Genomic DNA, 115,343 nt, shown 5'->3' with positions numbered 1-115,343 from the left:
TTTCTCATACAATGAAGGAGAAGTAATCTTAGATAATTTTAATTTAAAGATTAATGCAGGAATGAAAGTTGCATTTGTTGGTCATACTGGAAGTGGTAAAACCACACTTATTAATTTACTAGCAAGATTTTATGAACCAACAAGTGGCGAAATTTTAATTGATGGAATAGATTACAGGGATAGAAGTATTAACTGGCTTCATTCACAAATTGGCTATGTGCTGCAAAGTCCACATTTATTTTCAACAACAATTAGAGAAAACATTAAATACGGTAAGTTAGAAGCTAAAGATGAAGAAATGATTGAAGTAGCAAAAGAAGTTGGTATACATGATTTTATTATGAGTCTTGATAATAAATATGATACCCATGTTGGTGAAGGGGGTAATTTATTATCACTTGGCCAAAAACAATTAATATCTTTTGCAAGAGCGTTATTAAATGATCCTAAAATTTTAATCCTTGATGAAGCAACATCTTCAATTGATAGTGAGAGTGAAAAAAAGATTATTGAAGCAACAAAAAAACTGTTAAGTAATAGAACTAGTTTAACGGTTGCTCACAGATTATCAACAATTGTTGATAGTGATTTAATTGTGATGTTAGAATTTGGAAAAATAATTGAAATAGGAACACATAAAGAACTTTTAAAAAATAAAGGCTTATATTATAATCTCTATAGAGATCAGTTCTTAGCAGAGAGAGAAAAAGAACTTAATTAAGTGGGGAAAAAATGCAATAGTATTTTCTATTGGCCTCCTTGGACTTGGATTTATCGGTTTATGTATAAATGTCATTTTTGTTTTAAGTGGGAAACCTAATCCTAATGCGATGTATCTAAAAAGACCACCACTTGAAGAAATACCGTTTTTAAACGGACCAGTAATTGGGGTCCTTTTAATTGGAATAGTATTTTTAATTGGCTATATTAATGAGCTTAAGTTAAGTAAAAAAAATAGTGAAGTATTTGTTTGATAATCAGTATTTATAAAAGGAGAAAATGATTGAATGGCAAAAAGAAAAAAGAAAGATCCAGTTGTAATAATATTATTTACTGCTATAGTAACTTTAATATTAAACTTAATATTTAAGTTAGTTTTATTTTTATATAATTATATTTTATTTTATAAAACTAAGTATAAAAATAAGAGCGGTGTTGGTTTTTTTAAAATGTATTTTGATAAGGGATATTTTGGAGAATTTAAATTTTATACAAAATTAATAAAGATTTTTCCCCAAGATAATATTTTCCTAAATATGTACTTAGATAATGAAAAAACATCATATACCGAAATAGATATTGTTGGTGTACATAAAACAGGCATCTACGTTTTTGAAATTAAAAATTATGGTGGCTGGATTTACGGAAATGATAAAGACGAAAAATGGACACAAGTTTTTAATAAATATTCAAAACACAAGTTTTATAACCCAGTTAGACAAAACTTTGCACATACCAAGGCAATAGAAAAATACTTAGAAATTCCAAGTGATAATATTCATTCTTTTATAGCTTTTAGCAATAGAAGTAAATTGAAAAAAATAACAAGTAATTTTGAGAGTAACATTCATAATTTTAGAGACTCTATTTCTATAGTTAAAAAACGTCTTAAAACTTCAACTGATATACTTGAAGATGAACAAGTAGCAACTTTCTTAGAAAAATTAAAAGTCAAAACTTTATTATCTGATGAAATAAAAGAAGAACATATTGATTCAGTAAATAAGAAGTACAATAATTAGAAAATTAAAAATAGAAATTAAGATAATAAAACTATAGTTGGGATGATATATCTGACTATAGTTTTATTTTAAAGATTATTTCCCTTAATTAAAAAAGTTGTTAGATGTAATGTGTAATATAGTCCACTTTTTTAGATATAAATGGTAAAATATAATATATGTGAGGTTGATTATATGATAGTTAAAGATAATTTTATAAATGTGAATGAATTTATTCCAAATGAAAATAATAGTAAAAATACAACACTTATTATTACTCATGGTATGGGTGAATATTCTAAAAGTTACAAAGAAGCAGCAGAAGCTTTAAAAGAAAAAGGTTTTAATGTAATTACTTATGACTTATATGGTCATGGTAAGAGTTTTGGTAAAAGAGGCTACATTAAAAAATATCAGTATTATTTAAATGATTTAGACCGCTTAGTAAAATATGCTTATGAAAACACAAAAAATGTTTTTTTAATTGGTCATAGCATGGGCGGTGTTATTACAAACTTATATGCAAGTATAAATAACAATATCAATGGTGTAATTGTAACATCATCACCAACAGATTACTTACCTAGATTAAGTAAAGTTAGATATATTCCTAAAGTATTTTTAAACAATAAAAGATCTAGAACTAACTTTAAAGATTCAAAATTAGTTCATGATAATAATTATGTAGTAGATGGTTATGATTTGGAGTATATTCACTTTAAATTAATTAACGAAGTATTATTTAAAGGGATTAGAAGACTTAAAAAGAATTACAAAAAGTATGTAACAAATGCCCTTTTTATTTACAGTAGTTCAGATGAAATAGTATCACCTTCAAATGGTAAATATATTATGGAAAAGATAAAATCAAAAGATAAAACACTACTTGTATATGAGAATAGTTATCATAATATTTTTAATGATGTTGAAAAAGATATGCTAATTGAAGATATTTCAAAATGGGTGATTGAAAGAATATGAAAAAATATATTATAGTAATTGATCAAGGAACAACTTCTTCAAGGATTCTTCTAATAAATAAAAAAGCAGAAATTATCTATAGTGACTATATTGAACTTGTTTTAAATAAATATAGTGACTCTAGAATCATGCAAAGTGCTGATGAAATATTGCTTTCAGTAAAAAGCTTAATTAAAAGACTTTTTATGCGATTTAATTTAAAACCCGATGAAGTTGATTCATTTACTATAACGAACCAAAGAGAAACAACAGTTCTTTGGGATAAAAAGACTGGTAAAGTCTTTGATGATGCGATTAGTTGGCAATCTGCTCATACAAAAAATATAACCGATGAATGGAAAAATAAAGGTTATGGCGATTTAATATTTAAAAAAACAGGACTCTTGATAAATCCTTATTTTAGTGCCTCAAAAATTAAATATTTACTTAATAATTATAAAGGTAATCCAAGTGATTTAATGTTTGGAACAATTGATAGTTTCTTAATCTATAATCTTTCAAAGGAAAAAAATCATTATACTGATATAACTAATGCTTCAAGAACAATGCTTTATAATATTAAAGAAAATAAGTATGATCAAGAAATTCTAGATTTATTAGAAATACCAAATAGTATATTACCAAAAGTATTAGATAACGATAGTTTATTTGGTCACATCGAAATTTCAGGTACTCTAATTCCTATTAACGCTGTTATTGGTGATCAATCAAGTGCCTTATTTGGTCACTTATGTCATAGTATAGGTCAGGCAAAAATCACTTATGGAACTGGCTGTTTTATTCTTTTAAATTTAGAAGATAATTTGCTATATTCTAAAACTGGATTACTAACAACGGTTGCTTGGAAACTAAATGGTAATAAAACTAATTATGCTTTAGAAGGTTCAGTCTTTATGGGCGGTGAAGCATTAAAGTGGATGAGAGATAAGCTTAACTTAATTAACGATACAAGAGAATCAGAAGAAATGGCATATAACTCAATAGACGATAAAGTATACGTAATACCAGCATTTGTTGGACTTGGTGCACCTTACTGGAATGAGACAATCCGTGGTGCTATTTTAGGGCTTGATGCAAACACTAAAAAAGAAGATATTATGAAAGCAACACTAAATAGTATTGCTTATCAAGTAACAGATATTTTAAAAGTGATGGAGTTAGAAAATAACATTAAGATAGAAGACATTAAGGTTGATGGTGGTGTTTCTAACAATAATTATTTAATGCAATTTCAAGCCGATTTAATCAAGTGTAATTTAATTCAAAATAAAGAAACAGAAATAACCGGACTTGGTTCAAGTTATATTGCTGGATTAAAAACTGGATTTTTTAAAAATATTGAAGAAATTACAAATTTACAAAAAATTAAAAGAATTTATGTTCCAAGTAAGGATCTATCAAAAAACTATTTAAGATGGAAAGAAGCAGTTAATACAATAAGCAAATTTTAAGAGATAAATAAAAGACCTTTCATTTGAGAGGTCTTATTATTTAACTATTTATTTTTTATGAACTAATGACTTACCAGTCATTTCTTCAGGTTTTGTTACACCAAGTAAGTCTAACATTGTTGGTGCGATATCACAAAGTGCTCCACCACCATCTACAGTATAATTTGTATCTGTTATGATAAATGGTACTGGATTTGTTGTATGAGCTGTTTGAGGAGTACCATCTTCATTTCTCATTTCTTCAGCATTACCATGATCTGCTAGAACAACTGCAACACCACCAACACTTAAGATTGCTTCAACAACATCTTTCATACATTCATCAACAACTTCAACAGCTTTTGTTGTAGCTTCGATTGAACCAGTATGACCAACCATATCTGGATTTGCAAAGTTTAAAATCATTGTGTCAAATTTATTTTCTTTAATGGCTTTAACTGCTTTATCTCTAATTTCATATGCACCCATTTCAGGTTTTAAATCATAGGTTGCAACTCTTGGTGATTCAATTAAAATACGTTCTGCATTTTTTAATTGCATTTCTTTACCGCCATCAAAGAAGAAAGTAACGTGAGCATATTTTTCAGTTTCAGCAATTCTTAATTGATGTAATCCATTATTAGCAATAACTTCACCATATAAGTTATCTAATTTTTGCAGTGGATAAGCAAGTTCACCCTTAACTTTTTCATGATAATGCATCATTGAAACAAAGTTAATGTTATGTAATTCTTTAGTTACATTAAAACTAGCCTTACCATCGGTATGGAAGAAGTTAGCTTCATTTGGATTTGAAATTGCAGTAGCAATTCTAATTGCACGGTCTGGTCTGAAGTTTGCAAAAATAACTGCATCATTATCACCAATTAACCCTTTTTCATCAACAACAAATGGAACAATAAATTCATCAGATAATCCTTTATCATAAGCATCTTTAATGCCATCTAAAGGATTACTAAATTTAGGACCATTGCCTAAAACCATTGCATCATATGCAATTTGGATTCTATCCCAGTTATTATCTCTATCCATTGCATAATATCTACCACTTACTGTAGATACGTGTGCACCTGCTTTAATTAAAGTATTTAGATATTCATATCCACCTGTTTGTGAAGTATCTCTACCATCCATGAATGCATGAAGATAAGTGTTATTTCCTAAATCATGGCTTTTTGCTAGGCGAATTAATGCTTTTAAGTGATTAAGATGTGAGTGAACACCACCATCACTAACAAGACCCATAATATGTAGTTTTGAATTATGTTTTTTAACATGATCAACTGCATTTAAAAATGCTTTATTCTTGAAAAAATCTCCATCTTTAATAGCAACATTAATTCTTGATAGTGATTGATAAACTACTCTACCTGCCCCTAAATTTAAATGACCAACTTCACTGTTACCCATTTGACCTTCAGGTAAACCTACTGCTTCACCACATGTTGTTAAAGTACTATTTGGATATGTGCTTAGTAAATGCTCCATATATGGAGTTTTAGCAAGACTTACAGAGTTTGAAGGACTTGCTTTTGCTAATCCGTATCCGTCTAAAATAATTAAACCGACAAAACGTTTATTCATAATTAATTCATCTCCTCGTTATTTACATCTATATTATACTAAAAAATATATAAAGAGTAGATATAAAACGTTTTCAAAAAAAGATAAAAAGCAAGTATCTAAATATATATGATAAAATGAATGTATAAATATTATAAATGAATCTTCAGGGCGGAGTGTAAGTCTCCACCGGCGGTATAGTCCGCGAGCCTTTTTAGGTTGATCTAGTTAAATTCTAGAACCGACAGTTATAGTCTGGATGGAAGAAGAGAGAATTATATCAATTCTTTTTTTATCGCCCCGAAGTAGGCGATTTTTTTACCTAAGGAGGGATAACAGATGCAATATTTTTTAATAATTGCAATAATCGCATTACTCGGACAACTATTAGTATTTAATAATACTACTAGTGATTTAAAAAAAGAAACAATGACTACAAAGCAAATGATGTATGTAGTAAACATGAGTGTTATAGCTATTGTGGTAGGTTTCTTTGAAGTACCAATCGGTATTATTGGTGTTAAATTAGATTTTAGTGAGGTCGTAATATTAATATCAATATTAATGTTAGGCTATAAAAATGCTAGTTTAGTAATTATCCTTAGAAGTCTAGTAAGGTTTTTCTTACCTTCTAAGACAGCAATGGAAGCAGATTATATCTGGAAGTTTTTAGGTGAAGTGATTGCGATACTTGCCTCATACCTAATTATTTTATCTTACTATATTACAACAGTAATTTTTAAGAAAAAACAAAAACCATTAATTTATGCACTACCAACAAACGTTAAAAAAACTAGTATAAGTGAATTTATTACATGTAGTTTACTTTCATCTATAATTTTGACAATTGGTATGACTGTATTTCATACAATAATTACCATGCCAATGTTTATGTCAGGATATTCTCATCTAACAATTTTTAGTTTACTTAGTGATCCTAAATATAGTAGTGAGAGTGTTTTATCGATCGTAAAAACGATTATAATAATGTTTGGTTTAGTTAATGTGATTAAGGGAATTATCTCCCCAGCATTATTTTTAATAATAAAACCCAAAATAGAAAGTGTTGTTAAGTAATTAGTAAACGTTTTCTAAAAAGCAACATCTTTCAAAAAGTAAGATTTTATTGTATAATTAAGTATGTAAGAAACGGCAAAATTTAAATAAGGAGTTGAGAGACATGCCATTTATCGAATTAGTTTACGCACGTGAAGTATTAGACTCACGCGGTAACCCAACAGTAGAAGTTGAAGTTTACACAGAATCAGGATCTTTTGGTCGTGCATTAGTACCATCAGGAGCATCAACAGGAGCATTTGAAGCAGTAGAATTAAGAGACGGTGATAAATCACGTTACTTAGGAAAAGGTGTTTTAAAAGCAGTATCAAACGTTAATGATATTATTGCTGAAGAATTAATTGGTTATGATGTAACAGACCAATTAGGAATTGACAAATTACTTTTAGAATTAGATGGAACTAAAAATAAAGGTAAATTAGGAGCAAACGCAATCTTAGGTGTATCTATGGCAGTTGCAAGAGCAGCAGCTGACTACTTAGGTGTAGAATTATATACATACTTAGGTGGAGCAAATGCAAAACAATTACCATTACCAATGTTAAATATTATTAATGGTGGATCACATGCTGACAACAACGTTGACTTCCAAGAATTCATGGTTATGCCAGTAAGTGCACCAACATTCAAAGAAGCAATCCGTATGGGAGCTGAAATTTTCCATAGTTTAAGAAACGTATTAAAAGGACGTGGCTTAAATACAGGTGTTGGTGATGAAGGTGGTTTCGCACCAAACTTAGCATCAAACGAAGACGCACTTAAAGTAATCGTTGAAGCTATTGAAAAAGCAGGATACAAACCAGGAGTAGATATCATGTTAGCAATGGACGTTGCTTCAAGTGAATTCTACAACAAAGATACTAAAAAATATGTATTAGCTGGTGAAGGCGGAAAAGAATTTACTAATAAAGAATTAGCAAACTTCTATGCTGAATTAGTTAAAAAATACCCAATTGTATCAATCGAAGATGGATTAGATGAAGAAGATTGGGAAGGATGGGCATACTTAACAGAAATTCTAGGAGACAAAATCCAATTAGTTGGTGACGATTTATTCGTTACAAACACAGAAAGATTAGGTCGTGGAATTGAAAATGGTATTGCTAACTCAATTTTAGTTAAATTAAACCAAATCGGTACAATTACTGAAACTCTAGATGCAATTGAAATGGCAAAACGTGCTGGTTATACAGCAGTTATTTCACACAGAAGTGGTGAAACAGAAGATACTTTCATTGCTGACTTAGCTGTTGCAACAAATGCAGGACAAATTAAAACAGGTTCAGCATCAAGAACAGACCGTATTGCAAAATACAATCAATTAATGAGAATCGAAGATCAATTAGGAGCAAGTGCTAAATTCTTAGGTTTAAAATCATTATATAACTTAAAAAAATAATTTAAAATATTTTAAGAAGTCTAGTTAATCTAGGCTTCTTTTTTTAATTAAAAAAATTAATAAAAAAATGTTAGCTTTTGCTAACATTAATTATTACTTATTTATGAAATGTTTTTTATAATTTTCAAACGCACCAAGCATACCAGCATCATTTTTATGTTCTGCGATCACAATCTCTGTTTTGCTGTAAATATAAGGAGATAACTTAGGTTTAACATATGTTTTTAATTCTTCAATAAATTTAGTACCTCTTGCAGTAATTCCACCACCAATAACAAATTTTTCTGGATTAAGTGAATATATTATATTAGCAATCCCACTACTCAATGCTTCAAAGAAGTTATTTACAACAACTTTGATTAATGGATCATTATCATCATATAACGTAAAGACATCCACACCATTTTTAATATTATTATTTATTTTTTTAGCTTCAAGTACTAGCGCACGAGTAGATGCTTGTTTTTCATAAACTAAACCATTTATATACATATTGCCCCATTCACCTGCACTATATCCATTTCCATGAATTAAATTTCCATCTATTACAATAGCACCACCAATTCCAGTACCAATTGTCATTGCTGCCATGCTCTTTGAATTAATGCCACTACCTTTAAATGCTTCACAAAGTGCCATACAATTAACATCATTTTCAACTGAGATATTAATGTTTCCTAGTTTTTCATTTAAATATTCTCTAATGTTTAATCCAATAAAATTAGTAATAGTATTTGTAGCATCTAGAATGATTGTAGTATTAGGATCAACAACACCGGCAGAACTTATCGCAATCCCTTTAATATTATAATCATTTTTATGATTGTTATAAATTTCGACAATTTGGTCTAAAATTGCTCTACCGCCCTCTTTTGCATGTGTAGAAACCGAACCTTTTGTTATTAAATTACTCTTAATATCAATAATTCCATACTTTAAATCAGTGCCACCAATATCACATGTTAAATATAAATCCATATCTATACCTCCGTTCAAATAACAATTATATTATATAATTACATTAAACTCAAGGGTATGGAAAAAAAATCAATTTTGTTATATAATAGAGTAAGAAATGGTGGGGATAATGGTGCAAAAACCAATTTATCAAGTAATTGAAAATGATATAAAAATTAAGATTCAACAAAAAAAATTAAAAGCAGGAGATTTAATTCCTAGTGAAAATCAATTAAAAGACCAATACAATGTATCAAGAATGACAGTTAGACAAGCACTTAATAATTTAGTAACTGATGGATACTTATACAAACACAAAGGTAAGGGGACTTTTGTGTCACAAATTAAAATTGAAAAAAACATTCAAGGTTTAAGAGGTTTTACTGATGAAATGGAAAGTCTTGGTAGAGTAGTTAGAAATGAAGTTGTTGGATTTGAAATTATTGATCCAACCGACGATATTAAAGATAAACTCTTCTTAACAAATGAAGAAGATAAAGTAATTTATATTGAGCGAATTAGATATGGTGATGAAATTCCAGTTCTTCATGAAGAACTATATATACCTCATTACTTATTTAAAGAATTAACAATTGAAGATTTGAGTCAATCCTTTTATTTGTATTTAGAAAATGAAAGAGGACTTAAAATAAGTCATTGTATTCAAGCAATTGAGGCACAAATGCCAAGTAAACATATTTCAGAATCACTTCAGACAACAAGAACTATGCCTATTCTTAGAATAACAAGAAATACTTTTTTAAGTAATGGAAGACCATTTGAATATGTAATTTCAAGTTACAGATCAGACCAATATCGTTTTGTTCAATATGCTGTAAAAAACTAATTTTAATTATAAGTAAAAGTACTCGTTTTGAGTACTTTTTCTACTTATAGTAGTATGCAGTTTACAACAAGATATTATTGTGTTATAATTTATAATAACTTGACTATACAAGAGATAAAAAGAATAATAGCAAATTTGTGTTATTTAAATGACTCAAGTTAAAAATAGAAATAAATATAAAAGAATAAAGGTGATTATTAAATGAAAAAAATTGTTATAATTCCATTAGACGAAAGACCATGTAACTATCATTTTAATCAGTATATGACTGAAGGAATGCCATATGAATTAGTAGCTCCACCAATGGAATACATGGGAAATAAAAAAATACCAGGAGATACAGCAAAAATTATTGATTGGCTAGTTAAAGAATCGGTAGATGCCGATGGTATTGTAGTTGCACTAGATACTATTTTATATGGTGGAATAGTACCCTCAAGATTACATCATGATACAAAGGAAACATTATTAGAAAGATTAAATGTTTTAAGAGATATTAAAAAAAATAATCAAAATATTGTTATATATGGTTATCAATTATTAATGAGAAATCCTTCATACTCAAATGCTGAAGAAGAGCCAGATTATTATGGATTAGTTGGTAGAGAAATTCATTTATACGGTATATATGAGCATAAAGAACAATTAGGTATTATTACAGAATTAGAGAAAAAACATTTTGAAGAAATTAAAAAAATTCTACCAAAAGAATATTTAGATGATTATGTTGGACGTAGAAATATTAATAGTGAAATTAATGATGACTTCTTACAATTAGTAATTGATGAAGTAATTGATTTTGCGATAATTCCACAAGATGATTCATCACCTTATGGTTTTACAGCACTAGATCAAATTAAAACTAGAAAATTAATTGAAGATAAAAACTTAGAATTCAAAGTCTATATGTACCCAGGTGCAGATGAAGTAACAAACGTTTTATTATCAAGATTAGTTTTAAATTTTGAAGACAAAAAACCATTAGTTTATTTAAAATATTCAACAGTTGGTAACGGGAAAATAATTCCGTTATATGAAGATAGATATTTAGGTGAGACAATAAAATATCAAGTCCTTGCAGCTGGTGGTTTAATTGTAAGTGATTTAAAAGATGCAGATTTAGTATTGTTGGTTAACACTCCACCAAGTGGAATGAGAGAAGCTTCAAATATTGATAAACGTACAATTGAGTATGATGCTCAAAGAACTTTAATCGAATTTGTATTATTTGCTGAATATGCAATTAATGTTTTAAAGAAACCAGTTATCATTGGTGATGTTGCTTACGCAAATGGTGGGGACCTCCACTTATTCAAACTAATGAAACAAAAAGATTTACTATATAAAGTTGCAGCATATGCAGGTTGGAATACATCATCAAATACACTTGGAACTGCAATTCCACAAGGAATATTTGCATGGTTATATCCAAATAGAAAAGAAAATATTGATTTTCTAGCACTAAGATATACTGAAGACTTAGGATATTGTTCAATAGTTAGAAAACAAATTGCTGCAAACTTAAAAGAACCAAACCATTATTACTTATTAGATGGTAAAAAAGGTAGTGTGGTTGGTGAAATTGGTAACTTACTAACTAAATTCATTAATGAAAATCTAGTAACAGCTCAAGTTAAACCATATATTAAAAATATCTACTCACCATGGAACCGTATGTTTGAAATTGGTTTAGAGGTAAGAAATGATAATAAAAAATAAAATTATAAATGAAGTTCCAGTTATTACTTATGAACTTGATAATAATACAAAAAAACCATTAATATTTTTCTTTCATGGTTTTACAGGAAATAAAGATACATTAATGGGTCGTGGTGAAAAACTAGCAGAACTTGGTTACTATGTTGTAGCAATCGATGCTCACTTACACGGAGAACGTATGACTCCATGGTTTAGAGAATTACCAAATGAAATAAAGTATCAATATATTATTGATATTGCAATTCAAACTGCAAAAGATGCTAAAATGTTATTTGAGGATGTATTTAGTAAAAATGAAAATATAATAAGTGACAATTTTTATGCCTATGGTGTTTCAATGGGAGCAGCAATAACATTTTATCTAGCAACAATTACAGATAAGTTAGAAAAAGCAGTTACATTAGTAGGTTCACCATCTTTTGTAGATTACTACAAAGAAAGATCAAGTAAATATAACTGGGATAGTGAAATATATAATGATAGACTAATTAAATATCAAAATTTAGATCCATTAATTAATAATGAAAGATTAAAAAATACTAAAATATTTTTAGCACTTGGTAGTAAAGATGAAATTGTTTATCCAAAGTTTTCAATTGAACTTCATAAACAAAGACCAGATTCAACAATCCTTAAAATGTATGATACTGGTCATGAATCTACACCGGAGATGCTAAATGATGCATATGATTTTTTAACTATAAAAGATAAATAAAAGGGTAATGATAAAAATGAAAAAAATATATGATGCAATCGTTGTTGGTGGTAGTTTAGGCGGTGTTATGAGTGCATATAGCCTTGCTAAAAACAACCATAATGTTTTACTAATTGAAGAAACAGACTGGATTGGTGGACAGTTAACCTCACAAGGTGTACCAAGTGACGAGCATGATTTTATTGAAGAAACAGGTAGAACAAAAACATATGAGATCTACCGTAATAAGGTTAGAGATTACTATAGAAATCATCCAAATATAAAAGATGAATATAAAACAAAAGAAGTATTTAACCCGGGTAACGGATGGGTAAGTAAAAATTCTCATGAACCTGTCTTAGCACACAAACTATTAAATGAAATGTTAGAACCATTTAAAAATAAAAATTTAAATATTTTATTAAATGCGAAAGTTATTAAATCTGATTCAACTAATGAATTAGTAAATAATGTTACAGTTAAAGTAGGTAATGAAGTATTAGATTTTAGTGCTAAATATTTTGTTGATGCAACAGATAATGGTGATTTATTACCAGTTACAAATACTGAGTATGTAACTGGAGCAGAAGGTTTTGATGAATATAATGAACCTCATGCACCTAAAGTTGCTCATCCAAATGATATGCAACCAATCACATGGGTAGCAGCAATTGCATATGATGAGGGTGGTAATCACCGTATTGAAAAACCAGCAATGTATGATTTATTTAAGAGTTATCAAATGCCATTTGGTGAATCAGTCTTAAGTTGGTATGCAGCAGGACTAGATTTAAACACTAAACGTCACTTTAGTATGTATGCACTACCTAATACAGAAGTTGAAGATACACCAGCAATGTTTACGTACCGTCAAGTTTTTGAACCAGAAATATTTAAAGATAAGACTGGACTTAAACCAATCACATTAATTAACTGGCCACAAAATGATTATTTCTTAGGAAATATCATAGAAAATAAGGACACTGAATATCATAAATATGCAGCTAAACAACTAACGTTATCACTTATTTACTGGCTACAAACTGAAGCTAAGAGAGATGATAATAAGGGATATGGCTATCCTGAAATTATGATGGTTCCTGGTGCACTGGGTACAGATAGCGGCTTAGCTAAGGCACCATACATTAGAGAATCACGTCGTATCAAAGCACTTTATACAATTGTAGAACAAGATATCAATAAACGATATGCAAAACAAAAACCAAAATACTGGGATAGCATCGGTGTTGGCTTATATCATATTGACTTACACATGACAACCGAAACAAAGACATATTTCTTTGATGAAACATGGCCATTTGAAATTCCTCTTGGCTCATTAATTCCAGTTAATAAAAAGAATTTAGTAGCTGGATGTAAAAATATCGGGACAACTCATATTACAAATGGTTGTTATAGATTACACCCAATTGAATGGAATATTGGTGAAGTTTCAGGACTTTTAATTTCATATTGTCTAAAAAATGATATAACACCACACGAACTTTATAATAATAAAGAAGAGGTTAAAAAATTCCAAGATGAATTAGTAAATAATGGTATTCAATTAGAATGGCCAGAATATGTATTTGAGGAGGCAAAATAATGAAAAAAGATTTATCAAAAATAGTAATTCCAACAAGAGATTCAAATTTTGCTGATAACAGAAGATTTATTAATGCTCCAATTTATAATGGGACATTGGAATCAGATGGAAAATTAGAACAAGCACCAAAATGTTTTTTAGGAGCATGGTACAGAAAAGTATACTCAACAAAAGATAAATGGTTAGGAATTGAAGGAACAATCACTCTTGGTGATTATATTCCTGATGAAAAACGCTTTGGGACTGATAACCGTGTAATTTATGATAGAAACTTAGATAGTCCTTCAATTTATATGGGAGGATTTGCTTTAAGTGAAAGTGATGCAGGTCTTGGTTGGAATATTGGTTATCAATACAAAGGTCAAGAATTAGAACTTAATTATGGAACACCTAAAGTAGCATATCGTCCATTTTGGCGTTATATTTACAGTGAAGTAATTGACATTGATACAAATGTTAAAAGAAATAATGTTAATTCCTGGAATGTTTCAAATGTTGAAGACTTTGATTTTTATTATTTTCCTGGTGATAAAATAAAAATGAGTGTTTATGCACCAATCCCAAATTACTTACAACTTAGAATTGAATTGTTAGAACCAACAAAGATAGAAAAATATGCAAAAATAAGAGAAGGATTTGGTTTAAAAGATAAACCAAGAACATTTTATAGCCCATTATTTTTCTCAGAAGGTCATGGTGTAGTTGAAGCCGAATATAAACGTGTTAACTCAATTGATCAATATGGTAATGAAGGTTTTGTTGTTAAGGAAACTAACGCAAAAGTAGTAGACTCAGTATGGGAGAACACATACTTATTTAAGGAAATTGATGGTGTAGTTTACCGTGTTTTATATGATAAAACTAGAAAAATAGAAATGGCTTGTCCAAATCAAGAATCATTTGATATCGAGTATATTGGTGATACTGGTGAAAAGATAACAATTAAACCTAATTGGAAAAAATAAGGGAGTTGTTTTTATGAGTAAAGAAAGTATAATGGAAAAACTAAAAGGTGGCTTGATTGTTTCTTGCCAAGCTTTAGAAAATGAGCCACTACATAGCGACTTCATTATGGGAAGAATGGCTCTAGCTGCTAAAATGGGCGGTGCTGTTGCTATTAGAGCAAATAGTGTTAAAGATATAGTTGAGATAAAAAAACTCGTAGATTTACCAGTTATTGGCCTAATAAAAAGAAATTATCCAAATAGTGAAAGATATATTACACCAACTATGAAAGAAATTAAAGAGTTAATTGAAGTAGGTGTAGATATTGTAGCAATGGATGCAACATTAAGAGCTCAAACAGATAATGTAACGCTTGCTGAAAAAGTTAAACACCTACACGATCATAATATTTTAGTAATGGCAGATGTTTCAAATTTTGAAGAAGGTGTTATTGCTGATAAAGTGGGTTTTGATTTAATTTCTACAACTTTATCCGGATATACAACTTATACTGAAAAACTTGCTGGTCCTGATTATAAATTAATAAAAAGATTAGTTAAAACAGTGAAAACTCCAGTTGTTGGTGAAGGAAGAATTAGAAATGAAAAAGAACTTAAAAAAGTATTAAGACAAAAACCATTTGCTATTGTAATTGGTAGTGCGATTACAAGGCCACAAGAAATTACAAAATACTATGCGGAGATAATAAAATGAAATTTTACGATGCTAAATTAGAAAAATATTTTGCTTTAAGCGGAACACTTGTTAAAGATGAACCGGGTTATAGAAGAATTAGCCAAGAAGATAGAGAACATATGAAGTCATATAACCCAAGTGCGAGTTATTTGGCGACAAATAGTAGTGGTATTAATATTAGATTTAAAACTGATTCAAAACAAATAAAAGTTAAAGTAAAATTAGATGGCCTTGCAAATATGAATCATATGTCAGCACTAGGACAGTGTGGACTTGATTTATATGTGTTTGATGAAAGATATAATGAATATGTCTTCCATAATGCAACTATCTATGATCAAAAGTTAACTGAATTTGAATATGATTTAGGAAACTTTGAAACTAATGAAATAAGAGATTTTTGGATTAATCTATCCTTATATCAAGGAACTAGCAATTTAGAAATTGGTGTTGAAGATGATGCTATTTTAGAACCTATTCATTTTGAAGACAAAAATCCAATTGTATTTTATGGAACAAGTATTACTCAAGGTGGTTGTGTTTCAAGACCTGGAATGTTACATACAAATTTAATTTCAAGATGGATGAATAAAGAGATATATAATTATGGTTTATCAGGTTCAGCTTTTTTAGAAAAAGAACTAGCAACCATTATTGCTAAAGTATCAAACCCATCACTACTTGTTGTAGATGCACAAGCAAATGCTGGGATTGATGATAGACTTGAAAAAAATCTTGCAAATTTTATTGATGAATATAGATTAAATCATCCACTTGTCCCAATTATAATAGTTTCAAGAATTCATTTTGCTCTAGATTTATATAATACTGATAAATTAAATAGAAGAAATTACTATATTGATTTTATTAAAAATTATGTAAATGAAAAAAGTATAACTGATAAAAATATTTTCTACTTTGATGGTGGAACTGTGTTTAAGAAATACTTTACTGAAATGACAGTTGATGGAATCCATCCAAATGATGCTGGATCAATGCAAATGGCAATAAGTTATTTTGATGAAATAAATAAAGTTTTAAACAATAAATAGTCTTAAACCAGATGATTATACTTTCTGTATATTCATCTTTTTTTTATGCTTTTTCAAGTCAATCATAAATAATAAGATATTATATATGATATAATAAAATAAGGTGATAATATGGATATAAAAGCAAGAATCAAAGAACTAACTAGTTTAATTAATGAAGCAAATTATAATTATCATAGTCTAGATAAACCAACAATAACAGACTTTGAATATGATAAATTATTAAATGAATTAATTAACTTAGAAGAAAAACATCCTGAATATAAAAGTGAGTTTAGTCCAACTTCAAAAATAGGTGGACCTATTTTAGCTAGCTTTAATAAAGTTACTCATAAATCACCAATGATGAGTTTAAGTAACTGTTTTAGTAAGGAAGAGTTAGAGAAATTTGCTGATAAAATAAATTTAGAATTTGGTGATTTATTATATACTTCTGAACTTAAAATAGATGGTCTTGCAGTTAGCATTAACTATGAAAATGGTAAATATGTTAGTGCGGCAACTAGAGGTAACGGTCTAGTTGGCGAAGATATTACACTAAATGTTAAAACTATTAAGAGCTTACCTCTTGAATTAAATGAAAAAATTGATATTACAGTTAGAGGTGAAATCTTTATGCCTCATGATAGTTTTCATTTAGTAAATGAAGAACGTTTAGCAAATAATGAAGAAGTATTTGCTAATCCAAGAAATGCAGCTGCTGGTACAATTAGACAATTAGATAGTAGTATTGTAGCTAAGAGAAAATTAGACTTATTTGTTTATACAATCGTTGATGATTATAAATATGTAGATAGTCAAAGTGGAGTACTTAAGTATTTAAAAGAGTTAGGCTTTAAAGTAAATCCTAATTATAAAGTAAGTAAAAATAATGAATTAAGTAAAATTATTGATGAGTATGACCTACTTAGAAAAAACTTACCATATGATACAGATGGTGTTGTTATTAAGGTAGATAATTTATTAATTCATGAGGAAATAGGTTATACAGCAAAGAGTCCTAAATGGGCAATTGCTTATAAATTTAAGCCAGAAGAAAGTATAACTGAAGTATTAGATATTGTCTATCAAGTAGGAAGAACTGGAGTTATTACACCGGTTGCTGTCTTAAAACCTGTTTTTGTTTCAGGTAGCACTGTTGCAAGAGCAACCCTTCATAATGAAGATTATATCGTAAATAAAGATATTAGAATAAACGATATAGTATATGTTAGAAAAGCAGGAGAAATAATTCCAGAAGTTGTAAGTGTTGATCTTACAAAAAGAACAAATCAAGTTCCATTTAAGATGATTGAAAATTGTCCAGTTTGCAAAACTAGACTTGAAAGAAAAGAAAATGAAGCTTTTTATTACTGTAATAACCTAGATTGCCCAAGTAGAAACTTAAATGGCTTAATTCATTTTGCAAGTAGGGAAGCAATGAATATTGATGGTTTAGGCGAAAAAGTAATTCATAAATTTAATGAGTTTGATTATTTAAACAAAATTAGTGATATTTACCGCCTAAAAAATTATTATGATGAATTAACAGTAATAGAAGGATTTGGTAAAAAATCGATTGATAAATTGCTAAAATCAATTGAAGATAGTAAAAATATGGAAGCAGACAAGCTGCTTTTTGGACTAGGAATTAAAAATGTTGGGGCTAAAGTTGCTAAAGAATTATTGAAGAAATATAAAAATATCAATAATTTAGCAAATGCATCTTTTGATGATTTGATTTTAATCGATGAGATTGGTGAAGTAATTGCAAATAGTGTTATTAACTATTTTTCAAATGAAATTAACCGAGAATTAATTTTGGACTTAGAAAATTTAGGTCTTAACTTTAATTTTAATACAAAAGAAATAACTAAACATGAGTTTAATGATAAGAAAATAGTAATTACTGGAACCTTAGAAAATTATGGGAGAAAAGAAATAGCAAGCATTCTTGAATCATTTGGGGCTAAAATTACATCAAGTGTTTCAAAATCAACTGATTATGTAATTGCTGGGAGTGAGGCCGGCTCTAAACTTGATAAAGCAATTGAACTTGGTGTTAAGGTTTTAAATGAGACTGAATTACTAGAAAGGATTAAATGATGAAAGATGACTTTATAAAAATTATTGGTGCTAGAGAAAACAATTTAAAAAATATTAGTATCAATATTCCTAAAAATAAATTAGTTGTAATGACCGGACTCTCAGGAAGTGGTAAAACATCACTTGCTTTTGATACGATTTATCAAGAGGGTCAAAGAAGATATATGGAAAGTTTAAATGCATATGCAAGACAGTTTTTAGGTAATTTTGAAAAACCTAATGTTGATTCAATTGAAGGACTTAGTCCATCAATTAGTATTGATCAAAAAACAACATCCAATAATCCAAGAAGTACTGTTGGAACAGTAACTGAAATTTATGATTATATTAGACTTATTTATTCAAGAATAGGTAAACCATATTGCCCGGGTAGTGATGTTCCAATTATTAAACATTCAATTGAACAAATGACTATGGAGGTTTTAAACTTACCTGAAAATAGTAGAGTCTATATTATGTCACCGATTATTGAAAATGAGGTTTCAGATTTTCCAACTTTAAAAAAAGAGTGGATGAAACAAGGTTTTGCGAGAGTTTATATTAATGGTGAAATATATTTATTAGAAGATGAAATAAATGTTAATTCAAAAATTAAAAATACAATTTATTTAGTAGTTGACCGCTTAATTAATAAAGAAGGCATTAGAAGTAGAACTTACGATGCAATTGAACTTGCAGTTAATATGGCTGAAGGTAAGGTTAAGGTTTGGGTAAATGAAACTTCATTTTTAACTTTTAATCAAAATTATGTTTGTGAAGGCACAAACTTTAAAATACCTAATTTAGAACCTTCACTATTTTCATTTAACACACCACTTGGAGCATGTCCTGTTTGTCGTGGACTCGGAAGTAATATGAAGATTAGTAAACAACTAATCTTAGATTATAGTAAAACTTTAAGAGATGGGGCGATTATTCCTTATAAGAATAATGATGAAGATTCAATTAATGTGAGAGAATTAGAAATACTATGTGCAACTTATAATATTGATATGGATGAAGTAATTAGTAATTTAGATGAGGAAAAATTAGATATTATTCTTTATGGTTCAAATGATTTAATTGATTTTGAATACTACACTTCAAGTGGTAGACTAGTTGGTAAAAAAGATCGATATGAAGGTGTGATAAACACTTTAGAACGTAGATATTTAGAAACTACTAGTGAATGGATTAGAACTTGGATTGAAGGGTTTATGAATGAGAGTGTTTGTTATAAATGTAAGGGTGCTAGATTAAATGATCAGGCACTATCAGTTAAAATAAGTGGTAAAAACATTCATGAATTTACAGATATGCCAGTTGTTAAATTAATTGATTTTGTTAATAACTTAAACTTAAACAATGAAGAAATGCAAATTGGAAAATTAGCAATCGAAGAAATTAAAAATAGATTAGAGTTTTTAAATGATGTAGGACTTAACTATTTAAATTTATCTAGGAGTGCAGCAACTCTTTCTGGGGGTGAAGCTCAAAGAATCAGACTTGCAACGCAAATAGGTTCTAAGTTAACAGGTGTTACATATGTCTTAGATGAGCCATCAATTGGGCTTCATCAAAAAGACAATGATCAGTTAATCGAGACATTAAAAAAGATGAGAGACATAGGTAATACGTTAATTGTTGTAGAACATGACCATGATACAATGCTTGCTAGTGACTATTTAATTGATATCGGACCTAAGGCTGGTGTTGAAGGTGGTTATGTAGTTGCTTATGGTACGCCTGAAGAAGTAATGAAAAATAAAAATAGTATTACAGGTAAATATTTAACGGGAGAATTAAAAATTGAAGTACCAGAAAATAGAAGAAAAGGTACTGGGTTTGATATTACTATTTTAGGTGCAAGAGAAAATAATCTTAAAAATATTAATGCAAACTTCCCACTTGGAAAATTAATTGTTGTAAGTGGTGTAAGTGGATCTGGTAAATCTAGTTTAGTTAATGAGATCTTATTAAAAGGATTAAAAGCAAAGTACTATAAAACTAAAGAAATACCAGGAGAACATGATTTACTAAATGATAATGATATGATTGACCGTGTTATTGAAATATCCCAATCACCAATTGGTAGAACTCCAAGAAGTAATCCAGCAACCTACACAGGTGTATTTGATGATATTAGAGATCTCTATGCCCTAACTAATGAGGCGATGGCAAGAGGCTATTTAAAGGGAAGATTTTCCTTTAATTTAAGGGGCGGTAGATGTGAGGCATGTAATGGTGATGGCGTAAAGAAAATATCAATGCATTTCTTACCAGACGTTTATGTTCCTTGTGAAGTTTGTCATGGCTCAAGATATAATTTTGAAACATTACAAATTAAATACCGAAATAAAAGTATTGCTGATGTGTTAGATATGACGGTTTTAGAAGCAATGCATTTCTTTGAGAACCATCCAAAGATTTATGATAAACTAAAGGTAATGGTTGATGTTGGGCTAGATTATATTAAACTAGGCCAAAGTGCACCAAGTTTATCGGGTGGCGAGGCTCAGAGAGTTAAGCTTGCTAGTGAGTTATATAAAAAAATAACTGACAAAACAATCTTCATCTTAGATGAACCAACAACGGGATTACATACAGATGATGTGAAAAGACTACTAAAAGTCTTTAACCACATTGTAGATAGTGGAGCAACCATGGTTATTATTGAGCATAATTTAGATGTGATAAAACAAGCGGATTATGTAATAGACTTAGGACCTGAAGGTGGTGAAGAAGGTGGGTATATTATAGCAACCGGAACTCCTGAAGATATTGCAAAAGAGCCACTTAGTTATACTGGTAAATATTTAAGAAAGGTATTATCAAATGAGAAAGAGAAATAATGATTTATATGTGGAAAAAATGGGTTTATTTTTAAACAAGAGAATAGAAATCCATATTTTAATTGCAATTATATTAAATATCTTAGTAGTTGTTACTTTAAGTGGATTATTTAGTTTATTCAAAACGCCACTAATTATTTATAATAAAGTCTCAGGATTAATTATATATAGTATTATAGTTACAATTTTTATTGAAGCTATAAAATTATTTATTGTTAGGTATTTCTTTGAAATATTATCTAAAACTAAAGGACTAATATTTATTTTAATTAATGGGGTATGTATTTATCTTTCAACTCTTTTTAAAGTGGGAGTGACATTTAAAAAACCATATTTACTAAGTTTATTATTATTTGTTATAGTTTTTACATTTGTTAAATTATTATTTGTGGTAGTTTATCAAAAAATTCAGTTCGTAAAAGATAAGGAGAATTAAGATGTTAGACAAAATAAAAAAATATAAAATTGATTTGATTTTATATATAGGTTTTATTGCTTTTCTAGTTTTATTAATTACATTAGCAGTTGCTTTCCAGTATGGGAATGCAAAGTTAAATGTAATTCCTTATGAAAATACAGCCCTTAAAATTTTTGGTGCCGAGGTTCAGTGGTATGCATTATTCATTATGTTTGGTCTGATTGCTGCAACATTTGTTGCAAGTGTAGAAGTTAAAAGATTTGGTTGGAAAAGCGATGATTTGTTAGATGGTGTTTTAATTATTGCTCCACTTGCAATTATTGGTGCAAGACTATACTATGTGTTATTTGACCCAGCCGGAAGTCCTGATTCATTTATGGATGTAATTGCTATTTGGGAAGGCGGTCTTGCAATACATGGTGCGATTATTGTTGCAACCATAGGAATTGTTATTTATTCAAGAATTAAAAATATTAATGTTTTACTTGTCGCAGATCTCTTAGCTATTGGTCTTTTAATTGGTCAAATAAGCGGTAGATGGGGTAACTTTATGAATGCCGAAGCACATGGTGCTGCAGTTGATATTGGGGGATTAAATAGTATACTACCAAACTTTATTAAGTTTCAAATGAGATTTAGTAGTTATGGTCCAACACTTGATGTTGGTCAAATTTACCAACCTACCTTTTTATATGAAAGTTTATGGAATTTCTTAGGACTAACAATTTTATTAGTTGTTAGAAGAATTAAACTCTTAAAAGCTGGAGATATGATTGGTATTTATTTAATTTGGTATGGACTTGGTCGTGGTATCTTAATTGAACCATTTAGAACAGATCAATTAAAAGAAATATTTGGGGTTCCAGTTAATATCTTATTATCACTTGTATTATTTGTTGGTGGGGGAATTGTCTTTTTAATTTTAAAGAGAGTTTTCATAAAAGATACTAAATATTACACAGAATATTTATTAAATGATATTAGACTACCGTGGGAGAAAGACTATGATAAAAGCGATATTATTTGATTTAGATGGGACATTAATTAATACACCAGAACTTATTATTGAAAGTTTTAAAGAAGCGGTTAACAAAAATACAGAAGGTTATACTTTAACAGAGTATGAAATAACTAATGTTTTAGGTCAAACTTTAACTAAAGCATTTGCGAGATTTTCAGAAAGTGATGATCATTTAAATCAAATGATTAAAACATTTAGAGAATTTTCACTAAATCACAAAAGTTTTAAACTTGAAACATATGAAGGCTTAATTGAATTATTAGACGAAATTAAAAGTAAAGGTTTACTTATAGGAATTGTAACTAGCAAAAATAAAGAAGTTGCCTATAATAATTTAAGGGAACTTGGATTAATCGAGTATTTTGATTGCGTAATTACTCATGATGATAGTAGTATTCATAAACCAAATCCTGAACCTATTTTAATTGCTTTAGATAGATTGAAAATAGAGGCAGAAAATGCAATTTATATAGGTGATCATGAAAATGATATTATTGCAGGTAAAAATGCAAATGTAAAAACGGGACTAATGGGTTATAGTTATCGTTTAAATGAGGCAACTAAATATAACCCAAATTATATCTTTGATAATTTATTGGAGATAAAGAAAATAGTATGAAGGAGAAATAGAAATGTTATATGATACATTAATTATTGGAGCTGGTCCTGCAGGGATGACAGCTGCAATTTATGCAAAAAGAGCAAACTTGAAAGTTGCTATGTTTGAAAAATATATTCCAGGAGGTCAAATTGTTAATACTGCTGAGATTGAAAATTATACAGGACATCCAAAAATGAGCGGATATGAACTTGCAACACATATGTTAAAACATACTGAAAGTTTAGGTGTGGATTTAATATATGATGAGATTTTAAAAATTGAAGATTTAGGAAGAACAAAGAAATTAATCACACCAACAAACACTTATGAAACAAAAACTGTAATTATTGCAACCGGAACAGTACCTAGAAAACTTGGAGTACCTAATGAGGAAACACTTTTAAGTAAAGGGATTAGTTTTTGTGCAATTTGTGATGGTCCAATGTACAAGGATAAAGTTGTTGCTGTTATTGGTGGTGGAAATAGTGCTGTTGAAGAAGCAAGTTACTTATCAACACTTGCAACAAAAGTTATTGTTATTCAAAATTTAGACAAATTAACAGCAGATAAAAAAGCTCAAGATATTTTAATGGCAAAACCAAATGTTGAATTTAGATTTGGTGCAAGTGTATTAGAATTTTTAATAAATGATAATCATATGATGGCTGGAGTTTTAATCAAAGATAATAAAGGTAATGAGGAAACAATTACTGCAGATGGTGTTTTTGAATATATTGGCTTAATACCTGTAACTAATATGGTTAAAGATTTAGGTATTACAAATAATTATGGTTATGTTATGGCAAATGAATTTATGGAAACTAAAGTTTTAGGTATCTATAGTGCTGGTGATGTCAATGTCAAACAAATTAGACAAGTTGTTACTGCAACAGCTGATGGAGCAATTGCTGTTCAAAATGTTTTAAAATACTTAGAAACTTGGAAATAATATGAGCTTTGCAAGGACTGTTAAAAATGAACTTATAACTATACCAGTTAACCATAATGAAATGCTTGCAGAGTTTTCTGCATTTTTAAACTTTAGTTGTGATTTTCATATCGAAGAAGGAGTTAAAATGCTTGATTTTATGACAAAAAATCCAGCAATAACTAAAAGATTTTTACTTCTTACAAAAAGTCTTTATCAAGCAGATACAATACTTTTAACTAAAGACCAACAAAAGTTTACGAAAAAGCCATTAATTATATTGAGAGTTATTAAAAATGTTGAAGCAATTATTAAAGAACATGATTACTTAATAGATCCAATTAAGAAAATTGAAGAACTAACTATAGATCATGCTAACAAGGTTGCATTTTTAAGAGCTGCATTTTTAACAAGTGGATCTGTAAATGATCCGAAAACTGCTGAATATCACTTGGAGATTTTTGTTAATAAAAAAGAAGAAGTAGTTTTAATTCAAAGTATAATGAATTATTTTAACTTTAATGCAAGAGTAACTAAGAGGAGAAATGGATTTATATGTTATTTAAAAGATGCTGAGACAATTAGTGATTTCATTCAACTTGTTGGAGCATATAACTCGGTTTTCAAATTTGAAGATGTAAGAATAAAGCGTGATTTTAATAATTCAATTAATAGATTAATTAATTGTGAGATTGCGAACGAGAGAAAATCTGTTGAAGCTTCTGATAAACAAATGAAATATATTAATATTTTAAGAAAACATGAATTTTATTTAGAAATTGATAGTAAATTACTAAAAGTAATGGATTTAAGAGAAAAATATGTTGATATTTCCTTAACAGATTTGGTAAAATTGTATAAGGAAGAATACAATGAAGAAATAAGCCGTTCAGGATTAAATCATAGATTTAATAAAATAAAGGCTTTAGCAGAGAGTATTTCAGCAAAAGGAGAACAAAAATGATTATAGGTATAGGTATTGACTTAGTTCAATTAAAAGATATTTTTTCAGGTGGGTTAGACCACTATAAGGAACTAATTTTAAATGAGCAAGAATTAAAATTGTATGACAATATTCCAAGTGTTGAAGGTCAAGCAATGTTTGTTGCAGGAAGATTTGCAGCAAAAGAAGCTGTTTTTAAAGCACTTAGAAAATATAATAAAAACATTAGTTATTATGACATATCTGTCTTAAATGAAAAAGACGGATTTACTTATGCAACAACAAATTTAATTGAAGATTCAAGTGAGATTCATTTATCAATGACTCATACTAATGAATATGCTTTGGCTTATGTTGTGATAGAAAAGGTAAAATAAGTTAAAATCCCATTTAAACTTGAAATATTCGTAATAATTTTGTATAATCTAATAATGTAAGGATGTGATTTTAATGGCAGATATAAATGCTAAAGCACCAAAAAAAAGAAGTGGTGACGATATAAACCCAGTTTTAGCTAGCATAATCAAAATATCAGCATTGGTAGTAATTGCTGCGTTAGTAGTTTTAACAACTTTTATTATTGTTGAAGTTATTAATAGAAAAAAAGAAGTGAAAGAAATTTTTGAAGATAAACATTACATTACTGTAGGTGATTTTTCAACAATTGTTAGTGAAAATTCAGACTATGTTGATATTTCTGATGAAGAAATAAGAAGTATTGTAATGGATTTAAATGATAATGATGAAATATATTTCTATTTTTATTATAGTAGTTTAGAAAAGAAATTAGATAAAGAGTTAATAAAACTAATAAATGAAATAGAACTTGATAAACCATTATTTATTGTTGATTTAGATAGCGATAGTACTGAAGAAGGTGCAGTTACTTTTAACAACACATTAAGAAACAATAAGCATTTAAGAGAACGTGATATTGCAAATATTTTAGACTTAACTCAAAACAAAGAAAAAAAATATCAATCATTTTTAATTAAGTTTAATAAAGAAGAATTAGATGCTACAAGAAATCCATTTGTTATTCAGACAAATGATAAAATGGTTACGGACTTAGAAAATTTAAAAAAATTAGAAAATTAATAAAGGGCTTTTGCCCTTTTATGTTTAAAAAGGAGGATAAAAATAGATGAATGATCAAATTTTATTAGAAATAAAAGCAAAAGTTAATGTTCCAGATTCAAAAATCATTGCAACACTTGGATTACTTGATGAAGGTAACACCATTCCCTTTATTGCTAGATACCGTAAAGAAGTTACCGGTGGCCTAGATGAAGAACAAATTAATGAAATATATCAATCATGGAGCTATGCTAAAAACTTACTTGAAAGAAAAGAAGATGTTATTAGATTAATTGATGAACGTGGTATGTTAACCGAAGAATTAAGACAAGAAATCTTAAAATCTACAAAATTAGTTGAAGTTGAAGATTTATATCGTCCATATAAAGAAAAGAAAAAGACAAGAGCAACAGAAGCTATTAAAAAAGGCTTAGAACCTTTTGCTAAGTGGTTACTTAACTTTAATAATGGTGATGTAGAAAAAGAAGCTATAAAATATCTTAATGAAGAGGTTTTAACCGTTGAAGATGCAATTAGTGGTGCGAAAGATATTATTGCAGAAATAGTAAGTGATAATGCCGAGTACCGTAAAGTTTTAAGATTCTTATTAGTATCTGAAGGTAGTATTGTAACAAGTCTAAAGAAAAATGCTATAGATGAATTTAAAACATATGGGATCTATTATGATTATAACGAACCAATTAATAAAATTGTACCCCATAGAACACTTGCTGTTAATCGTGGTGAGAAAGAAAAAATCTTAAACGTAAAAATTACAGTTAATGATCAAAGATTAATTCATTATTTAGAAGGAAAAGTAATTAAAGCAAATACAAGTGAAGCAGTTTATGTAAAAGAAGCAATTGCTGATGGCTATAAACGTTTAATTTTCCCAAGTATTGAAAGAGAAGTTAGAGCAGAGTTAAGTGAGAAGGCTGAAGAACAAGCAATCAATATTTTTGCATTAAACTTACAAAAATTATTATTACAACCACCAATGAAGGGACTGACAGTACTTGGTGTTGACCCTGCATTTAGAACTGGATGTAAATTAACTGTTGTCGATGCAAATGGTATGCCACTAGATAGAGGCGTTATTTATCCTCATGAAAAACATCTTGGTGGGACTGTAAGCATGGAACAAATAAATAAATCAAAAGCTGATATCTTAAGATTTATTAATAAATATAAAGTAAATATTATTGCAATCGGTAATGGTACTGCAAGTAGAGAAACTGAAAAGTTTATTGCTGACTTAATTAAAGAAGAAAAATTAGATGTTAAATATGTAATTGTTAATGAAGCAGGAGCATCAGTTTATTCAGCAAGTGATCTAGCTAGAGAAGAATTCCCAGATCTTTCAGTTGAAGAACGTAGTGCAGCAAGTATTGCAAGAAGATTACAAGACCCATTATCAGAATTAGTTAAAATAGATCCTAAATCAATTGGTGTTGGTCAATATCAACATGACGTTCAACCAAAAAGACTTAATGAATCTTTAAACTTTGTAGTAACTCAAGCAGTTAACCAAGTAGGGGTTAACGTTAATACAGCAAGTAAAGCATTGCTAATGTATGTATCAGGACTTACAAAAGCTAATGCGGAAAAGATTGTTAAATACCGTGAAAAAAATGGTCCGTTTAAAAATCGTGATCAAATTTTAAAAGTACCATCATTTGGTGCTAAAACATTTGAACAGGCAGCAGGTTTTTTAAGAATTCCAGATAGTAATGAATACTTAGACCATACAGCTGTTCACCCTGAGAGTTATGATAAAGCAAGAGAAATTATGAAGAAGTATAAAATTGACGGTTCAATGTTTGGCAAAGAATTAGTAAAAGAAATTGTAGCAAGCATTGATAAAGAAGCACTTAGAAAAGAATTAGGTATTGATATTTATACACTAGAAGATATTCTTGATGCTTTTGTTGCTCCACAAAGAGATCCAAGAGATAAATTTGATCAACCAATCTTAAAATCAGATGTTTTAAATATTGAAGACTTAAAAGAGGGTATGGAGTTAGAAGGAACAGTTAGAAACGTAGTTGATTTTGGAGCATTTGTTGATGTTGGTTTAAAGGAAGATGGACTAGTTCATATTAGTAAACTTAAAAAAGGTTTTGTTAAACATCCAAGTGATATAGTAAGTGTTGGCGACATTGTTAAAGTATATGTCTTAAATATTGATAAAGAACGTGGAAAAGTTGGTTTATCCATGGTAAAATTTTAAAAAATGATTGACTTTAATAAAAAAATAAGTTAATATATATAAGCGTGTTAAACGCTTATTAATGGAGCAGTACTCAAGAGGCTGAAGAGGTGCCCCTGCTAAGGGTATAGGTCGAGAAATCGGCGCGAGGGTTCAAATCCCTCCTGCTCCGCCATTGGCCCGTTGGAGAAACGGTTAACTCACATGCCTTTCACGCATGCACTCACGGGTTCGAATCCCGTACGGGTCACCAATTTATGAGTAAATAGACTTATCAAATGATAAGTCTTTTTTTTACTTAAAATGAGGAATTAAAGTAATTATTTTATTCCTTTTACAATAATAAATTATTATATTGTAAATATAAATTGATTAGTGTTAAAATACAAGAAGTATAAGACAAATAAATATATTTGCGTACTAAAGAAAAGGGATGAATAATGTACAAACTAGATCAATCTAAAACACCATACTTCAAGAAAATTAAAGAATATGGTTTATCAAATCAAACTCAACTTGATGTACCAGGACATAAACTAGGTCATATCAATAATGAGTTTAGAGAGTTTGTTGGCGAAAATGTCTTTTTAATTGATGCTAATGCACCAAGAGGATTAGATAATCTTGCAAAACCTAATGGAGTTATTAAAGAAGCGCTAGAATTAGCTGCAGATGCTTTTAATGCAGATAATGCTTACTTCTTAGTTAATGGAACTTCACAAGGGATTATAGCGATGATTATGAGCGCAGTGCGTGCCAACGAAAAAATAATTATTCCAAGAAATGTTCATAAATCAGCAATAAATGGACTTATTTTATCAGGAGCTATGCCTGTGTTTATTAAGCCACATATGGATAGTGAATTAGGAATTGCTAATGGAATAATATTATCAGAGTTAAGAGAAACAATTTTGGAAAATCCAGATGCAAAAGCAGTCTTTGTGATTAACCCAACTTATTTTGGGGTAGTATCAAATTTGAAAGAAATTGTTAAACTTGCTCATGAATACGATATGATGGTTTTAGTTGATGAGGCACATGGAGCCCATTTTGGTTTCCATGAGGATTTACCGCTAAGTGCAATGGAAGCAGGGGCAGACATGTCTGCTGTTAGTGTACATAAGACATTAGGGTCTTTAACCCAAACATCTATTTTATTAACAAAAGGTGATTTAGTAAGCAATAATCGTGTAAGATCGACCTTAAATATCTTACAAACAACTTCACCATCTAGTATCTTTATGGCATCACTCGATACAGCAAGAAGTTATATGGCCCTAAATGGGAGAGAAAAACTAGATGATTTAATTAAACTTACAAGTTGGGCAAGAGATGAGATTAATAAGATTAGAGGATTTAAAGCTATTACTGAAGATTATATTTACAATCATAAAGGTTATGGTTATGATCCAACTAAAATAATGGTTAAAGTATCAGACTTAGGAATTACCGGATTTGATGCTTATAATATTTTATCGAAGGAATCAAATGTTCAAGTTGAACTTGCAGAAACTAATTTAGTTCTTGCAGTTTTATCAATTGCAACTACTAAAGAAGATTTAGAAAACTTTATTTTAGGTTTAAAAAATTTGAAAAAACATAAGAAAAAAACTGAAATTAGACAAAAAATTAGATTTACTTATCCTGAAGTGTTTGACCGTCCACGTGAAGCATATCATGCTTATAAAAAGTTTGTTAAAATTGAAGATAGCTTAAATGAAGTATCAGCTGAAAGTATAATGGTTTATCCTCCAGGAATTCCTTTATTAATTCCCGGAGAAATAATTAATGAAGATATTTTAGATGACTTAAATTTTTACTTAGATCAAGGTTCAACAATTTTATCAGATACAAAAAATGGTTATATTAGAGTAATAGACCAAGATAAGACATACAATAAGGAGGATTAAAATGAGTTTTAAGAAAGTCGATTTATCTTTTCAATCATGTAATTCTGAGTATGAAGAAAGTGATGTAGTAATCTTTTCTGTACCAATGGATGCAACAACATCATTTAGACCAGGAACTAGATTTGCAGGAAATCACATAAGAATAGATTCAATAGGTTTAGAATGGTATTCACCATACCGAAATATGGATTTAAAAGACTATAAAACATCAGATATTGGCGATCTTGACTTACCAATTGGTGCAGTAGAAGATGCTCTAGATATCGTTTATAACACAACAAAAAAAATATTAGAAGATAATAAAAAGCCAGTAATGATTGGTGGTGAACATTTAGTAACTTATCCAGTATTAAAAGCTTTTAGTGAAAAATATGAGGATTTACATGTTATTCATCTTGATGCTCATACTGATCTTAGAGAAGAGTTTTTTGGACGAGAACTTAGCCATGCAACTTTTATGTATCATGCTCATAAATTTTTAGGCGATGGAAAGATTTTCCAGTTTGGCATTAGAAGTGGCGATAAATTAGAATTTATTTGGGCTAAAGAACATATTCACCAAAGAAAGTTTGATTTTTATGGCCTAGATACAGTAGTTGAAAAACTAAAAGATAAGCCAGTCTATATTACAATTGACTTAGATGTCTTAGATCCAGGAGTATTTCCAGGAACAGGAACTCCTGAACCAGGTGGAATGCAATATAAGGATTTACTTAACGCATTTGATTTATTTGAAAAACTAAATAATATTGTAGGAATGGATATTGTTGAACTAGCACCTAATTTAGATCCATCAGGTGCATCAACTGCTGTTGCAGTTAAATCTCTTAGAGAAATAGTACTATTATTACATAAATAGGCCTTAAGCATTTTAATATCTTTAACTTACCATTTTTGATAAAATGAAAAAAAGGGGAGATAAAAATGAAAGTATTAATGGTTATTCTTTTAATTTTAGGTTTAATTGGAGTCGCATATGGTGGATTTTTGTTCTATGAATCCTTTCAAACTGATCAAGTAGTTGGCTTCGTTTTGATATATATTATTGGATTATCAATACTGATATTTGGTGGAGTCTTGTTAGTATTTGATTTAATTATATTGCTTATCTATTTAAATAGAAGAAAAAGCAGAGTTTAATAATGTTAAGATAGGGTTAATTATCCTATCTTTTTTTATTAAATCATTTATTAATTTGACATAATTAATCTAAAAACAATAATAATTTATTTAATATGTCAATTTAATCTAAAAGTATGATAACATTTTCATAGTAGTTAAAAATATGAAAGGAATACTTTGAGTAGATATCAATATGAAAATAAAAAAAATACTAAATGTAACAATCTATTCATTCTTTGTACTATTGATTGGATTTATGGTTTATCGTGTATCATTAATAAAAAATTATTCAAAATACTATAAAGAAAATATAGATAACATTTTAACAAATTATACTAAAGAAAAATATATGGAGCTTTATTTTACCTCTGAATTATATGATAAGTATCAAATTGAACCAATTTATAATCTAGTTTCAAAAGATAACACATATCCTTTTGAATTTTCAATATATCATGCCGAAAAAGATGAACAAGAACTTTTGATTTTTTACTTTGATGATAGAAATCCAAGTGATTTAACAAAAAAAATTGACTATGATAATATCGTTAGAAACAAAGAAGAATTTAACAATAATATTAAGAAAGTAATCATTAGAATTAATATTTTTATGGAGGGTGGAGAATTTGCGACAACAAATTATTACCATCTAGACAGAACGGAAAGAAGACCAGTAAGTTTAATTAGAATTGGTAAAGATAATAATAGTTTTGAATATCTAAAGAAAAAAACAGCAGATGATATGAAACCAAAGATTGATACATCAAATAAGATTGAAAAAGTTGAATTATTAATTGAGGACCATACAAAAAATTCTGATAGTGATGATAAAACAAAACTTACAAATATTCTAACAATAAACAGTAATGATAATGAATATAATTTCAGTGGTAAATTTTCAGATCTATATGCAAAAGTAGATTATTCTAATAACGAGAATATACATATAATTGATAAAAGTGTTTTTAAGACTTATCATAAAAATATTAACAAAACAATGATAATCTACTCGTTTATTGCTTTATTTGTAACATATATATTTTATTTTTTACCTACAACTATAAAATTTATTAGAAGAAGAGTGAAAAAAGCTAATTAAATGTTCATATATTTACAAAAAACTGAAAAAATGATATAGTGTATATGAAAAAACACGGAAAGAGGTGATTTTCGTTGAGCATAATGATTAACATGATTAAAGCAAGAGATAATTTAAGTGTATCAGAAAAAACTGTTTTAGACTACCTTGTAAAAAACCGAACTGCACTTAAAGATTTATCAGTTGAAAGTATTGCTAAAAATGCTTTTACATCTCCAGCGACAGTTGTTAGGATGTGTAAAAAATTAGGGTATGAAGGTTTTAAAGAATTTAAGATAGATTTTATTTTAGCAAACACGGAAATTGTAATTCCGTCTAATGCTGAATATAAGGATGTTATTTTAGTTAAAGATAAAAGTGAGAATATCGGTAGATCAGCAATTGAAAATGATATTAGAGCACTAGAAGATACTTTAAGACTTTACTCAGAAAAGAAAGTCCAAAAAGCAGCTGAAATGATTATGAATTCACGTAAAATCTTTTTATTTGCAAAAGGATCATCATATTTGGTGTGTAAAGATTTTGAGATGAAATTAAGAAGAATTGATAAAATGTGTACTGCACAGCAAGATTTACACGAACACTCAATTGATGCGGCATTTTTAGATGAAAGAGATATTGTTATTTTGATTTCAAATAGTGGTGATACCCCTGAAGTAATAGAGGCTGCACTACAAGCTAGAGAAAACAATGTAAAAATAATCAGTATTGTTAGTGCAGGTAAGACAACACTTGGTGATTTATCAACGGTTGTATTATACACATCAGCCTTAGAAGGAGATTTTAGAAGTGCAGCGATGACTTCAAGAACATCTCAGATGGCAGTTATAGATGCACTATACTCACATTGTGCGTATTATAATATCGAACGTTCTATTAGTAAATTAGAAAAAACTTATAAAATATTTAAAAAATTCAAGACTAAATAGAAGAAAACTATCATTGGAAAATTAATAATCCTTGATAGTTTTTTTATTTTTGTAAATAATAGAAAAAAAAAAACAATATATGAAAAAATTGACAAAAGTAAGGAAAGTGTTAAAATATAAAAGCGTTATCATTTATAATGATACAAAGGATGAATGATAACAATGAAATTAGCAATTGGTATTATGAGTGGTACATCACTAGATGGCATAGATATTGTAGTAGCAAAAATAAAAGGAACTAGTATAACCACTGAAATTGATTTAGTTGCATGTGAGACATTAGATTTCAAGCCAGAACTCTTGCTTAAAATTAAAGAAGTTATTGATATAAAGACATCAAATGTACAAAAAATTACTAGCCTAAATTTTGAATTAGGTGATTTTTTTGCAGAAAAGGTTTTAGAAGTTTTAGAAAAAAATAAAATAAATTTAAGTGAGATAGATTTTGTTGCAAGTCATGGTCAAACCATTTGGCACCAGGCAGATGCTACAAAAGACTTTGTCAAATCAACATTACAAATTGGTGAAGGCTCTGTTTTAGCAGAAAGATTAAAAACAACAGTAGTTTCAAATTTTAGAGCCGCAGACATTGCAGCTTATGGTAATGGTGCACCACTAGTTTCATACTTTGATAAACTATTTTTTAGTAAGTACAACAAAAATATATCATTACATAATTTAGGTGGGATTTCAAATTTAACATTACTTGTAAAAGGGAATTCAATCTCATTTGATACAGGACCAGCCAACATGATGATTAATTATGCAATGAAAGTACTTTTTAACAAAGATTATGATTGCTGTGGAAGTGTAGCTAAAAAGGGTAAGATCATTCAAGCAATGTATGATGAGGTGATGAGTCTCGATTACTTTAATAAACCTTATCCTAAAACAACAGGAAGAGAAATTTTTGGTGATAATTACACTCAAAAATTAATTGATAAATATGTTAAGAGCAGCAAGGAAGATATAATTACCACTCTTAGTTTAATTACTATAGACTCAATTATTAATGAATATAAAAAGTTAGAAAATGAATTTGGTTTAATTGATGAAATAGTCTTTTCAGGGGGTGGAGTCCACAATGAATTTATTATTTCTAAGATTAAAGAGGGATTAGTAAAGACAGAGATTTCAAAAATTGAAAAATATGGTTTAAGTAGCGACTTTAAAGAAGCGATTGCATTTATCGTTTTAGGCAATGAGACTCTAAACTTTTTGCCTGGCAATGATATTTCATCGACAGGTGCTAAAAAAAGAGCGATTTTAGGTCAAGTAAATTATTATTTTGAAGAATAGATTAATATGAAGGGAAAACATTATATTTAAAAGATAGAATGTTAAGGTGAGTGAAATGAAATTATTTTATTATAAAGAAAAGGAAAAGCCAATTTGTTATTATGAAACAAATGAGCAAATAGTAATTCCAGAAAAATATCAAGAAAAAGAAATGAGAGCATTTTGGGTATCTACCGTTGTTAATATTGATTTACCAATTATGGAAAATGAATTAACATATAAAAATAAATTAGATGAAATGTTTGATGTAGCTAAAGAATTTAATATTAATGCAATATTTTTTCAAGTAAGACCATTAAATGATGCTTTTTATCAATCTGAGTTAAATCCATATAGTAAATTTATAATGGGGGAAGAAGATAAAGAACCATTATTCGATGTATTAGAGTATGTAGTGAAAAAGGGTAAAGAATTAAAGATTGAGATTCATGCATGGTGTAATCCGTACCGAGTATCATTAAATAATGAACTTGATAAAAAATCATTTATTGAATCTCTAAGTGATAAGAACTTTGCTAAAAAAAGACCAGATTTAGTAATTAGAGATAGCAAAAACCAGTTTATTTTAAATCCGGTAAAAGAAGAAGTTAAAAAGTTTATTATTGATTCGATGTTGGAAATTGTAGAAAAATATGATGTTTCTGGTATTCACTGGGATGATTATTTCTATCCATATGCCCCACTTAGTGAAGATGACAATGATTTAGGTGACTTTGAATTAAGAGAGAATAAAAGTCAATCATTAGAAGAATATAGAAGATTCCATATCACTGATGTTATTAAAAGATTAAATGTTGAAATTAAAAACAAAAATAATAAAATAAAATTTGGTCTATCGCCTTTTGGAATATGGAGAAGTGTTAAAAATGATCTAAGAGGATCAAACTCAGCAGCTTCTACAAGTCAAAGTTATGATAATCAATATGCTGATTCATATGATTGGGTTAAAAATGAGTATATTGATTATATAGTCCCACAATTATACTGGGAATTTGGACATCCAGTTGCACCATTTGCAGACCTTGCAAAGTGGTGGAATAATTTAGTAGAAGGAACAAATGTTAAGCTATATATTGGACTTGGAATTTATCGCCAGGGTCGTGAAGGAGAATATGAAAATCCACTCGAAGTAGTAAATCAAATAAAATATGTAAATAATTTACCAAATGTTAGTGGAGAAGTATTTTTCACTTATCATAATTTTAAAAATAAAGAAGAAGTTTCTTATCCAGGAGTTTTAGAAGTTAAGAAACTATTAGGAGGTAAAAATGAATAAATATATTAAAATTTTTGTAGGTATTATATTAGTTTCTGCTCTTACAATACTAACGGTCCAAAATCTTAAAGCAAGCTCGAATCTTGAACCTTTGAAAAATGGATCAACAACTGTTACTTATAAAGATGGAAATAACACACCTGTAATGGTACCAAAGGTGTATGAACAAAAAAATAAAGAGTTCCGTGGTGCTTGGATTGCAACAGTTTGGAATATAGATATGCCACTTCATACGAGCGAAGCACAATATAAACAAGCATATCGTGAAAAACTTGATTTAGCTCAATCATATAACTTAAATGCTATTATGTTTCAAGTCAGAGGTATGAATGATACGTTTTATGAATCAGAATATGCGGCTTACTCAAAATATTTAACAGGTAGTGAAGGTGGCGATCCAGGTTGGGATGTTGTTAAGTTTTTAATTGAAGAAACTCATGCGCGAGGAATGGAATTTCATGCATGGTTAAATCCTTATCGTGTAAGTAGTGATGCAGGATTTACAATGGATCAATTAAATAATCTACATCCGGATAATTTTGCAAGACAAAGACAAGATTTAGTTATAAAAAGTGGCTCAGCACATATTTTAAATCCAGGTGAACCTGAAGTAAGAACTTATATTAGAAATGTAATTTCCGAATTAATGGAAAAATATCCAACAATTGATGGAATTCAGTTTGATGATTATTTTTATTTTGAAGGTACTGCTGATGATAATCACACATATAAAAAATATGGTTCAGGTTTTAGTACAATTGGTGATTTTAGAAGAGATAGTATTAGTAAATTAATTGAAGGACTTCATTATGATATTAAAGATTTTAATGAAACAAATAATAAAAGAGTAAAATTTGGAATTTCTCCATCAGGAATCTATAAAAATAAATCAAGCTATCCAGATGGATCTAACACAAGTGGTCAACAACATTATTTATCACATTTTATTGATACAAAAAAATGGGTGGAAGAAGGTTGGCTTGACTATATTGCGCCACAAGTTTACTGGCAATTTTCCCACGCAACAGCATCATATGCCGATGTTGTAAAATGGTGGGTAGATTTAGTTAAAGGAACAGGAGTAGATCTATTTATTGGTCATTCTGTTTCAGATGCTAATTGGCCTGTAAGAGAACGTGCAAATCAAATACTTTACAATTCACAATTTGAAGAAATTAAGGGTTCAATTTTTTATTCTTTAAAAAATATTTCAGGAGATAGCAGATTGAACTATATTAGAGATAATTATTGGACAAGTAAAGTTCCAACAAATTATTCTAATCTAACATTAGAGGCACCAAGTCATTCAATTGAAGGTAATAAGGTTGGATCATATTATACTGAAGATGTTATTATTACACTTTCAAGTACAAGTCCTATCAAGTATAAAATAGGAAGTGATTCATGGAAAGATTATACTGGACCGGTTACTTTAAGTCATCATGGCACAGAAGATTTTTACTATAAATCAGAAACAAGTGACCTTCATTCAAGTGAGGTTAAACAGTTATCAATTAGTATAAGTCGTGTTAATAATGATAAACCAACTTTCACTCTTGAAGGTAAGGAACTAGATGGGAAATATTTAGGTGAAGTTAAACTAACAATTAATGCAAATAAGACGGAAAATATTGAGTATTATATTATGAGTGGACTTGGTAGTGTTGCAGAATTTATTAAATATGAAGGACCAATTACATTAACTAAAAAATCAAGACACATAGTATATGCTAGAACTCTAGATGGAGTAACACCATCTAAAGTTGCAGAAATAGATTTTACAATTATAGATGAAGTCTTTGAAAAGCCAAATATTGTAGTAGTTAGTTCAAGTAATGTAAATGATCCATATTTTACAGATGCAAGAATAGAATTAATTTCAAAAGCTCCAAAAATGGAATACCGTATTAATTCAGGAGCTTGGATTACATATAAATCAGGATTTAAACTAGAAGAAGACGGTAAGTATTTAATTGAAGCTAGAAATATAGATGCTAAGAAGGAAATAGCTTCAAAAACAATTTATGTCGATAATTCAACACCACAAGAACCAAGTATTTCAATTACAGGAACTAAAGAAGGTGATAACTATAAAAATAAAGTTGTAGTTACATTCGCAGAAATGATAGATGGAGTTGAAATATATTATAGATTATATTATTTAAATAATTATGTTGGGACATATAAAAAATATACAAATGAAATAGTTTTTGATCAAAATGGTCTAAATGGTATAACATATTATGCTAAAGCTCCAAATGGTAAAGTCTCAGAAGAAATTATGAAGACATTTACAATTAAAGTTGATATAAATTTAAATGTTGACCGTGTAATAAGAGACGGTAAAGAGATCAAGAAAGCAGATGGAAGCATTATTAGCTTACCAACTACCTATACAGAAAAAGATAAGCAAGTTAGAGCAATTTGGTTTTCAACAGTAAGTAATATCGATTTACCTAAAATGGATACAGTTGAAAAATACAAAGAATTAATTAGTTTAAAATTTGATAAAATCAAGAAAAATAAGTTTAATGTCATATTCTTCCAAGTAAGACCAATGAATGATGCATTTTATTATTCAGAATTTGCACCATATTCAAGATATGTAACAGGAACTGAAGGATTAGATCCTGGCTTCGACGTTTTAGCATATGCTATTGAAGAAGCACATAAAAGAGGAATTGAATTACATGCATGGTTAAATCCGTATAGAGTTGCGACAGGAACAGGTTCAATTGCAGATCAAATAAGCACATTACATGATGATAATTTTGCAAAACAAAATCCAGAACTATTACTTGCAGATACTAACGGCGCTCTAATATTAAATCCTGGTGAACCAAGAGTCCAAGAATATTTAGGAAATGTTATTACAGAACTTGTTGAAAACTATAATATTGATGGAATTCACTTTGATGATTACTTCTATAGTTATGCAGGGACTCCAGCCGCTAATGATAAGAAAACTTATGATGCTAATAAATTAGCTGGTGAATCTCTAGATAACTGGAGAAGAAGAAATGTTAATATAGTTGTTGAAAATGTTTCTAAAATTGTTAGAAAAGCAAATATCGATCTAAATAAGAAAATCAAGTATGGTATTTCACCATTTGGTATATGGAGAAACAAGGGAACAGACGGAACAGGTTCAGCAACCAACGGTATGCAAAGTTATGATACTCAATTTGCTGATTCTAAAAAGTGGGTAGAAGAAGGTTGGCTTGATTATGTTACACCACAACTTTACTGGCAATTTGATAACTTTAGAGCAAACGGTTCACCAATTGCTCCATTTGCTGACTTAGTTGACTGGTGGTATGATTTAACTGAGAAAAATGGTGTAGGTCTAGTTATTGGTCAAGGATTTTATAGACTAAATGATAAGTCATGGAGCTATGAAAATGAAATGATTGAACAATTAAGATATTTAAGCAAATATGAAAATTTATTAGGTATGTCATTCTTTACATATAATACATTAGATAAAACAGATACAGGGACAAAAAAATCTCTTGAATTCCTAAATTCATATTACTGGACAAAATCTGTAGATTTCCCTTGGGAATCAGATGTTGATTATACTCTTGATGTTGAAAATCCAGGAACTGATCCAGAAAATCCAGGACCAGATCCAGTCGATCCTGTTGAACCAACAAATGACTTAAAATTACCGATAGTAATTACTGCTGTTTCATTAGTATTAGTAAGTGGAGTTGTATTAGTTATTATTATTAAGAAAAAAAGAAAATGATTGAAAAAATTAAGGAAATTTTAAACGAAGGTGTTTTAAATAATGATTTTCCTGGAGCAACTTTTTGCTTAGTAGAAGATGGAAATATTAATTGTTCAAATGTTGGTTCAATTAGTCTTTTGCCTGAGAAAAAACCAAATACAAATAACACAATTTATGATATTGCATCCCTCAGTAAAGTAGTTTCAACAACAACTTTAGTTTTACAAGCTATAAGCGAGGGTAAAATTGATTTCAACTCAAAAGTTTGTGATATTTTAGCAGAGTATAAACACAAAAATACAACAATCCAAGATCTCTTGTTCCATACATCAGGTCTTGGACCTGTTGTTAAAAATGCAAGCAAGATAGATACGAAAGAAAAGTTAATTAAACAGATATTTGCAGAAGAGTTAACTTATGAACCCAAAAGTAGTATTACTTATTCTGATACAGGTTTTATGATTTTAGGTTTTATAATTGAAAAAATATATGGTAGAAAAATTGATGAAATTGCATCTGAAAAGATCTTTAATAAAATTAAAATGATTAATACTTCATATAGACCAGATTCAAGTAATATTGCTCCAACAGAAATTGATAGTAGCAACAATCAATTTTTAATTGGCACAGTTCATGATGAAAGGGCAAGATTATTAGACGGTTTATCTGGGCATGCTGGAGTTTTTTCTACATCTTATGATTTAGCATTATTTATTAAAAGTATTTTAGAAGATGAAAAATTGCTTACAAATAGTATGAAAAACTTAATCTTTAACACAAAATATATTAACAAGGATTTAAAAGGTAATACGCTAGCAAGGTCATATGGGTATAATCTGTATCCAGAAAAAGTTCTAACTAACAATGAACTTATTATGCATACAGGATTTACTGGATGTAACTTATGGATTGATCGGAAAGAAAAAAGAGGTTTTGTTCTCTTGTCGAATGGTGTACATCCAACAAGAGATAAAAATAATATTTTTGAATCACGAAAAAGAATATTAAATCTATTTTATAATAGTTAAAAGAATAGTTAAATCAAATTATAGTAAAAAAAATGAAAGGATGTATACTCATATAAACATACTATAATTGCAAATAGAGTATACAGGTAGTGTATGAAAAAATTTTTATTAATCTTAGGAATTATATTAAGTGCGGGTTTACTAGTTTCATGTAAACCAAAAGAAAAAAATCCGGATAATCCAGATCCAAATATTCCGGCAGAAAAAGAACTAACGAAGTCTATTAAAGTTTCAAATTTAGATTTAATTGCACTTGGTGATTCTAAACAAATTATAGTTACTAAAGATGAAAATACAGAAGATGAGATATTTCATTTTGAAGTTGAAAATGAGGAAGTATTAAGCGTCACACAAGATGGTATTATTAAAGCTCTATCACTTGGTGAAACAAAGCTAACCGTCAAAATTAAAGATCGTCCTGCTATAACTGATAGTATTACTATAAAAGTAGTAAATCAGGCAATGCTTAAGGCTGATGCAAAAACTGGGGATAAGATATTATTAGATGATATTGAATATGTTTTTGGTGTTACATTATTTTCTACTCTAGAAGAAATTGAAGAAGTATTTAATAGTGAGGCAATTATTCATGTTTTATCAGGTTCATATTCTGTTAATAGTTCCTTTAACGGCGATTTTTCAATCTTTTCAAATGAGGATGTTACGTTTGAGGGAACACTTGAATTTAAAGGTGGAAGTGTTTCGTTAGAAGGTATTAAATTTATTAACGACTCAAAATTGATTTTTAATGATGTAGATTCAATCAATTTTAGTAATAATATAGCGGATAATATTAATCAGGATTTTATATTAGTAAATAATGCTCTAGATTTAAATATAGTTGAAAATAAGTTTACAAATATTAATTCAACAGTAATTACAATTAAAGAGTTTAAGAACGAAACTGTTACAAATATAAATAAAAATCAATTTAATGATGTAGGTGAAGCAATAAATATTTCAAACATAGTTAAATTATCTGCAAAATCAAGTATTTTACTTTATAGAAATAAAATTGACAAAGTAAATAACGCTTTAGTAATTGATTTAGGACCTTTAAATAATAAAGGATCACATACAGCGTATGCGAGATTCAATGAAGTAACTAACTACGAAAAAGCGGTTATTTTAAATACGGGAAGTAAGTTTGAATTAACATTTAATTATTGGGGTGTTAAAAATTTAGATTTAAATAAATTTGAAAATGTTAATGAAACATTACTTTTAAAAAATTATGAAAATGCAAAAGATATTTTAAGTGAAAAAAATTATAATCCTAAAGTTCCAATTTTTGTTGAGATATTAAATCCTATTGAACTAATAGAATTAGGACAAAACCACAGATATGAAGTAAGAACATTACCATATAGTGCCTCAGATTCTGTCAGATGGATAACATCTAAACCTAATTACATTTCAATAACAACAACAAGTTATTTAACACCACTTAAATCAGGAACTATTGTCTTAACAGCTCAAGCATCTGGTGATAGAACAAAAAATGATAAAACAACACTAGAAATTATGACAAATCCAGGAATTCAACTTGAAACTTCAAATATTAAACATGATTTAGAAATTAATGATGAATTTACTGTTAAGGCTACACCGTTTCCATATACATACGAAAACAAAGCAGTTAGATTTGAAAGTTCAAATGAATTAATCGCAACAGTTGATCAAAATGGTTTAGTTAAAGTTATAGGCGAGGGTGAGTTTACTATTAAAGCTTCATTAGTTGAAGAAGATGCGTACTTTGAAGAAATTAAATTTGAGTCGTACGGCTCGCTAGATGAAGCAAATATTTTAGACTTTATAACAAAACGTCAATTAAGCTTTTCAAAACTTAATGAGTTTATCGTTTATGGGGCAGGATTTAATTATGATGCTAAACATCATGATAGTGTATCAAGATTATTAATAGAAGATATCGAAATTAATACTTCAAAACTTTTACCAGTTAGTCCAGGTATTAGACCAGGATCTAAGAAGAACTCAAATATTAAAGAAGAATATAAATTCAATGATGAAAATATTGTTTGGATAGTTGTTCATGAAACAGCAAATACAGCAGCTGGTGCAGGAGCATTATCACATGCTAATTACTTATCAAGCAATGCAGACAAAGGTGTTGTTTTAAATACTTCATGGCATATGACAGTAGATAGTGAACTTGTTTATCAACATTTACCATATGATGAAGTAGGTTATCATGCTGGTGATGGGCAAATTCTACCAGGTGAGTCATCAACATACTTTGGTGGTGGAAATAGAAATGGAATAGGCATTGAAATGTCTGTTAACGAAGATGGAAACATTATGAAAACATGGCAAAAAACAGCAAAAATTTCAGCTGAATTAATGACAAAATATAATATGCCATTTAGTCAATTAGCATATCATAATGATTTTAGTGGTAAAGAGTGTCCGCAATCAATGCGTCGTGGTGGATTTATTCCATTATTTGAAGAGTTTGCGAAAAATGAATTTGATTTACTTCAAAACTTTAATAATGTTTTAGATATTAAATTAATTTCAAATGACCCTGAATATTTAGATAATGCAGGTATTATTATTAAAAATCCAACTCACTCAATGACAGTTTCATATACAATTGAAGTAACAACTACTTCAGGTACATTATCAAGAGATTTCACTACATTTTTACCAGGTTCATGGAAATAATTGAAAGTTTTTTCGTATTATTGAAAAAATATCGAAAAGTAGTGAATATATATTGTAAAAATAGAATTAACATTCAAATGTAAGCGTTACAATGATATAATAAATATTGAAGAAATAGGAGGAAATTAAATATATGAAAAAAATATTCGCAAGTATTTTTATTTTATTATTGGCGTTAGTTTTAGTTTCTTGTAAAAAGCCAGAGAAAAAACCAGACGACGGCGGTAATGGTGATGGAAACAAACCAACAACAATAAAGATTATGCATGGTGCTTTAAACGAAGTTGATCCTTTTGATCCATCTTTTAGTGGACAAAATCAAGAAGAAAGACAAGCCTTACAAAAAGATGTTGAAAAACGTCTTAACGTTAAAGTACAATATGTCGCTTACCCAACAGATGCGGGTTGGGGTCCAGCAAGAGTTGATAAAATTATTGAACAACATAAAAACAAGGCACCAATGGCTGATATTTACTGGACAACAACAAGTTGGACAAGTCAATTAGCAAATGAGTTTGCAATTGCACCAGTTGACCAATGGGTAAGTACACATGGTAAGAACTTGGATGAAGCAGTTAGACAAATTGGTACATATAAAGGCCAATTCTACTCATTCACAAGTGCAAAACCAACAGGTCAGCTAGGTTTATATTTTAATGAAAACTTACTAAAGGAAAAAGGGCTAGAAAACCCAGCAGAAATCTTTAAAAGAGGAGAATGGACTTGGTCAAAATTTGACGAGTGGTCAAAAAAAGCTCAAGCTGTTTTAAGTAAAGATGGTGAAAATAGCGAATATGTTCTTGGTGGTGCATATCCAATGTGGGCACAATCATTAGTACCGTTAAATGGTGGTAATTTAGTTAACTTAGAAACAGGTCGTGTTGGATTTGATTCAGCAGCAGCTATTGAAGCATATAATGAAATTATTAAATGGGTTGGAAAAGGATATTTTGAACCAACTGGAACATACGATGCAGGTAGCCCAGAGTGGCAAGCAGGTAGAGTATTAATGCATCCAGGTGCATTTTGGTTCTTAAATGCACCAAACAGATGGGGAACATTAAACTTCAACTTAGGTTATGTACCTTATCCAGTTTCAGATAGTTATAAAGGAAAATATGTAACACCAATTTCAGGTGAAGCAGTTTACAACATAGCAAACCAAGAAGATAAAGCAAAACAAGAATTAGCATTCCAAGTATGGAACGAACTACAATTATGGAGATCAAACGCAGAGGGGACAAGAGAATTTAAAGCTGTGTTAAAATCAAGATTACGTGAAGACATTTATGTAGATGCATTCTTAGAAATTTATGAAGGTATTTATTTAGAAATATTAGATGATCTTGGAATACCATCATATGGTGCAAATAGTTGGAGACCAACAATTGCATCAACAATTAGAGGGGAAAATGGTGTATCTGGAGATCCAAGATCTGCACTTGCAGCAATTAAACCAATATACCAAGATGCTTTAGACAAATATTTGGGAAAATAACTAAATAATAAAAACAATTGATAATTCCTTCTCGATTATTTCGTCGAGGGGGAATTATTAAAAAGAGAGGACCAAAATATGAAAAAATTTCTAATTGTATTGAATCTTGTCATCGTGATTTTTTTGTTTATTCAATAACAAAAACGATCTCTGACAATTCATCTAAGAATTTTTTGAAATACAATACTTCAAGTACCAGTGATGTTGATTACTCTGAACTTGAAAATAGTAGTGTGGCTGATTATTATGCTTATCTACAAAAATACGACATGGTTAATCCTAAAGATCAAAGTATTTTAGTTCGTGGCGATAATTTTACAAATTCATCTGATGATGTTGTAATACTTTCGAACTTTGAAGGAAAATCAAATGTTGTAAGAACTGAAGAAACTAGTAATATAGAATGGACGGTAGATGTTCCAGTTGCTGGTTTTTATAATATTAAATTAAACTACTTTCCTGTAGAGGGAAAAGGTACAAATATTGAAAGAACAATTTACATAAATGATGAAATACCATTCTCTAGTGCTAATAATATGGCTATCCATAGATTCTGGGGAAGTGAATCAACGATAAAACAAGATATTTATGGAAATGATATTAGACCAAGTCAAATTGAAAAACCAATTTGGTCAAGTACTTTTTTAAAGGACTCAATTGGATATATTCCAGGAAATTTTGCTTTTTATTTTAAGAGTGGACAAAACAAGATTGAATTAACTTCTGATGCCGAACCAATTGTAATTGAATCTTTAGAACTTTTATCAATCAATGAAGCTAAAGACTATAGTGAAGTGAAAAAAGAATATGAAGCAAACTCATATAAAAAAGCAGAAGGTAATATTGAAATTGTTGAAGGTGAAAACTTAAAATATACAACATCTCCTACAATTTATCCGCTAAATGATAGAGGAGCTTCTACTTCACCAAACAAATCCAATAAAATAAGATTAAATACAATTGGTGGTCAAAACTGGAGAATTTCTGGTGATAAAATAGTATGGAATTTTAAAGTAGAAGAAACAGGGCTTTATAATATAAGTTTACGAGTTAGACAAAATCTAGCATCTGGTATGACTTCTTCGAGAAATATTTATATAAATGGAGAAATTCCTTTTAAAGAATTAGAAAATTATTCATTTAAACATAACAATTCATTTAGAATTCAAAGTTTAGGTACAGATAAAGAAGCATTCGAGTTTTATTTTGAAGCAGGTAAAGTTTATGAAATAGCACTTGAATCATCGCTTGGAAGTTATGGATTTAAAATTGCTCAAATTGAAAGTTCAATTAATGAGTTAAGTAAAATATATCGTGAAATATTAAAAAGAACAACTTCACAACCAGATCCAAATAAAGATTATCAATTAGAAAAATATATTCCGACAATGTTACCAACATTTGAGAAAGAATATGAAAATTTAACTAATATTAGAGAAGATTTAATTAATATTTCAGGATCAAAGAGTGAAAAAACAGGTATTTTAGATACAATTTTAGTTCAACTTGCAGACTTCTTAAAAAGACCAAGTAGAATCCATCGTAAATTATCTGATTTTAATAACAACATTTCATCACTTGGAACTTTAGTTATTTTATTATCAGATCAACCACTTGAAATAGACTATTTTGTTGTTCATAGTGGTAAAGTTAAAATGCCTAAAAATAATGTTGGTGTTTTTAAAAATCTTGGATTCCAAATATCATCATTTTTCTCAACCTTCTTTACTGACTATTCATCAATTGGTAAAACAAATAATGACAGTAGTGAAACAATTGAAGTTTGGTTAACAGTGGGTAAGGATCAAGCAAATATTTTAAGAAAATTAATTGATGAGAAATTTACACCAGAATATGGAATACAAGTAGATTTAAAATTAGTTAGTGGAGCATCACTCTTACCAGCAACACTTGCAGGTAAAGGACCAGATATCGCAATGGGGGTTGATTCAAATACACCAGTTAACTATGCGATGCGTAAAGCTAGTTATGATTTGACAAAATTTGATGATTTTAATACAATTACAGATCGTTTTATGTCAAGTGCTTTTGTACCATTTGAATTTAATGAAGGTATTTATGCACTTCCAGAACAACAAACATTCTTAATGATGTTTTACCGTACTGATATCTTTGAAGAATTAGATTTACCAATTCCAAATACATGGGATGATGTTATTAGTATTATTCCTGATTTACAAACATATAACTTAGAGTATTACTTACCAGTTCCAAGAACACAAGGTGCAGTAGTTAACTTACCTGTTAATCCAATTTTTGGAACATTATTCTACCAAAATGATGGCGAATTTTACATTAACAACAATAGTGAAAGTGGATTTAATGAAGGAGTTGGTCCAGAAATATTTGAAAGATGGACAGAATTCTATACAGATTATTCATTCCCAGTAGAAGCAAACTTCACTAATAGATTTAGAAGTGGACAAATGCCAATGGGAATTACATATTACAACATCTATAATACATTATCAGTGTTTGCTCCAGAAATTAGAGGTAAATGGGGCTTCTTACCAGTACCAGGAACTGAGTATACTGATGAATTTGGTAATAAACAAATAAGAAGAGAAACAGTATCATCAAACACAGGTGTTATGATGCTTAATGATTCAGATAAAAAAGCTGCTGCATGGGAATATATGAAGTGGTGGACAAGTGAAGAAACACAAGTAAGATTTGGCCGTGAAATGGAAGGAATCTTAGGTGCAGCTGCACGTTATCCAACTGCTAATGTCAAAGCATTTGAAAGTTTACCATGGAGACAAGATGAATTAGCTAAGTTAAAAGAACAATGGGAATGGGTGAGAGGTATTCCAGAAGTACCAGGATCATACATGACAGGACGTCACTTAGATAACGCATTTAGAAAAGTAATCAACGAAAAGGCTAATGCAAGAGAAGTAATTTATGATTATGTTCAAATTATAAATGAAGAAATTAGACTAAAACGTGAAGAATTTAATTTAGGATAGGAGGAGCTTTATGGAATTAGAACAAGGTAGACCACCTTTATCAAAAAAGGATCAACTAGTTAAAGACATTAAACTAAATAAGCATAACTATATTCTGTTAGCTCCGTTTTTTATATTGTTCTTTATTTTTACAGTTTTACCAGTATTCATGTCAATTGGAATAAGTTTCACTTATTTTAACTTACTTGAATCACCAAAGTTTATAGGTTTTGATAACTATATAAAACTATTTTTAAATGATGAAGTATTTATGATTTCTCTTAAAAATACTTTCATTTTAGCGATTGTAACAGGTCCGGTTGGTTATTTAGCAGCGTTTGTATTTGCATGGCTAATTAATGAATTAAAACCACTTGTTAGATCAATTCTTACTGTTATCTTTTATGTTCCATCAATATCAGGTAATGCATTTTTAATTTGGTTAGTTATTTTCTCGGGAGATATTCACGGATATGCTAATGCATTTTTAATGAATATGGGATTTATTGATGGACCAATTAGATGGTTACAAGAACCAAAATATATGATGATGGTTTTAATCATTGTTCAATTATGGTTAAGTCTAGGTGTTAGTTTCCTTGCCTTTATTGCAGGGCTACAAAACGTTGATCGCTCATTATATGAAGCAGGATCAATTGATGGTGTTAAAAATAGATGGCAAGAATTATGGTTTATTACACTACCAACAATGAAGCCACAACTATTGTTTGGTGCTGTTATGCAAATTACAACGAGCTTGGCAATAGCTGAAGTATCAATTCAGTTACTAGGGTTCCCATCGACGGGTTATGAAGGTCATACTATCGTAACTCACTTAATGGACTACGGTAATATTAGATTTGACTTAGGTTATGCCTCCGCTATAGCAACCATTTTATTCTTAATTATGATGGGGGCTAATATGCTTGTAAGAAATGTTTTAAGGAGAGTAGGTGAGTAAAATGATTAAATACTTCAAAGAAAAATATCAAGAATTTAAGTTTCGTAGAAAGTATAAGAGAAGAAAAAACTTAAACCGCTCTAAATGGGGAAGTGCTGGATTATTCATTGTTTTATTAATATTTGGAACATTCTCAGCATATCCGTTAATTATGACTGTATCTAATGCATTTAAACCACTAGATGAGTTATTCTTATTCCCACCAACTTTATTTCCTAAAAACCCAACACTTGATAACTTTAAAGATTTATCAAGTTTAATATCAGGATCATGGATTCCATTTTCAAGATATTTCTTTAATACAATAATAATTACATTTTTAGGAACTGCAGGACACGTATTAGTAGCTTCAATGGCAGCATATCCACTTTCAAAATATAAATTCCCTGGAAGTAAATTGCTATTTGCACTTGTTGTTTACTCATTAATGTTCGCTCCACAAGTAACGCAAATTCCAAACTATATTATTATTTCATCATTAGGGATGATTAATACATATTCAGCTGTTGTTTTACCAGCTATTGCAGGTAGTTTAGGGCTTTACTTAATGAAGCAGTTTATGGAACAAATTCCAATGGATTTAATTGAATCTGCAAAAATTGATGGTGCAAGCGAATATAGAATTTTCTTCCAAATCGTTATGCCACTTGTTAAACCAGCATGGTTAACATTAATTATTTTATTATTCCAAAGATTATGGACAACAGATGGTGGATCATTTATTTTCAATGAAGAGTTAAAACCACTCTCATATGCTCTTAGACAAATTGCTCAAGGTTCAATTGAAAGAAGTGGTACAATTGCAGCAGTATCATTTATTATGATGATAGTACCAATCGTATTCTTCGTAATTTCACAATCTAAGATTGTTGAAACAATGAGTCATTCAGGTATGAAATAAGAAAGAGGGTAAAATATATGAAAAAAAGAATAGTATTAATTTTATCGTTATTTTTATTAATACCAATGTTAATGGGAGCTAAGAACTATAATTATTCTTTCTACGGAGAGGTAATTAGTTCTACTCCAGGTATGACATTTCAGACATACTTTGACAGTAGAACTTTAGGTGTATCACTTGGTAGACCAGAAGATTTATTAGTTTATGAAAATAATGTATACATCATAGATTCACTAGAAAATAAATTAATAATTGTTAATGATAAATATGAATTAGTTACTACAAAATCTGAATTTCCTTATGCAGATGATTTTCTAGAAAGAAAAGATAAATTAGAAGTAAGTATTACAGATTTAGAAAAGAAAACTAAGATTTTAAGTAATAAGTTAAATACACCAAAGGGAATTGCAGTATCTGATGGATATTTATATATCGCAGATAGTAAAAACAATCGTGTATTAAAATTAAATGAAAATTTTGAAATTGTAAATATAATTTTCGAAGAAGGCGAACCTTACATCGAAGACTTAAATTTTGAGCCAAGTAAAATTACAGTTGATAGATCAGGACGCATTTATGTTGTTATCGATGGAGCTCACGAAGGGATTTTAGAACTTGATGCATCAGGTAAATTAAATCGTTTTGTTGGGACTAATACAATTGTATTAACTCCATTTGAGATTTTAAGAAGAAGTTTAATGTCAGAAGAACAAAAAAAGAATTTGGCTTTAGAACTTACAACATCTTATACAAATGTTAATATTAATGAAAAAGGTTTTATTTATGCAACAGCAAAACCAACTAAAAACAACTATAAGAAAATGATTCAATTAATTAATCCAAAGGGTGATGACGTTTTAAAGAGAAATGGTTATCATGAACCAATGGGGGATTTTAATTTTATTCCAACAATGAATAATGACACAAAAATTGTTGGTCCATCTAATTTAGTTGATGTTGCGTATACAAAAAACGGTATTTATACTGTATTAGATCAAAAAAGATCAAGAGTATTTACATACGATCAAGAAGGAAAATTATTATATATCAACGGTGAAAGTAGTGTTGGTACTGCAACACAAAATGATAAGTTAGAAACACCGGTAGCATTAGACTATTTAGGTGATAACTTACTTATTCTAGATGGTGATCAAAGAAGTAATAAAGTTATTGTATTATCACCAACAGAATTTGGTACATTAGTAAATAGTGCAATTGAACAACATAGCAATGGTAATTTTGAAGAAGCTTCATTAATATGGGCGGAAGTATTAAAATTAAATACTAACTATGAAATTGCATATAGTGGAATTGGTAAGAGTTTACTTAGACAAAAAAAATATAAAGAAGCAATGAAAAACTTTAGATTAGGTCATGACTCATATTACTATTCAAAAGCATTTAAGAGTTATCGAAATGAAATACTATCAAAATATTTTGGTCTTATTGTCTTTGGAATTGTTGCTTTAGTAGCAACACCAATAGTTGTTAAAAATAGACATAAATTCAAAAGAAAGGGAAATGTGAAATAATGAAAGTACTTAAAAACATTTACAATGATTACATAGCATTTCCAAAATATGTAATGCTTCATCCTTTTGATGGATTTGAAGATTTCAAACGAAATAAAAAGGGTAAATTATCAGTTGCATTAGTATTCATTTTTCTATTTATTATTTTTAGAATAATTAAATTTAGTTATGAATCACCAATTATAAATGATGTTAACCCACTTGATTTAAACTCAATTAAAGAAATTTTAACAGTTGTGATGATTGTTGGTTTATTTTCAGTTGCTAACTGGTCAGTAACGACAATTATGTCAGGTAAGGGTAACTATAAAGAAATTTTAATGGTAACAGGATATGCTTTATTTCCAATTGTAATAATTGGCATTCCTGCAGTTTTAATTTCTAATTTACTGACAATCGAAGAAATGGCAATTTACCAATTAATTATTGGTATGTCATATGTTGCAACTGGTTGGATTTTATTTATGGGTGTTTTAAATATTCATGAATATGGATTATTAAAGACAATTGGATCATTATTTTTAACAATCGTTGCAATGGCAGTAATGATTTTCTTTGCCTTATTATTCTTTAGTTTAATACAAGAAATATTCTATTTTATTAAAGTATTATGGCAAGAAATTAATTTAAGGTTATAGGAGGAAAATAAGATGACAGCGAAAAAAATTACTATAATTAGCATTATTGTTTCACTACTTATAATCACTGCAGCATATATATTTTCATTTCCAATGAAAAAAGCTACTGTCAATAATGAAAATTTAATTGAATTTAACGAAGAAAATTTTGTTGATGTTCAAAAAGTGGAAATTAATAACAATGGTGAAAGAGTTTATACAGATGTATTAACCGATACAAATAAAAAAGTTGCTGAAAATCAAAATTTAATTTTATATTTAGATGAAACAACTTCACATTTTGTTTTAGAAAATAAATTAACTGGAAAAAAATGGTTATCAAATCCAAGTGATCCAACAAACGATAGCCAAAAGTCAACTATGACAATCAATTATCTTGAAAGACAAGGCTCACTAAATACAGTTAAGTCAATGAACAACTACAAACTAAGTATTAACCATGAGGCAACAATTGACTATGATCAAGATGGTAGAAAAACATTTTCAATTAACTATATTGATTCGGGTTTCCAAGTTTTATATAAAATGAAAAGCTTAGAACTTAATTATTTAAGTATTCCGAGATTTTTATCAGCTGAAGTTTATGATATTGTTTTAGCAGAACTTGTTAGAAGACTCGATGAAAATCCTGAGTCAATGTTAGATTTAATCTTTAAAAATATTTATACTAAAGATACTAATGATGAAAGTAAGAGACAAATTATTCAAAGTAAATATGAAAATATGTCTTCAAGTGAATTATCAGCATTGTATGAAATATTTTATCCAATCGATGAAGAAAATAAAATTGAAGTTTTAGGTGATTACTCAATTGAAAGAGTAGAAGAAGAAAATCAACAAAATGGATATTTTACAAGCTTTACTGAATTCTTTATTGAAGTTGCAATTCAAGTTAAGTTAACTGACAATGGTGTTGAAACATCAATTATTAAAGATTCAATTAAAGAATCAGCAAACCATAAAATTAATGAAATATCATTATATCCAATGTTTGGTGCTGAAAATAGAGATCTAGCAAATTTAAACCGCGGATATTTAGTAGTTCCTGATGGAAGTGGTGCAGTAATTAACTTTGATAATGGTAAGGGTGGAGAAACTAATGCTTATAAAAGACGTATTTATGGTCAAGATTTAGCATTATTACCAAGCCAAAAGGTGGAAAGAGAAAACTTAATTTTCCCATTATTTGGTTTAGTAACTGGTGATACTGGCTTTGCTGCAGTTATTACAGAAGGTGAAGCAATGGCATATATTAATGCTAATGTTAGTTCAACTCAAACACCATATAATACAATTGGAGCATCATTTGCATTAAGAGAAATTGAAACAATTACAATTGGTAGTTCAATTTCAGCATATACGGTTATTTTAGCGACAAATGAAATAGTAAATACTGATTTTACAGTAAAATACTACTTATTAGATAACACGTCAAATAGCTATTCAGGTATTGCTTCAATGTATCAAAAATATTTAATAGAAGATTATGGATTAGAGATTAAAGATAATACAACTAATCCAAAACTAACATTAGAGTTACTAGGTGCATTTGATCGTAAGAAATTTGCTTTAGGTATTCCATATACAAATCAAGAATCACTAACAACATTTAAACAAGCAAATATTATTGTTAATGATTTTATTGAAAAAAATATTAATGATATAAACATTTTATATAATGGTGCAATTAATGGTGGGTTATCACAAAATATTGCTAATAAAAGTAAAATTGAAAAAGTTTTAGGCGGGAAAAAAGAGTTTACAAAACTTGAAAAAACACTAGGCGAAAAAGGAATTGACATTTTTGTTACAACTAAAATAGCTGGTGTTCCAAATTATACTAGACCATTTGATCAATATAGATATACTTCAAGAAGATTGTCTGGTGATAATGCAACAATTATTGATTATAATCAAGCAACTAACGTTAGAAATGAAGGAAGATCAGACTACACATTGAACCCACGTTATTATGATACTTTATATAAGAAATTCAATAAGAAAAATGTATTACAAAATTTAAGTTTTGAGTATATTGGTAGTGAACTAGCAGGTAGTTATGCTAAAAAAGATGTAATTTATAAACAAGATGCACTATTATTACAAAAGCAAATGCTTGAAAATGTCGATAAAAAACTAATGGGAAGTGAACCATTAGGATTTGCAATTAAATACATGGATTACATCACAGATTTAACAACAAAAACAACAAATTATACTATTGTTGACTATGAAATACCGTTAATCCAATTAGTTTTAAGTGGCTTAATTGATTATACAACTCAAAGTATTAACTTAACTGCAAGTAGAAGTATAGACTATCAATTTATGAAGGCACTTGAAACAGGTTCAAACTTGAAGTATACATTAAGTTATGAAAGTTCAGAAATACTATTAAATACTCAGTACAATGATTATTTATCAACATATTATAAAGATTGGGAAGAAACAATTAATACTCACTATCAAAAAATGTTAGCAACAAATATTCATAGTGGTAAATTAATTAATCATCAAAGATTAGCAAATAACGTAAATAAATCAGTCTTTAGTAATGGTGTAGAAATAGTATTTAATTATAATCCATATCCAGTAACAATTAACGGTAAGACAATTGATGGATTAGATTATTTTGTAGGAGTGATATAAGATGGAAGTAGCAAAAAAGAAACCATTATTTGGTAAAAATATGACTTATCAAAATCAAAAGAAACTTTGGGCAGCAATTTTTCTACTACCATGGATATTTGGTCTTGTCCTTCTTTTCCTTTATCCATTAATTGAGTCATTAATTTATAGTTTCAGTAATATTCAAATTACTGAAAATGGTATGTTAGTTACTTCTAATGGATTTAATAACTATTTAGAAATATTTAATACCCATACTTTAAACAATACATTCTTTAAGGTAGAATTGATTACAACTTTATCCGATGTTTTAATTAATTTACCAGTTATTGCAATATTTAGTTTAATTATGGCAACAATATTAAATACAGAGTTTAAAGGAAGAGCGATTGCTCGTGCAATTTTCTTTATTCCAGTTATTTTAAACTCAGCAACAGTATTAGAAGCAATGAGCGGATTAAGCTTACCAGGAGCAGAAGCTGAAACTTCATTAATAAATCTTGAATTTTATTTATTGAATGCTGGTTTAAGTGAAGGATCAATTAATCTTTTAGTAGGATTAGTAAATAAAATGACTTCAATTGTTACTTTGTCAGGTATTCCAATCTTGTTATTCTTAGCAAGTATCCAATCAATTCCTTCACATTTATATGAAGCAGCTAAAGTTGAAGGTGCAACAGCTTATGAAATGTTCTGGTTAATTACCTTCCCAAACGTAACACCACATATTTTAACAGTATTAATATATGTACTTGTTGACTCATTCTTATCGTCATCAATAACAAATTATATTCAGTTAACAATTAATGGTAGGGGACAAAATTACATTGGATTATCAGCAGCTATGTCATGGATATATACATTATTAGTATTATTTATTATCTTTATTGTGGGAATGCTCGCTAAAGTACTTAAATGGGGGGAATCACATTATGCAAACTAATTTAATTTCAAAAATCAAAGATATAAAAAATAACTTTGTTGCAGATATGAAAGATTCTAATAAAAATATCCGAAGAAAAAATAAACTAAAGAAATTTTTAGTCTCATTTTTTAGAACTTTCCTAATTATTGGATTATCATTTATCATTTTATTTCCAATAATTCAACAAGCAATATGGGGCTTCCATGATCCAAGTCAAGTTAATAACCCTGCAGTTATATATATACCTGAAAAATGGTCACTCTTAAACTTCAAGGTAGCATCAATTGCTCTTGATTATGGTAAAGCTTTATTTAATACATTTAGAATTAGTTTAATTACAATGTTAATTCAAATCTTTATTACGGCGATTGCTGGATATGCATTTGCAAGATTAAAATTTAAATGGAATAAAATATTATTTGTGTTTGTAGTTATTACAATCGTTATACCACCAAATGCCCTAATGATGTCAAGAAGAAATTACTTTACAAACATTGGGCTTACAGGTAATGAGCTAGCATTATACGTTTTAGCATTTTTTGGAATGGGTATTAGATCTGGTATCTTTATCTACATCTTTAAAAGTTTCTTTGAAGGATTACCAAAAGAGTTAGAAGAATCAGCAATGATCGATGGTGCTGGAGTATTTAGAACATTTTGGAACATTATGTTACCAAATGCTAAAGGGGCAATAATTACAGTTGGATTATTCGCATTTGTATGGCAATGGAACGATTCATATTATACAAACATGTTACAAGTTGGATCTAATATGCCATTACTAAGTACCGGTTTAGCCAATTTTATAGAAAACGTTAGAGGTTTATTATTAAAACCTGAAATGGTTCAATTAATGGGTTCGGATTATTCTAAGATTGTTGAATATCATACAATTGTATTAAACGTTGCAGCATTACTTGCAATGTTACCATTACTTGTTATGTACTTATTTGTTCAAAAGAATTTTGTTGAATCAATTGAAAGAACAGGTATCGTAGGATAACTTATAAAGGAGAAGGAAATGAAAAAAGAGAAAAAATTATTAAAAATAATTAACGTAGCTTCAGACTGGATAATAAAAATAATAATGATTAACCTCTTAATCATTTCCACCTCTTTATTAATAGTTACATTTGTCCATTCACTTCAAGCTGGATATAAGCTTTTGAAGGACTATGTAAATAAAGATGAAGTAAAGTTAATTAGAACATACTTTAAGTATTTTAAGGAAAATTTCTTAAATAAAATATTCTTATCATTAATTGCACTATCAACAATTGTATTAATTGTCATAAGCAATATTTATTATCAAAATACAATAAAAGAAGCACCAACATTAATCGCATATCTTGGTTTTATTACAACTTTGATTGTTGGATTTGTAATAATCATAAGTACTTTATATGTACCAGTTGTTTTAACTTCTATCGAAAATATTACAGTAGAAGAAACAGTTAAAATATCATTTTTCTTAAGTATTAAATATATTTTTAGAAGTATTGCAATGGTTATTATCTTCTTAATACCAGGATTATTAATGATGTCATCACTGACAATGTTGTTACTTGTTTTTTGTGGAATTTCCTTACCACTATTATCAGTCGTTATTCTTGCTGAAAAACCAGCGAATTATTTACTACTATCAAAGGAGCATAAAGATGAAATTAGGGATTGAATTAGTTAAAAATTTTAAAGATATTTTTAAAGACAAGAAAGTGGGATTAATTACAAATCACACTGGACTTGATCAAAACTTTAAAAGTAGTATTGATATCTTAAACGAGGTTACAGACTTAAGGGCACTTTACGCTCCTGAACATGGTATTAGAGGCGACATTCAAGCTGGTCAAAAACTTGACACATATATTGATGAAAAGACCGGACTAACAGTATTTTCATTATATGGTGCAACAAAAAAGCCAACTTGCGAGATGTTAAAAGATATAGATGTTTTATGTTTTGATATTCAAGATGTAGGAGCAAGATATTACACATATATATATACAATGGCATATTCAATGATTGCTGCAAAGGAAAATAATAAAGAATTTGTAGTATTTGATAGACCTAATCCATTAGGTGGAAAGAAAATTGAAGGTAATATGCTAGATCTTGAATATCGTTCATTTATTGGTTATTATCCAATGTTACAAAGACATGGATTAACTATTGGTGAATTAGCTAAAATGTTCAATGAAGAATATGGAATTGGTGTTAAACTTCACGTTGTAAAGATGGAAGGATGGAGAAGAGATCAAGAGTTTGATGATTTAGACTTAAGCTATGTTTTACCATCACCAAATCTTCCAACTGTAGATAGTGTATATAATTACTTAGCTACATGTATATTTGAAGGAACTAATCTTTCAGAGGGAAGAGGAACAACTAAACCATTTTCGTTTATTGGAGCACCATGGTTAAAAAACACACTAATAATAGAAGAACTTAGAAAACTAGACATTAAGGGAGTAGCTTTTAGAGAAGTTTACTTTACACCAACATTTTCTAAACATAAAGATGTTTTATGTAAGGGAATTGAACTATTAATTAAAGATAAAGCGGCTTATGAACCGGTTATATTAAGTATGATTTTATTAAAACTTGTTAGAAAGCATCATGAAGAGTTTGATTTTATAAAACCATATACCCCAAACGGACATCCCTTTATAAATTTACTGGTGGGAGATAATTTCATAAAAGAAGATAGTTTAAATATTTTAGAAATTAAAGAAAAATTTAATAAAGATCAAAAAATATTTAAAGCAATAAAGGAGAAGTATGAATTATATGATTAATTATGATTTAACTAAAATGTCAATTAAAGATAAAATTGGACAGCTTACAATGTTTGGCTTTGATGGCCTTGAAGTAAATGATGATGTAATTAAGTTAATTAAAGAATATCGTTGTGGGAATATTATATTATTTGCTAGAAATATTAAAAGTCCAGAACAGTTATTTAACCTAAATAAAAACTTACAAAAACTAGCACTTAAAGAATTAGGTTTTCCACTATTTATAAGTATCGACCAAGAAGGTGGAATGGTAACAAGAATTTTTAATGGCTCAACATATTTTCCGGGAGCAATGACTACATCAGCAACTAATAACCCAAATAATGCCTATAAATTAGGAAAAATGATGGGGAAAGAATTACATACGCTTGGTGTTAATATGAACTTAGCACCTGTAATGGATGTTAATAATAACCCTCATAACCCAGTTATTGGTGTTAGAAGTTATTCTGATAAGCCAGAGGTTGTTGCAGATTATAGCTGGGAATTTTCAAGAGGAATGCAAGAAGAAAATGTATTTGCAACCGCAAAACACTTTCCAGGACATGGAGATACAAACGTTGACTCACATTTAGGACTTCCAGTAATTAATCATTCACTAGAAGAATTAGAAAAATTAGAATTCATTCCTTTTAAAAATGCAATTAATAAAGGGATTAAAGCAATAATGAGTAGCCATATTAATTTTCCTAAATTAACAAATGATGAAAGACCTGCAACATTATGTAGTGAAATTATGACAGATTTAGTTCGAAAAGATATGGGCTTTGAAGGATTAATTGTCTCTGATGGTATGGGAATGAAAGGTGTAGTTGATCGATACTCAACAGAAGAAGCATGCTTCCTAGCAATTAAAGCAGGAATTAACTTAGTTTGTGTTTGTCATCCTTATGAACCTAGATTTGAAACATACGAAACATTATATGAGGCAGTTAAAACTAATAGATTAACAGTAGAAGAATTAGATGAAAGAGTTAAGCGTGTTTTAGAAGCTAAAAAAGAACTTGTTTTAAATGACCTAAATCTAAATTTTGAAGATGTTAAACACTTAGTCGTAAATAAAGAACACAGCAATTTCGCATATCAAGTAGTAGAAGATGCAGTAACTTTAGTTAAAGGTAATCCAATTAAACTAAATAAAAAAGCATTATTTATTGGAATGTTACCAATGGCACTAACAATTGCAGATGATACAGATGGAGATAGCAGATTAATTAAAGGATTTAAAGAACTAGAAAACTTAGATGTTAATATTATTGATGTTAATCCAACTAATGAACAAATCTTAGAAATGGTTAATAAATCAAAAAATTATGAACAAGTAATTTTTACAACTTATAATGGTAATACTAATAAAAATCAAATTAGACTAATTGATGAATTAGCTAAAATTGATAATGATTTACACGTAATATCACTTAGAAATCCATATGATCTATTTTATACAAAAAATATTAAAAATTATGTTTGTTTATATGAATATACTCCTAACTCAGTTAAAGCTCTAGTTAGGTATTTAAAAGGGGATATAGTACCGAAAGGTATTATACCGGTAATCTATGAGTAGTTATATAATCGGAGTCGATGGTGGGGGAACAAAAACCGTTGCTGTTTTATGGGACTACAATGGTAATGAAATAAAACGATTTGTATCTGGATTTGCAAATTTTAGTATTAGTAAAGAAGAAACAATCAAAAATATTGAGGATGCAATTAGTAATGTAAAAGGAAACCATGAAATTAGTTATATTGTTTTAGGTATTGCTGGAAGAATTAACAATAATTTAAGGTTGGAGGTTGAAAAACATTTAAACAAAATGTTTAATACAACAACAAAACTAATAACAGACGGATATTTAGCACTTAATTCTGTTGGTTATGACTTAGATGCAACTATGATTATAATTGGTGGAACAGGCAGTGTTGTTTATGCAAAAAACAAAGAAGAGATAGTAAGTATTGGTGGATTTGGTCATATACTAGGGGACGAAGGCTCAGCATATCACTTAGTTTTAGAAGCTTTTAGATATATGATCAATGATATTCAATCAAATTTAAAAGTATCAAACTTTACTAAAGAAATGTTTGAAGCTTTAAATATTAAAGAAATTGATGAAGTGAAAGACTTTATTTATTCAAAGAGCAAAGATGTTGCTGCAAGCAAAGCAATATTTGTTTCTAATTTAGCAAAAGAAGGTAATGAAGTTGCGATAAAACTTTTAACTACTGAAGGAGAAAGTTTAGGACTACAAGCAGTTTTAGCACTAAAAAAATTAGGAATAAATGAAGTAACAATTGAACTAAAGGGAAGTTTCTTGCTTAATGCACCTTATGTTAAGGAAAATTTCTTAGAAGTACTAAAAAACAATAAAATTAAATTTAATATTAGCGAAAATAATAATGAACCAGTAATTGGCGCATTTAATTTAGCTAAAAAAATTATTCAAAAAGAAAGGAAGCTTAATTTTTAAGCGGTAAAATACCATGGTAGATATTAGTAAAATAACAACAGAAGGAAGAAATGATCTAACTAAGAATATTGATTTATTATCAACAAGTGAGATGATCAGATTAATTAATTCCGAAGATAAAAAAGTTGCATATGCTGTTGAAGAAGCACTAGGACAAATCGAGTTAGTTGTTGATGAGGTAACTAAAGTATTTGAAAAAGGTGGGAGACTAGTTTACATTGGTGCAGGAACAAGTGGTAGACTTGGTGTTTTAGATGCAAGTGAATGTCCACCAACATTTGGTGTACCAGATGATATGGTAGTTGGGATCATAGCGGGTGGAGATACAGCACTTAGAACAGCAGCTGAAAATGTAGAAGATAGTGAAGAAGAAGCTGTTAAAGATTTAAAGAATATTAACTTCAATGAAAATGACATTGTTATTGGTCTTGCAGCAAGTGGAAGAACTCCATATGTAATAGGTGCACTTAAATACGGAAATAGTATTGGTGCAGTTACCTCATGTATTACAACAAGTGCAAATTCACCAATTGCTAAACTTGCAAAATATCCAATTGAAGCAATTACAGGACCAGAAACATTAACAGGTTCAACTAGAATGAAATCAGGAACTGCACAAAAAATGATTGCGAATATGATAACAACAAGTTCGATGATTAAAATTGGTAAAGTTTACGAAAACCTTATGGTTGACGTTAGAATGTCAAACGAAAAATTAATTTCAAGAGGACAAAGAATTATTATGGATGTTACTGGTGTAGATAAAGAAGAAGCTAAGAAATATCTAGATAAGTTTAAAGCTGTTAAAATTGCAATTTTTGCAATTATCTCAGGAATAGATGAAGAAGCAAAAATAAAAGAATTATTATCAAAGAGCAACGGTAACATAAGAAAAGCACTTAAAAGCGTGAAATAGGAGAATAAAATGGCTGATTTAATTGTTAACTTATATGAAAAAGAAAGTTTTTTAAATGATAATGGTGTTAAATTAAAAGACGATAATATTAAGATTAAAAGAGTATTATCTCCAAATTCGGATAGATTAGTTGAATTTGTACAAACACATTTTAGTATTGGTTGGACAAGTGAAGTTAAAGCTGGAGTTTATAAGGAAAATCCAACATGTTTTGTAGCAACAGATAATGGAAATATTGTAGGTTTTGCATGTTATGATGCAACTGCAAAAGGATATTTTGGACCAACAGGAGTTGATCCAAATTACCGTGGTAAAAATATTGGTCAAGTTTTATTACTAACAACTCTTGATGCCCTAAAAAATGCGGGTTATGGTTATGCAGTAATTGGTGGAGTTAATGACAAAGTAGCAGGTTTTTATGCTAGATATGTCAATTTTATGAAATTTGAAACTAAACCAGATTTATACTCAAGGTTAATTAATCGATAATAGCGAGATTACCTTTTTTAAGGTTATCTTGCTATTTTCTTTAATGAAAAGGAGAATTTAATGGTAAACGCAATTAAAGAAATAAGTAAACACACTAATTTATATAATAATATTGTTAATGATTTTGTAAAAAGTGATGAAACTAAAATAATAAATAATGTTTTATATTATAGAACAATTCCTGAAGGATTAATGTACTTATCACATTTTAAAAATGGTCATGATTTAAAATTTTCAAGTAATTTTGAAAACTTTGGAACAATGATTGATTTATCAAGAGGTGCAGTATTTAATATTTCTTATATTAAATATTTAATTAGAACAAAAGCATTAATGGGAGCAAATGAAATGTGGCTCTATATGGAAGATGTTTATGAGTTAATTGATTATCCAGTATTTGGCTATCTGCGTGGCAAATACACTAAGGATGAATTGCTTGAAATTGTTGAATATTCAAAAATATTTGGAGTTAAATTAATTCCTGCAATTCAAACATTAGGTCATATGGAACAATTTTTAAGGTGGAATAAAGCAAGACCATATAAAGATCAGTCAGAAATTTTAATAGCAAATAATGAAAATACGTATAAATTAATTGATTCAATGTTTAAATTAATGAAAGAAGTATTTGAAACTGATAAAATCCATATTGGATTAGACGAGACGTTTGGTCTTGGATTTGGTAGTTATTTTAAACAATATGGCTTTAAAAATCCTAGAGATATCTTTTTAGATCATTTAGTTTTAGTAGAAAAGATTGCTAAAGAACATGGTTTTAGTGATATTTTAGTATGGTCAGATATGTTTTACCGCACACAAAGTAAAACTAATTCATATTATGATTTAGAAATGAATTTTAATGAAGAAGTTTTAAATAAGATTCCAAAAAGTATAACCTTAGTATACTGGGATTATTATAATGAAAAATATGAAATAGTTGACAAGATGATAAAAAATCATAAACAACTTAACAGAAAAATCACATTTGCATCTGGAACATGGATTTGGACTAGATTTACATATGATAAGGTTAAAACTGATAAAACAGCACTAGTCCATTTAGAAGCAGCAATTAATAATGGAATAAAAGACTTTATACTAACACAGTGGGGAGATGATGGTGCATATGGTGATCATTTAACTACCTTACTTGGAGTTTATGAATTATCTGTTAAAGCTAATACTAAAAATGATTTTTGCAAAAAAACTTTTAATGATATTACATCACTTGATTATGATATTTTATTAAATAAAACAAAATTAAATGAGACTACTATGAATCAAGTAGGACTACTTTGGGATGATCCACAATATGCAATGTATTTAAATAACTATACATATAATAATTTAGATAATTTTGATAAACATATTAAAGAATTAGAAACCTTAATTAAATTATATGAAAAAGATGTAGCTTATGAAAATGAACTAAACATTGTATTAAGTAATTACTATAAGATATTAGGTAGAAAAGCAATGATTGAATCATATATTAAAAATGAAGAGATTAATGCAAGTATATATTTCGAAAAACAAATACATTATTTAAATAAACTTAATAATACATTTAGAAATAGATGGTATAAATTAAACAAGATGTATGGTTTAGATGTGATCCAATCAAGATTTGGAACACAAATAATTAGAGCAGAAGAAATGATTAATTTAGAAAAAGAATATAACAATAAAAAAATAACAAAAATTGATGGTCTATTAGACAAAACAGCTGTATATGACGAAGGTTTATCACTTAAATTTATTAATTTAGCATATACAACAAGACCATTTTAGGAGATAATAATGGCTTTAATACAATTACAAGTTTATAGTGAATCACTAGACTTTCAAGTTCCACTATCAGTAATTTATCCATATGAAAATAATAAAATTGAAAGCATTAAAACAATGATTTTACTTCATGGATATAGTGGTGGACATCAAGATTTTATTAGATATACAAAAATTGAAAAAATGGCATTAGAAAAAAATATCGCTATTGTAATGCCTGGAATTAATAATAGTTTTTATACGGATATGAAAAATGGTCCAAATTATTTCAAATATTTAACAAAAGATATACCAAAGATTATTAGTAGTATATTTAATCTTAAAACTAATAAAGAAAACTTAATGATAGCAGGAGTTTCAATGGGTGGATATGGTGCTTTAAAAGCAGCATTTACATATCCTGATAACTACTTTGCTGTTTTATCACTTTCTAGTATTGTTTATATTGAAAATGCTTTTGACCAATTAAAGAGTTTAAACCAACAACAAGCATTAAGAGCAGCATTTAACACAAAAGAAGAAATAGAAGATAAAGACAAACTAAATAAACTTGCAAATAGCGCAAACAACATAAAAATATATATGACTTGTGGATTTGATGATTTCCTTTTCGAAGATAATAAAAAGTTTAGTAACTTTTTGAAGGAACAAAAGATAGATCATGAGTTTATTGCAAATGAGGGAAACCATAATTGGGATTACTGGGATTATAATTTAAGATATTTAATGGATAAAATTTTTTAATAAAATTAGAGGGAGACGAGAATGAAAAAAATATTATCTTCAATATTGATTGTTTTAGGAATCATATTTGCAAGTACATTTAATGTAAGTGCAAATGAATCATTTAGGTTTAATGCAAGTGAGTCAAAGACAGATTACAAGTATGGAATGGAGCACCAGTATTATCGTGGTGAAATTGTCCATAATGAAGTAACTAGCCCACAGGTCTATAACGTTCTTAATTTTGAATTAGAAGAAAATAATTATGACATTATAAGTATTGATGGTTATAAAACTAATGGCTATGGCATGGTGGGACTTAATGGTATGATGGAGAGATTTGAAAAAGAAAATCCAAACGTTGAAGTAATCGGAGGGATTAATGGTGATTTCTACCATATTAATACATCAGGAGATCCTATTAATCCACATATTAGAGATTATGAAGTAATTTGGAAGGGTGGTAATAATTCAGCTGCTGTTGCTATAAAATCAGACGGATCATTATCGTTTGAAAAAGTAGTTCATGACGGTTTAGAAGTTTTAGTAATTAACGAATTTGGTGAAATTAAAAAAAGACTACCGGTTAAAAATGTAAATAAAGATGTTTTAACTGATAGTGAAGTAAGTATTGTTTTTGATAATTACGACAAGGCAGTTTTAGACTCATTAAATACAACATATGTTAAAGGATTAGATCTAAAACCTGCAATCAATCAAAAACCTGCTAATGCTAATGCTAATTACTATACATATGCAAAAGGTCTTGTTGAAACTAAGTTAGATAAAACTGTTGGTGATAATGATTTTATTGTTATTTCAAAAGAAATAAAAGAGGCAATTAGTGCAGGTGATAAAATTGTTTTTCAAACAAGAATTAAAAATTTTGATGATGTAAGATATGCTGTTGGACTAAATCCTAATATGAAGTTAGTTGGTAATGGTGAAGTAGTATTAAATCCAGATAAAAATCAACATCCAAGAACTGCAATTGGGGTTAAAGCAAATGGTGAAGTATTTACAATTGTAGTTGATGGAAGAAATAAGATGGATGGTAAATACGGTGTTACTTTAACTCAACTTGGTCACTTAATGAAAAAACATGGTGCAGTTGAAGCATATAATCTAGATGGTGGTGGATCATCAACATTGATGGTTGGTAACAGTACTAATTTTGAAGTCCTAAATGAATTATCAGATAAAAGAATTAGATCAATTTCAAATGGATTTTTAATAGTTAAAGGACTTTCAAAAACTAGTCGTGTAACAGTTCCAGAAAATGATGTAAGAGATGTATTTAGTACACCTACAAATCTTCATTTAGATTCAGACAAAGTATTACATTTCAATCAAGTTCCAAATGCAAAGGCATATGAAATAAAGATTAATGATAAAATCATTCAAACTTCAAACACATCAGTTCCACTAAGATTTTATACTTTAGGAGAACATAAAATCAGTGTAAGAGTTAAAAGTAGTATAGATAAGAAAGCTTCAAATTACTCAGAAGAAATTACTATGTTAAATCATTATCAAGAAGTATCATCAATGCTTGAATACTTAAAAGAATTTGCTAAAAACAACATGGGAGGTAAGTAAACATGAGTAAAAAAATATTATTTACATTTGTAGTATTACTACTTACTTTAACACTAGTAGGTTGTAAAAAGGATTTCAATTTTGAAAAAGCATTTAATGATAAAAACAATTATGAAGTAAGTGTAGAAGTTATTATGAACTCAACTGTTGAAGCTAATGTAGAACTAAAGTTTGATGGAAATAAATCATCATTTAAAGATGAAAATGAATCATTTATTTTTGTTAAGAATGAAAATAAAGTAACAACATATGAAAAAGCAGGCGAAACATGGAAAAAAAGTGATGAAACACTTGCTAAAAATGATGCCTTTGCATTTTATTTAAGTTTTAAAAATGAGCTGTTTATCCAATCAGAAAATAAGGGTGAATATAATCTTAAAGAAGAAAGCTTAGAAGAATTCAATAAATATTTTAAACTTAATTTAGAAAATTATAAAGTTGAAAGTATTAAAGTAGTAGTTGAAAAAGGTTTAATTAAAACTATTAATGTTGAATTAACTAGTCTTTCACATGATTTAGAAATGATTCTAAATTTTAGTAACTATAACGAAGTTATGATAGAAGTACCAACAATATAAGAAATACACTGAAAGAAAATTTCAAAAGATGTAAATATGTGCCTTTGGTGTGTAATAAAAAAGGACTACATTGACAGCGTTTTCATATAAATATATACTATAGATGAATATTAAAAATAAAATAGGAGGAAACAAAATGAAAAAAATACTAATAACATTATTTGTTATGGTAGGTTCATTCTTCGTAGTTGCAAATAACGTAAAAGCGGCTGAAGGTGAATTTATTGAATTATATCCATATGACAACATTTTAAGTATGGATGAAAATAGTAATTTTACAGGTGGTTCTAAAGTAGGGACTTCAAATTGGTCATTTACTTATGCAGGTCATAGATACCATTCAGTAAGGGGAGCGGTTAGATACGCTAAAGATTTTGAAGATAAAGATAATAATGGTCTCATTAGTGCAGCAGAAATGAATGCTACACTTTCATGGAATGCTTTTGCATCAATCATTGTTAATGATACTGAAGAAAGCTTTGTCTTATCAACAGCAAATGGTAGAGCAGATCTTACAACTGTTGGTCATAGAATATGGACATATTACAATGAAGCAGGGGAACTTGAATTATTTGAAGATCAAATTAACCAATATTGGATCGTTAATGATGGAGATAATACTCCTGCTGGACAAAACTGGCGCTTAGCAACAGATGCTGAAGCAGAAGGTTATAAAGCTTTAGAAGAACTTCCAGCAAATGTTTTAAAAGCACACATTAGATTATTAATTGATGCAGAAAATCCAAAAGGATATGTTCTAGAACCAATCGAATATATTACATGGAGTCACTTATTCAAGAAAACAGATGATACACATCCAGCTTCAATCATTTTAGACGCAGAAGCAAATGTTGATTTCCCAGAAATCAAAGCAGGATATACAGTTGTATCATATGGTACACTTGATCGTGATGGAACAAACAAAAAAACATTAACATTTATTGAGTCACTACCAAAATTCATGACTCAAGAAACAAAACCAGTTATGAAATTATCATTTGTTGAACCAAAACCAACATTCGGTACAACTTTAACAAACTTGGATAAAGATTTAGTAACAAAAGGTATTAACTATATTATTGAATATGAATCAGCATTTACAACAGCTGATTTGATTAAAGATATCGCTGTAACATATCAAGATATGTTTGCTGAAGATGGAACAATTATTAATGAAACAGTTAAAACAGGTTATGAAATTAGAGTTAAACAAAATGATGAATTACTAGAAACAGTAAAAGTAAATTATAATGCAGAAACAAAATTATATGAAGCAGAAACTGAAATTACTAAAGTAAATACAAGTGAATTCGGTCAATCATTAGTATTAGAATTCTTTGCAGCATCACCAAATGATCCTGCAAATATTACAATTGTTGAAGTCGATTTAGCAGTTGGGGTTATTCCTCCAAAATTTGTTGACGTTCCAAAAACAACAGTTTATGCACCAGAAAATATGCCAGTTGATTTATTAGGGAATATTACAGCAAATAATAGCTATGGTGTAGATTTAACAAACACAATTAAGATTGATGCTGGTTCATCATTTAACCAGTACAATCCAAAACCAGGTGTTTATGATATTAAATTATTCTTTGAATATGTACACGTAATTAAAGAAGCTCAAAAACCAGAATTAACAGTTGATGTTAATGGAACACCTACAAAATTTGAATATCAATCATTTGACGTAGCACAAGCAAATGCTAACTCAGTTGATATTCACCTATATTCAAAACAAGGTTATGAAGATGTAGTTAAACAATGGGCATCAATGAACTGGACATCAGAATTGTTAGTGGTTGAGGATGGAAAAATTGTTATGGCATATAGCCGTGGTTCAAACAAATTAATGAACGAAGAAAATCCACTTGCAACAAAAGATGCAGGAAATACAAACGCAGTTGGTGATCAATGGTATAAAACATTAGAACTTACAGAAAACCAAACAGCAATCGTTATTAGAGGTACTTCAGGTATTGCAATTAACGGAATTGCAAAAGCAGCTGTATATGGTCAAACATTAACATATGTTAAAGAACAAAAATTAGAAACACACACATTTGAAATTGAAACATCATACAAATTACAAATTGATGATTTAACAAATCCAGTATTAATTGCAAAAAATAATACATTAACAGTTAAAGCAGGTCAATACACAAATGCTGATGATTTAATTAAAGGAAATGTTATTGCAACAGATAATTTCTCAAATGTTTCATTAATCATCACAAACAAAGGTGGATTAGACTTAGCAAAAGCTGGTACATATGAAGTTAGCGTTAAAGGTGTTGACGAATCAGATAATGAATCTGATGTAATTAAGTTTACAATCGTTGTTGAAGAAGATACAGAGTTAGCAACACAAGATAACTTACAACAAGCATTAGACTTGATTAAAGATCTAGAAAATAAACTAAACTCAAAATCAACAACAAACCTAATCTTAACAATCGTATTATCAACAGTATTATCAGGAGCAGCTTTAGGAGCAGCAATCTTAATCTTAAAAAAGAAATAAAATAAGCTAATTATTTTAAGAACTAATAAGGACATAGAGCTTTAGCTTTATAGTCCTTATTTTTATTAAGGAAGAAATTATGAAAATATTTGATGCACATACAGATATCCTTTATGATGTCTATAAAAGAGCTAAAAACAATGATTTAAATCGTTTTAGGGATTATCACTACAAACAGTTGAAGAGTAATGCTAATGGAGGGATTTGGACCCTTTATTCACCTGATGAATTTAATTTGATTGATGCTTTAAAAAATACAATTAAATTAATTGATTTTAGTGAATTTGATGTTATTTTAGGATTGGAGAGTCTAAGAAACTTAAAAAATGTTAGTGATTTAGACATTATCTATAACCTCGGAGTTAGACATGCAATGTTAACTTGGAATGAAGAAAATGATTATGCAACAGGCATATTAGGCAGTAATAACCGCGGCATTACTCTTAAAGGTTATGAATTATTAGATTATATGATTCAAAAAGATATGATTATTGATCTTTCACATTTAAATGAAAAATCTTTTTATGATGTATTAAATTATACTAATCAAAATATTTTAGTATCACATAGTAATATTTATGAACTGTGTAAGCATAGAAGAAACTTAAAAGATGAACAACTTTTAAAATTAAAAGAAGCTAATGGCCTCTTAGGTTTAACTTTAGTGGGTAATTTTATTAGTAATGATTTAGAAAATCAAACACTAGATAATTTTATGGAACACTTAAAGTATGCAATAAATATTATGGGAATTGATAATGTTTGTTTCGGCTTTGATTTTATGGATTATTTTGATTATTCAAAAACATTAAACATAGAAGAAGTAAAGTCGGTAAATGACATAAAAAAACTAATTGATAAAATGTTTGAGCATGGTTTTAAAAAAGAAGAAATAGAGAAAATAACTTATTACAACATTTATAATCGTTTTAAAAAACATATATATAAAGGAGAAGATAAAAATGTCTAATGTTTATATGGCAATAGGAGCACATATTGGTGATTGTGAATTAACGAGCGGCTTAGTGTTAGCAGATAGAGCACTAAAAGGTGATAAAATAATTACGGTTGCTTTAACAGCTGGAGAAAGAGGAAATCCCTCTCATTTAAGTGTTGCTGAATATAGAGTCCAAAAAGTTAAAGAAGCACATGATTTTGCAAATTTATTAAATGGTGAAGCAATAGTCTTCGATTATAAGGATGGTGAATTACCAGATAATGAGGAAGTAAGACTAAAGGTTGCTAATTTAATTAGAAAATACCGCCCAAAAATGATTTTTACACACTGGAAGAACTCAATGCATAAAGATCATGAACTAACTCATAAAATAGCATTAGATGCACAGTTTTTGGCTGGTATTGATATGGGAGATAAAGTAATAGGTGAAAGATTCTTCTCACCACTATATTTTGCTGAAAATTGGGAAGATAGTGAGAGCTTTATTCCTTATATGTATATTCCTGCAAGCAGTGAAGCTTATGAACTTTGGTGTGAAGGAATGAAAAAACAATGGTTTATTACAAATAGTAAATCCTTTAAATATTATGACTATTATACTCATTTATCATATGTAAGAGGTGCACTTGCAAGAACTACACATGCAAGTTCATTTGCAGTTTTAGAACATCAAAAAAGAATTGTAAGTAGTCTATAACAATGAAAAATATAGTAAAAGTAAACAAAGAAAATTATCAAGCAATTATTAACTTTTATAATAATGAAATAAAAGATACAATTTATAAAGAAATAGATAGCTTTATCTTTGAAAATGAAGCTAGTATTAATCTTGCACTATATTTAGAAGGAGAGTTAATTGGCTTTGCAAATGGTGTTAAAAACAATGAATTAGGCTATATTACTTGCGTAGTAATCAAGAAAAACTTTAGAAGAAAAGGATATGGCACATTATTATTAAATGAACTAGAAAATATTTTGAGAGAAAGTAATGTTAAAAAGATTAGAGAAATATTTTTTAATCCAATTAACTTACCTTGGTATATTCCAAATACTAACTTTCATATGCACCCTGGTGTTCCAGCAGTCCAGTTAAATAGTAGTTGGTATAATTTTTTACTTAAGAATGGTTATATAGATGAAAAAAATTATCAAAATGGTTATTATTTAAATTTAGATGATTTTATTGTTAATGAAGCTATTAAAGCAAACGAACAAAGAAATAAAGAAAATGGGTTAGAAGTTTTATTTTATGATAAAAATAAACATTTCGGGTTTACTGAATTATTTACTGATTTAAGAAATCCAACATGGCATAGAGTTGTTTTAAATAATTTAGAGAAAAAAGATCCCTTGAAAATGCTTGTAATAGTTAGAAATAATGAAATACTAGGTTGGACAGGTCCACTTGATATTACCGGTAATGGCCGTGGTTATTTTGCTGGTATTGGCATTAAAAAAGAAATAGAAGGTAATGGTCTTGGTACTGTATTATTTAATAGACTTGTCATGGAACTTAAAAACATTGGTGCAAAATATATGACATTATTTACCGGAGAGAATAACAAGGCAAAATATATTTATTTAAAGACTGGATTTAAGGAAGTAGAAAAATTTGCTATAATGTATAAAGAACTATAAGGAGTGTAAGTGTGAAGAAAGTATTATACAGTGATTTAGATGGAACATTATTTAGATATAATGAATTTGGGGCATACATAGATATAAACGATCAAAATGCTATTAATAAATGGACAGAGTCCAATTACTTTGGAATTGCAACAGGAAGAAACATAATAAGTATCAACAAACATTTTAATGATAATAACCTAAAGATAAATATGCCTTATGTTTTAATAAATGGGGCGTTAGTCTATGATCATAAAAATGATTTAGTTGTATATCAAGATAAGTTAAATAAAGAAGTAATAATTGAAGCAATCAATTACGCAAATAAACATAATCTTACCATGTTTTTAATTGGAGCAAGAACTAGATATTATGTTGGAACTAATAATGATATAGCATTAGAACATGAAAAAATTAAAGTAGAAGAAATAAACTATGATGATATTTCTAAAATTAATTTTGTTATTGATAAATCAAAGTATCATGATATTTTAAAAGATATTAAAAAATTTGATTCATTTGAAAAATTAGAATTAGTACCGTCTAGTATGACCTATATTGAAATTGTAAATAAAGGAGTATCTAAATATACTGGAATAATTAAAGCAATAAATTATATGAGTATAGAAAAATATCATTTAAGTGCTATTGGGGATTATTTAAATGACTATGAAATGCTTAAAAATTCGGATTTATCATTTGTCCCTGAAAATGGGTTAGATTCTTTGAAAGAATTAGCAAATTATAAGGTAAAAGCTAGTAATAATAATGCAGTAGCTAACACAATTGAAATATTAAGTAATTTAAAATAAGTATAAAAAGATATTATATTTAATTATTATTTATACAAATAAAGTGTCTTTTTACAGGGCACTTTGTTTGTTTTAAGGGATAAAATATTGTAAAATTAATGTAAGTTAGCTCTATTTAAATATAAAGTTAATAAATAATTTACTAAGTAACGGGTTAAAATATGGTTAAATGTGTCATTTAAACGAATATTTTAAAAGTATTTTAAATAATTGATTTAATTAAGCACTTTACTTTTAATAAAGGCTTTTAATTAGTATAATAGACAATGGAAAATATGATTGGAGGAATAGAAATATGAATCATGTATTAATAAAGAAATACGATCCATTAAAGAAAGAAATGTTAGAAATTTTAGATAAAGATGGGAAAATCATTAACCCTACACTAGATCCAAAATTAGACAAAGAAACACTACTTAAAATGTATAAAACAATGACATTGGGTAGAGTAGCTAACCTTAGAGCAGTTCAATACCAAAGACAAGGTAGAATGTTAACATTTGCGCCAAATATCGGTCAAGAAGCAACACAAGTTGGTGCTGCAGCAGCAATGCAACAAGGAGACTGGTTATCACCAGCATTTAGAGAGTTAAACTTAATGCTATATCGTGGTGTTCCACTAAGTAACATTTATTTATACTGGTATGGTAACGAAAATGGAAGTAAATTCCCAAGAGAAACAAACGTATTACCAGTGAACATTATTATTGGTTCACAAATTGCAATTGCAGCAGGTATTGCAATGGCAAGTAAAAAACAAGGAAAAAATGAAATTGCATTAGCAACAATCGGTGATGGTGGTACATCACACGGTGACTTTAACGAAGCATTAAACTTTGCTGGAGCAATGGAAGCACCTTTAGTTGTTTTAGTACAAAATAACCAATGGGCAATTTCTACTCCAAGAAGTGTAGCAACAAAAGCTGAAACTATTGCTCAAAAAGCAATCGCAGCAGGTATTAAAGGAATTCAAGTTGATGGTAATGACCCACTTGCAATGTATGTAGCAATGAAAGAAGCTAGAGAACATGCATTAAAAACAGGTCCAGTTTTAATTGAAGCTATAACATACCGTATTGGAGCTCATACAACAAGTGATGATCCTTCATTATACCGTGATGAAAAAGAAGTTGAAGAATGGAAATTAAAAGATCCAAACGAAAGATTAAAGAAATATTTAATTAGTCAAAAATTATGGAGCGAAGAAGAAGATGCTGCTCTAGATGAAGAAAATAACAAATATGTTCAAGAAGTATTTGCTGAAACAGAAAAATCTGGTCTTTTAGAATTAGAAGAAGTATTTAAATATACATATGATGAAATGACACCAAATCAAGTTGAACAATACGAATACTACAAAAAATTTCTTGAAGGGAGCAAATAAAAATGGCAACATTAAATTTAATTCAAGCAATTAACTTAGCAATTGATGAACAACTTGGAAGAAATGACAAAGTTGTTGTATACGGTGAAGACGTTGGGGTTGAAGGTGGAGTTTTTAGAGCAACTCAAGGTCTACAAAAGAAATATGGTAAAGATAGAGTGTTTGATGCTCCTATTGCTGAATCATCAATCGTAGGTACTGCAATTGGTATGGCAATGAATGGGATGAGACCAATTGTTGAAATTCAATTTGACGGATTTGTTTTCCCAGCATACAACCAAATCGTTACACAATTAGCAAGAACAAGAAATAAATCAAGAGGGAACTATACAAACCCTGTTGTTATTAGAATTCCAGTTGGTGGGGGAATTAAAGGTTTAGAACACCACTCAGAAAGTTTAGAAACATATTTAGGTCATATTCCAGGAATTAAAGTTGTTATGCCTTCAACACCATATGATGCAAAAGGTTTATTAGCAGCAGCTTTAGAAAGTAAAGACCCAGTTATTTTCTTAGAACCAAAGAGAATTTACCGTTCAGGTAAACAAGAAGTTCCTGAAGAACACTACACAATTGAAATTGGTAAAGCAAAAGTATTAAAAGAAGGTACAGATATTACAGTTGTAGGTTGGGGAGCACAATTACGTGAAATCCAAGCTGCAGTTAAAGAAGTTGAAGCAGAAGGAATTAGTGTTGAAGTAATCGACTTAAGAACTATTAATCCAATCGATACAGAAACAATCGTTGAAAGCGTTAAGAAAACAGGTAGATTCTTAGTTGTTCATGAAGCAATGAGAACATACGGACCAGGTGCAGAATTAATTGCACAAGTTAACGAAAAAGCATTCTTACATTTAGAAGCACCAGCAACAAGACTTACAGGTTTTGATATTGTTATTCCATTAGCACGTGGTGAACACCACCATATGATTAACAAAGATCAAATTGTAGCTGAAATTAAAAAGATTGTTGCTTACTAAGGAGGATATTGAAAATGTATGATTTTAAATTTGCCGATATCGGAGACGGTATTGAAGAAGGCAAGATTTTAGAGTGGAAATTTAAATTAGGGGACAAAGTTAAAGAAGGCGATACATTAGTAATCGTTGAAACAGATAAAGTAAATGCAGAATTACCATCACCAGTAGATGGAATAATTACAAAAATTGGTAAACAAGAAGGAGAAATGATCCTTGTTGGTGAAACTGTTGTAATTATTGATGATGGTAAAGGTGGAGCACCAGAAGTTAAAGCGGAAGCTAAAAAAGCAGAAGCACCAGCAGCTAAAAAAGCACCAACAAGCGGTGTTAAAGCAACATATGATTTTAAATTTGCTGATATCGGAGACGGTATTGAAGAAGGTAAAATCTTAGAATGGAAATTTAAACAAGGTGATAAAGTTAATGAAGGCGATACTTTAGTTATTGTTGAAACAGATAAAGTAAATGCTGAATTACCATCACCAGTTACAGGTACAATCGTTAAATTAGGAAAACAAGAAGGAGAAATGATTCTTGTTGGTGAAACTGTTGTTTTATTAGATGATGGCAGTGGAAACTATATTGGTGGTGCTGAAGAAGTAGTTGAAGAAGAAAAAGGTGCATCAGTTATTGGTGAAATTGAAGTTTCATCAGATTTAATTGATTCAAGTTTTGAAGCAGTTGCTCCAAAAGCTCAACCATCAAATAAAAAAGCTCTTGCTACACCAGTTGCAAGAAACCTAGCAAAACAATTAAACATAAATATCAACGAAGTAGTTGGAACAGGTCCAAACGGACGTGTAATGAAAGAAGATATTCAAAAACATCAAGCAGGTGCTAAAGAAGTTGAAAAACCAAAAGCTCAAACTCAAGTTCAAGTACCAAGTGCAAATGTTTCACGTCAAGGCGATGTAAGAGTAGAAAAAATTTCTTCAGTAAGAAAATCTATCTCACAAGCTATGACACAATCAAAAACAATTATTCCAGAAACAGTATTAATGGATGAAGTTGTAATTGATAACTTAATTGAATTAAGAAAAAGAGCTAAACCAATGGCAGAAGCTAAAGGTATTAACTTAACATTTATGGCATTTATTTCAAAAGCAGTTGTTATTGCTTTAAAAGAATTCCCAATTTTTAATTCAAGTTTCGATCATGATAATTTAGAAGTTATTTATAAAAACTTCATTAACTTAGGATTTGCTGTAGATACACCAGCAGGTTTAATGGTTCCAAACGTAAAAGATGCTGACACATTAAGTGTATTTGCCCTTGCAAAAGAAATTAGAGAATTAGCAGATAAAGCAATCGACCGTAAATTACAATTAGCAGAAATGAAAAATGGTACATTTACAATTACAAACTTTGGTTCAGTAGGTATTTCATACGGAACACCAGTTATTAACTATCCAGAAGTTGGTATTTTAGGTGTAGGTAAGATTTCAAAGAAACCAATTGTTGTTGGTAATGAAATCAAAATTGGTAGTGTATTACCATTATCAATCGCAGTAGACCATAGAATCATTGATGGTGCAGACGCTGGTAGATTCTTATTTAGAGTTAAAGAATTGTTAGAAAATCCAGAATTAATGTTATTAAGTTAAGAGGTAAATATAATGAAAGAATATGATATTATTGTTTTAGGTGGAGGTCCAGGTGGCTATGTAGCCGCAATTAAAGCCGCACAATTAAAACAAAAAGTAGCAGTTATAGAAAAGGAAGTACTTGGAGGAATCTGTTTAAATCACGGATGTATTCCAACAAAAGCAATTTTAAAAAGTGCTAAAACATATGATTTATTCAAAAATGCTAAAAACTACGGTATTGAAGTAGATCCAAGTTTAGTAAACTTTGATTTAGAAAAAATCATTGACCGTAAAAATGGTATCGTTAAAAAATTAACATCAGGAGTAGCAATGTTACTTAAGAAAAATGGTGTTGATGTATACAATGGCTATGGTGAAGTTTTAAGCAAAAATGAAATTAAAGTTAATGATCAAACATTAAAAACTAAAAATATTATCTTAGCAACAGGAGGAACAGCAATCGTTCCACCAATCCCTGGTGCTAAAGAAGCTTATGAAAAAGGATTTGCTGTTACAAGTAGAGAATTACTTACAGTAACTAAACCACCAAAACACTTAGTAGTAGTTGGTGGGGGAGTTATTGGGGTTGAATTTGCTACAATCTTCAATAATTTAGGAAGTAAAGTTACAATTATTGAAATGGCAGATTCAATTATTACTCCAATGGACAACGATGTTATTGATGCATATACAAAAGTATTAAAATCAGACGGAGTTGAAATCTTAACAAAAGCAGCTGTTAAGAATATTGGAACAAAAGATGTTACATATGAAAAAGACGGTAAACAAACAAAACTTGATGCTGATTTAGTCTTAATCGCTGTTGGTATTGGACCAAATACTTCTTCATTTACTAAACTTGGTTTAGAAATGAAAGGTAGAGGTGTTAAAGTTAACGGTAAGATGGAAACAAGTGTTAAAGGTGTTTATGCAATCGGTGACGTAACAGGTGAACACATGTTAGCACACGTTGCATCAGCTGAAGGTATTGTTGCAGTTGAAAATATCTTAGGCGATAGTAAAGAAATCAATTATAACCAAATCCCAGCTGCAATTTACGGACATCCAGAAATTGCAATGATTGGTTTAACTGAAAGAGATGCTAAAGCACAAGGTGTTAAATATACAGTAACTAAATTCCCACTAGCTGGTAATGGTAAAGCATTAGCAGATGGTGAATCAGTTGGATTCATTAAACTAATCAAGGGTAGTGAATTAGACGAAATATTAGGAGCACATATATTTGCATATAATGCTGTTGATATGATTGGTGAATTTGGTGTTGCAATGCGCTTAGAAGCAACAAATTATGAAATTTCTGAAACAGTTCATGCTCACCCATCATTATCAGAGATAATTATGGAAGCTTCAATGGATAAACCAATTCATATATAATACTAACAAAGAGACATTTTCTAAATGTCTTTTTTTTATGTAAATATTAATAATAATATTTATAAAAATGGTATAATATTATAAAGAGGTGATTAAATGTTTTTAGCATTAAAAGAAATTTTATTTAATAAAAAGAGATTTAGTTTAATAATTTTTCTAGTTGTTTTAATATCATATTTAGTCTATTTTTTAACATCACTTGCATATGGTCTTGCTAGTTCATATACAAATGGAATGAATAAAACAGAAGCAAAATATATACTACTAGATAACGATTCAAATGATAATGTAATGATGTCAATTTTAACTTTCGATAATTTTAGTGAAGTTACAAGTACAAAAAAAGCAAAACTTGGAATATTTCCAGGTGTTGCCTCAAAAGCTAATAAAGAAAGTAAACTTGATGTCTATTTATTTGGAATTGATGATTTTGATTTTTTCTTACCAAAAGAAAATATTCAAATCATGAGTGGCAATGAAGTAATTGTTGATACTAAGTTTGAAGAAGAAGGATATAAGATTGGTGATGAAATAGTCTTATCAGGTAGTGATATTAAACTAACAATTAAAGGCTTTGCAAAAAAAGCAACATATCAAACAGCACCAATTATTTATCTAAATCTTGATACTTGGAATAACTATCGCTATGGGGTAAATAAAGAGATATATAATATGATTGTTATTAAAGATACGCCAGTCATAAATGAAGGAAGTAACTTAAAAGTATATAAAAATAGTGAGTACTATCAAACACTACCTGGGTATAGTGCACAAGTTTTAACTTTCTCTATGATGATAATATTTTTAATATTAATTGCATCATTTGTTTTAGGAGTATTTATATATGTATTAACAATTCAAAAAACAAGTATATTTGGTGTAATGAAAGCACAAGGAATTGCAAATAGCTATATAAGTAGATCAGTTGTTGCTCAAACCCTAATTATAACCATTTTCGGAACAGTCATTGGTTTCATACTAACCTTTATATCAGGAGTCTTTTTAGGTGGTAAAATTCCCTTTGCCGCAAACCCTCTATTCTACGGAGTAATATCGTTAGTATTTTATTTATTTGCTTTAATGTCATCACTCTTTAGTGTAAATGCAGTTGTTAAGATTGATGCCTTAAAAGCGATTGGAGAAGTATAAGATGAAAGCAATTGAAATGATTAATGTAAAAAAAGACTATATTACAAGTAGTGAAACAATTAATGCTTTAAAACAAACTAATTTTAGCGTTAATAAAGGAGAACTTGTTGCAGTAATCGGGCCAAGTGGTTCTGGTAAATCAACATTTTTAACAATACTTGGCGGTCTACAAAAACCTACAAATGGAGAAGTTTTAATTGAAGGATTAGAGTTCAGTAATTTAGATTTAAAAGATAATTCAAAAATTAGATTTGATAAACTAGGTTTTATCCTGCAACAATCAAACCTTATTCCTTTCCTCACGGTTAAAGAACAGTTAATATTACATAATAAAATAAAAAAGAAAAAAGTTGATAACAACTTAATTGATGATTTATTAAATAATTTAAGTATTACTAAGTTAAAAAATAAATACCCCAAAGAATTATCGGGTGGTGAAAGACAAAGAGTAGCGATTGCAAAAGCGCTATATCATAACCCGGTAGTAATTTTTGCAGATGAACCAACTGCAAGTCTAGATTCAAAAAAAGCAATTGAAGTAATAACTCTTTTAAGAGATATTACAAAGAGTCAAAATAAAGCAACTATTATTGTTACTCATGATGAGAGATTACTTGAATATTGTGATAAAGTATATTCAATAGTTGATGGAAAATTGGATACTATAAAATAAAAAGCAAGATTTAATCTTGCTTTATTTTATGTAATTGTCAAGTATTGCAATCATCTCTTTAACTGCATGTTCATTATGATGACTAACTTGATATTTAGCTACCTCTTTAACTGCATTAATCGCATTAGCAGGAGCAAAACCAATTGTTGCATCTTTAATCATATGCAAGTCATTGTTATAATCACCTATAGTGTATAAATTGTAATTATTAATTCCGGAAATTTTTAAAGCTTTATCGATTGCTGTTTTTTTACTAGATCCTACATTTACTAATTCAACATACTTAGGACCTGATGGAATAATTTCAAAATTTTTTCTTGTTTTAAAGTTTTTGCACATATTTTCAACTAAGTCATTGTTTACTGGATCTACGATAAATAGAACTTTTGTTATTTCTTCAAATTTAATATCTTCTTCAAGAACTAAAGTAGATTTAAATTCAACTTTTCTCATTTCTTGATTTAAATCTTCGACAAAAAGATATTCAACATAAGGAGTAAATAAACCTAGCATAACAATATCTTTGTTTTTCTTGGCAAAGTCTATGGCTTCTAAGATTGAATCTTTATTAAAAGTTTCTTGATATAAAATTTCTTTTTTCTTAAAATCATAAATTACAGTACCATTTGATAAGACAAGTGGAAGATTATAATTTAAGGTTGAGTTTTCTAAGATAGGTTCGATACTTGTAATGTTTCTTCCTGTTGCAATTCCAAATAAATGGTTTCTATTTACCCAGGAATTAACTGCCTCAATATTTTCATCTGTCAAAAAACTCTTGTTTCCATGATGAGCAAGTAATGTCCCATCTAAATCACTATATATTATTTCCTTTTTCATTTAATATGTCCTTTACCTTTTTAATTAAATCTAAATCAATTTCTGCTAAATTATCTTTTCTAAACTTAACACCGCTACCCATATGCACTTCACTTACTAAAGAATTACTAATAAATTCTTCAATATTATCGGGACTTAAGCCAGAGCCTGCTAAAATATTAGAATATCTTAGTTTAACCATTTGATTAATTATATCTCTACCCTCTAGGGCATTACTAAATCCGCCAGAAGTTAGGATTGTATCTATTTTATAATCTCTAAGTTCACTATAAGCTTTAATAGTATCTTTTGCTACATCAATTGCACGGTGAAAAGTAATCTTTAGATGACCTTTATTTTTAATGACTTCTTTTAATAAATCATGATCAATATTACCATCCTTAGTAAGACAACCAAAAACAATTCCATATGATTTTGTTTTTTTAATTTCTTCTAAATCATCAAGTATAACTTTTTTATCATAAGAGTCATAAACAAATGACTTTGAATGTGGTCTAAGCATCACGACAACTGGAATTTTAACAGTCTCAGTAACTTGTTTGATTAGACCAATAGAAGGAGTAAGCCCACCTTCTTTGATTCCTGTTACAAGTTCAATTCTATCTGCACCAGCTAGCTCAATATCCTTTGCTTCTTTAAGTGTTGTTGCTATAATTTCAAGTTTCATATATAATACACCTCACTTTTAATATTATAACATAAACTTGATTTAAAATTTATATATCTAATTTAGCAATAAAATTTGTATATTTAATATTGTTGTGATATAATAAATAACGGCATATAACTTATGTCCTTGTCTGAAAAGACCAATAGACCAAAAGGAGGAAGAAAAAATGAAAAAACAATATGAAGTAATGTATATTATTCGCCCAAATGTTGAAGGTGAAGTTATTAAACAAATTATTGATAGATTCAACAACGTATTTACATCACATGATAGTAATGTAGTTGAATTAAAACAAATTGGTTTAAAAGACCTTGCTTATGAAATTGATCATAACAAAAAAGGTTACTACGTATGGTTATCAGTTGAAGCTACAAATGAAGCAATCGACGAATTTAACCGTGTTGTAAGAATCAATGAACAAGTAATGCGTTTTATTGTAGTTAAAGCAGGAGAATAACTATGATAAATAACGTAGTGTTAGTAGGAAGACTAACTAAAGATCCAGAACTTATGAAAACACAATCTAATATTTCTTATGTTAGATTTACTTTGGCAGTAAATAGATCATTTGCTGATCAAAGTGGAGAAAGACAAGCAGATTTTATTAATTGTATTGCGTGGAGAAATCAAGCTGAAAACTTAGCTAGATTTATGAAACAAGGTTCACAAATTGGTCTTCAAGGGAGAATTCAAACTGGTTCATACGAAACAGACCAAGGAACTCGTTATACTACTGATGTAGTTGCAGATTCTATTCAATTTTTAGAATCAAAAACACAAAAGAGTAATGATAATAATGATGAGTTCAGTAATTTAAGTGGTTCAATAATCACAGATAACGATTTACCATTCTAATAGGAGGAAAAAAATATGCAACAAAAACGTCAAGGCGGTTTTAAAAGACGCCGTAAAGTATGTTATTTTACACAAAACAAAGTAACTCATATCGATTTTAAAGATGCTGAATTATTAAGAAGATTTATTAATGAAAGAGGCAAAATTTTACCAAGAAGAGTTACAGGAACAAGTGCAAAATGGCAAAGACAACTAGCAGTAGCAATCAAACGTGCTAGACATATGGCTTTATTACCATTTGTTAATGAATAATAAATTATAACACCTTTTATAAAGGTGTTTTCTTTTTTAATATCTACTATTAAAGATAAAAATATGATAAAATATAAGAAAGATTTACTGAAAGGTTTGATAATATGAAGAAATATTTACCACTAATAATTACATTTCTCTTGTTTGGTGTTGGAATTTTTATCTTTTATAGTCCAATTCTAACATTTTTAAAGAGTAATACTAAATCTCTTATAAGTTATTTAGTTATCAATCTAACAGGCTTGTTGTTTGTTGTTACAGTATTTGCTTATTTAACTAATTCTCGAAGTAAAGAAAATCAAAAATTAAGAGATAGGCTTGATGTTTGGGCAAATTTATCGATGAATATTAGTGAAATTGGTGATGAGGTTGTAAATATTTTGCCAATTGGGATTGTTATTTATGATGATAACTTTGATATTAAGTGGAGTAATAAACATTCAAGTAAAATATTTTTACAAAATAGAATCATTGATGAAAACATTTTTAATATTTCAAAAGAATTTTATGATATCATATCAGATAACCAAAAAACAGGTATTATAACTATTGGTGAAGAGAGTTATGATGTTATTAATGAACCAGAGTATCGTTATGCTTATTTGTTTAATGTGACAGAGCGAGAACAAATAAAATTAAAATATAATGAAAGTATTCAAGCAATTGGAATTATTTATTTAGATAACTTAGAAGAGTCACTATCTAGTTTAGAGATTTCTGAACAATCAAGTTTAAAAGGGTCATACCTTTCTTCAATTAACGATTGGTTAGATAAATTTGATTGTTATTTAAAACCACTTTCTGAAGATAGCCTAATGTTTATAACAGATAGAAAAAATATTGAAAGTATGATTATTAACAAATTTGATATTTTAGATAAAGTTAGAATGATTTCTAAAAACCATAATATTAGAGTAACATTATCAATTGGGGTTGCTTCATGGGATGGCTCATTAAAAGAAGTGGGTAACCGTGCTCAAAGTGCAATTGAACTTGCTGAAAAACGTGGTGGAGATCAAGCAGTTGTTAATATCGAAAATAAAAAAATTGAATTCTTTGGGGCAAAAAGTGATAGTGTTGCAAAATCTAGTCGTGTTAATGCCAGAATAAATACAGAAACTTTAAGAGAGTATATTAAAAAAGCACCAAACGTCTTTGTAGTTGGTCATAATTTAGGAGATCTAGATTCACTAGGTTCAACAATTGCAGTTTATCGTATGGCAAAACTAGATAATAAACAAGTATATAAAGTAATTGATTTAGACAAGATGGATGACACATCTACAAAGATACTTAATCTTTATAGTAGTGATAATCAACTTTATGAAAATGTTGTAAGTAGTGAAGCTGCAATAAATTTAATGAATGATGAATCATTACTTATTGTAGTAGATACTCAGACACCTAAAATAATTATGAATAAAGGACTTTTAGCAAAATCTAAAAAAACAATTGTAATTGATCATCACCGAGTTGGTGATGAAGGATTTGATACAGTATTTTCAATTGTTGAACCATCGTCATCTTCAACTATCGAAATATTAATGGAAATGATTGATTTTTATAACGATAAGAAAAATGAAATTACTCAACTTGAGGCAAACATAATGTATGGTGGTCTAGTTTTAGATACAAATAGTTTTACTGTTAGAACAAATACACGAACCTTTGAAGTAGCATTTAAGCTTAGGGAATTAGGAGCAGATCCAAATTTAGTTAAATCTTGGCTTAGAAAAGATTTAAACAGAACACTAAGTATTAATAAACTATTGTCTAATGGCAATTTATATTTAGATAGATTTATGTTACTTAGTTCAAGTGATGAACAAATTGATAGAATATTATTAGCACAAGCGTCAGATGAAGCACTACTGATTGATGGGATTGATGCAGCATTTACGGTTGCCCCAGTTGAAGATGTAATAGCAGTTAGTGCAAGAAGTTTAAATGATGTAAACGTGCAACTTGTAATGGAACATATTGGTGGTGGCGGTCACTTAAATAGTGCAGCAGCCCAAATTAAAAATAAAACAGTTGATGAAGTAATAAATAATATAAAAGAATACTTATTTATGGAATATGGAACAGAGGGTGAAGAAATGGAAGTAATTTTATTAGAAGATGTTAAAGGTAGAGGAAATAAAGACGATATTATAAAAGTAGCACTAGGTTATGCAAACTTCTTAGTTAAAGAAGGAAAAGCAATTGTTGCAAGTGCTGAAAATGTTAAAGCTTTAAATGACAGAAAAGCAGAAATCTTAAAAAAAGAAGCAAACCATTTAGAATTAATGAAGAAACTAAAAGGTGAAATTGAAAGTAAGAGTGTTACAATTGAAATTGATTTAGGTAATTCAGGTAAAATGTTTGGTAGTGTTACAACTAAACATATTGCTGAAGAATTTGATAAACAAAATGGAATTGTTTTAGATCGTAAAAAAATTGAACTAGAAAGTGAAATTAACAGTATAGGGACATATGAAGCAATTATTTCACTACATAAGGATGTAAAAGCAAAAATCGAAATAAATGTAATAGAAAAGCAGGGATAAGATGAGTTTACCAAATTACTTAAAAGCTGAACAAGCTGTTTTAGCTTCAGTTTTCTTAGATAATAAAATAATGAATGAAGTAAATGATAAGTTACTTGTAACAGACTTCTTTGATTCAAGACATCGTTTTATTTATACTGCAATGCTTGATTTATATAATGATAATCAATCAATCGATTATGCTAGTGTTTTTTCTAGACTCGAACAAGCGAAAACTACCGGTAAGGCTGGTGGGATTGAATATATTATGGAAGTTAGTGAACATTTATATACAACAAGTAATTTAGATAGTCATATTAACTTAGTGTTAGATGCATCACTAAAACGTGAAATGATTGAAGTTTCAAGTGAGATAACAAAAAAAGGTTATCAAGATGATATTAGTGCTAAAGACTATATTGATGAATCAGAAGCAGCAGTTTTTAAAATTAGCCAAAAAAGAAAAACTAGTGAGTTTTCTAAACTAGGGCAAATTGTTACTGAAGTTAGAGAAATATTGGAAACAAGAAGTAAGAATAAAGGTGAAGTTTCAGGACTTAAAACCGGATTTTCTAATCTAGATAAAATAACTAATGGGCTTCAACCAGAAGAATTAATAATTCTTGCTGCGAGACCTTCAATGGGTAAAAGTGCCTTTGCCTTAAATATTGCTTTAAATGTTGCTAAGAAAAATAAAAGTGGAAAAGCTGGGGTTGCAATATTCAGTTTAGAAATGAGTAATGATCAACTTGCAAGTAGAATGATTGCTAATCAAGCTGATGTTCCAGGGAATAAATTAAAATCTGGTTTCTTAGATAGTAATGACTGGGCAAGTTTAACATCAAGTGAACAAATTCTTAAGAATTTAAATATTTTCTTTGATGACTCAGCTGCTGTAACAATTAGTGATGTTAGAGCAAAGTGTCGAAAATTAAAACAAGAAGATAATTTAGAAATTGTAATTATTGACTATCTACAATTAATTAAACCAGCGAGAGGTCAAAGTAATCGTCAAGAACAAGTTGCTGAAATATCAAGAGGATTAAAACAAATGGCAAGAGAACTTAAAGTTCCAGTTATTGCCTTATCTCAGCTATCACGTTCAGTTGAAACACGTGATGATAAAAAACCAGTACTAGCTGATTTAAGGGAATCAGGAAGTATTGAGCAGGATGCCGATATTGTACTATTCTTATATCGTGAAGATTATTATGTTCATGATGAGAGTAAAAAAACTGGAGATGTGGAATTAAGTGTTGCCAAAAACCGTCAAGGTCAATCAGGAATAACACTTCATTATAAATTTGAACCATCATTTTCAAGATTTATTGTTAAAGAACATTTTGAACCAAGTGGAGAGTAATTTTTACTCTCTTCTTTAAATAAAAGGATAAAAAGTGAGGTAAAATATGATAGTAGTTATTGGTGCTAGTGCTAGTGGTAAGACGGAAATTGCGAAAATTTTAACCAATAAATTTAAGATAGATAAGTGTATAACAACAACAACTAGGGTAAAAAGACCAAATGAAGTTAATCATATTGACTATCATTTTATAGATAAAAAGAGCTTTTTAAATCTTATTAAAGAAGGTAAGTTTGTTGAACATGCAATCTATAATAATAACTATTATGGAATAAACAAAGATGATGTAAAAACAAATTCAATCGTAATTGTTGAACCAAATGGAGCTAATTCTTTAATTAAAGCTTATAGCGAAAAAACATATATAGTTTATGTTAAAAGCCTAGAAAGTGTTAGAAAATCTAGAATGTTAAAAAGAGGCGATGATGTAATTGATGTTAATATGCGAATAGAAAGCGATAAATTAGTTTTCAAAACAGAAAATATTAATAGAATTGATTTAGTTATAAGCAATAATCATTTTTGTAGTCTTGATAGCCTTGCTAAAAAAATATATAAAAAATACCAGAAATTTTTAGAAAAGAAATAAAAATTTCTTTTTTTTGATATAATGAAATTATTAAAAAGTGAGGGATAAGATGGATAATATACTAGTAATAGAAAACTTAGTAAAGAGCTATGGTGAAGTAAGGGCAGTTGATGATATTTCATTTTCGGTGAGAAGGGGATCATTATTTTCTTTTCTTGGTCCAAATGGTGCGGGTAAGTCAACAACTATTAATATAATAGCAACCCTACTAAAAAAAGACTCAGGGAAAGTCATATTAGATAATTTAGAAGATGATAATCTATTTAGAAATAAAATAGGCGTTGTTTTTCAAAATAATATTTTAGATGATTTGTTAACAGTTAAAGAAAACTTACTATATCGTGGTAGTTTATATGGATTAACGAAAACTGAAACTATTAATAGATATAATGAACTTAAAGATTATTTAAAGTTAAGTGAGTTTGAAAATAGAAGGTTTAAATCACTATCCGGTGGCCAAAAAAGAAGAACAGAGATTGCAAGAGCACTATTTTCAAATCCTTTAATTTTATTACTAGATGAACCAACAACAGGACTAGATCCTGAAACTAGATTACTAGTTTGGAAAGTAATAGAAGATTTAAGAGTAAACAAGGGGATAACTATTTTTTTAACAACTCATTATATGGAAGAAGCATCTAACAGTGATTATGTTGTAATTATTGATAAGGGTAAGATTGTTGCTAGTGGCTCACCATCAGCTTTAAAAAGTACATATTCATATGATAGACTTAAAGTAGTACCTAAGGATAAAGAATTATTAGTTAAATATTTTAATGAAAATAAGATAAGTTATAAAAAGATTTCAGATGAATACATTATTAAAGTAAGAGATGTTGGTAATACCATTAATTTATTAGATAATATAAAAAATAACATCAAACAATTTGAAGTTATTAAAGGTAGTATGGATGATGTCTTTATTAATGTGATAGGTGAGAAAAATGAATGAATTAATCAATTTAACTAAAAGAAATATTAAAGTATTTTTGCGAGATAAAGTCTCTGTTTTCTTTTCATTTTTATCAGTTATAATTTTACTTGCACTATATTTTTTATTCATTGGTAAACAATATGTTTCAGGAAGTGAATTTGACAGATTATCTAGTAATTTAAAAAACTATTTAGGTATTAGTATTATCATGGGTGGGGTCTTAGTTATAAATACTTTATCGCTTTCACTGGGAGTTAATGGTGTTATCGTAAATGATATTGAAACAAGAAAGTTAGATGGCTTCATGGTTAGTCCAGTTAAGAGATATAAAGTTATTTTAGCTTATTTTATATCCAGCATTATAGTAACAGCCGTTTTAACGCTTATAATGTGGTTTTTAACGATTCTTTATGTCTTTATAACAACAAAATATCTTTATAGTTTTAAAACTATTTTAAATACAAGCTTACTACTTATTTTATTTACTTTTATATCAAGTTCTATTATGATTTTTATTGTAACTCTAGTAAAAAGCCAAAATGCTTTTGGTACAATTGCAGGTATATTAGGTACAGTTGTTGGTTTTATTAGTGGAATATATATGCCTTTATTTATTTTAGGTAGTGGTGTTTCAAAAGTCTCATCACTAGTACCATTTACGCATATGACGATTTTATTAAAACAAGTAATTTTATCTGATCCTTATAGTAAACTAGCCCCAGAGTTTGTATCTGCACTTCATAAACCGTATGGAACTGAAAATATCGGAATTCTCGGCTTTGAAGTAAGTATGACTTTAATTATTATATTTTGTATTATATTATCAATGATTTTATTAGTATTATCATATTTTAATTTAAATAAGAAGATGGTTAAATAAAAAAGATAACTCAAAAAGTTATCTTTTTCATAATAAAACTATTCGTTATATGCACTAAGCATCCAAACATGTTTTTCTAGTTGGCTGATTGTTGTTACAAATAAATCAACAGTAGCTTCATCGTTAATTTCTTGAGCAAGAACAATTCCTTCTTTTAGTTCATCAACAATTAAATTAAAGTCATCATTAACCATTTTAACCATTTCTTTTGCTGTTAAGTCATCATTTACTTCAGCAAGTGATGTAATTTCTAAATAACCTTTTAAATTTGAAACAGGTTTTCCACCGATTGTTAACAATCTTTCAGCGAATTCATCATATAATTCATTAACTTCATCATATAGTTCCTCAAACTTTTCGTGTAATGTGTAAAATGCTGAACCTTTTACATACCAATGATGATGGTGTAACTTAGTGAATAAAACACTAAAATTAGCAACTTCTTTGTTTAATAACAAATGTAATTTTTCCATATATAATCTCTCCCTTCACCTTAAATTATAAACTTATTTATAAAAATATGCAATTTTAATGCTTAAATAAATAGTAAAATCAAAATAAATGTGATAATATAATTAAGGTGATAAAGATGTTTGATAGATTAAAAATTATGGACGAGAAATATAGAGAAATACAAGATAAATTAATAAGTGGAAGTTTAAGCGTTAAAGAGATGACTAGTTACTTAAAAGAATCAAGTCAATTAGAAGATGCTGTTACTTCATATAGAATTTATTTAAGCAAGGAAAATGAAGTTAAAGAATTAAAAGAATTATTAGAAATAGAAGATGATGTTGAATTAATTGGTGTTGCTAAGGATGAAATAAAAACATTAGAACACGAATTAGAAAAAATTGAAGAAGATTTAAGAATTTTATTACTACCTAAAGATCCAAATGATGATAAAAACGTTATGATTGAAATTAAAGGTGCTGCTGGTGGCGATGAAGGTAATATTTTTGCTGGAGATTTATTTAGAATGTATAGTAAATATGCAGAAGCTAATAACTGGAAAGTAGAAATTCTAGATGCTAGTGAAGGTACAAGTGGTGGTTTTACTTCAATTGAATTTATGGTAAGTGGTAAAAAAGCTTACTCTTTCTTAAAATATGAATCAGGAACACACCGTGTTCAAAGAGTACCTGAAACTGAATCACAAGGAAGAATCCATACTTCAACCTCAACGGTAATCGTTATGCCAGAGGCTGAAGAAATTGACTTTGAATTAAACTGGAATGATATTAGAGTAGACGTATTTAGAGCAAGTGGAGCCGGTGGACAACACGTTAATACAACAGACTCTGCCGTTAGACTTACTCATATTCCTTCAGGATTAGTAGTTGCTTCACAACTTGGTAAGAGTCAACATGAAAACAAAGAAACAGCTTTTAAAATCTTAAAAACTCGCTTATACGATAAAATGCTTAAAGATCAATCGGATAAAGAAGCACAAGAACGTAATAAATTAGTTGGTAGAGGAGATAGAAGTGAAAAGGTTAGAACTTATAACTATCCACAAAATAGAGTTACTGATCATCGTGTTGGTTTAACTCTAAATAGATTAGATGCGATAATCGATGGTAAGTTAGAACTTATAATTGAACCATTAATTAACTACTATCAAAAACTTCAATTAGAAGGCAATAAAAATGAAAATAATTGATTTACTAAAAAAGGCGCAAGAACTTACTTTAAAAAGCGAAGATAAAGATGCGCTTTTTTGGCTTTTAACTGAAATGTTAAATATGGATAAAAGTACTTATTATTTAAGTAGTGAAAAATTAGTAGATGATTCTTTTAAGAATAGTTACTTAAATCAAGTATCTAAATATTTAAATGATAATATTCCTGTTCAGTATTTAGTGGGCTATACTTATTTTTATGGTAATAAGTTTTATGTAAGTGAAAACACATTAATTCCAAGAAGAGAAACAGAAGAATTAGTTAGCTATACTAAGGAACTAATTGACAAATATTTTTCTAATGAAAAAATAAATATTCTAGATATAGGTACTGGCAGTGGTTGTATTGGTCTTACTTTAAAAGGATTAACTAATTCAAATGTAACATTATCTGATATAAGTCCTAAAGCATTAGAGATTGCAGAAAAAAACATGAATAACTTAAACCTTGAAGTGAATATAATTAACAGTAACTGGTTAGACAGTATAAATGATAATTTTGATGTTATAGTAAGTAATCCACCTTATATCAAGGAAACGTATAGTTTAGAAGAAAAAGTCCTTAAAGAGCCTTTGAATGCATTATTTAGTGGCACTGAAGGTATAGACTCATATGAAGAAATACTAAAAAGCATAACTAAGAATTTAAAGAGTAAATTTATTATTGCATTTGAGCATGGGTATGATCAAAAAGAGCAGATTAATTCATTAGTAAATAAATATTTAAGTGATATAATAATAATCAATAAGAAAGATTTAAGCGACAAAGATCGCTTTACATTCATAATAAAGGAAGTATAAATAATGTTAAATAAAGTAATTGTTTTTCCAACTGATACAGTTTATGGCATTGGAGCAAGTATTTATGATAAAGAAAGTATAAGTAAAATATATGAAATTAAAGGGCGAGACTTTAATAAGCCAATTGCTGTTTTATGTTCTTCAATTAAACAAATGGAAGAATTTGCTGTTGTTACAGATGATGCAAGAAAAATTGGTGAAGCTTTTTGGCCAGGTGGACTTACTTTAATTTTAAAAACAAATGAAAAATATTTTAATTTTAGTGGTGAAAAAACAATTGGTGTTAGAATTCCTAATCATAAACTTGCACTTACTTTAATTAGTGAGTATGGACCACTTAAGACTACTTCAATTAATAAATCAGGTGAAGAACCACTAAATGATTATGAAATTATTAAAAATGTTTATGGTAATGTAATTGATGATATATATGAAAACAATGAAAAAATATCTAGAATTTCTTCAACAGTAATTGATCTAACTAATAATTTAAATATTATTAGACTAGGAGATATTACAATAGAAATGATTAACGAAGTTTTAAAGAAGTAGCAATACTTCTTTTTTTAAAATATTTTTCTTGTTAATTATACATTTTATGGTAAAATAATTAGGATTTAATTACGATTTATTTAAAAATTGTAATTTTAGAGAATAGAGGGTTCTTATGAATGTAAAAAATGTCGCAATTATTGCTCACGTTGATCACGGTAAAACAACACTAGTTAATAAATTAATTGAAGTAGGTATTAAAGACAAACATCAAGTATTAGCAGATAGAGTTTTAGATAGTGATACACTAGAACGTGAAAAAGGTATTACAATCTTAGCAAAAAATACCGCAGTATATTACAAAGATTATAAAATTAATATTTTAGATACACCAGGACATGCTGACTTTGGTGGAGAAGTAGAACGAATTATGCACATGGTTGATGGTGTATTATTAGTTGTTGATGCTTTTGAAGGTGTAATGCCACAAACAAGATTTGTTTTACAAAAAGCATTAGAAAAAAATAAAAAACCAATCGTTATTGTTAATAAAATAGATAGAGAAAATATTGATATTAGAAAATCACTAAATGAAGTATATGATTTATTTATTGATTTAGGTGCAAGTGAAGAAGACTTAGACTTCCCAATAGTTTATGGCTCGGGTTTAATTGGTAAAATGAGTTTAGAACCAAAACTTACAGATACTGGAATGGAAGTTATATTTGATGAAATAATTAAACATATTCCAAGTCCAAAGATTTATGATAATGATCATTTCTTATTCCAACCATCATTAATTGATTACAATACTTTTGTTGGGAGACAAGGAATTGGATTAATTTTATCTGGTTCAGTAAAAGTTGGCCAAGAATTAAGTGTTACAAGATTAGATGATAAAGTTGAAAAATTTAAGGTCCAAAAAATCATTCAAAATATTGGTATTAGCAAAGTTGAAGTTCAAGAAGCATCATATGGTGATATAGTCTCAATTGCAGGACTAGCTGATGTTGGTGTTGGTGAGACAATTACAACAGTTGGTTTTGAAACTAAATTACCAGCAATTATTATTGGTGAACCAACGGTTGAAATGACTTTTGGAGCAAATAGTTCACCTTTTGCCGGTAAAGAAGGAACGCACGTTACAGCAAGCAAATTAAAAGCAAGATTAGAAAAAGAAATTCAAAAAGATGTGAGTTTAAAAGTTTCACCATCTGATGAAAAAGATAGTTGGATTGTAAAAGGTCGTGGTGAACTTCACTTAGGTATTTTAATTGAAAATATGAGAAGAGAAGGATTCGAATTCCAAGTATCAAAACCTAAAGTTGTTATTAAAGAAATTGATGGCGAAAAATATGAACCATATGAAAAAGCATTTATTGATGTGCCAAATGAATCAATGGGTTCAGTGATTGAAATTTTAAGTTCAAGAAACGGTAAAATTGAAAAAATTGATCAAGGAAATAGTTATACAAAAATAAATTATATCGTTCCAAGTAGAAGTTTAATTGGTTTTAGTACAACCTTTTTAACCCTAACTAAGGGTTATGGGATTATTAATCATAGTTTTCATGAATATCGACCAATGGAAAAAATAGAAAACGTTGAAAGATTAACTGGTGCTTTAATTGCAAGTAGTGACGGTTTTGTTACTGAATATGCTTTGAAAAAATTAGAAGACCGTGGTATGATGTTTGTTGAACCAAGAACACATGTTTATGAAGGCATGATTGTTGGTGAAAATAATAAAAATAATGACTTAGTTATTAACCCAACCCAAGAAAAACAATTAACTAACGTTAGACAAGCAAATAAAGAGGCAACGGTAGTTTTAAAGAGAGCCAAAGTTTTAAGTTTAGAAGAAAGTTTATCGTTTATCAATAATGATGAATTAATTGAAATTACACCGAAAAGTATTAGATTAAGAAAGAAATTCTTAAAAGAACACGAACGTAAAAGAAATAATAAAATATAATCTTAAAATAAATGGGAGGTAATACAATGAAAGTAGCAATTGGTAGTGATCATGCAGGATATGAAATGAAGGAGTTAGTAAAAAAACATCTAAAGGAAAAAAATGTAGATGTTATAGATTTAGGTACTAACAGTAATGAGAGTGTAGATTATCCAGAGTTTGGGAAAAAGGTCGGAGAGACTGTTGTTAAAGACAAATACGATTTTGGAATTGTAATTTGTGGCACAGGAATTGGCATTAGCATTGCAGCTAACAAAGTCAAAGGTGTTAGGGCAGCTTTAGTTCATGATACAGAAACAGCAAAACTTGCAAGAGAGCATAATAATGCTAATGTGCTAGCATTCGGGGGAAGAAATACAAAACCTGAAATGGCACTAGATATTGTAGATACATTTATGGACTCAAAATTTGAAGAAAGACATCAAAAAAGATTAGATCTAATTGATGAGATGGAGAATGAAAATGAGTAATGTACATGTATTAGAACATCCACTTATTAAACATAAGTTAACAGTTATTAGAGATAAAAATACTAAAACAAAAGAATTTAGAGAAACAGTTAACGAAATAGCAGGACTCTTAACTTTTGAAATAACAAGAAACCTAACTTTAAAAGAAAAAATAGTAGAAACACCAGTTGATACTTATAAAGGTAGTGAACTTGCTGAAGAAATTGTAATAATTCCAATTCTTAGAGCAGGACTTGGCATGGTTGAAGGAATACATAACTTAATTCCAACTGCTAAAATTGGTCATATTGGTTTATATAGAGATGAAGAAACATTAGAAGCTAAAGAGTATTATTCAAAGTTTCCAGACACCCTAAAAGATAGTACAATCTTATTAGTTGATCCAATGCTTGCTACCGGAAATTCAACAGTAAAAGCAATTGAAATTTTAAAAAGCAAGGGTGCAAAACATATTATTTTTGTAGGTATTGTTGGTAGTCCAGAAGGTGTTAAACGTCTTAGAGAATATGATCCAAATGTTATGATTTATTTAGCTGCTCTTGATGAAAAACTAAATAAAAATGGATATATTGTTCCAGGCTTGGGTGATGCTGGAGACCGCTTATTCGGTACTAAATAATGATTGATTTAGTAGCATATTTCATTTTATTAATTTTGTTTTTCGCAATCAATTTTAATGTACTTAAAGCATTAAACATTGAAAACTTTTTCAAAAAAAATCATGTTTGGCAAATAAAAGCTGCTTATATTATTTTATCATTAGCATTTGCACATATTTTAGCAGAAATATTAATGAAATTCTATGAGTGGGCTCAAATTATTTTAAAGTAAATATTATTTATTTAAACGTGTTTTCGAACACGTTTTTATTTTTTTTCCTTGTAAAATTATTAAAATAAGTTAAAATTAATATATATTAAAATGGAGGATAAAGATGAACATAGCACTAATAGCACATGATAAAAAGAAGAAAGATATAATTATATTTGTTAAAGAAAATGAAATGGCATTTAGTAAACATAGATTATATTCAACAGGTACAACTGGAACACTTTTAATGGGTGAGACTAAGCTTAAAATAAACTTGAAAAAATCTGGTCCCCTTGGTGGTGATCAAGAAATTGGTTCAATGGTCGCTAATGGGAAGTTAGACTTAGTAATTTTTTTTAGAGACCCACTTACAGCGCAAGCTCATGAACCAGATATAAGTGCACTTCTAAGATTATGTGACTTATATGAAATACCCCTTGCAACAAATAAAGAAAGTGCCAGACTATTTTTAGAACATATTAATACACATTAAAAAAAATGAAGGATTAATTTCCTTCATTTTTAATATCAATATGTAGTGTTTCCTTTTCTAATTCAATAAGTTCTATTTCATGTAAAATATCCTTTAATAAATTAATATCATTTTTTAAAAATACGACTTCATATGTTACTTTATCTAAATATTCTTTATTAATATAACTTACACTATCACCTAAGAGATGTTCTATTTTATCAATTAAATGATAAGGAAATTTAAGAAAGTATTTACTAGCCTTAAATAATTTATAAAAACTTGCAATCTTAAGAGCTTCAGCAACACTTTTACTATATGCCCTAATTAAACCACCAGCACCAAGCTTAATGCCACCAAAGTATCTAATTGTTACCGCAAGTATATTAGTAAGATTATGATGCATTAAAACTTCTAAGGTTGGAAATCCTGCAGTTCTAGAAGGTTCACCATCATCATTACTAGAAGCGTACTCAGCATTTTCTCCCCTAATCCATGCAGTAACATAATGTGTTGCCTTAGGATACTTTTTTTTAGCATAAAGAATATACTCATCAATTTGTTCGTTATTTTCAATATAAAATAAGATAGTAATAAACTCGGATTTATTTATAATAATGGAATTTGAAATTTCTGCTTTTAAGTATTTCATGTTATCACCAAAATTATTATAACATACATTTCTTGTTATAAAAAACTTGATAATATGGTAAAATAAATAGAAGGTGATTAAAATATGAGTAATATAAAAGATGCAAGAATAATATTAAGAATATTAGCAGAAAACGGGTTTGAAGGTTATATAGTTGGTGGTGCAGTAAGAGACTATCTCTTAAGAATAGATTTTAACGATATAGATATTACAACAAATGCACATCCAAAAGATGTTCTTAAAATATTTAAAGGTAAAGAAACAGGTGAAAAATATGGCACTGTTACAATTACATTTAAAGATCAAGAATATCAAGTTACAACTTACCGTAGTGAAGATAAATATCTTGATCATCGTCATCCAGAAGAAGTAAAATTTGAAGAGACAGTAATAAAAGATCTAATGAGAAGAGATTTTTCAATGAATGCATTAATCATGGATAGTACAGGATTAATCATTGATCATGTTGATGGTAAAAAAGATATTAAAAATAAATATGTAAAAGCAATCGGTAATCCTGACCAAAGATTTAATGAGGATGCCCTTAGAATGCTTAGAGCATTTTATTTTGTAAGTAAATTAGGTTTTGATATTGACTATGAAACACTTGAGGCAATTAAGAAAAATAAAGATTTAATATTAAAAGTTTCAAGTGAACGAGTATTAGATGAATTAATTAAGATTCTCCAAGGCAATCACCTAAAGAAAGCCCTAGAATTAATGGTTAAAAGTGAAATTCATGAAGTATTACCAGGGTTAAAACATGGTATAACTTTCTTTAGTAAATCATCTGAAATGCCACTTGTCGATGCATTTTTTATAACTAGCTTTTATTTAAATGGTGCTATTGTACCAAGTTATTATAAATTTCCTAATAAACATAAACATAAGTATCAAACAGTTGTTAAGATGTTAAAGGACAATGTTGGACATACTCCTAAAGACTTATATGAATATGGCCTAGAATTTAGTCAAGCCTTAAATAGAGTTAATTTTATTTTGGGTAGAGATACTTTAAAAGCACTTGATTTAGTTAGTTTGTTTAATGATTTACCAATTAACAGCAGTCAAGATTTAAAGTTAAGAGGTTTTGATATCTTAAAGTTGACAGATAAAAAACAAGGGGCATGGTTAAATAACTTGATAAATGAAATGGTTATTTTGGTTTTAGATAAAAAACTAAAAAATAATAAAGAAGATCTAACAAAATTTGTGTTAGAAAATATTGAAAGATTTTAGGTGACAAAATGATAGAGATTATTGCTAAGGTAGAAAATGTTAATCAAGGCTTGAATTTTTGTAATATATCAGTTGTTGATGAAAATAAGCAAGTTGTAGGGTTAAAATTAGAACCAGAAATGTTGGAAAAAATTCAGGTTGGTAAAGTTTATCGTATTTATTACGAAGCTTTTTTAGAAGAAGTAAAACCATATAATAAATTAATTAAGATAGATAAAGTAGAAGATGTTCTTGATTCAACTACTCTTTCTGATGTCTTAGATAAGTTTTATATTTATGCCCCACTCAAACTAGAACAAATGAAAAAAGAAATTGAAAAATATTTAAATAATATTAACAACAAATATATCAAATTGATTGTTAAAACTTTATATGAAAAATATCAAAATAATTTTTATATTCATCCAGCAGCAACCAAATTTCATCATGCATTTGTGGGTGGACTAGCTTATCATACTCTTTCTATCCTACGTTTAGTAGAGCCATTTTTAAAAGTTTACCCATATTTAAATAGCGATTTAATTTATGGTGGAATTATCATTCATGACATTTGTAAAATTGATGAAATGACTGGTGTTGACGGTGAATATACAAATGAAGGGCTACTAATTGGTCATATTGTAATGGTAACTAATGAAATTGATAAAATTGCATCACTAAATAATATTAGTGATAAAGAAGAAGTTATGTTATTAAAACATATTACCTTATCACATCATGGTATTCCTAATTTTGGGTCTCCTAAAAAACCTCAAATTGGTGAAGCATTATTAATTTGGTACTTAGATACTATTGATTCAAAACTTCACCCACTAGGTGATGCATTAAATGACACTTCAGCAGGGAAATTTACAAATATGATTAGTGCTTTAGATAAACAAAGATTTTATAAAGCAAACATAAAAGATGAGTAATCATCTTTTTTCTTTATTAATCCAAATTAGATATTATTACTTTTAATATTTCATTGATAATGAAGTTACAATGGTGTAAGATATATTTATAAATACTTAGGAGATGAGAATAATGTTTAAAAAGAATGATACAATAGTATTTTATGGGGATTCAATAACATCATCAAGTAAAACTAATCCAGAGGGATCACTTACTTGGGATGGATTAGGTTCAGGGTATGTAAATATGATAAATTCATATTATTTATTATATAAACCTGAACTTAATTTGAGAATAATTAATCAAGGCATAAGTGGAAATAGAACAGAAGATTTGATAAAAAGATTAGATAGTGATGTTTTATCATATAATCCAAATTATGTGTTCATAATGATTGGTGTTAATGATGCATGGAGAATGTTTGACTGTCCACAAATTCCCGAATTTAAAATTTCTAATGAAAAATATCGAAATAATTTATTATATTTAGTAAAAAAAATAATTGCAAGTGGTTCAAAAGTTGTTTTAATGTCACCATTTTATTTAGAAACAAATTTATCAAATCCACTTAGAAATAAAATTGATCAATATGTTGCTATTATGGAAGAAATAGCAGCTGAATACAATCTACTCTTCATAAACTTACAAAAATCATTTGATGAACTATTGGAAAAAGTTTTGGTGTTTTCACTGTCAGCAGATAGAGTTCACTTAAATATGGCTGGTAATATGTACTTAAGGGATGAAATATTAAGGTTCTTGACAGCAAAAAATAAATAAGTCAATATATATTTATTATAAAAAACAAAAAAGTTATGATATAATTTAATTGTATTAATGAGGGATAAAAATGTTTATTAAAGAAAATGATCATGGATTTTGGGCTACATTAGGAAAAACATGTGGCTGCCATCAATTAAAAGAACGTTCATTTCATTTTAGAGGAAAACAAATGTTTGTTTGTTCTAGATGTTTTGGGATTATAGTCGGATATATTATAATTAGTCCAGTTTTTTATTTTCTAAAATTAAATTTAGGATTTTACTCAATTTTATTATTAATACCATTAATTATAGATGGTTTAATACAATATTTTAAAATATTAACGTCAACAAATATAAGAAGATTAATTACTGGTCTTTTAGGTGGAATTGGTCTAGGCTTATTTATAATAAACTTAATATTATATATTATTAAGTTATTTTAGAAGGGGGAAAGAAAATGTCATTATTAAATGTTATAGAGTATAAAGGTAATAATAGTAATAACTGGGTTATTTATGAACACCCAAATAAGGAGTTTAATAATCAATCAAAAATTATTACAAGTGTTGGACAAGTTTCAATTATTGTTCATGGGGGAATAGTTGAAAAAATACTAGATAGTGGAACTCATATTGTTGAAAACTTAAATTTACCATTTTTAAGTGGAATTCAAAAAAATGTTCATGGTAACACTGCACCATTTCCGATGCAAGTATTTTTTATTAATAAAACAATAAAATTAGATATGCTTTGGGGAACTCTAGATCCAATTATGCTTTTAGAACCTAAGTTCAATGTTAAAGTAAACGTTAGAGCGAGAGGTCAGTTTGGAATTAGAATTAGAAATTATCAATTTTTATTGACTCAGTTAATTGGCTCATTTAAAGCTGATGTTATTACCTTTGAAAGAATTAATGATTTTTTTAGAGGTGTACTTAACACTAGAGTTAAAACTATTTTATCTTCTGAAATTATTAAAAATAAGATTAGTATTTTAGATATTAATATGTATTTAAATGATTTATCAAAAAATTCCTTAGAAATATTAAAACCAGAATTTGAACATTATGGATTTGAACTTATTAACTTTTATTACTCAAGTATCAATTTACCAGATGCAGATTTAGAAACAATAAATAAAATTTTAAATAAAAATGCTGAATTTGATATTCTTGGTAGTGATCGTTATAAAGCATCACGTGGATATGATGTCTTAGAAAAAGCAGCTGAAAATGAAGGAAGTGGAAACTTTGCTTCAGTTGGATTGGGTTTAGGGCTCGGAAAAAGTTTCGCTGATGATGTTTTAAATGTAAAAGATGATATGAAAATAGAAGAAACAAAATGTGGTGGTTGTAATCACCAAATAAAAAAAGATGATGTTTTCTGTCCAAATTGTGGTAAAAAACAAATTATCAAATGTAAGAAATGTCAAAATGAATTAAATCCCGGAGCTAAATTCTGTTCTATGTGTGGAAATGCTGTTGAAGGAGGAAGTAATTTATGAAAAATAAAGTACAATCAATTTTATTATTAATTTTAGCTTTAATTGGATCTGCTCTATTTTGGTTTTTATTTGAATTTTTTGAAGTTCTCTTAATTAATTCAGAAATAATTAACTATGTATATGTCGGTATTAAAATATTTGCACTTTTATCTATTATCTTCTTATGGATTTATAAATATCGTAAAAATGAAATATCTAATTTATATATTCTATATTACTTAACAATATTTTTACAATTTATTCCACTATTTGTCCGTTTACTAGGTCAAGGTAATACATCAGATTTAAAATCCTTCTTTGCTGTTTTCATTTCGGTTGTTTCAATTTTAATTTATATTTCATTATTTATTACAATTGATAAATCGAATACTAAAATAATTAATCATTTTAGTAAACAAGAAAGACATGAGTTAAATGTAGTAGATGAGAGTACCTATTATGATGATGAAGGTAACTTCAGAGGAGCAAATTATAAGGGGGATAAAAATGAGTAATAAGTGTAGTTCATGTGGGCATACTTTCTTAGAAAGTGAAAGAGTTTGTCCATATTGTGGAAGTTCAACTAACCCAAATTATAAAGCAAAATTCAATGGAACTAAGACTGCTAATGATTTCATTGGAAAAGTTGAAGATGTATTTCCTAAAAATGATAGTTGGCAAAGTAATTCTAGTGAAAAATCAAGCGAGAGTGAAATAAATGTTTGTTTATTAATATTCTTACTTGTTATATTTTGGCCAGCAGCAATTATTTATGTTATTGTTAAAATGCAAAAAAAATGAAAATTTATGTAAACTTCTTCGGAAGTTTATTTTTTTTAAGCAAATGATTTGAAAATAGTTCGAATTCGAAATATAATAAAAGCATAACAAATGGAGGTTATATTATGAAAATAAAAGGAATACATCATATCTCAAATATAGTAAATCATCCACAAGAAAATATTGAATTTTATACAAGTCTACTAGGACTTAGGTTAATAAAAAAAGCAGTAAATTTTGATGATGCTAAAACATATCATTTCTATTATGGTAACCATAATGGAGATTTAGGAACAGTTATTACATCTTTCCCACTTGGACAAGATGCAAAAGATGGTAAAAAGGGTGGTGGCCAAGCAGTAAGTACATACTATATCATTCCTGATGGTAGTTTTGACTTTTGGCATGATAGAATTAAATCATTTGGGTTAAAAACTAATGAAATTACAAGGTTTGGTAAAAAACATTTAGTTTTCAGTGACTATTTAGGAATAACAAATGAATTAGTAGAAGATAGTAGTGGTATTACTAATTTATATGAATATAATGGTGTAACAAGCAAAAACTCAATTAAAGGTTTCTATGGGGCACTAATCCATTCAATGAAACCAAAAGATACAGTTAAGTTTTTTACAGATGTTCTAGGTGCTAAAATTTCAAATGAAGATCAAGATTTTATTAGACTAGAATTAAATAGTGAAATTGGTAATTACTTAGATATTAATAAAGATGCGTATTTACGAGGTAAATTATCAAAGGGAACAATTCATCACATTGCATTTGGTGTTGAAACTTTAGAAGCTTTAATTAATTTTAAGAAAACAATTGAAGACTTAGGAATTGTTGTTACAGATATTAAGGATAGAAACTTCTTTAATGCCATCTATTTTAGAGAACCAGGGGGATCTATTGTTGAACTTTCTACAATGAAACCAGGTTTTAATATGGAAGAATTTGATGATAGAGCAGAAAAGTTATTTTTGCCACCACACTTTGAAGCTAATAGAGAAGAAATTGAAAGTAATTTGATTCCTGTTTATGTAAATGAAGTAAGCAAACTTAAAAGACATCATTACTTAGATAGTATTGGATATTTAGATGCTAATCGTTTTGATTTTGTTTTAAGAAGATTAAATGAACTAGCAAAACTTAAAAATACAAGAGATTTATCAGAATTAGAAATTAAAGAACAAAAAGAACTTAGAGATGAGTATATAAATGTTTTCAAAAATAATTTTAAAAATACTTTAGAAAGTATTGAAGTGGAGGATTAAAATGCAATTAAAAGGAATACATCATGTTACAGCAATAACAAGTAGTGCTGAGAAGATATATGATTTTTTTACAAATGTTTTAGGTCTTAGATTAGTTAAGAAAACTGTAAATCAAGATGATATTGATACATATCACCTATTTTTTGCCGATGATTTAGGTAGTCCAGGAACTGATATGACATTTTTTGATTTTAAAGGAATAAGTAAAGCGGTTCATGGTAATAATGAACTAAATAGAACAGGTTTTAGAGTACCTAATGATAAGTCACTTGAATATTGGTTAAAAAGATTTAACCATTATAAAGTAAAGCATAGCGAAATTAAAACAATGTTTGGTAAGAAAATAATTGAATTTGAAGATTTTGACGGACAACTATACGCTCTTATCTCAGATGAGTTAAATAGTGGTGTTAATAGTGGAACTCCTTGGAAAAATGGACCAGTTCCCGATCATTTTGCTATTACAGGACTTGGACCAATTTATATTAATGTAAGTAGATTAGATGGTATTAATACAATTCTTACAGAAATATTTTTAATGAGACAAACAAAAGTTGAAAATAACTACTACCTATATGAAATGGGTGAAGGTGGTAACGGAGCAAGTTTGATCATTAATTATCAACAAAATAATAAACCAAGCTATCAAGGATATGGAGCAATCCACCATATTGCTTTTAGAGTTGGAAATAAAGAGGATTTATCTAACTGGCAAGAAAGATTAGATAAATTTGGAGCACCAAACTCTGGATACGTTGATAGATTTTACTTTAAAAGTGTTTATACAAGATTATATCTAAATGTTTTATTTGAACTAGCAACCGATGAGCCAGGCTTCATTGATGATGAAGAAACTTATATAAATCTAGGTGAGACATTAGCCCTACCACCTAAGTTTAGAAATAACCGAGCATATATTGAAAAAGTTGTTAGACATATTGATACCGTAAGAAGTAATAAGGTATTTGAGAAAGAGTACTTTAATGAATAATAATCGTTTAGTAGAAGATAAAAATTCATTGAAACCGATGATTGCTTTATTTAAGGCTCATAAATCACTAATAGAATTTGTTAAAAATGATATTAAAGAAACAGGGTTTGATCTAAATGAATTTTCTGTTTTAGAAGTTATCTATCATAAGAAAAAAATTGATGTAAGTAGTATCAAGGAAAAAGTATTAGTGGCTAATTCATCACTATCTTATATTTTAGATAAACTTTTAAAAAAAGGATTAATTACTAGAAGTAAATGTCAAGAAGATAAGAGAATAAACTATATTGAATTATCAAGTGAAGGGGAAAATATTTGTGAAGAAATTTTTTCTAATCATTACGATAAACTAAAAAAAATATTTAATGTTTTAACTAAAGACGAGAAAGACATTTTAGTTATATTACTAAAAAAAATAGGAATGAGTGTTTAAGATGATATATAAATATATAAATAATCAAAGTGACAGAACAATTATTTTATTACATGGCACTGGTGGTGATGAAAATAGTTTGCTTAAAATTGGGGCATTTATTGACCCTAATGCTAATTTGCTAGGAATTAGAGGCAATGTAAGTGAAAATGGCTTAAATCGCTATTTCAAGAGGTTTGGTATGGGTGTTTATGACATCCCAAACTATATAAGTGAAACAAAAAACTTAAGAGATACAATTTTATTATTGAGTAGTGAATTTGAGTTTGATTTAAATCAAGCAACAATAATTGGATTTTCAAATGGGGCTAATATTGCTTTAGGATTATTAACTGATTTTAGTGATACTTTAAATAATTATATTTTATTAAGTAGTGATTTAATTAATAAGGATAGTAATTTTGTTGATCTTTCTAATAAAAATGTTTTTCTAACTTACTCATATAACGATCCTTATGTAAATGAAGATAGTATTAACATGCTTTATAATAGACTTATTAATGCAAATGCAAATTTAACAACACTTGAAATTAGTGGTCACGTAATTGATAATGAAGTGATTTCTGGTGTTATGAAGTTTTATAACAATATATATAAAAAATAAAGTCAAATTAATGACTTTATTTTTTTATCTCGATTAATTTTTTAATTTCTAAAACTTTATCATGTTTTCCTAATTGTTCTAAAACTTCAAATAATGAGTCAAAACTTCCAATATCAAACCACTGATACTTAGCTTTTACTAATTTCATGTTATCTAGTTTCTCTAAAATACTTCTAGAAAAATTATCAACGAGACTATCTTTAAAATAGTCGTTTTTATCAATTATATTTTGATCTAATTTTATTAATAGTTCATATTGTTTTGGATAGTTTTCTCTTAAAGCATTATAGACAATATCTTTATTGGTAAAGAAAATAAAGGTTCCCCAAAAATAATTATCTAAGTTCCAAATTTTTTCAGCAATTTCAAGTTTAGGTTTTTCAATAAAACTTAATATTTTATAATGATTATCTTCTTTTTTAGTTTCGATATAACCAAACCCAGTATTTGGTTCGGTCGGTTTTAAACCAAATAAAACCAAGTTTTGATTAGAGTTATATAAATCTAAACCTTCTTTAATACTTGACTCAAAAAGAAGTGTCTCTGGAATATAATGATCACTCGGTAAAAAGAGATAAGTTACATCACCCCTAAGTTTATTAATATAACTAATTGCATGAGTAATAGAAGCTAGTGTTTCTTTCATTTCCGGCTCAAAAATTAAGTTTTCATCATTTAAAAAATTTAAAGTATCTTTAGCTAATTGTTTTTGTAGACTACTACAAACAACAAAAACATTATCTAAGCCAACAATGTTTTTAACACGGTCAATGGTATCTTCAATTAATGTTTTCCCTGTAATAACGTCAAGATATTGTTTTGGTCTTAAAGCTGTGGATAATGGCATGAGTCTTGTTCCTTTACCACTCGCAAGTATTACTGCAACTACCATTTTATCAATCTCCTAATCTAAATTGTAGTATTAGTATAACATAGTTGGCGATTGAATTAAAGATATGTTAAAATTTAGTAAGGGAGTTGATATTATGAGTATAGTAAAAGCAACAATTATAGATGAGTATACACTTAGGTTAGAAAGTGATGCTAAAAAAGGTGATTTAGTAAATATAAAAGATACAGTCTTTATTGATACAAGTATTATTTTAAAAAAGATAGAAGAAGAAAAAGATAAAATATATCAAGATAAATTAAAAGAGTATCATGAAAAAATTGAAGCTGAGTTCAAACTTTTAATGATTGAAAAAGAAAATAAATTAATAAATCAAATTGCATTACTTAAAAAAGATTTAGAATCAAAAGAAAATGAGATTACAAATAATTTAGAGACTAAATATTTAAATAAACTAAAAGATAAAGATTTATCATATGCTAAATTAGAAAATAGTATTGAACTTCTAAAGAAAGATGTAGAGCTAACTATTACTAAGAAGTATGATAATGAACTGAATATAAAAAAAGAGGCTTTACTTAAATTAGAAAATGAATATAAGTTATTAAGTGAACAAAATAAAATTAATTTATTAAGTTATGAAAATACATATAGTCAAAAAATAAATTCTCTAAAATTAGAAATAGATAATCTAAAACGTGAAAGAAGTAATCTAACAATTAAACGTATAGGTGAGGATTTAGAAAGCTGGTGTGACAATCAGTTTAGAGAAAATAATCTCTTAATGCCAAACTACATCTCTTGGACTAAAGATAATGATATAAGTGACAAAACAAAAGGTGACTTTATTTATAAGGTTTATGGTGATAATAGTTTAGATGAAAACTTTATTTTAAGTAGTGTGATGCTTGAGATGAAAAGTGAAGATCCTAATGCTCCTAATAAACAAAATTTAAGTAATACTTTAAAAAAATTAGACAGTGACCGCAATAAGAAAAAGCTAGAATATGCAATTTTAGTTAGTGAGTTAGATTGGCATGAAAATAATAATATCGCAATTGAACGGGTAACCGAATACGATAAAATGTTTATTGTAAGACCACCATACTTTATTACACTTTTAAATATTATAACTGCATTTGGACTTAAATATAAAGATATTTTAACAGAACAAAAACGTGAAGAAATTAAGTTTAAGGATTTAAATGAAATCAATGATGATTTCAACAAAATGAAAGATGATATTTTAGATGTTACAATTTTAAACATCAATAAAAACATCGATATAATCTTAAAAGAAAGTGAAAATATAACTAAAGCTAATGAAAAATTATTAAGTGCTGCAAATACTATTTTAAATACCCACTTAGAAACTGTTAAAAATAAAATTAGAAACTTTAAAATACGACAAATCACAAAAAGAATTGAGCAATTAGACAAATGAAAAAACTTTTAATTGTAAGTTTAAGTTTAATATTTCTAACGACACTTTTCTATCTAACAGTTTTTTCATTTGATAAACAAGAATTAGCAGATGACTTTAGTAATAGTAGTATTCAAGATGTAACTATAAATAAAGATAATCTTAAAATACTACAACTAACGGATCTGCATTTAACTTATGGTTTTGATTATCTTGATAGAAAAACATATAAATTAATTGATACGATTATTAAACAGGAAAAACCTGATTTAATTGTTTTTACCGGAGATTTAGTGATGAGTATTTATGCTAAGTTTTTGATTAAAGACTTTATTAAAAAAATAGATAAGTATAATATTCCTTATACTTTTACCTTCGGTAATCATGAAATGGAGTATCATACGATGGAACAAATTGTTAATTCAATAAAACGGGTTAAAACTAAAAATCTAATATTTCATCAAGGTGAAAAATTAAGTGATGACAACACACATGGATATTCAAATTTTAAGATTAAAATTAATTTAACAAATAGAAGTTTTTATATTTATATGTTAGATACAAAAGCAAACAGAACAGACAATGTTATAAGCGATAATAAATATGATTATCTAAGTTTAGAACAAGTTGATTGGTTTTACCGTCAAGCAAAATTAGATGATGGTAAAAACCTAGTTTTTATGCATATTCCTTTAGTTGAATTTCTTGATTATGAAGGGATACCTAATGAAACAATTTGGACACAAGGTAAAAATACAGGTCTATTTTCTAAATTAGTAGAAGTTGGTAAAACACTAGGTGTTTTTGTTGGTCATGATCACACAAATGAGTTTGAATTTTATAAGGATAACATTATGCTAGCCTATGGCAGAAATAGTGGTTATAACGCATATGGTACTAACAAAAAGGGTGGAAGAATTATTATGATTAATAATCTTGATAATATAAGTACTTATTTAGTAGGTGATAGCAATGAGTAAAAATGATAAAATAATTTTATTTATTAACACATTAATAATAAGTATTTTTCTATACTTTTTATTTGGAAGTTTATTATATTTTTTAATAAACTTAATACCTTTAATTATAGTTTGGAGGTTAAAATAATGTTTAGTTTAATGTTATTAATTTTCCAAACAACAATGATGATTGCTGTTATTACATTTATTCCTGTAACATTAATGTATCGTATTTATTTAGTTTTAAAAAATCAAATAGAGCTTAAAAAAGCATTTAAAATAGTATTAATCCCTCTTTCTTTAGGTTATATTATTTATTTAGATAAAGATAAGAAAGATTATAAATATAACATAATATTATATATTTATTTAGGGCTTACACTAATTGGAATTTTATTTACTATCTACCAAAGATATTTCAATTTTATTTAATGCATATTCAATTAATTAAATTTTAAAAAGGTATATAATAAACATGAAGGAAGTGATTAATATGACACTAAAAGAATATTTAGAAAAAGAAAAAGTTACTAACTATGTAGTAACAGATCGTGTTAGAACACCAATTGGTGTTGATACATTAAAATATATTGATTTTTCAGTAGTTAATGTTACATCAACAGAATTTAAATATAATAAAATCTATATTTATACTGACTATGCACCAGATGCATGTTAAACAAAAGGGGGAAGTGTTAATCATTTCCCCCTTTATTTAATTATTAAAATAAAGGTTTAAAACTTTTTCTAGTTGAGTAAAATTAATAATTCTTGATTCTCTAAGTATTTCTCTATTTGAATCAAAAAGCATTAATGCCGGAACACTAAATACTAAATGTTTCCCTCTAAACAATGGATTTTCATCAATGTTTATGTAATAGACATCCAAATTAGCAAACTTAGCTAAGAGGTCAGTATTTACTCTATTTTCAACAGCATGACAAACACTACAGTTTGTTCCCTTACCAAAAACTAAAATTAATTTTTCATTGTTATTAATAATTTGTTCGATCTCTTGATCGGTTATGTGTTTAATCATAATATCACCTATATTATTATATCATCTAAGATTTAATTTTCTATTTATATACTTATATATTAAAGATAAGATAAAATAACATATTTTGTTATATAATAAAGATAAATAAGGAGGAGACTTTTATGGCAATGATTGAAGTATTAGACTTAGTAAAAGAATATGTAATTGGTGAAAAAATTATTGTAGCAAACAATTTAATTTCATTTAATATTAATGAGGGTGAATTTGCAGTAATACTAGGTTCATCTGGTGCTGGTAAAACTACACTTTTAAATATTTTAGGGGGAATGGAAAATCCAACTAATGGTGTAGTGATGATTAATGGAATTGATATTGCTAAAATGAATAAAAAAGAATTAACAATGTTTAGAAGACATAATGTTGGTTTTATTTTTCAGTTTTATAATCTTATGCCCAACTTAACTGCAAAAGAAAATGTTGAAATTGCAGTTGAAATTACAAAAGATCACTTAAATGTTGAACAAGTTTTAGAAGACGTTGGCTTAGATGACCGTATGGATAATTTTCCAGCTCAACTATCTGGTGGGGAACAACAAAGAGTTTCAATTGCTCGTGCTTTAGCTAAAAATCCTAAGATTTTACTTTGTGATGAGCCAACCGGAGCACTAGATTATCAAACTGGTAAAAAAATCTTAAGATTACTTTATGACACTTCAAAAAACCATAATAAAACTATTATTGTTGTTACTCATAATCAAGCGATAAAAGACATGGCAGATCGTGTGATTACTGTTAAAAATGGAGAAATAACAAGTAATGTTACTAATGCTTCACCAAAACCAATTGAGGATATTGAATGGTAATGCTAAAAACATTTTGGAAAAATAGTTTTAAAGCAATTAAAGATAATATTAGTCGTTTTCTTGCCATGATAAGTATTGTTATGTTATCTTCTGGGGTAATTACAGGTTTATTAGTAACGACACCTAATATGCAAATGAGTATGACCGATGTATTTAATGAGTATAACACCTTCGATTTTAATTTAGCCTCTACAATTGGCTTTGATAGTAATAATGTTTTATATTTAAATGATAAATATGATACTGAGATATTATTTGAAGGGTATAATGTAAAAGATGAAATAGCAACTAAGGATTCAAAAGTTCTAAGTATCCTACTTTATGAATATGATATTAATAATGCACTAATTAATAAATTAGAAATAATTGAAGGTAGGTTACCCTTAAGTGATAATGAAATTTTAGTTGAACGTAAAAGTAATTATTTGGATGATTTTCAATTAGAAGATGAAGTAGTAATTACAGGTATAACTTATAAAATTGTAGGTATTGTTGCTAATACTAGTTATTTTACAAAAGAACAAATATATTCATTTACATCAAAAAAAGCAATAAAGGCAATTTTCTATAAAAATTTTAATATCGATAATTCATTTTATACAAACATTTTTGGACTTGTAAATAAAAGTAAAACAATAAATCAATTTCGTAGTAAGTATGATGATCTAATAGATAGTTATACAGTAAAATTAGAAGAAGATTTAAATCTTATAAAGATAAATAGATTAGAAGTTATTAATCAACACTTAGAACATAAGTTAAAAGCTAGTGATGTGACAAATTATGTCCTTACAAGAAGTAGTAATCTTAGTTATCAAACTTATAAAACATTTGTTTTAAAGGTTGATACAATAACAAAAATTTTCCCACTATTTTTTCTTATTGTCTCAATTTTAGTAGTATTAGCAACAATGACTAGAATGATTGAAGAAGAAAGAACTCAAGTAGGTATTTTAAGAGCGATTGGTTATGATGAAGGAGCAATTTATCGTAAATACTTAATGTATGCAAGTTTAGTAGGAATCTTAGGTTCACTTTTAGGTTATACATTTGGCTTTAGGTTAATTCCTTCAATTGTTAATAGTGCATTTTCAAGCATCTTTTTTGTACCAATACTTAATTTAAATGTTTATTCCTTAAGTAATATCATTTATCTATTAGTTATTATATTAAGTATTTTAGTGACTACAGTTTTTGCTATTAAGAAAAATTTACGCCAAAATACTGCAGCGATGTTACTTCCTAAAGCACCTAAATATGGGAAAAGAATTATTTTAGAAAAAATTCCGTTTTTTTGGAACCGTCTAAAGTTTAAATACAAATCAAGTCTTAGAAACTTATTTAGATATCCTAATCATTTTATCATGACTGTTTTAGGTATTGCAGGTTCCTTAGCTTTAGTATTTACAGGTCTTGCCTTAATTGATTCAATCAAAGCAGTAACAAAAATCCAATATGATGAAATTAATAACTATGATTATTCTGTTGATATTACTAATTTAACTAGTGAGTTTGAAGTTTTTTTAAATGATAATTACAGTAACAATATTGCTATATATGAAACAACACATGTGCTGAAAAGTGTAAGAACAAATGATGATTTTTATGTAAGTCTAATAGTTACTGATAAGCAAGTAAATGAATTTATAACACTTAGAAATAGAAAAACTAATGAGATCCTAGAAATAAGAAATGACGGTATCGTTATTACAGAACAAATATCATATTATTTAAAGCTAAAAGTAAATGATTACTTAGAACTTTCTAAAACAACAGGAATAAAAATTACTGGTATAACAGAAAATTATTTGAATAACTATATTTTTATGTCAAAGGATTATTATGAGGAATACTTTAATGAAACTTATAAACCAAATAAAGTCTTAGTAATAGACAAAAACTTTATTAAAGAAGACGTTAATGATTCATTTTTTATAAATAGTAATGTAATTAATGTGAACTTTAACAGTGAAGAAATTGCTTCAAAGGATAGATTACTAGGACAAGTTATCTTACTTGCAATTGTAATAGTTCTTGCTGCAGTCTTTCTTGCAGTTATAATTATTTATAACCTTACAAACGTTAATATTAGTGAGCGTGAAAAGGAATTATCGACTTTAAAAGTACTAGGATATAAAAATACCGAAGTATCAAGTTATATCTTTAGAGAAATAAATATCATGACCTTAGTTGGAATAATCTTTGGAATACCACTAGGTTTAATACTACAAAGATATGTCATAATTAATGTCGATGAGCCTAATATGATGATGGGCCGTAGAATATCTATATATACATATTTGATATCTATTGTTTTAACAATTTTAGCTACTATATTAGTCGAGTTAATAATGATCATTAAAATTAAAAAAATTGATATGGTTTCAGCGCTAAAAGAACTATAAAAAGAAAAAATAGACCACTTATAAAATGGTCTATTATTTTTTTAGTATTATCTACTGTAGAATTCTGCGATTAATTGTTCGTTAATTTCAGTTAAGAATTCATTTCTTTCTGGATATCTTACGAATGTTCCAACGAATGTATCTTGGTTGAAGTCAACATATTCAACTTTACTAAAACGTGATTCTAATGCATTTTTAACAATAACTAATCCTTTTGAAGTTTCTTTTAATGAAACTTTTTGTCCTGGTTGTAATCTGTATGATGGAATATCTACTTTTTTACCATCAACTAAGATGTGGCCATGGTTTACGATTTGTCTTGCTTGTGCACGAGTTGCTGCTAAACCTAATCTGTATACTACGTTGTCTAATCTTGATTCTAATAATCTTAAGAAGTTTTCACCGTGTTTACCTGATAGTTTTGCTGCTTCAATAAAAGTTTTATGGAATTGTTTTTCTGAAACACCATATGTAAATCTAACTTTTTGTTTTTCGTGTAATTGAAGTGCATAGTCACTTAATTTGGCACGTTTGTTACCGTGTTGTCCTGGAGCGTATGGGCGTTTTTGTAATTCTTTTCCTGTTTCAGAAATTGAATAACCTAAACGTCTTGATACTTTCCATGTTGATCCTGTAAATCTTGACATAACTTTTTCCTCCTTGTTATTTTATAGGCGAATAAAAGTTACCTTTTTATCTTAAAACTAATCTCATTGTCCATTTCATCTTAAAGCAGTAGAAGATTACTTAGTGCCCCTATAGGGAAGAGATTATATTTCTAAGACTTAAGGCCTGCTTTTTACCGCATGTATTATTTTATAACGAAAATATACTAAAGTCAAGAAAAATATAATTTATAGACTTAAATAATAAATATATAGTATAATTAGGCTATAAAAGATAGAAGTGGGGATATTTATGAAAAATAGCAATATAAAAATATATTTATTTGTAGTCTTTTCTTACTTATTTTTTGCATTAGTTTTAACGTTATTGTATATTGGATTCTTAAATACGTATATAAAAGATAATCAAATTGAACTAGTTGATGAAAAAAGTAGTTATGTTATTAGTCAATTATCCCAAACACTTGAGGGTGACTTTAATTATTTAAAGACAAACGATAGTTTAGTTTTTTTTGATAATTTGGTTATAAATAAAATTGATGTTAGTCCCTTAAAAGAAATTGAAATTAATAAAATACCTGATATGAAAAATATTGATGATAGTTTTACAGGACTTAACTATTATATTTATAATACAACCGTAAACTCAATAATTCGTAAATTAGCAATCGTCATTCATGAAAGTACAAGAGATACCAATTGGGGATTATATGATGATTATGCTAGTTTTGATTAATTAATTTATAAATAGAAATTATACATTGTGTAGTTTCTATTTTTCTTTTTAAATTAAAATATGGTAAAATAAATAAGGTGATTAGATGAAAGTTTTAGTAAGATTTGGTGAATTAATGTTAAAAGGAAAAAATAAGAAATTATTTATTAATAAATTAGTTCATCATACCAAAAATAAATTTAAAAATTTAGAAGTTAGTTTTGATTTAAGACATGATCAATTCTTTTTAGAATTTGATGAGAAATTAGAACTAGAAGTAATTAAAAGACTAAAAGAGATTCCTGGAATTCATTCTTTTAGTGTTGTTTATACAACAACCAAAGATTTAGAAGATATTAAAGAACTTGCTTTAAGTGTTTTAAAGAAAGAATTAGATAATAATAAAAAATATAGTTTTAAAATTGAATCAAAAAGAGCAGATAAAAACTATTACTTAACAAGTCAAGAATTTACAAAAGAGATTGCTCCAATGATTTTAAAGGAAACAAATAATTTAGTAGTTGATGTTAAAAATCCTGAAGTAATCTTAAATATCAATATCAGATTAGATCAAGTATTTATGTATTTAAGTAGTATTAAAGGCATGGGTGGTTTTCCAGCAACGATTGCGGGCAAAGGATTACTAATGATGAGTGGGGGTATTGATAGTCCAGTAGCTGCAGCGCTTGCTATTAAGCAAGGAATATTAGTTGAGTTAATTCATTTTGAATCAACACCACTTACACCACTTGAGTCAATTAATAAAGTAAGTGATTTAGCAGGTAAACTTGCAAAATTCTTACCAAACGGTAAAATTAGATTACATGTTGTGCCATTTTTCAAGATTCACGAAGCAATCTTAAATAACATTAGTGATTCATATGTTATTACAATAATGAGAAGAATTATGTATAAAATTGCAGAAACATATGCTAATAATCATGATATTGATGTATTAGTTAATGGTGAATCAGTTGGTCAAGTTGCAAGTCAAACCTTATCGAGTATGAAGGTAGTAGAAAATGTCACAAATATTCCAATAATTAGACCACTTGCTACATATGATAAATCCGATGTAATAGATATTGCTAAAAAAATCGATACATATAATATATCAGTTAGACCTTTTAATGATTGTTGTAGTATTTATGTACCAAAGAGTCCGATTATTAATCCAACAATCAAAAGAGCATTACAAGAAGAATTAAGATTTGATTTTGAACCATTAATTCAAAATGCAATTGATAATATTATGAGTTTTTATGTTCACGAAGAAGAAAAAATTGATTTTAGTATGTATGGCTTTAGTTTTACAGAAAGTTTTAATAATTGGAGAGAAAAATGATTATTTCTAAAGATAATTTAAAGATTAAAC

Annotated in this window: 109 protein-coding genes, 2 tRNA genes, 1 pseudogene and 1 riboswitch (2 of these 113 cut by a window edge); of the genes and pseudogenes, 103 read left to right on the top strand and 9 right to left on the bottom strand. The window is 28.3% G+C overall.

Translation table 11 applies throughout. From position 1 onward, the window contains the following. The 5 genes from T352_RS0102280 to T352_RS0102260 form a co-directional block, all read left to right on the top strand. On the top strand, positions 1-721 hold the final stretch of the coding sequence (locus T352_RS0102280; protein WP_035344794.1) for an ABC transporter ATP-binding protein. The gene continues 1,100 nt to the left of window position 1, outside the view; 721 of the gene's 1,821 nt are visible here — the last part of the coding sequence; its start codon lies beyond the left edge, outside the window; the stop codon is at positions 719-721. Between the two features lie 109 nt (positions 722-830). After that, a complete protein-coding gene (locus tag T352_RS07190; RefSeq protein WP_162151113.1) occupies positions 831-974 on the top strand; it encodes a hypothetical protein in 144 nt (47 codons plus the stop codon). Positions 975-1,007: 33 nt separating this feature from the next. After that, entirely contained in the window at positions 1,008-1,742 is a 735-nt protein-coding gene (locus tag T352_RS0102270; RefSeq protein ID WP_026391590.1) for a nuclease-related domain-containing protein, read from the top strand. Positions 1,743-1,916: 174 nt separating this feature from the next. Continuing rightward, the gene (locus T352_RS0102265; protein ID WP_162151112.1) at positions 1,917-2,702 is read left to right on the top strand and encodes an alpha/beta fold hydrolase; all 786 of its coding nucleotides are present in this window, start codon (positions 1,917-1,919) and stop codon (positions 2,700-2,702) included. Further along, positions 2,699-4,153, top strand: coding sequence for an FGGY-family carbohydrate kinase (locus tag T352_RS0102260; RefSeq protein ID WP_026391588.1), 1,455 nt, complete (start codon positions 2,699-2,701; stop codon positions 4,151-4,153). Before T352_RS0102265 ends, T352_RS0102260 begins: the two co-directional genes overlap by 4 nt. 48 nt (positions 4,154-4,201) lie before the next feature. Here the strand turns inward: T352_RS0102260 and gpmI are convergent, their stop codons facing one another. After that, positions 4,202-5,737 carry a 2,3-bisphosphoglycerate-independent phosphoglycerate mutase gene (gene gpmI, locus T352_RS0102255; RefSeq protein WP_026391587.1) on the bottom strand — a complete coding sequence of 512 codons (1,536 nt, stop codon included), beginning with the start codon at positions 5,735-5,737 and terminating at the stop codon, positions 4,202-4,204. 137 nt (positions 5,738-5,874) lie between these two features. After that, positions 5,875-5,991, top strand: a riboswitch (FMN riboswitch). A gap of 64 nt (positions 5,992-6,055) precedes the next feature. Between gpmI and T352_RS0102250 the strand changes: the two genes are divergently transcribed. After that, entirely contained in the window at positions 6,056-6,793 is a 738-nt protein-coding gene (locus T352_RS0102250; protein ID WP_026391586.1) for an ECF transporter S component, read from the top strand. Positions 6,794-6,896: 103 nt separating this feature from the next. Continuing rightward, entirely contained in the window at positions 6,897-8,192 is a 1,296-nt protein-coding gene (eno, locus tag T352_RS0102245; protein WP_026391585.1) for a phosphopyruvate hydratase, read from the top strand. A gap of 93 nt (positions 8,193-8,285) precedes the next feature. Here eno and T352_RS0102240 read toward each other — a convergent pair whose 3' ends face one another. After that, positions 8,286-9,170 (bottom strand): ROK family protein, encoded by an 885-nt coding sequence (locus T352_RS0102240; protein WP_026391584.1) that lies wholly within the window; start codon positions 9,168-9,170, stop codon positions 8,286-8,288. Between the two features lie 112 nt (positions 9,171-9,282). Here T352_RS0102240 and T352_RS0102235 point away from each other — a divergent pair, with 112 nt between their 5' ends. The 59 genes from T352_RS0102235 to T352_RS0101945 all read left to right on the top strand — a co-directional run bounded on the left by T352_RS0102235 (position 9,283) and on the right by T352_RS0101945 (position 80,400). Further along, positions 9,283-9,996 carry a GntR family transcriptional regulator gene (locus tag T352_RS0102235; RefSeq protein ID WP_162151111.1) on the top strand — a complete coding sequence of 238 codons (714 nt, stop codon included), beginning with the start codon at positions 9,283-9,285 and terminating at the stop codon, positions 9,994-9,996. 201 nt (positions 9,997-10,197) lie between these two features. After that, the gene (locus T352_RS0102230; RefSeq protein ID WP_026391582.1) at positions 10,198-11,715 is read left to right on the top strand and encodes a DUF4127 family protein; all 1,518 of its coding nucleotides are present in this window, start codon (positions 10,198-10,200) and stop codon (positions 11,713-11,715) included. Further along, entirely contained in the window at positions 11,699-12,430 is a 732-nt protein-coding gene (locus tag T352_RS0102225) for an alpha/beta hydrolase family protein (RefSeq protein WP_026391581.1), read from the top strand. The genes T352_RS0102230 and T352_RS0102225 overlap by 17 nt, the downstream gene beginning before the upstream one ends. 16 nt (positions 12,431-12,446) lie before the next feature. Further along, on the top strand, positions 12,447-14,015 hold the full coding sequence (locus T352_RS0102220; protein WP_084301358.1) for an FAD-dependent oxidoreductase: 1,569 nt from the start codon (positions 12,447-12,449) through the stop codon (positions 14,013-14,015). Then, complete coding sequence (locus T352_RS0102215) at positions 14,015-14,980, top strand: hypothetical protein (protein WP_026391579.1); 966 nt, start codon at positions 14,015-14,017, stop codon at positions 14,978-14,980. The genes T352_RS0102220 and T352_RS0102215 overlap by 1 nt, the downstream gene beginning before the upstream one ends. 13 nt (positions 14,981-14,993) lie before the next feature. Then, the gene (locus T352_RS0102210) at positions 14,994-15,674 is read left to right on the top strand and encodes an N-acetylmannosamine-6-phosphate 2-epimerase (protein WP_210994343.1); all 681 of its coding nucleotides are present in this window, start codon (positions 14,994-14,996) and stop codon (positions 15,672-15,674) included. Next, positions 15,671-16,708, top strand: coding sequence for an SGNH/GDSL hydrolase family protein (locus T352_RS0102205; protein ID WP_026391577.1), 1,038 nt, complete (start codon positions 15,671-15,673; stop codon positions 16,706-16,708). Before T352_RS0102210 ends, T352_RS0102205 begins: the two co-directional genes overlap by 4 nt. Before the next feature lie 111 nt (positions 16,709-16,819). Then, positions 16,820-18,793, top strand: coding sequence for an NAD-dependent DNA ligase LigA (ligA, locus tag T352_RS0102200; RefSeq protein ID WP_162151110.1), 1,974 nt, complete (start codon positions 16,820-16,822; stop codon positions 18,791-18,793). Beyond that, positions 18,793-21,624 (top strand): excinuclease ABC subunit UvrA, encoded by a 2,832-nt coding sequence (gene uvrA, locus T352_RS0102195; RefSeq protein WP_026391575.1) that lies wholly within the window; start codon positions 18,793-18,795, stop codon positions 21,622-21,624. The genes ligA and uvrA overlap by 1 nt, the downstream gene beginning before the upstream one ends. Continuing rightward, positions 21,608-22,060 (top strand): hypothetical protein, encoded by a 453-nt coding sequence (locus tag T352_RS0102190; RefSeq protein ID WP_026391574.1) that lies wholly within the window; start codon positions 21,608-21,610, stop codon positions 22,058-22,060. The genes uvrA and T352_RS0102190 overlap by 17 nt, the downstream gene beginning before the upstream one ends. Before the next feature lies 1 nt (position 22,061). Then, on the top strand, positions 22,062-23,069 hold the full coding sequence (lgt, locus tag T352_RS06200) for a prolipoprotein diacylglyceryl transferase (RefSeq protein WP_162151109.1): 1,008 nt from the start codon (positions 22,062-22,064) through the stop codon (positions 23,067-23,069). Then, the gene (locus T352_RS07030; RefSeq protein WP_162151108.1) at positions 23,047-23,682 is read left to right on the top strand and encodes an HAD family hydrolase; all 636 of its coding nucleotides are present in this window, start codon (positions 23,047-23,049) and stop codon (positions 23,680-23,682) included. The genes lgt and T352_RS07030 overlap by 23 nt, the downstream gene beginning before the upstream one ends. Before the next feature lie 13 nt (positions 23,683-23,695). After that, the gene (locus T352_RS0102175) at positions 23,696-24,613 is read left to right on the top strand and encodes an NAD(P)/FAD-dependent oxidoreductase (RefSeq protein WP_035344788.1); all 918 of its coding nucleotides are present in this window, start codon (positions 23,696-23,698) and stop codon (positions 24,611-24,613) included. 1 nt (position 24,614) lies between these two features. After that, entirely contained in the window at positions 24,615-25,556 is a 942-nt protein-coding gene (whiA, locus tag T352_RS0102170; RefSeq protein ID WP_162151107.1) for a DNA-binding protein WhiA, read from the top strand. Continuing rightward, positions 25,553-25,912, top strand: a complete 360-nt coding sequence (acpS, locus tag T352_RS0102165) for a holo-ACP synthase (protein ID WP_026391571.1) — start codon at positions 25,553-25,555, stop codon at positions 25,910-25,912. Before whiA ends, acpS begins: the two co-directional genes overlap by 4 nt. Before the next feature lie 73 nt (positions 25,913-25,985). Then, positions 25,986-26,633: a hypothetical protein gene (locus tag T352_RS0102160; protein WP_026391570.1), complete on the top strand. Its 648-nt coding sequence runs from the start codon at positions 25,986-25,988 to the stop codon at positions 26,631-26,633. 46 nt (positions 26,634-26,679) lie between these two features. Continuing rightward, positions 26,680-28,842: a Tex family protein gene (locus T352_RS0102155; RefSeq protein WP_026391569.1), complete on the top strand. Its 2,163-nt coding sequence runs from the start codon at positions 26,680-26,682 to the stop codon at positions 28,840-28,842. A gap of 63 nt (positions 28,843-28,905) precedes the next feature. Beyond that, positions 28,906-28,996, top strand: a tRNA-Ser gene (locus tag T352_RS0102150). Between the two features lie 2 nt (positions 28,997-28,998). After that, positions 28,999-29,074: transfer RNA gene (locus T352_RS0102145), tRNA-Glu, on the top strand. 187 nt (positions 29,075-29,261) lie between these two features. Beyond that, a complete protein-coding gene (locus T352_RS0102140; RefSeq protein WP_035344784.1) occupies positions 29,262-30,731 on the top strand; it encodes an aminotransferase class I/II-fold pyridoxal phosphate-dependent enzyme in 1,470 nt (489 codons plus the stop codon). Position 30,732: 1 nt separating this feature from the next. Next, positions 30,733-31,590 (top strand): agmatinase, encoded by an 858-nt coding sequence (gene speB / locus T352_RS0102135; protein WP_026391567.1) that lies wholly within the window; start codon positions 30,733-30,735, stop codon positions 31,588-31,590. A gap of 65 nt (positions 31,591-31,655) precedes the next feature. Next, the gene (locus T352_RS0102130) at positions 31,656-31,871 is read left to right on the top strand and encodes a hypothetical protein (RefSeq protein ID WP_026391566.1); all 216 of its coding nucleotides are present in this window, start codon (positions 31,656-31,658) and stop codon (positions 31,869-31,871) included. Between the two features lie 175 nt (positions 31,872-32,046). Then, positions 32,047-32,952 (top strand): hypothetical protein, encoded by a 906-nt coding sequence (locus T352_RS0102125; RefSeq protein WP_026391565.1) that lies wholly within the window; start codon positions 32,047-32,049, stop codon positions 32,950-32,952. 83 nt (positions 32,953-33,035) lie between these two features. Then, positions 33,036-33,881 carry a MurR/RpiR family transcriptional regulator gene (locus tag T352_RS0102120; RefSeq protein WP_026391564.1) on the top strand — a complete coding sequence of 282 codons (846 nt, stop codon included), beginning with the start codon at positions 33,036-33,038 and terminating at the stop codon, positions 33,879-33,881. Positions 33,882-34,043: 162 nt separating this feature from the next. Next, on the top strand, positions 34,044-35,180 hold the full coding sequence (anmK, locus tag T352_RS0102115) for an anhydro-N-acetylmuramic acid kinase AnmK (protein WP_156951174.1): 1,137 nt from the start codon (positions 34,044-34,046) through the stop codon (positions 35,178-35,180). A gap of 55 nt (positions 35,181-35,235) precedes the next feature. Continuing rightward, a complete protein-coding gene (locus T352_RS06190) occupies positions 35,236-36,456 on the top strand; it encodes a glycoside hydrolase family 10 protein (RefSeq protein ID WP_051615750.1) in 1,221 nt (406 codons plus the stop codon). Continuing rightward, entirely contained in the window at positions 36,449-40,207 is a 3,759-nt protein-coding gene (locus tag T352_RS06830) for a glycoside hydrolase family 10 protein (protein ID WP_162151105.1), read from the top strand. Before T352_RS06190 ends, T352_RS06830 begins: the two co-directional genes overlap by 8 nt. Beyond that, positions 40,204-41,217: a serine hydrolase domain-containing protein gene (locus tag T352_RS0102100; protein ID WP_026391562.1), complete on the top strand. Its 1,014-nt coding sequence runs from the start codon at positions 40,204-40,206 to the stop codon at positions 41,215-41,217. Before T352_RS06830 ends, T352_RS0102100 begins: the two co-directional genes overlap by 4 nt. A 93-nt stretch (positions 41,218-41,310) precedes the next feature. Then, on the top strand, positions 41,311-43,902 hold the full coding sequence (locus tag T352_RS06825; protein ID WP_026391561.1) for an N-acetylmuramoyl-L-alanine amidase: 2,592 nt from the start codon (positions 41,311-41,313) through the stop codon (positions 43,900-43,902). A 133-nt stretch (positions 43,903-44,035) separates the two neighbouring features. Continuing rightward, the gene (locus T352_RS0102090; protein ID WP_026391560.1) at positions 44,036-45,400 is read left to right on the top strand and encodes an ABC transporter substrate-binding protein; all 1,365 of its coding nucleotides are present in this window, start codon (positions 44,036-44,038) and stop codon (positions 45,398-45,400) included. Between the two features lie 173 nt (positions 45,401-45,573). After that, positions 45,574-48,390, top strand: coding sequence for an extracellular solute-binding protein (locus T352_RS06170; protein WP_035344781.1), 2,817 nt, complete (start codon positions 45,574-45,576; stop codon positions 48,388-48,390). A 10-nt stretch (positions 48,391-48,400) separates the two neighbouring features. Then, positions 48,401-49,330, top strand: a complete 930-nt coding sequence (locus T352_RS0102080; protein ID WP_026391559.1) for a carbohydrate ABC transporter permease — start codon at positions 48,401-48,403, stop codon at positions 49,328-49,330. 1 nt (position 49,331) lies between these two features. Further along, complete coding sequence (locus T352_RS0102075) at positions 49,332-50,231, top strand: carbohydrate ABC transporter permease (RefSeq protein WP_051615747.1); 900 nt, start codon at positions 49,332-49,334, stop codon at positions 50,229-50,231. 17 nt (positions 50,232-50,248) lie between these two features. Continuing rightward, entirely contained in the window at positions 50,249-51,763 is a 1,515-nt protein-coding gene (locus T352_RS06165) for an NHL repeat-containing protein (RefSeq protein WP_026391557.1), read from the top strand. After that, positions 51,763-52,401, top strand: coding sequence for a YIP1 family protein (locus T352_RS0102065; protein ID WP_026391556.1), 639 nt, complete (start codon positions 51,763-51,765; stop codon positions 52,399-52,401). The genes T352_RS06165 and T352_RS0102065 overlap by 1 nt, the downstream gene beginning before the upstream one ends. Before the next feature lie 12 nt (positions 52,402-52,413). Continuing rightward, positions 52,414-55,050, top strand: a complete 2,637-nt coding sequence (locus T352_RS0102060) for a DUF5696 domain-containing protein (protein WP_026391555.1) — start codon at positions 52,414-52,416, stop codon at positions 55,048-55,050. Position 55,051: 1 nt separating this feature from the next. After that, positions 55,052-55,972, top strand: a complete 921-nt coding sequence (locus T352_RS0102055; protein WP_026391554.1) for a carbohydrate ABC transporter permease — start codon at positions 55,052-55,054, stop codon at positions 55,970-55,972. Then, positions 55,962-56,957: a carbohydrate ABC transporter permease gene (locus tag T352_RS0102050; RefSeq protein ID WP_051615744.1), complete on the top strand. Its 996-nt coding sequence runs from the start codon at positions 55,962-55,964 to the stop codon at positions 56,955-56,957. The genes T352_RS0102055 and T352_RS0102050 overlap by 11 nt, the downstream gene beginning before the upstream one ends. Positions 56,958-56,975: 18 nt before the next feature. Next, positions 56,976-57,629: a DUF624 domain-containing protein gene (locus T352_RS0102045; RefSeq protein ID WP_162151104.1), complete on the top strand. Its 654-nt coding sequence runs from the start codon at positions 56,976-56,978 to the stop codon at positions 57,627-57,629. Beyond that, positions 57,613-58,749, top strand: a complete 1,137-nt coding sequence (locus T352_RS0102040; protein WP_035344778.1) for an exo-beta-N-acetylmuramidase NamZ family protein — start codon at positions 57,613-57,615, stop codon at positions 58,747-58,749. The genes T352_RS0102045 and T352_RS0102040 overlap by 17 nt, the downstream gene beginning before the upstream one ends. After that, positions 58,733-60,316, top strand: a complete 1,584-nt coding sequence (gene nagZ / locus T352_RS0102035; protein WP_232361951.1) for a beta-N-acetylhexosaminidase — start codon at positions 58,733-58,735, stop codon at positions 60,314-60,316. Before T352_RS0102040 ends, nagZ begins: the two co-directional genes overlap by 17 nt. After that, positions 60,309-61,220, top strand: coding sequence for a BadF/BadG/BcrA/BcrD ATPase family protein (locus tag T352_RS0102030; protein ID WP_026391549.1), 912 nt, complete (start codon positions 60,309-60,311; stop codon positions 61,218-61,220). The genes nagZ and T352_RS0102030 overlap by 8 nt, the downstream gene beginning before the upstream one ends. A gap of 13 nt (positions 61,221-61,233) precedes the next feature. Then, complete coding sequence (gene murQ / locus T352_RS0102025; protein ID WP_026391548.1) at positions 61,234-62,136, top strand: N-acetylmuramic acid 6-phosphate etherase; 903 nt, start codon at positions 61,234-61,236, stop codon at positions 62,134-62,136. Between the two features lie 9 nt (positions 62,137-62,145). Next, on the top strand, positions 62,146-62,625 hold the full coding sequence (locus T352_RS0102020; RefSeq protein ID WP_026391547.1) for a GNAT family N-acetyltransferase: 480 nt from the start codon (positions 62,146-62,148) through the stop codon (positions 62,623-62,625). Positions 62,626-62,685: 60 nt separating this feature from the next. Continuing rightward, entirely contained in the window at positions 62,686-64,416 is a 1,731-nt protein-coding gene (locus T352_RS06820; RefSeq protein WP_051615742.1) for a beta-N-acetylhexosaminidase, read from the top strand. 9 nt (positions 64,417-64,425) lie between these two features. Beyond that, positions 64,426-65,157, top strand: coding sequence for an alpha/beta hydrolase (locus T352_RS06815; RefSeq protein WP_051615740.1), 732 nt, complete (start codon positions 64,426-64,428; stop codon positions 65,155-65,157). A gap of 21 nt (positions 65,158-65,178) precedes the next feature. After that, positions 65,179-66,735, top strand: a complete 1,557-nt coding sequence (locus T352_RS0102005; protein WP_026391546.1) for a phosphodiester glycosidase family protein — start codon at positions 65,179-65,181, stop codon at positions 66,733-66,735. A gap of 2 nt (positions 66,736-66,737) precedes the next feature. Further along, positions 66,738-67,313 carry a hypothetical protein gene (locus T352_RS0102000; RefSeq protein ID WP_026391545.1) on the top strand — a complete coding sequence of 192 codons (576 nt, stop codon included), beginning with the start codon at positions 66,738-66,740 and terminating at the stop codon, positions 67,311-67,313. A 136-nt stretch (positions 67,314-67,449) separates the two neighbouring features. After that, positions 67,450-69,837: a hypothetical protein gene (locus T352_RS0101995; protein ID WP_026391544.1), complete on the top strand. Its 2,388-nt coding sequence runs from the start codon at positions 67,450-67,452 to the stop codon at positions 69,835-69,837. Positions 69,838-69,916: 79 nt separating this feature from the next. Then, positions 69,917-70,807, top strand: a complete 891-nt coding sequence (locus tag T352_RS0101990) for a dipeptidase (protein WP_026391543.1) — start codon at positions 69,917-69,919, stop codon at positions 70,805-70,807. Continuing rightward, a complete protein-coding gene (locus tag T352_RS0101985) occupies positions 70,800-71,492 on the top strand; it encodes a PIG-L deacetylase family protein (protein WP_026391542.1) in 693 nt (230 codons plus the stop codon). The genes T352_RS0101990 and T352_RS0101985 overlap by 8 nt, the downstream gene beginning before the upstream one ends. 2 nt (positions 71,493-71,494) lie before the next feature. Beyond that, on the top strand, positions 71,495-72,433 hold the full coding sequence (locus tag T352_RS0101980) for a GNAT family N-acetyltransferase (protein ID WP_026391541.1): 939 nt from the start codon (positions 71,495-71,497) through the stop codon (positions 72,431-72,433). Between the two features lie 11 nt (positions 72,434-72,444). Continuing rightward, positions 72,445-73,233, top strand: coding sequence for an HAD-IIB family hydrolase (locus T352_RS0101975; protein ID WP_026391540.1), 789 nt, complete (start codon positions 72,445-72,447; stop codon positions 73,231-73,233). Between the two features lie 295 nt (positions 73,234-73,528). Continuing rightward, positions 73,529-74,617, top strand: a complete 1,089-nt coding sequence (gene pdhA / locus T352_RS0101970; RefSeq protein WP_026391539.1) for a pyruvate dehydrogenase (acetyl-transferring) E1 component subunit alpha — start codon at positions 73,529-73,531, stop codon at positions 74,615-74,617. A 2-nt stretch (positions 74,618-74,619) separates the two neighbouring features. Further along, positions 74,620-75,597: an alpha-ketoacid dehydrogenase subunit beta gene (locus T352_RS0101965; RefSeq protein ID WP_026391538.1), complete on the top strand. Its 978-nt coding sequence runs from the start codon at positions 74,620-74,622 to the stop codon at positions 75,595-75,597. A 14-nt stretch (positions 75,598-75,611) separates the two neighbouring features. After that, positions 75,612-77,201, top strand: a complete 1,590-nt coding sequence (locus T352_RS0101960) for a 2-oxo acid dehydrogenase subunit E2 (RefSeq protein WP_084301354.1) — start codon at positions 75,612-75,614, stop codon at positions 77,199-77,201. Positions 77,202-77,213: 12 nt separating this feature from the next. After that, positions 77,214-78,578: a dihydrolipoyl dehydrogenase gene (gene lpdA, locus T352_RS0101955; RefSeq protein ID WP_026391536.1), complete on the top strand. Its 1,365-nt coding sequence runs from the start codon at positions 77,214-77,216 to the stop codon at positions 78,576-78,578. Positions 78,579-78,674: 96 nt separating this feature from the next. Further along, entirely contained in the window at positions 78,675-79,727 is a 1,053-nt protein-coding gene (locus T352_RS0101950; protein ID WP_026391535.1) for an ABC transporter permease, read from the top strand. 1 nt (position 79,728) lies between these two features. Beyond that, a complete protein-coding gene (locus T352_RS0101945; protein ID WP_026391534.1) occupies positions 79,729-80,400 on the top strand; it encodes an ABC transporter ATP-binding protein in 672 nt (223 codons plus the stop codon). A gap of 21 nt (positions 80,401-80,421) precedes the next feature. Here the strand turns inward: T352_RS0101945 and T352_RS0101940 are convergent, their stop codons facing one another. Together T352_RS0101940 and T352_RS0101935 are read right to left on the bottom strand one after the other, a co-directional pair. Further along, the gene (locus T352_RS0101940; protein ID WP_026391533.1) at positions 80,422-81,240 is read right to left on the bottom strand and encodes a Cof-type HAD-IIB family hydrolase; all 819 of its coding nucleotides are present in this window, start codon (positions 81,238-81,240) and stop codon (positions 80,422-80,424) included. Next, positions 81,218-81,907, bottom strand: a complete 690-nt coding sequence (locus T352_RS0101935; RefSeq protein ID WP_035344775.1) for a copper homeostasis protein CutC — start codon at positions 81,905-81,907, stop codon at positions 81,218-81,220. The genes T352_RS0101940 and T352_RS0101935 overlap by 23 nt, the downstream gene beginning before the upstream one ends. 169 nt (positions 81,908-82,076) lie before the next feature. Between T352_RS0101935 and rpsF the strand changes: the two genes are divergently transcribed. The 9 genes and pseudogenes from rpsF (at position 82,077) to T352_RS0101895 (ending at position 89,311) form a co-directional block, all read left to right on the top strand. Beyond that, complete coding sequence (gene rpsF / locus T352_RS0101930; RefSeq protein ID WP_035344772.1) at positions 82,077-82,367, top strand: 30S ribosomal protein S6; 291 nt, start codon at positions 82,077-82,079, stop codon at positions 82,365-82,367. A 2-nt stretch (positions 82,368-82,369) separates the two neighbouring features. Beyond that, positions 82,370-82,765, top strand: a complete 396-nt coding sequence (gene ssb / locus T352_RS0101925) for a single-stranded DNA-binding protein (protein WP_026391530.1) — start codon at positions 82,370-82,372, stop codon at positions 82,763-82,765. A gap of 15 nt (positions 82,766-82,780) precedes the next feature. Next, the gene (gene rpsR, locus T352_RS0101920) at positions 82,781-83,017 is read left to right on the top strand and encodes a 30S ribosomal protein S18 (RefSeq protein ID WP_026391529.1); all 237 of its coding nucleotides are present in this window, start codon (positions 82,781-82,783) and stop codon (positions 83,015-83,017) included. 104 nt (positions 83,018-83,121) lie between these two features. Beyond that, complete coding sequence (gene rplI, locus T352_RS06150; protein WP_051615738.1) at positions 83,122-85,566, top strand: 50S ribosomal protein L9; 2,445 nt, start codon at positions 83,122-83,124, stop codon at positions 85,564-85,566. A 1-nt stretch (position 85,567) separates the two neighbouring features. Next, positions 85,568-86,908 (top strand): replicative DNA helicase, encoded by a 1,341-nt coding sequence (gene dnaB / locus T352_RS0101910; RefSeq protein WP_026391528.1) that lies wholly within the window; start codon positions 85,568-85,570, stop codon positions 86,906-86,908. Positions 86,909-86,954: 46 nt separating this feature from the next. After that, on the top strand, positions 86,955-87,497 hold the full coding sequence (locus tag T352_RS06810; protein WP_051615734.1) for a nucleoside/nucleotide kinase family protein: 543 nt from the start codon (positions 86,955-86,957) through the stop codon (positions 87,495-87,497). A 49-nt stretch (positions 87,498-87,546) separates the two neighbouring features. Beyond that, positions 87,547-88,036: pseudogene (locus tag T352_RS07405) on the top strand (ABC transporter ATP-binding protein); the annotation flags it as partial. Between the two features lie 86 nt (positions 88,037-88,122). Next, positions 88,123-88,449: an ATP-binding protein DrrA1-3 family domain-containing protein gene (locus tag T352_RS07400; RefSeq protein WP_407918973.1), complete on the top strand. Its 327-nt coding sequence runs from the start codon at positions 88,123-88,125 to the stop codon at positions 88,447-88,449. Continuing rightward, entirely contained in the window at positions 88,442-89,311 is an 870-nt protein-coding gene (locus T352_RS0101895) for an ABC transporter permease (protein WP_026391526.1), read from the top strand. Before T352_RS07400 ends, T352_RS0101895 begins: the two co-directional genes overlap by 8 nt. Before the next feature lie 38 nt (positions 89,312-89,349). On the opposite strand, the gene T352_RS0101890 is transcribed toward T352_RS0101895, so the two are convergent. Further along, a complete protein-coding gene (locus T352_RS0101890) occupies positions 89,350-89,784 on the bottom strand; it encodes a Dps family protein (protein ID WP_026391525.1) in 435 nt (144 codons plus the stop codon). 116 nt (positions 89,785-89,900) lie between these two features. Here T352_RS0101890 and prfA point away from each other — a divergent pair, with 116 nt between their 5' ends. The 8 genes from prfA to T352_RS0101850 all read left to right on the top strand — a co-directional run bounded on the left by prfA (position 89,901) and on the right by T352_RS0101850 (position 96,034). Continuing rightward, positions 89,901-90,974 carry a peptide chain release factor 1 gene (gene prfA / locus T352_RS06140; protein ID WP_162151102.1) on the top strand — a complete coding sequence of 358 codons (1,074 nt, stop codon included), beginning with the start codon at positions 89,901-89,903 and terminating at the stop codon, positions 90,972-90,974. Next, positions 90,961-91,794 (top strand): peptide chain release factor N(5)-glutamine methyltransferase, encoded by an 834-nt coding sequence (gene prmC, locus T352_RS06135; RefSeq protein ID WP_051615727.1) that lies wholly within the window; start codon positions 90,961-90,963, stop codon positions 91,792-91,794. The genes prfA and prmC overlap by 14 nt, the downstream gene beginning before the upstream one ends. A gap of 3 nt (positions 91,795-91,797) precedes the next feature. Next, on the top strand, positions 91,798-92,346 hold the full coding sequence (locus T352_RS0101875; protein ID WP_026391524.1) for an L-threonylcarbamoyladenylate synthase: 549 nt from the start codon (positions 91,798-91,800) through the stop codon (positions 92,344-92,346). A gap of 115 nt (positions 92,347-92,461) precedes the next feature. Further along, positions 92,462-94,261, top strand: a complete 1,800-nt coding sequence (gene typA / locus T352_RS0101870) for a translational GTPase TypA (protein WP_026391523.1) — start codon at positions 92,462-92,464, stop codon at positions 94,259-94,261. A 26-nt stretch (positions 94,262-94,287) separates the two neighbouring features. Beyond that, a complete protein-coding gene (gene rpiB, locus T352_RS0101865; protein ID WP_026391522.1) occupies positions 94,288-94,731 on the top strand; it encodes a ribose 5-phosphate isomerase B in 444 nt (147 codons plus the stop codon). Next, positions 94,724-95,350: a uracil phosphoribosyltransferase gene (gene upp / locus T352_RS0101860; protein WP_026391521.1), complete on the top strand. Its 627-nt coding sequence runs from the start codon at positions 94,724-94,726 to the stop codon at positions 95,348-95,350. The genes rpiB and upp overlap by 8 nt, the downstream gene beginning before the upstream one ends. Next, a complete protein-coding gene (locus T352_RS0101855) occupies positions 95,350-95,562 on the top strand; it encodes a DUF1146 family protein (RefSeq protein ID WP_026391520.1) in 213 nt (70 codons plus the stop codon). Before upp ends, T352_RS0101855 begins: the two co-directional genes overlap by 1 nt. Positions 95,563-95,665: 103 nt before the next feature. Next, complete coding sequence (locus T352_RS0101850; protein ID WP_026391519.1) at positions 95,666-96,034, top strand: methylglyoxal synthase; 369 nt, start codon at positions 95,666-95,668, stop codon at positions 96,032-96,034. 13 nt (positions 96,035-96,047) lie between these two features. Here the strand turns inward: T352_RS0101850 and T352_RS0101845 are convergent, their stop codons facing one another. After that, a complete protein-coding gene (locus tag T352_RS0101845) occupies positions 96,048-96,665 on the bottom strand; it encodes an IMPACT family protein (RefSeq protein WP_026391518.1) in 618 nt (205 codons plus the stop codon). Between the two features lie 84 nt (positions 96,666-96,749). Between T352_RS0101845 and T352_RS0101840 the strand changes: the two genes are divergently transcribed. The 11 genes from T352_RS0101840 (at position 96,750) to T352_RS06115 (ending at position 105,127) form a co-directional block, all read left to right on the top strand. Continuing rightward, on the top strand, positions 96,750-97,904 hold the full coding sequence (locus T352_RS0101840) for a CCA tRNA nucleotidyltransferase (RefSeq protein WP_026391517.1): 1,155 nt from the start codon (positions 96,750-96,752) through the stop codon (positions 97,902-97,904). An 8-nt stretch (positions 97,905-97,912) separates the two neighbouring features. Then, positions 97,913-98,818, top strand: coding sequence for a hypothetical protein (locus T352_RS0101835; RefSeq protein WP_051615721.1), 906 nt, complete (start codon positions 97,913-97,915; stop codon positions 98,816-98,818). 112 nt (positions 98,819-98,930) lie between these two features. Beyond that, on the top strand, positions 98,931-99,578 hold the full coding sequence (locus tag T352_RS06130) for an SGNH/GDSL hydrolase family protein (RefSeq protein ID WP_051615720.1): 648 nt from the start codon (positions 98,931-98,933) through the stop codon (positions 99,576-99,578). Positions 99,579-99,648: 70 nt separating this feature from the next. Then, positions 99,649-100,005, top strand: a complete 357-nt coding sequence (locus T352_RS0101825) for a DUF2085 domain-containing protein (protein WP_051615719.1) — start codon at positions 99,649-99,651, stop codon at positions 100,003-100,005. A 14-nt stretch (positions 100,006-100,019) separates the two neighbouring features. Beyond that, a complete protein-coding gene (locus tag T352_RS06125; RefSeq protein WP_162151101.1) occupies positions 100,020-101,066 on the top strand; it encodes an SPFH domain-containing protein in 1,047 nt (348 codons plus the stop codon). Continuing rightward, a complete protein-coding gene (locus T352_RS0101815; RefSeq protein WP_026391514.1) occupies positions 101,063-101,560 on the top strand; it encodes a hypothetical protein in 498 nt (165 codons plus the stop codon). Before T352_RS06125 ends, T352_RS0101815 begins: the two co-directional genes overlap by 4 nt. Next, positions 101,553-101,846, top strand: a complete 294-nt coding sequence (locus tag T352_RS0101810; protein WP_162151100.1) for a hypothetical protein — start codon at positions 101,553-101,555, stop codon at positions 101,844-101,846. Before T352_RS0101815 ends, T352_RS0101810 begins: the two co-directional genes overlap by 8 nt. A gap of 104 nt (positions 101,847-101,950) precedes the next feature. After that, on the top strand, positions 101,951-103,099 hold the full coding sequence (locus T352_RS06120) for a VOC family protein (protein ID WP_051615716.1): 1,149 nt from the start codon (positions 101,951-101,953) through the stop codon (positions 103,097-103,099). Position 103,100: 1 nt separating this feature from the next. Continuing rightward, entirely contained in the window at positions 103,101-104,090 is a 990-nt protein-coding gene (locus T352_RS0101800; protein WP_035344769.1) for a VOC family protein, read from the top strand. After that, positions 104,083-104,523 carry a MarR family winged helix-turn-helix transcriptional regulator gene (locus T352_RS0101795; protein ID WP_051615714.1) on the top strand — a complete coding sequence of 147 codons (441 nt, stop codon included), beginning with the start codon at positions 104,083-104,085 and terminating at the stop codon, positions 104,521-104,523. The genes T352_RS0101800 and T352_RS0101795 overlap by 8 nt, the downstream gene beginning before the upstream one ends. Before the next feature lies 1 nt (position 104,524). Next, positions 104,525-105,127, top strand: a complete 603-nt coding sequence (locus tag T352_RS06115; protein WP_051615712.1) for an alpha/beta hydrolase — start codon at positions 104,525-104,527, stop codon at positions 105,125-105,127. Between the two features lie 16 nt (positions 105,128-105,143). Here the strand turns inward: T352_RS06115 and T352_RS0101785 are convergent, their stop codons facing one another. Next, on the bottom strand, positions 105,144-106,019 hold the full coding sequence (locus tag T352_RS0101785) for a sugar phosphate nucleotidyltransferase (RefSeq protein WP_026391510.1): 876 nt from the start codon (positions 106,017-106,019) through the stop codon (positions 105,144-105,146). Positions 106,020-106,113: 94 nt separating this feature from the next. Here T352_RS0101785 and T352_RS06110 point away from each other — a divergent pair, with 94 nt between their 5' ends. The 4 genes from T352_RS06110 (at position 106,114) to T352_RS0101760 (ending at position 109,038) form a co-directional block, all read left to right on the top strand. Then, positions 106,114-107,421 (top strand): DUF2130 domain-containing protein, encoded by a 1,308-nt coding sequence (locus T352_RS06110; RefSeq protein ID WP_162151099.1) that lies wholly within the window; start codon positions 106,114-106,116, stop codon positions 107,419-107,421. Beyond that, positions 107,418-108,380: a metallophosphoesterase gene (locus T352_RS0101775; RefSeq protein WP_026391509.1), complete on the top strand. Its 963-nt coding sequence runs from the start codon at positions 107,418-107,420 to the stop codon at positions 108,378-108,380. Before T352_RS06110 ends, T352_RS0101775 begins: the two co-directional genes overlap by 4 nt. A gap of 126 nt (positions 108,381-108,506) precedes the next feature. Then, positions 108,507-108,791, top strand: a complete 285-nt coding sequence (locus tag T352_RS0101765) for a hypothetical protein (protein ID WP_026391508.1) — start codon at positions 108,507-108,509, stop codon at positions 108,789-108,791. Positions 108,792-108,852: 61 nt separating this feature from the next. Beyond that, positions 108,853-109,038, top strand: coding sequence for a hypothetical protein (locus T352_RS0101760; protein WP_026391507.1), 186 nt, complete (start codon positions 108,853-108,855; stop codon positions 109,036-109,038). Between the two features lie 36 nt (positions 109,039-109,074). Here the strand turns inward: T352_RS0101760 and T352_RS06105 are convergent, their stop codons facing one another. After that, a complete protein-coding gene (locus tag T352_RS06105; protein WP_051615703.1) occupies positions 109,075-109,398 on the bottom strand; it encodes a thioredoxin family protein in 324 nt (107 codons plus the stop codon). 122 nt (positions 109,399-109,520) lie between these two features. On the opposite strand from T352_RS06105, the gene T352_RS0101750 reads away from it, so the two are divergent. Next, on the top strand, positions 109,521-110,222 hold the full coding sequence (locus tag T352_RS0101750) for an ABC transporter ATP-binding protein (RefSeq protein WP_026391506.1): 702 nt from the start codon (positions 109,521-109,523) through the stop codon (positions 110,220-110,222). Continuing rightward, positions 110,216-112,627 (top strand): ABC transporter permease, encoded by a 2,412-nt coding sequence (locus T352_RS0101745; protein ID WP_026391505.1) that lies wholly within the window; start codon positions 110,216-110,218, stop codon positions 112,625-112,627. Before T352_RS0101750 ends, T352_RS0101745 begins: the two co-directional genes overlap by 7 nt. Before the next feature lie 47 nt (positions 112,628-112,674). Here T352_RS0101745 and rpsD read toward each other — a convergent pair whose 3' ends face one another. Beyond that, positions 112,675-113,274 (bottom strand): 30S ribosomal protein S4, encoded by a 600-nt coding sequence (gene rpsD / locus T352_RS0101740; protein ID WP_026391504.1) that lies wholly within the window; start codon positions 113,272-113,274, stop codon positions 112,675-112,677. A 271-nt stretch (positions 113,275-113,545) separates the two neighbouring features. Here rpsD and T352_RS0101735 point away from each other — a divergent pair, with 271 nt between their 5' ends. From T352_RS0101735 to T352_RS0101725, 3 genes are all read left to right on the top strand, one after another. Beyond that, on the top strand, positions 113,546-113,989 hold the full coding sequence (locus tag T352_RS0101735) for a hypothetical protein (RefSeq protein ID WP_026391503.1): 444 nt from the start codon (positions 113,546-113,548) through the stop codon (positions 113,987-113,989). An 85-nt stretch (positions 113,990-114,074) separates the two neighbouring features. Continuing rightward, positions 114,075-115,313 carry a tRNA uracil 4-sulfurtransferase ThiI gene (gene thiI, locus T352_RS0101730; RefSeq protein WP_162151098.1) on the top strand — a complete coding sequence of 413 codons (1,239 nt, stop codon included), beginning with the start codon at positions 114,075-114,077 and terminating at the stop codon, positions 115,311-115,313. Further along, positions 115,310-115,343 carry the 5' portion of a TrmH family RNA methyltransferase gene (locus tag T352_RS0101725; protein WP_026391501.1) on the top strand. It continues 662 nt past the right edge of the window, so 34 of the gene's 696 nt are visible here — the first part of the coding sequence; it begins with the start codon at positions 115,310-115,312; its stop codon lies beyond the right edge, outside the window. Before thiI ends, T352_RS0101725 begins: the two co-directional genes overlap by 4 nt.

The sequence above is a fragment of the Haploplasma modicum ATCC 29102 genome (assembly GCF_000687835.1).
GTDB classification, from domain to species: Bacteria; Bacillota_I; Bacilli_A; order Acholeplasmatales; family Acholeplasmataceae; genus Haploplasma; species Haploplasma modicum.
The sequence above is the reverse complement of the archived record's forward strand: the minus strand, read 5'-3'. Positions and strand labels throughout refer to the sequence as shown.

Coding starts and splice junctions, on each gene's coding strand:
- T352_RS06190 (WP_051615750.1), top strand. CDS start 35,236: ATGAAATTATTTTATTATAAAGAAAAGGAAAAGCCAATTTGTTATTAT.
- T352_RS0102050 (WP_051615744.1), top strand. CDS start 55,962: ATGCAAACTAATTTAATTTCAAAAATCAAAGATATAAAAAATAACTTT.
- T352_RS0102045 (WP_162151104.1), top strand. CDS start 56,976: ATGAAAAAAGAGAAAAAATTATTAAAAATAATTAACGTAGCTTCAGAC.
- T352_RS0101840 (WP_026391517.1), top strand. CDS start 96,750: ATGAGTAATATAAAAGATGCAAGAATAATATTAAGAATATTAGCAGAA.
- T352_RS0102055 (WP_026391554.1), top strand. CDS start 55,052: ATGGAAGTAGCAAAAAAGAAACCATTATTTGGTAAAAATATGACTTAT.
- T352_RS0102210 (WP_210994343.1), top strand. CDS start 14,994: ATGAGTAAAGAAAGTATAATGGAAAAACTAAAAGGTGGCTTGATTGTT.
- T352_RS0102005 (WP_026391546.1), top strand. CDS start 65,179: ATGAAAAAAATATTATCTTCAATATTGATTGTTTTAGGAATCATATTT.
- T352_RS0102060 (WP_026391555.1), top strand. CDS start 52,414: ATGACAGCGAAAAAAATTACTATAATTAGCATTATTGTTTCACTACTT.
- T352_RS0102215 (WP_026391579.1), top strand. CDS start 14,015: ATGAAAAAAGATTTATCAAAAATAGTAATTCCAACAAGAGATTCAAAT.
- T352_RS0102260 (WP_026391588.1), top strand. CDS start 2,699: ATGAAAAAATATATTATAGTAATTGATCAAGGAACAACTTCTTCAAGG.
- T352_RS0101795 (WP_051615714.1), top strand. CDS start 104,083: ATGAATAATAATCGTTTAGTAGAAGATAAAAATTCATTGAAACCGATG.
- T352_RS0101765 (WP_026391508.1), top strand. CDS start 108,507: ATGTTTAGTTTAATGTTATTAATTTTCCAAACAACAATGATGATTGCT.
- T352_RS06115 (WP_051615712.1), top strand. CDS start 104,525: ATGATATATAAATATATAAATAATCAAAGTGACAGAACAATTATTTTA.
- pdhA (WP_026391539.1), top strand. CDS start 73,529: ATGAATCATGTATTAATAAAGAAATACGATCCATTAAAGAAAGAAATG.
- nagZ (WP_232361951.1), top strand. CDS start 58,733: ATGAATTATATGATTAATTATGATTTAACTAAAATGTCAATTAAAGAT.
- T352_RS0101890 (WP_026391525.1), bottom strand. CDS start 89,784: ATGGAAAAATTACATTTGTTATTAAACAAAGAAGTTGCTAATTTTAGT.
- T352_RS0102240 (WP_026391584.1), bottom strand. CDS start 9,170: ATGGATTTATATTTAACATGTGATATTGGTGGCACTGATTTAAAGTAT.
- T352_RS0102000 (WP_026391545.1), top strand. CDS start 66,738: ATGAGTAAAAAAATATTATTTACATTTGTAGTATTACTACTTACTTTA.
- rpsD (WP_026391504.1), bottom strand. CDS start 113,274: ATGTCAAGATTTACAGGATCAACATGGAAAGTATCAAGACGTTTAGGT.
- T352_RS0101875 (WP_026391524.1), top strand. CDS start 91,798: ATGTTAAATAAAGTAATTGTTTTTCCAACTGATACAGTTTATGGCATT.
- T352_RS06815 (WP_051615740.1), top strand. CDS start 64,426: ATGGCTTTAATACAATTACAAGTTTATAGTGAATCACTAGACTTTCAA.
- speB (WP_026391567.1), top strand. CDS start 30,733: ATGAGTTTTAAGAAAGTCGATTTATCTTTTCAATCATGTAATTCTGAG.
- T352_RS0101750 (WP_026391506.1), top strand. CDS start 109,521: ATGGCAATGATTGAAGTATTAGACTTAGTAAAAGAATATGTAATTGGT.
- T352_RS06830 (WP_162151105.1), top strand. CDS start 36,449: ATGAATAAATATATTAAAATTTTTGTAGGTATTATATTAGTTTCTGCT.
- murQ (WP_026391548.1), top strand. CDS start 61,234: ATGGTAGATATTAGTAAAATAACAACAGAAGGAAGAAATGATCTAACT.
- T352_RS06130 (WP_051615720.1), top strand. CDS start 98,931: ATGTTTAAAAAGAATGATACAATAGTATTTTATGGGGATTCAATAACA.
- T352_RS0102120 (WP_026391564.1), top strand. CDS start 33,036: ATGATTAACATGATTAAAGCAAGAGATAATTTAAGTGTATCAGAAAAA.
- rplI (WP_051615738.1), top strand. CDS start 83,122: ATGAAGAAATATTTACCACTAATAATTACATTTCTCTTGTTTGGTGTT.
- T352_RS0102160 (WP_026391570.1), top strand. CDS start 25,986: ATGGCAGATATAAATGCTAAAGCACCAAAAAAAAGAAGTGGTGACGAT.
- T352_RS0102065 (WP_026391556.1), top strand. CDS start 51,763: ATGAAAGTACTTAAAAACATTTACAATGATTACATAGCATTTCCAAAA.
- T352_RS0101815 (WP_026391514.1), top strand. CDS start 101,063: ATGAAAAATAAAGTACAATCAATTTTATTATTAATTTTAGCTTTAATT.
- eno (WP_026391585.1), top strand. CDS start 6,897: ATGCCATTTATCGAATTAGTTTACGCACGTGAAGTATTAGACTCACGC.
- T352_RS0101855 (WP_026391520.1), top strand. CDS start 95,350: ATGATTGATTTAGTAGCATATTTCATTTTATTAATTTTGTTTTTCGCA.
- rpiB (WP_026391522.1), top strand. CDS start 94,288: ATGAAAGTAGCAATTGGTAGTGATCATGCAGGATATGAAATGAAGGAG.
- dnaB (WP_026391528.1), top strand. CDS start 85,568: ATGAGTTTACCAAATTACTTAAAAGCTGAACAAGCTGTTTTAGCTTCA.
- anmK (WP_156951174.1), top strand. CDS start 34,044: ATGAAATTAGCAATTGGTATTATGAGTGGTACATCACTAGATGGCATA.
- T352_RS0101945 (WP_026391534.1), top strand. CDS start 79,729: ATGAAAGCAATTGAAATGATTAATGTAAAAAAAGACTATATTACAAGT.
- T352_RS0102075 (WP_051615747.1), top strand. CDS start 49,332: ATGATTAAATACTTCAAAGAAAAATATCAAGAATTTAAGTTTCGTAGA.
- T352_RS06120 (WP_051615716.1), top strand. CDS start 101,951: ATGAAAATAAAAGGAATACATCATATCTCAAATATAGTAAATCATCCA.
- ligA (WP_162151110.1), top strand. CDS start 16,820: ATGGATATAAAAGCAAGAATCAAAGAACTAACTAGTTTAATTAATGAA.
- T352_RS0101745 (WP_026391505.1), top strand. CDS start 110,216: ATGGTAATGCTAAAAACATTTTGGAAAAATAGTTTTAAAGCAATTAAA.
- T352_RS0102190 (WP_026391574.1), top strand. CDS start 21,608: ATGAGAAAGAGAAATAATGATTTATATGTGGAAAAAATGGGTTTATTT.
- T352_RS0101940 (WP_026391533.1), bottom strand. CDS start 81,240: ATGAAAAAGGAAATAATATATAGTGATTTAGATGGGACATTACTTGCT.
- T352_RS0101985 (WP_026391542.1), top strand. CDS start 70,800: ATGTCTAATGTTTATATGGCAATAGGAGCACATATTGGTGATTGTGAA.
- T352_RS0102220 (WP_084301358.1), top strand. CDS start 12,447: ATGAAAAAAATATATGATGCAATCGTTGTTGGTGGTAGTTTAGGCGGT.
- prfA (WP_162151102.1), top strand. CDS start 89,901: ATGTTTGATAGATTAAAAATTATGGACGAGAAATATAGAGAAATACAA.
- T352_RS0101850 (WP_026391519.1), top strand. CDS start 95,666: ATGAACATAGCACTAATAGCACATGATAAAAAGAAGAAAGATATAATT.
- T352_RS0102080 (WP_026391559.1), top strand. CDS start 48,401: ATGGAATTAGAACAAGGTAGACCACCTTTATCAAAAAAGGATCAACTA.
- T352_RS0102250 (WP_026391586.1), top strand. CDS start 6,056: ATGCAATATTTTTTAATAATTGCAATAATCGCATTACTCGGACAACTA.
- T352_RS0101895 (WP_026391526.1), top strand. CDS start 88,442: ATGAATGAATTAATCAATTTAACTAAAAGAAATATTAAAGTATTTTTG.
- T352_RS0102140 (WP_035344784.1), top strand. CDS start 29,262: ATGTACAAACTAGATCAATCTAAAACACCATACTTCAAGAAAATTAAA.
- whiA (WP_162151107.1), top strand. CDS start 24,615: ATGAGCTTTGCAAGGACTGTTAAAAATGAACTTATAACTATACCAGTT.
- T352_RS0102020 (WP_026391547.1), top strand. CDS start 62,146: ATGGCTGATTTAATTGTTAACTTATATGAAAAAGAAAGTTTTTTAAAT.
- T352_RS0102230 (WP_026391582.1), top strand. CDS start 10,198: ATGAAAAAAATTGTTATAATTCCATTAGACGAAAGACCATGTAACTAT.
- T352_RS0101735 (WP_026391503.1), top strand. CDS start 113,546: ATGAAAAATAGCAATATAAAAATATATTTATTTGTAGTCTTTTCTTAC.
- T352_RS0102175 (WP_035344788.1), top strand. CDS start 23,696: ATGTTATATGATACATTAATTATTGGAGCTGGTCCTGCAGGGATGACA.
- T352_RS06125 (WP_162151101.1), top strand. CDS start 100,020: ATGTCATTATTAAATGTTATAGAGTATAAAGGTAATAATAGTAATAAC.
- T352_RS0101810 (WP_162151100.1), top strand. CDS start 101,553: ATGAGTAATAAGTGTAGTTCATGTGGGCATACTTTCTTAGAAAGTGAA.
- T352_RS0101835 (WP_051615721.1), top strand. CDS start 97,913: ATGATAGAGATTATTGCTAAGGTAGAAAATGTTAATCAAGGCTTGAAT.
- T352_RS0101785 (WP_026391510.1), bottom strand. CDS start 106,019: ATGGTAGTTGCAGTAATACTTGCGAGTGGTAAAGGAACAAGACTCATG.
- T352_RS0102040 (WP_035344778.1), top strand. CDS start 57,613: ATGAAATTAGGGATTGAATTAGTTAAAAATTTTAAAGATATTTTTAAA.
- T352_RS0101825 (WP_051615719.1), top strand. CDS start 99,649: ATGTTTATTAAAGAAAATGATCATGGATTTTGGGCTACATTAGGAAAA.
- T352_RS0102030 (WP_026391549.1), top strand. CDS start 60,309: ATGAGTAGTTATATAATCGGAGTCGATGGTGGGGGAACAAAAACCGTT.
- prmC (WP_051615727.1), top strand. CDS start 90,961: ATGAAAATAATTGATTTACTAAAAAAGGCGCAAGAACTTACTTTAAAA.
- T352_RS07030 (WP_162151108.1), top strand. CDS start 23,047: ATGATAAAAGCGATATTATTTGATTTAGATGGGACATTAATTAATACA.
- T352_RS0101775 (WP_026391509.1), top strand. CDS start 107,418: ATGAAAAAACTTTTAATTGTAAGTTTAAGTTTAATATTTCTAACGACA.
- acpS (WP_026391571.1), top strand. CDS start 25,553: ATGATTATAGGTATAGGTATTGACTTAGTTCAATTAAAAGATATTTTT.
- upp (WP_026391521.1), top strand. CDS start 94,724: ATGAGTAATGTACATGTATTAGAACATCCACTTATTAAACATAAGTTA.
- T352_RS0101980 (WP_026391541.1), top strand. CDS start 71,495: ATGAAAAATATAGTAAAAGTAAACAAAGAAAATTATCAAGCAATTATT.
- T352_RS06110 (WP_162151099.1), top strand. CDS start 106,114: ATGAGTATAGTAAAAGCAACAATTATAGATGAGTATACACTTAGGTTA.
- T352_RS0101760 (WP_026391507.1), top strand. CDS start 108,853: ATGACACTAAAAGAATATTTAGAAAAAGAAAAAGTTACTAACTATGTA.
- ssb (WP_026391530.1), top strand. CDS start 82,370: ATGATAAATAACGTAGTGTTAGTAGGAAGACTAACTAAAGATCCAGAA.
- rpsF (WP_035344772.1), top strand. CDS start 82,077: ATGAAAAAACAATATGAAGTAATGTATATTATTCGCCCAAATGTTGAA.
- lpdA (WP_026391536.1), top strand. CDS start 77,214: ATGAAAGAATATGATATTATTGTTTTAGGTGGAGGTCCAGGTGGCTAT.
- T352_RS0102090 (WP_026391560.1), top strand. CDS start 44,036: ATGAAAAAAATATTCGCAAGTATTTTTATTTTATTATTGGCGTTAGTT.
- T352_RS07400 (WP_407918973.1), top strand. CDS start 88,123: ATGGAAGAAGCATCTAACAGTGATTATGTTGTAATTATTGATAAGGGT.
- T352_RS0102130 (WP_026391566.1), top strand. CDS start 31,656: ATGAAAGTATTAATGGTTATTCTTTTAATTTTAGGTTTAATTGGAGTC.
- T352_RS0101845 (WP_026391518.1), bottom strand. CDS start 96,665: ATGAAATACTTAAAAGCAGAAATTTCAAATTCCATTATTATAAATAAA.
- T352_RS06810 (WP_051615734.1), top strand. CDS start 86,955: ATGATAGTAGTTATTGGTGCTAGTGCTAGTGGTAAGACGGAAATTGCG.
- T352_RS0102225 (WP_026391581.1), top strand. CDS start 11,699: ATGATAATAAAAAATAAAATTATAAATGAAGTTCCAGTTATTACTTAT.
- T352_RS0102205 (WP_026391577.1), top strand. CDS start 15,671: ATGAAATTTTACGATGCTAAATTAGAAAAATATTTTGCTTTAAGCGGA.
- T352_RS0101800 (WP_035344769.1), top strand. CDS start 103,101: ATGCAATTAAAAGGAATACATCATGTTACAGCAATAACAAGTAGTGCT.
- T352_RS0102265 (WP_162151112.1), top strand. CDS start 1,917: ATGATAGTTAAAGATAATTTTATAAATGTGAATGAATTTATTCCAAAT.
- T352_RS0101990 (WP_026391543.1), top strand. CDS start 69,917: ATGAAAATATTTGATGCACATACAGATATCCTTTATGATGTCTATAAA.
- lgt (WP_162151109.1), top strand. CDS start 22,062: ATGTTAGACAAAATAAAAAAATATAAAATTGATTTGATTTTATATATA.
- rpsR (WP_026391529.1), top strand. CDS start 82,781: ATGCAACAAAAACGTCAAGGCGGTTTTAAAAGACGCCGTAAAGTATGT.
- T352_RS06825 (WP_026391561.1), top strand. CDS start 41,311: ATGAAAAAATTTTTATTAATCTTAGGAATTATATTAAGTGCGGGTTTA.
- T352_RS0102100 (WP_026391562.1), top strand. CDS start 40,204: ATGATTGAAAAAATTAAGGAAATTTTAAACGAAGGTGTTTTAAATAAT.
- typA (WP_026391523.1), top strand. CDS start 92,462: ATGAATGTAAAAAATGTCGCAATTATTGCTCACGTTGATCACGGTAAA.
- T352_RS06165 (WP_026391557.1), top strand. CDS start 50,249: ATGAAAAAAAGAATAGTATTAATTTTATCGTTATTTTTATTAATACCA.
- T352_RS0101965 (WP_026391538.1), top strand. CDS start 74,620: ATGGCAACATTAAATTTAATTCAAGCAATTAACTTAGCAATTGATGAA.
- T352_RS0102270 (WP_026391590.1), top strand. CDS start 1,008: ATGGCAAAAAGAAAAAAGAAAGATCCAGTTGTAATAATATTATTTACT.
- T352_RS0101995 (WP_026391544.1), top strand. CDS start 67,450: ATGAAAAAAATACTAATAACATTATTTGTTATGGTAGGTTCATTCTTC.
- thiI (WP_162151098.1), top strand. CDS start 114,075: ATGAAAGTTTTAGTAAGATTTGGTGAATTAATGTTAAAAGGAAAAAAT.
- T352_RS07190 (WP_162151113.1), top strand. CDS start 831: ATGTATCTAAAAAGACCACCACTTGAAGAAATACCGTTTTTAAACGGA.
- T352_RS0102155 (WP_026391569.1), top strand. CDS start 26,680: ATGAATGATCAAATTTTATTAGAAATAAAAGCAAAAGTTAATGTTCCA.
- T352_RS06820 (WP_051615742.1), top strand. CDS start 62,686: ATGGTAAACGCAATTAAAGAAATAAGTAAACACACTAATTTATATAAT.
- T352_RS06105 (WP_051615703.1), bottom strand. CDS start 109,398: ATGATTAAACACATAACCGATCAAGAGATCGAACAAATTATTAATAAC.
- T352_RS0101960 (WP_084301354.1), top strand. CDS start 75,612: ATGTATGATTTTAAATTTGCCGATATCGGAGACGGTATTGAAGAAGGC.
- uvrA (WP_026391575.1), top strand. CDS start 18,793: ATGAAAGATGACTTTATAAAAATTATTGGTGCTAGAGAAAACAATTTA.
- T352_RS0102125 (WP_026391565.1), top strand. CDS start 32,047: ATGAAAATAAAAAAAATACTAAATGTAACAATCTATTCATTCTTTGTA.
- T352_RS0101950 (WP_026391535.1), top strand. CDS start 78,675: ATGTTTTTAGCATTAAAAGAAATTTTATTTAATAAAAAGAGATTTAGT.
- gpmI (WP_026391587.1), bottom strand. CDS start 5,737: ATGAATAAACGTTTTGTCGGTTTAATTATTTTAGACGGATACGGATTA.
- T352_RS0101935 (WP_035344775.1), bottom strand. CDS start 81,907: ATGAAACTTGAAATTATAGCAACAACACTTAAAGAAGCAAAGGATATT.